This window comes from Pseudomonas sp. JV241A (assembly GCF_900275665.1).
Classification (GTDB): domain Bacteria; phylum Pseudomonadota; class Gammaproteobacteria; order Pseudomonadales; family Pseudomonadaceae; genus Aquipseudomonas; species Aquipseudomonas wadenswilerensis.
In genome coordinates this window covers 111,144-220,841 of sequence record NZ_OPYO01000032.1, presented here as the reverse complement: position 1 = coordinate 220,841, position 109,698 = coordinate 111,144, and the positions used below count along the sequence as shown (strand labels likewise).

Annotated in this window: 116 protein-coding genes, 2 pseudogenes and 1 riboswitch (2 of these 119 running past the window's edge); of the genes and pseudogenes, 73 read left to right on the top strand and 45 right to left on the bottom strand. The window is 62.1% G+C overall.

What is annotated here, in order from left to right:
• On the top strand, positions 1-243 hold the 3' end of the coding sequence (locus JV241A_RS21125) for an acyloxyacyl hydrolase (RefSeq protein ID WP_115088750.1). It extends 276 nt beyond the left edge of the window; the window shows 243 of its 519 coding nt (coding positions 277-519); the start codon falls outside the window, past its left edge; its stop codon occupies positions 241-243.
• Between the two features lie 21 nt (positions 244-264).
• Here the strand turns inward: JV241A_RS21125 and JV241A_RS21120 are convergent, their stop codons facing one another.
• The 5 genes from JV241A_RS21120 to JV241A_RS21100 all read right to left on the bottom strand — a co-directional run bounded on the left by JV241A_RS21120 (position 265) and on the right by JV241A_RS21100 (position 5,441).
• A complete protein-coding gene (locus JV241A_RS21120) occupies positions 265-987 on the bottom strand; it encodes an SDR family oxidoreductase (RefSeq protein WP_240047892.1) in 723 nt (240 codons plus the stop codon).
• The gene (gene phrB, locus JV241A_RS21115) at positions 984-2,426 is read right to left on the bottom strand and encodes a deoxyribodipyrimidine photo-lyase (RefSeq protein WP_134064308.1); all 1,443 of its coding nucleotides are present in this window, start codon (positions 2,424-2,426) and stop codon (positions 984-986) included. Before phrB ends, JV241A_RS21120 begins: the two co-directional genes overlap by 4 nt.
• A gap of 28 nt (positions 2,427-2,454) precedes the next feature.
• Complete coding sequence (locus tag JV241A_RS21110; protein WP_134064306.1) at positions 2,455-3,342, bottom strand: MerR family transcriptional regulator; 888 nt, start codon at positions 3,340-3,342, stop codon at positions 2,455-2,457.
• Positions 3,332-4,300 carry a DUF523 and DUF1722 domain-containing protein gene (locus JV241A_RS21105; RefSeq protein WP_115088747.1) on the bottom strand — a complete coding sequence of 323 codons (969 nt, stop codon included), beginning with the start codon at positions 4,298-4,300 and terminating at the stop codon, positions 3,332-3,334. Before JV241A_RS21105 ends, JV241A_RS21110 begins: the two co-directional genes overlap by 11 nt.
• 154 nt (positions 4,301-4,454) lie before the next feature.
• Positions 4,455-5,441: an FAD-dependent oxidoreductase gene (locus JV241A_RS21100; RefSeq protein ID WP_115088746.1), complete on the bottom strand. Its 987-nt coding sequence runs from the start codon at positions 5,439-5,441 to the stop codon at positions 4,455-4,457.
• A 186-nt stretch (positions 5,442-5,627) separates the two neighbouring features.
• Between JV241A_RS21100 and JV241A_RS21095 the strand changes: the two genes are divergently transcribed.
• A complete protein-coding gene (locus JV241A_RS21095) occupies positions 5,628-6,533 on the top strand; it encodes a TIGR01777 family oxidoreductase (protein ID WP_115088745.1) in 906 nt (301 codons plus the stop codon).
• Between the two features lie 13 nt (positions 6,534-6,546).
• Positions 6,547-7,563: a ferrochelatase gene (hemH, locus tag JV241A_RS21090; protein ID WP_134064304.1), complete on the top strand. Its 1,017-nt coding sequence runs from the start codon at positions 6,547-6,549 to the stop codon at positions 7,561-7,563.
• A 124-nt stretch (positions 7,564-7,687) separates the two neighbouring features.
• Here the strand turns inward: hemH and JV241A_RS21085 are convergent, their stop codons facing one another.
• Positions 7,688-8,962, bottom strand: coding sequence for a uracil-xanthine permease family protein (locus JV241A_RS21085; RefSeq protein ID WP_115088743.1), 1,275 nt, complete (start codon positions 8,960-8,962; stop codon positions 7,688-7,690).
• Positions 8,963-8,964: 2 nt separating this feature from the next.
• A complete protein-coding gene (upp, locus tag JV241A_RS21080) occupies positions 8,965-9,603 on the bottom strand; it encodes a uracil phosphoribosyltransferase (RefSeq protein ID WP_115088742.1) in 639 nt (212 codons plus the stop codon).
• Positions 9,604-9,766: 163 nt separating this feature from the next.
• Between upp and JV241A_RS21075 the strand changes: the two genes are divergently transcribed.
• The 4 genes from JV241A_RS21075 (at position 9,767) to JV241A_RS21060 (ending at position 11,686) form a co-directional block, all read left to right on the top strand.
• On the top strand, positions 9,767-10,324 hold the full coding sequence (locus JV241A_RS21075; protein WP_010225758.1) for a hypoxanthine-guanine phosphoribosyltransferase: 558 nt from the start codon (positions 9,767-9,769) through the stop codon (positions 10,322-10,324).
• A gap of 3 nt (positions 10,325-10,327) precedes the next feature.
• A complete protein-coding gene (locus tag JV241A_RS21070; RefSeq protein ID WP_134064302.1) occupies positions 10,328-10,801 on the top strand; it encodes a WbuC family cupin fold metalloprotein in 474 nt (157 codons plus the stop codon).
• 56 nt (positions 10,802-10,857) lie between these two features.
• Positions 10,858-11,325: a hypothetical protein gene (locus JV241A_RS21065; protein ID WP_134064300.1), complete on the top strand. Its 468-nt coding sequence runs from the start codon at positions 10,858-10,860 to the stop codon at positions 11,323-11,325.
• Positions 11,326-11,395: 70 nt separating this feature from the next.
• On the top strand, positions 11,396-11,686 hold the full coding sequence (locus tag JV241A_RS21060; RefSeq protein WP_115088738.1) for a PA4642 family protein: 291 nt from the start codon (positions 11,396-11,398) through the stop codon (positions 11,684-11,686).
• A 54-nt stretch (positions 11,687-11,740) separates the two neighbouring features.
• On the opposite strand, the gene mqo is transcribed toward JV241A_RS21060, so the two are convergent.
• On the bottom strand, positions 11,741-13,246 hold the full coding sequence (mqo, locus tag JV241A_RS21055; RefSeq protein WP_134064298.1) for a malate dehydrogenase (quinone): 1,506 nt from the start codon (positions 13,244-13,246) through the stop codon (positions 11,741-11,743).
• A 605-nt stretch (positions 13,247-13,851) separates the two neighbouring features.
• Positions 13,852-14,085, bottom strand: a complete 234-nt coding sequence (locus tag JV241A_RS21050; RefSeq protein WP_115088736.1) for a hypothetical protein — start codon at positions 14,083-14,085, stop codon at positions 13,852-13,854.
• 175 nt (positions 14,086-14,260) lie between these two features.
• Between JV241A_RS21050 and JV241A_RS21045 the strand changes: the two genes are divergently transcribed.
• Positions 14,261-14,845 carry a YajG family lipoprotein gene (locus JV241A_RS21045; RefSeq protein ID WP_115088735.1) on the top strand — a complete coding sequence of 195 codons (585 nt, stop codon included), beginning with the start codon at positions 14,261-14,263 and terminating at the stop codon, positions 14,843-14,845.
• Positions 14,846-14,908: 63 nt separating this feature from the next.
• Here the strand turns inward: JV241A_RS21045 and JV241A_RS21040 are convergent, their stop codons facing one another.
• On the bottom strand, positions 14,909-15,115 hold the full coding sequence (locus JV241A_RS21040; RefSeq protein ID WP_115088734.1) for a hypothetical protein: 207 nt from the start codon (positions 15,113-15,115) through the stop codon (positions 14,909-14,911).
• Positions 15,116-15,284: 169 nt separating this feature from the next.
• On the opposite strand from JV241A_RS21040, the gene JV241A_RS21035 reads away from it, so the two are divergent.
• Complete coding sequence (locus JV241A_RS21035) at positions 15,285-15,545, top strand: hypothetical protein (protein ID WP_115088733.1); 261 nt, start codon at positions 15,285-15,287, stop codon at positions 15,543-15,545.
• A gap of 96 nt (positions 15,546-15,641) precedes the next feature.
• Here JV241A_RS21035 and JV241A_RS21030 read toward each other — a convergent pair whose 3' ends face one another.
• Positions 15,642-16,808: a 1-acyl-sn-glycerol-3-phosphate acyltransferase gene (locus tag JV241A_RS21030; protein ID WP_166675726.1), complete on the bottom strand. Its 1,167-nt coding sequence runs from the start codon at positions 16,806-16,808 to the stop codon at positions 15,642-15,644.
• A 122-nt stretch (positions 16,809-16,930) separates the two neighbouring features.
• Here JV241A_RS21030 and JV241A_RS21025 point away from each other — a divergent pair, with 122 nt between their 5' ends.
• The 3 genes from JV241A_RS21025 to JV241A_RS21015 are packed head-to-tail and all read left to right on the top strand — an operon-like array spanning position 16,931 to position 18,009.
• Positions 16,931-17,113 (top strand): CPXCG motif-containing cysteine-rich protein, encoded by a 183-nt coding sequence (locus JV241A_RS21025; protein ID WP_134064296.1) that lies wholly within the window; start codon positions 16,931-16,933, stop codon positions 17,111-17,113.
• Positions 17,113-17,373 (top strand): DUF2007 domain-containing protein, encoded by a 261-nt coding sequence (locus JV241A_RS21020; RefSeq protein ID WP_115088731.1) that lies wholly within the window; start codon positions 17,113-17,115, stop codon positions 17,371-17,373. Before JV241A_RS21025 ends, JV241A_RS21020 begins: the two co-directional genes overlap by 1 nt.
• A 12-nt stretch (positions 17,374-17,385) precedes the next feature.
• Entirely contained in the window at positions 17,386-18,009 is a 624-nt protein-coding gene (locus JV241A_RS21015) for an SOS response-associated peptidase (RefSeq protein WP_115088730.1), read from the top strand.
• Between the two features lie 111 nt (positions 18,010-18,120).
• On the opposite strand, the gene JV241A_RS21010 is transcribed toward JV241A_RS21015, so the two are convergent.
• Entirely contained in the window at positions 18,121-20,262 is a 2,142-nt protein-coding gene (locus JV241A_RS21010; protein ID WP_134064294.1) for a methyl-accepting chemotaxis protein, read from the bottom strand.
• 154 nt (positions 20,263-20,416) lie between these two features.
• Between JV241A_RS21010 and JV241A_RS21005 the strand changes: the two genes are divergently transcribed.
• Entirely contained in the window at positions 20,417-21,232 is an 816-nt protein-coding gene (locus tag JV241A_RS21005) for a M48 family metallopeptidase (protein WP_010225775.1), read from the top strand.
• A 111-nt stretch (positions 21,233-21,343) separates the two neighbouring features.
• On the opposite strand, the gene JV241A_RS21000 is transcribed toward JV241A_RS21005, so the two are convergent.
• From JV241A_RS21000 to JV241A_RS20980, 5 genes are all read right to left on the bottom strand, one after another.
• Positions 21,344-21,931: a TMEM165/GDT1 family protein gene (locus JV241A_RS21000; protein ID WP_115088728.1), complete on the bottom strand. Its 588-nt coding sequence runs from the start codon at positions 21,929-21,931 to the stop codon at positions 21,344-21,346.
• A gap of 88 nt (positions 21,932-22,019) precedes the next feature.
• Positions 22,020-22,139, bottom strand: a riboswitch (yybP-ykoY riboswitch).
• 39 nt (positions 22,140-22,178) lie between these two features.
• Positions 22,179-23,177 carry a class I SAM-dependent methyltransferase gene (locus tag JV241A_RS20995; RefSeq protein WP_115088727.1) on the bottom strand — a complete coding sequence of 333 codons (999 nt, stop codon included), beginning with the start codon at positions 23,175-23,177 and terminating at the stop codon, positions 22,179-22,181.
• Positions 23,178-23,228: 51 nt separating this feature from the next.
• Positions 23,229-24,191, bottom strand: a complete 963-nt coding sequence (locus JV241A_RS20990) for a 2-hydroxyacid dehydrogenase (protein WP_115088726.1) — start codon at positions 24,189-24,191, stop codon at positions 23,229-23,231.
• Between the two features lie 20 nt (positions 24,192-24,211).
• On the bottom strand, positions 24,212-24,580 hold the full coding sequence (locus JV241A_RS20985) for a MerR family transcriptional regulator (protein ID WP_115088725.1): 369 nt from the start codon (positions 24,578-24,580) through the stop codon (positions 24,212-24,214).
• Positions 24,581-24,591: 11 nt separating this feature from the next.
• Positions 24,592-25,170, bottom strand: a complete 579-nt coding sequence (locus tag JV241A_RS20980; protein WP_115088724.1) for an NAD(P)H-dependent oxidoreductase — start codon at positions 25,168-25,170, stop codon at positions 24,592-24,594.
• A gap of 219 nt (positions 25,171-25,389) precedes the next feature.
• On the opposite strand from JV241A_RS20980, the gene JV241A_RS20975 reads away from it, so the two are divergent.
• The 10 genes from JV241A_RS20975 (at position 25,390) to JV241A_RS20930 (ending at position 39,235) form a co-directional block, all read left to right on the top strand.
• A complete protein-coding gene (locus JV241A_RS20975; RefSeq protein WP_134064292.1) occupies positions 25,390-26,019 on the top strand; it encodes a LysE family transporter in 630 nt (209 codons plus the stop codon).
• Positions 26,020-26,149: 130 nt separating this feature from the next.
• Positions 26,150-27,832, top strand: coding sequence for a fatty acid--CoA ligase (locus JV241A_RS20970; RefSeq protein WP_115088722.1), 1,683 nt, complete (start codon positions 26,150-26,152; stop codon positions 27,830-27,832).
• A 335-nt stretch (positions 27,833-28,167) separates the two neighbouring features.
• On the top strand, positions 28,168-30,066 hold the full coding sequence (locus JV241A_RS20965; RefSeq protein ID WP_115088721.1) for a DUF1302 domain-containing protein: 1,899 nt from the start codon (positions 28,168-28,170) through the stop codon (positions 30,064-30,066).
• 27 nt (positions 30,067-30,093) lie between these two features.
• Positions 30,094-31,458, top strand: a complete 1,365-nt coding sequence (locus tag JV241A_RS20960) for a DUF1329 domain-containing protein (RefSeq protein WP_115088892.1) — start codon at positions 30,094-30,096, stop codon at positions 31,456-31,458.
• A gap of 204 nt (positions 31,459-31,662) precedes the next feature.
• Positions 31,663-34,386 (top strand): LuxR C-terminal-related transcriptional regulator, encoded by a 2,724-nt coding sequence (locus JV241A_RS20955; protein WP_115088720.1) that lies wholly within the window; start codon positions 31,663-31,665, stop codon positions 34,384-34,386.
• 273 nt (positions 34,387-34,659) lie between these two features.
• Complete coding sequence (locus JV241A_RS20950) at positions 34,660-36,267, top strand: tetratricopeptide repeat-containing response regulator (protein ID WP_115088719.1); 1,608 nt, start codon at positions 34,660-34,662, stop codon at positions 36,265-36,267.
• Entirely contained in the window at positions 36,264-36,956 is a 693-nt protein-coding gene (locus JV241A_RS20945) for a HAMP domain-containing sensor histidine kinase (protein WP_115088718.1), read from the top strand. The genes JV241A_RS20950 and JV241A_RS20945 overlap by 4 nt, the downstream gene beginning before the upstream one ends.
• Before the next feature lie 98 nt (positions 36,957-37,054).
• Positions 37,055-37,699, top strand: a complete 645-nt coding sequence (locus JV241A_RS20940; RefSeq protein WP_134064290.1) for an MBL fold metallo-hydrolase — start codon at positions 37,055-37,057, stop codon at positions 37,697-37,699.
• Between the two features lie 95 nt (positions 37,700-37,794).
• A complete protein-coding gene (locus JV241A_RS20935) occupies positions 37,795-38,490 on the top strand; it encodes an OmpA family protein (RefSeq protein ID WP_115088716.1) in 696 nt (231 codons plus the stop codon).
• Between the two features lie 439 nt (positions 38,491-38,929).
• Positions 38,930-39,235 (top strand): DUF3077 domain-containing protein, encoded by a 306-nt coding sequence (locus JV241A_RS20930; protein ID WP_134064288.1) that lies wholly within the window; start codon positions 38,930-38,932, stop codon positions 39,233-39,235.
• A 78-nt stretch (positions 39,236-39,313) separates the two neighbouring features.
• On the opposite strand, the gene JV241A_RS20925 is transcribed toward JV241A_RS20930, so the two are convergent.
• The 4 genes and pseudogenes from JV241A_RS20925 to JV241A_RS27745 form a co-directional block, all read right to left on the bottom strand.
• On the bottom strand, positions 39,314-39,898 hold the full coding sequence (locus JV241A_RS20925; protein ID WP_115088714.1) for a hypothetical protein: 585 nt from the start codon (positions 39,896-39,898) through the stop codon (positions 39,314-39,316).
• Between the two features lie 69 nt (positions 39,899-39,967).
• On the bottom strand, positions 39,968-40,870 hold the full coding sequence (locus JV241A_RS20920) for an acyltransferase (RefSeq protein ID WP_115088713.1): 903 nt from the start codon (positions 40,868-40,870) through the stop codon (positions 39,968-39,970).
• Positions 40,871-40,872: 2 nt separating this feature from the next.
• On the bottom strand, positions 40,873-42,969 hold the full coding sequence (gene pta / locus JV241A_RS20915; protein ID WP_115088712.1) for a phosphate acetyltransferase: 2,097 nt from the start codon (positions 42,967-42,969) through the stop codon (positions 40,873-40,875).
• Between the two features lie 93 nt (positions 42,970-43,062).
• Positions 43,063-43,179 (bottom strand): annotated as a pseudogene (locus tag JV241A_RS27745) (DUF3565 domain-containing protein); the annotation flags it as partial.
• On the opposite strand from JV241A_RS27745, the gene JV241A_RS20905 reads away from it, so the two are divergent.
• The 3 genes from JV241A_RS20905 to JV241A_RS20895 all read left to right on the top strand — a co-directional run bounded on the left by JV241A_RS20905 (position 43,148) and on the right by JV241A_RS20895 (position 45,520).
• The gene (locus JV241A_RS20905) at positions 43,148-43,633 is read left to right on the top strand and encodes a peptidylprolyl isomerase (RefSeq protein WP_115088711.1); all 486 of its coding nucleotides are present in this window, start codon (positions 43,148-43,150) and stop codon (positions 43,631-43,633) included. The pseudogene JV241A_RS27745 and the gene JV241A_RS20905 sit on opposite strands and share 32 nt — an antisense overlap.
• A gap of 152 nt (positions 43,634-43,785) precedes the next feature.
• Positions 43,786-44,268, top strand: a complete 483-nt coding sequence (locus JV241A_RS20900; protein ID WP_115088710.1) for a glutathione peroxidase — start codon at positions 43,786-43,788, stop codon at positions 44,266-44,268.
• A gap of 148 nt (positions 44,269-44,416) precedes the next feature.
• Positions 44,417-45,520 (top strand): NADH:flavin oxidoreductase, encoded by a 1,104-nt coding sequence (locus tag JV241A_RS20895; protein WP_134064286.1) that lies wholly within the window; start codon positions 44,417-44,419, stop codon positions 45,518-45,520.
• On the opposite strand, the gene JV241A_RS20890 is transcribed toward JV241A_RS20895, so the two are convergent.
• Entirely contained in the window at positions 45,489-46,706 is a 1,218-nt protein-coding gene (locus JV241A_RS20890; protein ID WP_134064284.1) for a glycosyltransferase family 1 protein, read from the bottom strand. The genes JV241A_RS20895 and JV241A_RS20890 overlap by 32 nt on opposite strands.
• A gap of 177 nt (positions 46,707-46,883) precedes the next feature.
• Between JV241A_RS20890 and JV241A_RS20885 the strand changes: the two genes are divergently transcribed.
• Positions 46,884-48,200 (top strand): PAS domain-containing methyl-accepting chemotaxis protein, encoded by a 1,317-nt coding sequence (locus JV241A_RS20885; RefSeq protein ID WP_115088707.1) that lies wholly within the window; start codon positions 46,884-46,886, stop codon positions 48,198-48,200.
• Positions 48,201-48,239: 39 nt separating this feature from the next.
• Here JV241A_RS20885 and cysZ read toward each other — a convergent pair whose 3' ends face one another.
• Entirely contained in the window at positions 48,240-48,968 is a 729-nt protein-coding gene (gene cysZ / locus JV241A_RS20880) for a sulfate transporter CysZ (protein WP_115088706.1), read from the bottom strand.
• Positions 48,969-49,239: 271 nt separating this feature from the next.
• Here cysZ and JV241A_RS20875 point away from each other — a divergent pair, with 271 nt between their 5' ends.
• Both JV241A_RS20875 and trxB read left to right on the top strand, forming a co-directional pair.
• Entirely contained in the window at positions 49,240-49,839 is a 600-nt protein-coding gene (locus tag JV241A_RS20875; RefSeq protein ID WP_010223549.1) for a peroxiredoxin, read from the top strand.
• Positions 49,840-49,974: 135 nt separating this feature from the next.
• Entirely contained in the window at positions 49,975-50,937 is a 963-nt protein-coding gene (trxB, locus tag JV241A_RS20870) for a thioredoxin-disulfide reductase (protein WP_134064282.1), read from the top strand.
• A 114-nt stretch (positions 50,938-51,051) separates the two neighbouring features.
• Here trxB and nadC read toward each other — a convergent pair whose 3' ends face one another.
• On the bottom strand, positions 51,052-51,900 hold the full coding sequence (gene nadC / locus JV241A_RS20865; RefSeq protein WP_115088704.1) for a carboxylating nicotinate-nucleotide diphosphorylase: 849 nt from the start codon (positions 51,898-51,900) through the stop codon (positions 51,052-51,054).
• Positions 51,901-52,154: 254 nt separating this feature from the next.
• Here nadC and JV241A_RS20860 point away from each other — a divergent pair, with 254 nt between their 5' ends.
• The 7 genes from JV241A_RS20860 (at position 52,155) to JV241A_RS20830 (ending at position 61,271) form a co-directional block, all read left to right on the top strand.
• The gene (locus JV241A_RS20860; RefSeq protein WP_134064280.1) at positions 52,155-54,353 is read left to right on the top strand and encodes a DUF1631 domain-containing protein; all 2,199 of its coding nucleotides are present in this window, start codon (positions 52,155-52,157) and stop codon (positions 54,351-54,353) included.
• A gap of 79 nt (positions 54,354-54,432) precedes the next feature.
• Complete coding sequence (gene ampD / locus JV241A_RS20855; protein ID WP_115088702.1) at positions 54,433-54,999, top strand: 1,6-anhydro-N-acetylmuramyl-L-alanine amidase AmpD; 567 nt, start codon at positions 54,433-54,435, stop codon at positions 54,997-54,999.
• Positions 54,996-55,829 carry a regulatory signaling modulator protein AmpE gene (ampE, locus tag JV241A_RS20850; RefSeq protein ID WP_134064278.1) on the top strand — a complete coding sequence of 278 codons (834 nt, stop codon included), beginning with the start codon at positions 54,996-54,998 and terminating at the stop codon, positions 55,827-55,829. Before ampD ends, ampE begins: the two co-directional genes overlap by 4 nt.
• Before the next feature lie 218 nt (positions 55,830-56,047).
• Positions 56,048-58,078: a methyl-accepting chemotaxis protein gene (locus JV241A_RS20845; protein WP_134064276.1), complete on the top strand. Its 2,031-nt coding sequence runs from the start codon at positions 56,048-56,050 to the stop codon at positions 58,076-58,078.
• A gap of 171 nt (positions 58,079-58,249) precedes the next feature.
• Positions 58,250-59,449 (top strand): enoyl-ACP reductase FabV, encoded by a 1,200-nt coding sequence (fabV, locus tag JV241A_RS20840; protein ID WP_115088699.1) that lies wholly within the window; start codon positions 58,250-58,252, stop codon positions 59,447-59,449.
• Positions 59,450-59,630: 181 nt separating this feature from the next.
• Positions 59,631-60,317 carry an N-acetyltransferase gene (locus JV241A_RS20835; protein ID WP_134064274.1) on the top strand — a complete coding sequence of 229 codons (687 nt, stop codon included), beginning with the start codon at positions 59,631-59,633 and terminating at the stop codon, positions 60,315-60,317.
• A 9-nt stretch (positions 60,318-60,326) separates the two neighbouring features.
• Positions 60,327-61,271 carry an alpha/beta fold hydrolase gene (locus JV241A_RS20830; protein ID WP_134064272.1) on the top strand — a complete coding sequence of 315 codons (945 nt, stop codon included), beginning with the start codon at positions 60,327-60,329 and terminating at the stop codon, positions 61,269-61,271.
• Here JV241A_RS20830 and JV241A_RS20825 read toward each other — a convergent pair.
• From JV241A_RS20825 to JV241A_RS20810, 4 genes are read right to left on the bottom strand one after another with little or no spacing between them, the layout of a single operon-like run.
• Complete coding sequence (locus JV241A_RS20825) at positions 61,255-61,596, bottom strand: HopJ type III effector protein (protein WP_115088696.1); 342 nt, start codon at positions 61,594-61,596, stop codon at positions 61,255-61,257. The two genes, JV241A_RS20830 and JV241A_RS20825, sit on opposite strands and share 17 nt — an antisense overlap.
• On the bottom strand, positions 61,589-61,885 hold the full coding sequence (locus tag JV241A_RS20820; RefSeq protein WP_045196092.1) for a DUF1244 domain-containing protein: 297 nt from the start codon (positions 61,883-61,885) through the stop codon (positions 61,589-61,591). The genes JV241A_RS20825 and JV241A_RS20820 overlap by 8 nt, the downstream gene beginning before the upstream one ends.
• A gap of 24 nt (positions 61,886-61,909) precedes the next feature.
• The gene (folM, locus tag JV241A_RS20815; RefSeq protein WP_115088695.1) at positions 61,910-62,608 is read right to left on the bottom strand and encodes a dihydromonapterin reductase; all 699 of its coding nucleotides are present in this window, start codon (positions 62,606-62,608) and stop codon (positions 61,910-61,912) included.
• A 55-nt stretch (positions 62,609-62,663) separates the two neighbouring features.
• Positions 62,664-63,233 (bottom strand): antibiotic biosynthesis monooxygenase, encoded by a 570-nt coding sequence (locus JV241A_RS20810; protein ID WP_134064268.1) that lies wholly within the window; start codon positions 63,231-63,233, stop codon positions 62,664-62,666.
• 238 nt (positions 63,234-63,471) lie between these two features.
• Between JV241A_RS20810 and JV241A_RS20805 the strand changes: the two genes are divergently transcribed.
• Positions 63,472-64,422 (top strand): MerR family transcriptional regulator, encoded by a 951-nt coding sequence (locus tag JV241A_RS20805; protein ID WP_134064266.1) that lies wholly within the window; start codon positions 63,472-63,474, stop codon positions 64,420-64,422.
• Here JV241A_RS20805 and JV241A_RS20800 read toward each other — a convergent pair.
• Positions 64,407-65,024 (bottom strand): hypothetical protein, encoded by a 618-nt coding sequence (locus JV241A_RS20800; protein WP_134064264.1) that lies wholly within the window; start codon positions 65,022-65,024, stop codon positions 64,407-64,409. The genes JV241A_RS20805 and JV241A_RS20800 overlap by 16 nt on opposite strands.
• Positions 65,025-65,092: 68 nt before the next feature.
• Positions 65,093-65,554 carry a PAS domain-containing protein gene (locus JV241A_RS20795; protein WP_115088692.1) on the bottom strand — a complete coding sequence of 154 codons (462 nt, stop codon included), beginning with the start codon at positions 65,552-65,554 and terminating at the stop codon, positions 65,093-65,095.
• 142 nt (positions 65,555-65,696) lie between these two features.
• On the opposite strand from JV241A_RS20795, the gene JV241A_RS20790 reads away from it, so the two are divergent.
• On the top strand, positions 65,697-66,152 hold the full coding sequence (locus tag JV241A_RS20790) for a flavodoxin (RefSeq protein ID WP_134064262.1): 456 nt from the start codon (positions 65,697-65,699) through the stop codon (positions 66,150-66,152).
• On the opposite strand, the gene JV241A_RS20785 is transcribed toward JV241A_RS20790, so the two are convergent.
• Positions 66,153-67,040, bottom strand: a complete 888-nt coding sequence (locus tag JV241A_RS20785) for a LysR family transcriptional regulator (RefSeq protein WP_115088690.1) — start codon at positions 67,038-67,040, stop codon at positions 66,153-66,155. It lies immediately after the preceding gene.
• Between the two features lie 96 nt (positions 67,041-67,136).
• Here JV241A_RS20785 and JV241A_RS20780 point away from each other — a divergent pair, with 96 nt between their 5' ends.
• From JV241A_RS20780 to JV241A_RS20760, 5 genes are all read left to right on the top strand, one after another.
• Positions 67,137-67,523 carry a CidA/LrgA family protein gene (locus JV241A_RS20780; protein WP_115088689.1) on the top strand — a complete coding sequence of 129 codons (387 nt, stop codon included), beginning with the start codon at positions 67,137-67,139 and terminating at the stop codon, positions 67,521-67,523.
• Positions 67,513-68,199 (top strand): LrgB family protein, encoded by a 687-nt coding sequence (locus JV241A_RS20775; protein ID WP_134064260.1) that lies wholly within the window; start codon positions 67,513-67,515, stop codon positions 68,197-68,199. The genes JV241A_RS20780 and JV241A_RS20775 overlap by 11 nt, the downstream gene beginning before the upstream one ends.
• A gap of 185 nt (positions 68,200-68,384) precedes the next feature.
• Positions 68,385-69,290: an alpha/beta hydrolase gene (locus tag JV241A_RS20770; RefSeq protein WP_115088687.1), complete on the top strand. Its 906-nt coding sequence runs from the start codon at positions 68,385-68,387 to the stop codon at positions 69,288-69,290.
• Positions 69,291-69,421: 131 nt separating this feature from the next.
• Positions 69,422-70,330, top strand: a complete 909-nt coding sequence (locus JV241A_RS20765; protein WP_115088686.1) for an SDR family oxidoreductase — start codon at positions 69,422-69,424, stop codon at positions 70,328-70,330.
• Positions 70,331-70,404: 74 nt separating this feature from the next.
• Positions 70,405-70,758 carry a hypothetical protein gene (locus JV241A_RS20760; RefSeq protein WP_115088685.1) on the top strand — a complete coding sequence of 118 codons (354 nt, stop codon included), beginning with the start codon at positions 70,405-70,407 and terminating at the stop codon, positions 70,756-70,758.
• Positions 70,759-71,216: 458 nt separating this feature from the next.
• On the opposite strand, the gene JV241A_RS20755 is transcribed toward JV241A_RS20760, so the two are convergent.
• Positions 71,217-71,573 carry a hypothetical protein gene (locus JV241A_RS20755; protein ID WP_134064258.1) on the bottom strand — a complete coding sequence of 119 codons (357 nt, stop codon included), beginning with the start codon at positions 71,571-71,573 and terminating at the stop codon, positions 71,217-71,219.
• Positions 71,574-71,654: 81 nt separating this feature from the next.
• Positions 71,655-71,966 (bottom strand): hypothetical protein, encoded by a 312-nt coding sequence (locus tag JV241A_RS20750; RefSeq protein ID WP_134064256.1) that lies wholly within the window; start codon positions 71,964-71,966, stop codon positions 71,655-71,657.
• A 114-nt stretch (positions 71,967-72,080) separates the two neighbouring features.
• Here JV241A_RS20750 and JV241A_RS20745 point away from each other — a divergent pair, with 114 nt between their 5' ends.
• Positions 72,081-74,345 carry a DUF6543 domain-containing protein gene (locus tag JV241A_RS20745; RefSeq protein ID WP_134064254.1) on the top strand — a complete coding sequence of 755 codons (2,265 nt, stop codon included), beginning with the start codon at positions 72,081-72,083 and terminating at the stop codon, positions 74,343-74,345.
• Here the strand turns inward: JV241A_RS20745 and JV241A_RS20740 are convergent.
• Positions 74,342-75,121 (bottom strand): IclR family transcriptional regulator, encoded by a 780-nt coding sequence (locus tag JV241A_RS20740; protein WP_115088683.1) that lies wholly within the window; start codon positions 75,119-75,121, stop codon positions 74,342-74,344. The two genes, JV241A_RS20745 and JV241A_RS20740, sit on opposite strands and share 4 nt — an antisense overlap.
• A 174-nt stretch (positions 75,122-75,295) precedes the next feature.
• Here JV241A_RS20740 and hmgA point away from each other — a divergent pair, with 174 nt between their 5' ends.
• The 4 genes from hmgA to JV241A_RS20720 are packed head-to-tail and all read left to right on the top strand — an operon-like array spanning position 75,296 to position 79,975.
• Positions 75,296-76,597 (top strand): homogentisate 1,2-dioxygenase, encoded by a 1,302-nt coding sequence (gene hmgA, locus JV241A_RS20735; RefSeq protein ID WP_115088682.1) that lies wholly within the window; start codon positions 75,296-75,298, stop codon positions 76,595-76,597.
• 3 nt (positions 76,598-76,600) lie between these two features.
• A complete protein-coding gene (gene fahA / locus JV241A_RS20730; RefSeq protein WP_115088681.1) occupies positions 76,601-77,893 on the top strand; it encodes a fumarylacetoacetase in 1,293 nt (430 codons plus the stop codon).
• A gap of 12 nt (positions 77,894-77,905) precedes the next feature.
• Positions 77,906-78,532, top strand: a complete 627-nt coding sequence (maiA, locus tag JV241A_RS20725; RefSeq protein ID WP_134064252.1) for a maleylacetoacetate isomerase — start codon at positions 77,906-77,908, stop codon at positions 78,530-78,532.
• Positions 78,533-78,580: 48 nt separating this feature from the next.
• Positions 78,581-79,975 (top strand): aromatic acid/H+ symport family MFS transporter, encoded by a 1,395-nt coding sequence (locus JV241A_RS20720; RefSeq protein ID WP_134064250.1) that lies wholly within the window; start codon positions 78,581-78,583, stop codon positions 79,973-79,975.
• Here JV241A_RS20720 and JV241A_RS20715 read toward each other — a convergent pair.
• Positions 79,896-80,702 carry a tetratricopeptide repeat protein gene (locus tag JV241A_RS20715; protein WP_115088678.1) on the bottom strand — a complete coding sequence of 269 codons (807 nt, stop codon included), beginning with the start codon at positions 80,700-80,702 and terminating at the stop codon, positions 79,896-79,898. The genes JV241A_RS20720 and JV241A_RS20715 overlap by 80 nt on opposite strands.
• 125 nt (positions 80,703-80,827) lie before the next feature.
• On the opposite strand from JV241A_RS20715, the gene JV241A_RS20710 reads away from it, so the two are divergent.
• Positions 80,828-81,847 (top strand): Glu/Leu/Phe/Val dehydrogenase dimerization domain-containing protein, encoded by a 1,020-nt coding sequence (locus JV241A_RS20710; RefSeq protein ID WP_115088677.1) that lies wholly within the window; start codon positions 80,828-80,830, stop codon positions 81,845-81,847.
• Between the two features lie 7 nt (positions 81,848-81,854).
• Here the strand turns inward: JV241A_RS20710 and JV241A_RS20705 are convergent, their stop codons facing one another.
• Positions 81,855-82,118 (bottom strand): YebG family protein, encoded by a 264-nt coding sequence (locus JV241A_RS20705; protein WP_115088676.1) that lies wholly within the window; start codon positions 82,116-82,118, stop codon positions 81,855-81,857.
• A gap of 226 nt (positions 82,119-82,344) precedes the next feature.
• Between JV241A_RS20705 and JV241A_RS20700 the strand changes: the two genes are divergently transcribed.
• The 15 genes from JV241A_RS20700 to JV241A_RS20630 all read left to right on the top strand — a co-directional run bounded on the left by JV241A_RS20700 (position 82,345) and on the right by JV241A_RS20630 (position 96,927).
• Positions 82,345-82,851: a disulfide bond formation protein B gene (locus JV241A_RS20700; protein WP_115088675.1), complete on the top strand. Its 507-nt coding sequence runs from the start codon at positions 82,345-82,347 to the stop codon at positions 82,849-82,851.
• Between the two features lie 564 nt (positions 82,852-83,415).
• Complete coding sequence (cyoA, locus tag JV241A_RS20695) at positions 83,416-84,360, top strand: ubiquinol oxidase subunit II (RefSeq protein WP_115088674.1); 945 nt, start codon at positions 83,416-83,418, stop codon at positions 84,358-84,360.
• A gap of 3 nt (positions 84,361-84,363) precedes the next feature.
• Complete coding sequence (gene cyoB / locus JV241A_RS20690) at positions 84,364-86,382, top strand: cytochrome o ubiquinol oxidase subunit I (RefSeq protein WP_115088673.1); 2,019 nt, start codon at positions 84,364-84,366, stop codon at positions 86,380-86,382.
• A gap of 3 nt (positions 86,383-86,385) precedes the next feature.
• On the top strand, positions 86,386-87,015 hold the full coding sequence (locus tag JV241A_RS20685) for a cytochrome o ubiquinol oxidase subunit III (RefSeq protein ID WP_045188204.1): 630 nt from the start codon (positions 86,386-86,388) through the stop codon (positions 87,013-87,015).
• Positions 87,016-87,348: a cytochrome o ubiquinol oxidase subunit IV gene (cyoD, locus tag JV241A_RS20680; protein WP_045188206.1), complete on the top strand. Its 333-nt coding sequence runs from the start codon at positions 87,016-87,018 to the stop codon at positions 87,346-87,348.
• Between the two features lie 11 nt (positions 87,349-87,359).
• Positions 87,360-88,247 carry a heme o synthase gene (cyoE, locus tag JV241A_RS20675; protein WP_134064248.1) on the top strand — a complete coding sequence of 296 codons (888 nt, stop codon included), beginning with the start codon at positions 87,360-87,362 and terminating at the stop codon, positions 88,245-88,247.
• 216 nt (positions 88,248-88,463) lie between these two features.
• Entirely contained in the window at positions 88,464-89,459 is a 996-nt protein-coding gene (locus JV241A_RS20670; RefSeq protein ID WP_115088671.1) for an isocyanide synthase family protein, read from the top strand.
• On the top strand, positions 89,459-90,163 hold the full coding sequence (locus tag JV241A_RS20665; RefSeq protein WP_325175827.1) for an HAD-IA family hydrolase: 705 nt from the start codon (positions 89,459-89,461) through the stop codon (positions 90,161-90,163). Before JV241A_RS20670 ends, JV241A_RS20665 begins: the two co-directional genes overlap by 1 nt.
• 27 nt (positions 90,164-90,190) lie before the next feature.
• Positions 90,191-91,951: an L-tyrosine/L-tryptophan isonitrile synthase family protein gene (locus JV241A_RS20660; RefSeq protein ID WP_134064247.1), complete on the top strand. Its 1,761-nt coding sequence runs from the start codon at positions 90,191-90,193 to the stop codon at positions 91,949-91,951.
• Positions 91,952-92,064: 113 nt separating this feature from the next.
• The gene (locus JV241A_RS20655; RefSeq protein WP_134064245.1) at positions 92,065-93,195 is read left to right on the top strand and encodes a hypothetical protein; all 1,131 of its coding nucleotides are present in this window, start codon (positions 92,065-92,067) and stop codon (positions 93,193-93,195) included.
• Positions 93,196-93,308: 113 nt separating this feature from the next.
• Positions 93,309-94,529 carry an alanine transaminase gene (gene alaC / locus JV241A_RS20650; protein ID WP_134064243.1) on the top strand — a complete coding sequence of 407 codons (1,221 nt, stop codon included), beginning with the start codon at positions 93,309-93,311 and terminating at the stop codon, positions 94,527-94,529.
• 251 nt (positions 94,530-94,780) lie between these two features.
• A complete protein-coding gene (locus JV241A_RS20645) occupies positions 94,781-95,155 on the top strand; it encodes a YkgJ family cysteine cluster protein (RefSeq protein ID WP_038997055.1) in 375 nt (124 codons plus the stop codon).
• A gap of 54 nt (positions 95,156-95,209) precedes the next feature.
• On the top strand, positions 95,210-95,779 hold the full coding sequence (locus JV241A_RS20640; RefSeq protein ID WP_134064241.1) for a GNAT family N-acetyltransferase: 570 nt from the start codon (positions 95,210-95,212) through the stop codon (positions 95,777-95,779).
• 69 nt (positions 95,780-95,848) lie between these two features.
• Complete coding sequence (locus tag JV241A_RS20635) at positions 95,849-96,376, top strand: hypothetical protein (protein ID WP_134064239.1); 528 nt, start codon at positions 95,849-95,851, stop codon at positions 96,374-96,376.
• The gene (locus JV241A_RS20630; RefSeq protein ID WP_115088664.1) at positions 96,376-96,927 is read left to right on the top strand and encodes a hypothetical protein; all 552 of its coding nucleotides are present in this window, start codon (positions 96,376-96,378) and stop codon (positions 96,925-96,927) included. The genes JV241A_RS20635 and JV241A_RS20630 overlap by 1 nt, the downstream gene beginning before the upstream one ends.
• Here JV241A_RS20630 and JV241A_RS20625 read toward each other — a convergent pair.
• Positions 96,924-97,406, bottom strand: a complete 483-nt coding sequence (locus tag JV241A_RS20625) for a DMT family transporter (RefSeq protein WP_134064237.1) — start codon at positions 97,404-97,406, stop codon at positions 96,924-96,926. The two genes, JV241A_RS20630 and JV241A_RS20625, sit on opposite strands and share 4 nt — an antisense overlap.
• An 89-nt stretch (positions 97,407-97,495) precedes the next feature.
• On the opposite strand from JV241A_RS20625, the gene JV241A_RS20620 reads away from it, so the two are divergent.
• The gene (locus tag JV241A_RS20620) at positions 97,496-98,419 is read left to right on the top strand and encodes a LysR family transcriptional regulator (protein WP_134064235.1); all 924 of its coding nucleotides are present in this window, start codon (positions 97,496-97,498) and stop codon (positions 98,417-98,419) included.
• Between the two features lie 88 nt (positions 98,420-98,507).
• Entirely contained in the window at positions 98,508-98,891 is a 384-nt protein-coding gene (locus tag JV241A_RS20615) for a lysozyme inhibitor LprI family protein (RefSeq protein ID WP_115088661.1), read from the top strand.
• Between the two features lie 2 nt (positions 98,892-98,893).
• On the opposite strand, the gene mnmH is transcribed toward JV241A_RS20615, so the two are convergent.
• Both mnmH and selD read right to left on the bottom strand, forming a co-directional pair.
• A complete protein-coding gene (gene mnmH, locus JV241A_RS20610; protein ID WP_134064233.1) occupies positions 98,894-99,997 on the bottom strand; it encodes a tRNA 2-selenouridine(34) synthase MnmH in 1,104 nt (367 codons plus the stop codon).
• Positions 99,997-101,031: a selenide, water dikinase SelD gene (selD, locus tag JV241A_RS20605; protein WP_115088659.1), complete on the bottom strand. Its 1,035-nt coding sequence runs from the start codon at positions 101,029-101,031 to the stop codon at positions 99,997-99,999. The genes mnmH and selD overlap by 1 nt, the downstream gene beginning before the upstream one ends.
• A 122-nt stretch (positions 101,032-101,153) precedes the next feature.
• Here selD and JV241A_RS20600 point away from each other — a divergent pair, with 122 nt between their 5' ends.
• From JV241A_RS20600 to phnE, 4 genes are read left to right on the top strand one after another with little or no spacing between them, the layout of a single operon-like run.
• Positions 101,154-102,005: a putative selenate ABC transporter substrate-binding protein gene (locus JV241A_RS20600; RefSeq protein ID WP_134064231.1), complete on the top strand. Its 852-nt coding sequence runs from the start codon at positions 101,154-101,156 to the stop codon at positions 102,003-102,005.
• Positions 102,002-102,796, top strand: a complete 795-nt coding sequence (locus tag JV241A_RS20595) for an ATP-binding cassette domain-containing protein (RefSeq protein ID WP_115088657.1) — start codon at positions 102,002-102,004, stop codon at positions 102,794-102,796. The genes JV241A_RS20600 and JV241A_RS20595 overlap by 4 nt, the downstream gene beginning before the upstream one ends.
• Positions 102,790-103,617: an ABC transporter permease gene (locus JV241A_RS20590; protein ID WP_134064229.1), complete on the top strand. Its 828-nt coding sequence runs from the start codon at positions 102,790-102,792 to the stop codon at positions 103,615-103,617. The genes JV241A_RS20595 and JV241A_RS20590 overlap by 7 nt, the downstream gene beginning before the upstream one ends.
• A complete protein-coding gene (gene phnE, locus JV241A_RS20585; RefSeq protein WP_115088655.1) occupies positions 103,614-104,381 on the top strand; it encodes a phosphonate ABC transporter, permease protein PhnE in 768 nt (255 codons plus the stop codon). The genes JV241A_RS20590 and phnE overlap by 4 nt, the downstream gene beginning before the upstream one ends.
• Here phnE and JV241A_RS20580 read toward each other — a convergent pair.
• Complete coding sequence (locus JV241A_RS20580; protein ID WP_134064227.1) at positions 104,356-104,607, bottom strand: DUF3077 domain-containing protein; 252 nt, start codon at positions 104,605-104,607, stop codon at positions 104,356-104,358. The genes phnE and JV241A_RS20580 overlap by 26 nt on opposite strands.
• 181 nt (positions 104,608-104,788) lie before the next feature.
• On the bottom strand, positions 104,789-105,025 hold the full coding sequence (locus tag JV241A_RS20575; protein WP_115088653.1) for a hypothetical protein: 237 nt from the start codon (positions 105,023-105,025) through the stop codon (positions 104,789-104,791).
• A 425-nt stretch (positions 105,026-105,450) separates the two neighbouring features.
• Here JV241A_RS20575 and JV241A_RS20570 point away from each other — a divergent pair.
• Together JV241A_RS20570 and JV241A_RS20565 are read left to right on the top strand one after the other, a co-directional pair.
• Positions 105,451-105,725, top strand: a pseudogene (locus tag JV241A_RS20570) (type II toxin-antitoxin system RelE/ParE family toxin).
• Position 105,726: 1 nt separating this feature from the next.
• On the top strand, positions 105,727-106,026 hold the full coding sequence (locus JV241A_RS20565) for an addiction module antidote protein (protein ID WP_134064225.1): 300 nt from the start codon (positions 105,727-105,729) through the stop codon (positions 106,024-106,026).
• Between the two features lie 22 nt (positions 106,027-106,048).
• On the opposite strand, the gene JV241A_RS20560 is transcribed toward JV241A_RS20565, so the two are convergent.
• The 4 genes from JV241A_RS20560 to JV241A_RS20545 all read right to left on the bottom strand — a co-directional run bounded on the left by JV241A_RS20560 (position 106,049) and on the right by JV241A_RS20545 (position 109,018).
• Entirely contained in the window at positions 106,049-106,951 is a 903-nt protein-coding gene (locus JV241A_RS20560) for a bestrophin family ion channel (RefSeq protein ID WP_134064223.1), read from the bottom strand.
• Positions 106,952-107,027: 76 nt separating this feature from the next.
• Positions 107,028-107,504 (bottom strand): GNAT family N-acetyltransferase, encoded by a 477-nt coding sequence (locus JV241A_RS20555; protein ID WP_134064221.1) that lies wholly within the window; start codon positions 107,502-107,504, stop codon positions 107,028-107,030.
• A gap of 49 nt (positions 107,505-107,553) precedes the next feature.
• Positions 107,554-108,459 carry a nucleotidyl transferase AbiEii/AbiGii toxin family protein gene (locus tag JV241A_RS20550; RefSeq protein ID WP_134064219.1) on the bottom strand — a complete coding sequence of 302 codons (906 nt, stop codon included), beginning with the start codon at positions 108,457-108,459 and terminating at the stop codon, positions 107,554-107,556.
• Positions 108,446-109,018, bottom strand: a complete 573-nt coding sequence (locus JV241A_RS20545) for a hypothetical protein (protein ID WP_134064217.1) — start codon at positions 109,016-109,018, stop codon at positions 108,446-108,448. The genes JV241A_RS20550 and JV241A_RS20545 overlap by 14 nt, the downstream gene beginning before the upstream one ends.
• A 171-nt stretch (positions 109,019-109,189) precedes the next feature.
• Between JV241A_RS20545 and sodC the strand changes: the two genes are divergently transcribed.
• Positions 109,190-109,698: the 5' portion of a superoxide dismutase family protein gene (gene sodC, locus JV241A_RS20540; RefSeq protein ID WP_134064215.1), read on the top strand. Its footprint extends 4 nt past the window's final position; the window shows 509 of its 513 coding nt (coding positions 1-509); the start codon lies at positions 109,190-109,192; its stop codon lies off the right edge, out of view.

Sequence of the window (109,698 nt, the reverse complement as noted above, 5' to 3'; positions counted from 1 at the left end):
GCCGGTGAGTCAGTCAAGCCCTACATCGAAGCCGGTATTGGTGTCGCCGCATTCTCCAGTACCGAAGTTGAGAGCAACAAACTTGGCTCCTCCTTCCAGTTCGAAGACCGTATCGGCTTCGGCCTGCGCTTTGCCGGTGGCCACGAAGTTGGTGTGCGCGCCATTCACTACTCCAACGCCGGGCTGCAAACGCCCAACGATGGTGTAGAAAGTTACGCATTGCACTACCGTATGCCGCTCTGACTTCAAGTACCGCCCTGTGGTTTACACAGGGCTTGAAGGTCGCTCGGGCAATGGCCAGAGGCTGTTGAGGTTGAGGGCTTCGAGCAGTAATTCCGGGGCTCGTTCGGGGAGCCGCTGGACGATCACATCGGCGGCGCTTTCCGGGGTCCACTGTTCGGGCATGACCTGAACCCCGACCAGCGGCACTTTCAAGGCCTGGGGCGCGACAAGGGTCAGGTCGATGCCTTTACTCTGCAGATTCTGCCGCTCGGCACGAAACACTTCTGCCAGGTTGTTGCTCGGTGTTGCCGGCTGGCTTGGCTCGTAGAGTTGCAGTGCGGAATAGCGGCTGAGCACCGCCAGGACTTGTGGCGCCTGGCCTTTTTCCAGTAGCGGCACTGCAACGTTCAGGCAGTGGACCGAGGCGCTCAGGTTGCTGCTGGCGATGGCTTCGAAAATTGCCGTCGGCGAGAGGCTGGCGTCCAGGTAATCGCAGGTGCCGGCATTCACCAGCAGGCAATCGAGGGCGCCCCAGTGTGCCTGGAGTTGCTGGCCGGCCTGCGCCGCTTGCACGCCATCGTCCAGATTGCCGTCGAGCAACAACAGCTGCTCGGGGTTGAGCTGCGACAGGCCCGTGAGTTCAGGTGATGCCCGGCCGCTGGCCGCGACCTTCCAGCCCTGCTCAAGCAGTTGTTGCACCAATGCCAGGCCCAGGCCGCTGCTGGCGCCGGTGACCCACACTTTACGCGCGATGGGTTCGCTCACGTTACTGCCCTCTCTTCCTGCCGCGTGGGTAAATTCTTGAATGCATTCAACGCACGTTGGCGACTGCTACTGAGGTCCACAATAGGCTGTGGATAAAGGTTAGAAGCAAAAAGATCGTCAGTAATCACTGGATGGTGGATATTTTTTTCAGCTACATCCACCAGTTCCGGTAGCCATTGCCGAATGAAGCTACCACCTGCATCGAAGCGTTGCGACTGGCTGAGCGGATTGAAGATACGAAAGTACGGCGCGGCATCGGTACCGGTCGAGGCGCTCCACTGCCAGCCGCCGTTGTTGGCGGCCAGGTCTCCGTCGATCAGGTGGCGCATGAAAAAGCGTTCGCCTTCGCGCCAGTCGATCAACAGGTTCTTGGTCAGGAACATGGCGACGATCATGCGCAGGCGGTTGTGCATCCAGCCGGTGGCGTGCAATTGGCGCATGGCGGCATCGATGATCGGGATACCGGTCTGCCCTTGCTGCCAGGCCTTGAGTTCATCCGGCGCGTGGCGCCAGGGCAGGGCCTCGGTTTCCGGGCGGAAGGCGCGGTGCATCGAGACCCGCGGGTAGCCAACCAGAATATGCTTGTAGAACTCCCTCCAGAGCAGTTCGTTGATCCAGGTCACCAGGCCCCGGTTGCCACTGTCGAACTCGCCAAAGTTGTGGCTTAGCGCGGCGTGCAGGCACTGGCGCGGCGAGATCACCCCGGCAGCCAGATAGGCCGACAATTGGCTGGTGCCGGCGACCGCGGGAAAGTCGCGCTGCTCCTGGTAATCCTCGGCGCGTTCGTCGATGAAGCGTTGCAGGCGTCGCTGCGCTTCATCCTCACCGGCTGGCCAGAGGTCGCGCAAGGATTGTGGGGGCGGCTGGAAACCGGCGACTTCACTGGGCACCGGGTCGCTGGCGACAGCTGTCGGCGCTTGCGCCTTCAGCTCGTTGACCAGGCGCGGCAAGCCCAGGTGCAGGCGCTCGTAACAGACCTTGCGGAACTGGCTGAAGACCTGGAAGTAGCCGCCGCTGCGGGTAAGGATGCTGCCGGGCTTGAACAGCAGTTGGTCGAGATAGCCGTGTACGGCAATGCCTTGCTGGCCGAGGGCGGCTTGTACCGTCTGGTCGCGGACGCTTTCATTGACGCCATATTCCTCGTTGAAATGCACAGCCTGTACCTGGTGTTCACGGCACAGTCGTAGCAAGGCTTGCGGTACCTGTTGCCAGGTGTCGGCGTGACGGATCAGCAGGGGAATGTTCAACTGCGCCAGCGCTGTGCGCAGGCTTTGCAGGTTGCGCAACCAGAAGTCGACCTTGCACGGCGCATCGTCATGGTCCAGCCATTGCCCGGGGCTGAGCAGCCATACCGCGAGGGTCGGGCCGTGTTCGCAGGCCGCTGCCAGCGCGGTGTTGTCGAGTACGCGCAGGTCGCTGCGCAGCCAGATCAGTTGCATGGTGTTCCTTTGCCATTGGCGGTGGTGTTCATGGCGCGCGTCCACTGAGTCGTTGCAGGCAGTGCAGCGCTGCCTGGGGAGAGTCGAGGGCAAACAGCGTCTCGTCCGTCCAGGCCTGCAGGGCATGCTTATGAATGCTGACTGCGCGGCCACACAGGAGTTTCGGAATTTCGACGTTGGCCAGGTTTCGTTGCAATCGGGATATGTCGACCGACTTGTCGACGCTCAGCAGCAACGCCCAGGGCTGCAGATGGCCTACAGCCAGGCTCAGCTCGTTGCCGGGCGGCGGCCAGTCGAAGACCTGCACCGGAAACCCGGCATTGCTCGCCAGCCAGGCGCTCAGCCAGAGCCGTGGGTCGAAGGCCAGGTCCGAGCCGTTGACCAGCAGCAACGGGGCTCCGCCGAGCTGATGGTTGTTGTGGTAGATCCGCGTGCCCAGTTTGCTGCGCAGCCAGGAATGAAAGAACACTTGCTCAAGCCCTGCGGCAAACTGGCCCTGCCAGCGCAGTTCCAGATCGGCAAGCAGCGGCATCAACAGGTGTTCGCAGAGCGTTGCCGCCGGGTACAGGGCCATGGCCTGGTTCAGGTGTTGCTCAAGGCGGCGCTCGGCGAGGGCGGCAATGGCCTCTTTCAGTTGCTCGCGCAGGCCTTGCCAGTCGCTGCCGGCAGGCGATTGCGCTGCACTGGGGGTGGCGTCCAGCAAGGATCTGACCTGGCTGACCGCGGCACCGCGGTTGAGCCAGGTGAGAATCTGCTGGATGCGCTGGACGTTTTCCTGGCTGTACAGGCGATGCCCCTTGCCGGTGCGTTGCGGCACGATCAGGCCATAACGGCGTTCCCAAGCGCGCAGGGTGACCGGGTTGACGCCGGTCAGGCGCGTCACCTCGCGGATCGGCAGCAGCGCATCAGATGGCATTGCGCAGGCTCAGGTTTTCCGGGTGCGGTTGCAGGTATACCTGCTGCGCCAGGTAGGGGTCGGGGTGGTTGCGCAAGTGATGCTTGAGCAGCGTCAGAGGCACCACCAGCGGTACTACGCCGGCATGGTACTGGGCGATCAGTTGCTGGATTTCCTGCTTGTCGTCGCGGCTCAGGGCATCGCGCAGGTAACCGCTCAGGTGCAGCAGCACATTGCTGTGGGTGCCGCGGCTGGCGCAGCGGCGCAGGGCCTGCATCAGCTGGCTGAAATAGTGCGGGGCAAGCACTTCGGGGTCATCGTCACGGGTCATGCTGCCCAGCAGTTTGCCCAGCGTCTTGTACCGTTGAGGGTTGTGGGCCATCAGCTGGTACTTGTAGCGGGCATGAAAAGCGATCAGGGCGCCACGGCTGACGCCATCGGTGAGCAGTTGCTGCCAGTCGGCGTAGGCGTACACGCGGGTGATGAAGTTCTCCCGCAGTACCGGATCGCACAACCTGCCGTCTTCCTCCACCGGCAGGTCAGGATGCTGTTCGCAGAACGCGGCGGCGAACAGCCCGCGGCCGCCTTCCGCTGCCGGGTAGCCATTGGCCTGATAGACCTTGACCCGTTCCAGGCCGCAGGACGGTGATTTGTGCATGAAGATGTAGCCGCAGATGTCGCCAAGATCCTTGGCCATCTGTTGACCATAGGCGCGCAACGGACCGGACAGATCCAGGCCCGGGTCGCGACTGCACACCGCCTGCGGGTCGGCTGGATCGCCGATCAGACGGATAGGTGCGCGAGGCACGCCCAAGCCAATGGCGACTTCCGGGCACACCGGGACGAACTCGAAGTGTTCGCTGAGCACCTCGTTGCACAGTCGCGAAGCCTTGTGACCACCGTTGAAGCGCACCTCCTGACCGATCAGGCAGGCACTGACAGCGATGCGGGGTTTGCGCGGCAGGTCATGAGCGTCCATGAACAGATCCCGAAAAATATTGTACAAAAATAAAAAGCTGTACAGATAAATCTCATCATAGAGATAAACCTGTGCAAGTCAAATTACTTGTACAACATTTGTGCAGGATGTCGAAACACGCGCAGCGGGGCTGAACAGAAGCAGCCCCGATAAGCTATTCCAGGTGTTCCAGCAAACGCCGGGCCGCTTCCTGGCCGCTCAACCAGGCACCCTCGACGCGGCCAGACAGACACCAGTCGCCGCAGGCATACAAGCCCAGGTCGGCATCCGCCAGGGCACCCCATTCGTGGTTGCTGGCCGGCCGGGCATAAAGCCAGCGATGGGCGAGGGAGAAATTCGGAGCCGGGACCACGCAGCCGACCAGCTCGGCGAAGTCGCCCCACAGCTGCTCGATGACGGCCTCCTTGGCCAGGTCGATATGGTGTTTGCTCCAGCTTGCGGTGGCATGCAGTACCCAGGTGTCCATATGTTCATCGCGCCCGGGTTTGCTGCGGTTGCGCGCCAGCCAGTCGAGGGCGCTGTCTTGTACGAAGCAGCCCTGCATCGGGGTGTCGAGCGGTGTGTCGAAGGCCAGGGCAATGGCCCAGGTCGGGTCCATCTGCACGCCGGCCGCAGTGGCGGCGAGCTTGGGGGCGGCGCTCAGCAGCTGGGTAGCCTGGGGTGCCGGCACGGCGACCACCACCCGGCTGAACGGACCGTGGCTGCAGCCGTCTGTGTCCTGCAGGTGCCAGTACTTCTGGCCGCGATAGACCTCGGCAATACGGCAACGGAAGTTCACCGTGACATCCTTGAGCAGGCCGCGGGTGATGGCGCTCATGCGCGGTACGCCGACCCAGCGCGTCTGTTCATCGGGGGAGGGGCTCAGTACACCATCCTGGTAGTGATACAGCTGCGGCTTCCATTCTGCCGCCCAGCCGGCGGCCACCCATTGTTGCAACTGGTCGACAAAACGCCGGTCACGGGCAGTGAAATACTGGGCGCCAAGGTCGAGGGCGCCGGCATCGCTGCGCTTGCTGGCCATGCGTCCCCCGCTGCCGTGGCCCTTGTCGAACAAATGAACGGTCTGCCCGGCTTTCTGCAATGCCTGGGCCGCGGAAAGGCCGGCAATACCGGCCCCGATGATGGCAATAGGTACAGTCATGATGGCCTCTTCGAACCTTATGGTTGCAGACTACGCTGCCCGGTAAACCTGTACAATGCATGAATCCTGTATAAGATGATTCCGCTCGTTACCACAGGTTGGCCTATGTTTATCCGAGAGCGATCGGTCAAAAAAGTGCCTTGTTGTTAAAAATAGACCACTGGCGCGCCATGTGAGGACACAGCCATGCATATATTGCTGACCGGCGGTACCGGGTTGATCGGCCAACACCTGTGCCAGCACTGGCTGGCCCAGGGGCATCGGCTGACGGTCTGGAGTCGTCGCCCTGAACAGGTGGGCAGGTTATGTGGTGCTGGCGTGCGCGGCATTGCCCGGCTTGACGAGTTGGCCGATGACGACACCGTGGATGCGGTGATCAATCTGGCCGGTGCACCGATAGCCGATCGGCCCTGGAGTTCCAGTCGACGGGCATTGCTCTGGGCCAGTCGGATCACCCTGACCGAACAATTGCTGGCCTGGCTGGAGGCGCGCCAGCAGCGCCCTCAAGTGCTGATTTCGGGCTCGGCGGTAGGTTGGTATGGCGATGGTGGCGAGCGTGAACTCACCGAAGCCTCGCAGCCGGTCAAGGAGGATTTTGCCAGCCAGCTGTGCATCGCCTGGGAAGAAACCGCCATGGCTGCCCAGCCTCTGGGTATTCGTGTGGTACTGGTGCGTACCGGCTTGGTGCTGTCGAGCGAGGGCGGCTTTTTGTCGCGCCTGCGCCTGCCGTTCAAACTGGGGCTGGGCGGGCCTATTGGCGATGGTCGGCAGTGGATGCCGTGGATTCATATACACGACCAGATCGCCCTGATTGATTTTCTCTTGCAGCACAAGGATGCCAGCGGTCCTTATAATGCCTGCGCCCCGGAGCCGGTGCGCAACCGCGAGTTTGCCAGGCGTCTGGGCCGGGCCATGCATCGCCCGGCGTTCATGCCGCTGCCGGCGCTGGTGCTCAAGGCCGGGCTGGGCGAGCTGTCGACCCTGCTGCTGGGGGGGCAAAGGGCGCGGCCGGTACGTTTGCTGGCCGCCGGTTTCACCTTCCGCTTCAATGATCTGCAATCGGCCCTGGATGAACTGTCCAGCCGCCTCTGAAATAGGACGTTGCATGACCGATCACGCTTTGCTGCTGGTCAACCTGGGTTCACCGGCTTCCACCTCTGTCGCCGACGTGCGCCGGTACCTCAATCAGTTTCTCATGGACCCCTATGTCATCGATCTGCCGTGGCCGGTGCGCCGGTTGCTGGTGTCGCTGATTCTGATCAAGCGCCCGGAGCAGTCGGCCCATGCCTATGCTTCGATCTGGTGGGACGAGGGCTCGCCACTGGTGGTGCTGACCCGTCGCCTGCAGGCGGCCATGCGCGAGCAGTGGAGCCACGGCCCGGTGGAAATCGCCATGCGCTATGGCGAGCCTTCGTTGCCGACAGTACTGGCACGCCTGGCCAGCCAGGGCGTGCAGAAGGTCACCCTGGCGCCGCTGTATCCACAGTTTGCCGACAGCACCGTGACCACGGTCATCGAGCAGGCCAGGCAGGTGATTGCCGAGCAGAAGCTGCCGATTGAGATGGCGATCCTGCAGCCGTTCTACGACAAGCCTGAATACATCGATGCCCTGGCCGCCAGTGCGCAGCCTTATCTGCAGCAGGATTACGACCACCTGCTGCTGAGCTTTCATGGCCTGCCCGAGCGGCATCTGAAAAAGCTCGACCCGACCGGCAACCATTGCTTCCAGGATGCCGATTGTTGTCGAGACGCTTCGCCCGAAATGCTTGCAGTTTGTTACCGCGGCCAGTGCCTGCGCACCGCCCAGGCGTTCGCGAAGAAGATGGGCATTGCCGACGGCAAATGGTCGGTGTCATTCCAGTCACGGCTGGGGCGGGCGAAGTGGATCGAGCCCTATACCGAAACGCGCCTGGATGAGCTGGGTAAGTCAGGGGTGAAAAAGCTGCTGGTGATGTGCCCGGCATTTGTCGCCGATTGCATCGAGACCCTGGAGGAAATCGGTGATCGTGGGCGCGAGCAGTTTGTCGAGGCGGGCGGCGAGGAGCTGGTGCTGGTGCCGTGCCTGAATGATCACCCACAGTGGGTGCAGGCGTTGAAGGGGATGTGTCTGCAAGCAGGTTGAATGCAAGGGGCCGCTGTGCGACCCATCGCCGGCAACGCCGGCTCCCGCAATGGCAATGCATGCACTCTGTGGGAGCTGGCTTTGCCAGCGATGGGCCGCGCAGCGGCCCCATCAGGCAATCAGATCAAGGCAACTGATCGTCCAGCGCCTTGTTTTTCCAGCTGTCGTTACCCGGCAGCAGCAGGTTCAAGGCAATAGCCACCACGGCACACAGGGCGATGCCCTTCAGGCCCCAGTCGTCCGGGCCAGTGCCGCTACCGATCAGCACGCCACCGATACCGAATACCAGGGTCACCGAAACGATCACCAGGTTGCGCGCCTCGCTGAGGTCGATCTTGTGACGGATCATGGTGTTCATGCCCACTGCGGCGATCGAGCCAAACAGCAGGCAGAGGATGCCGCCCATTACCGGTACCGGAATGCTTTGCAGCAGCGCGCCGAACTTGCCGATGAAAGCCAGGGTGATGGCAAAGATTGCCGCCCAGGTCATGATCTTCGGGTTGTAGTTCTTGGTCAGCATCACCGCGCCAGTCACTTCGGCGTAGGTAGTGTTGGGCGGCCCACCGAACAGGCCGGCGGTGGTGGTGGCGATGCCGTCACCGAGCAGGGTACGGTGCAGGCCAGGCTTCTTCAGGTAATCGCGGCCAGTCACGCTGCCCACCGCAATCACGCCGCCGATGTGCTCGATCGCAGGTGCCAGGGCCACCGGCACGATGAACAGGATCGCCTGCCAGTTGAATGCTGGCGCGGTGAAGTGCGGCAGGGCCAGCCATGGCGCGGCGGCGATCTTGGCGGTGTCGACCACGCCGAAGTAGAACGACAGGCCAAAGCCCATCAGTACACCGGCGATGATCGGCACCAGACGGAAGATGCCCTTGCCGAACACCGCGACGATCAGGGTGGTCAGCAGCGCCGGCATGGAGATCATCATGGCGGTGCCGTACGGCAGCAGCTCGGTGCCGTCACCCGCCTTGCCCATGGCCATGTTGGCGGCAATCGGTGCCATGGCCAGGCCGATCGAGATGATCACCGGGCCGATCACTACCGGTGGCAGCAGGCGGTCGATAAAGCCGGTGCCTTTGATTTTTACGGCAAGGCCGAGGAAGGTGTAGACGAAACCTGCAGCCATTACCCCGCCCATGGTCTCGGCCAGGCCGAACTGGCCTTTGGCGAGGATGATCGGGGTAATGAAGGCGAAGCTGGACGCCAGGAATACCGGAACCTGACGGCCAGTTACCACCTGAAACAGCAGAGTTCCCAGACCCGCAGTGAACAGCGCGACGTTGGGGTCCAGCCCCGTAATCAGTGGCATCAATACCAGCGCGCCGAAGGCGACGAAGAGCATCTGCGCGCCGGAGACGACCTGGCGCCAGAGCGGGTCGTTGAACTCATCCTGCATGTTCAGGCGTCCTTCTGCTTGGTACCGAAGATCTTGTCACCGGCATCGCCCAGGCCAGGGATGATATAGCCGTGCTCGTTCAGGCACTTGTCGATGGATGCGGTATAGATCTGTACGTCCGGGTGGGCTTTCTCGACGGTGTCGATGCCTTCTGGCGCGGCAACCAGGACCATCGCGCGGATGTCCTTGCAGCCGGCTTTCTTCAGCAGGTCGATGGTGGCGACCATCGAGGCGCCGGTGGCCAGCATCGGGTCGATGATCAGGGCCAGGCGCTCGTTGATTTCCGGTGCCAGCTTTTCCAGGTAGGTGTGCGCTTCGAGGGTTTCCTCGTTGCGGGCCACGCCCACGGCGCTGACCTTGGCGCCAGGAATCAGGCTGAGCACGCCGTCGAGCATGCCGATGCCGGCGCGCAGGATCGGTACTACAGTAATCTTCTTGCCAGCGATCTTCTCGACCTGGACCTTGCCGCACCAGCCATCGATTTCATAGCTTTCCAGGGGCAGGTCTTTGGTGGCTTCGTAGGTCAGGAGCGTACCGACTTCCTGGGCGAGCTCGCGAAAATTCTTGGTGCTGATATCGGCGCGGCGCATCAGGCCGAGCTTGTGGCGGATCAGCGGATGGCGGATCTCACGGGTAGGCATAGGGAAAAGCTCCGGGGGGCGGGCAAAAAACCGCGCTAGATTAATCTATTCAGCCATGCATGTCCTCAGGCTTACTGGACGTTAGTCCAGAAATGCTTGATCTGATGCGACGGGATGCGTACCTTTGCCCGCTTTTCTCAATTGCCGCCCCTTGGAGAGCGCCATGTCCGCCGATCTCGAGCACATCCGTCAAGTCATGCGCGAGGCTGACTGCCTGCACACCGAAGCCGAAGTCGAAGCAGCCATTGCCCGCGTGGGCGCGCAGATCACCGAAGTGCTGGCCGATAGCAATCCGGTAGTCTTCTGCGTGATGAACGGCGGTTTGATCTTCGCCGGCAAGTTGCTGACCCATCTGCAATTCCCGCTGGAATCGTCCTACCTGCACGCCACCCGCTACCGTAACCAGACCAGCGGCGGTGACCTGTTCTGGAAGGCCAAGCCGGAAGTCTCGTTCATTGATCGCGATGTGCTGATCATCGACGATATTCTTGACGAAGGTCATACCCTCAGTGCAATTATCGATTTCTGCAAACATGCCGGTGCTCGTGCCGTGCATACTGCCGTCTTGATCGACAAGGACCATGACCGCAAGGCCAGCGCCGACCTCAAGGCCGATTTCTGTGGCCTGAGCTGCGTTGACCGTTACGTGTTCGGTTACGGTATGGACTACAAAGGTTACTGGCGCAATGCCAACGGCATCTACGCGGTTAAAGGGCTCTGACTCATGCGCCAGCCTGGCTTTCTCGATCAACAACTGTTTGCCGAGCTGGCCGCCAAGTCCGCGACCAATCCGCGCGGCCGCCAGCACCACAACTTCCATGAAATGGACGAGCCCTGCCACCGCATGGCAGTAGGTCTGCAGCCTTCTACCTATATTCCGCCGCACCGGCACCTGTCGGCAGACAAGGCCGAGTGTCTGATCGTGCTGCGCGGCACCTTGGGCCTGTTGATTTTTGACGAGCAAGGTGCGGTCGTGAATAAGCGTGTGTTGCAGGCGGGAGGCGACTGCCTGGGCGCCGACCTGGCGCCAGGTACCTTTCACGGCCTGGTGGTGCTGGAGGCCGACAGTATGATGTTTGAGTGCAAGTCTGGCCCGTATCGTCCTGTTGGTGAAGGTGAGCACCCCGCTTGGGCACCGCGCGAAGGCGGACCGGGAGTTGCCGAGTATCAGGCCTGGATGCGCGCGCAGTTCGATTGAAATTGCGATGACGCTGTCCCATGCTAGAGTGCCAGGCTGCCCCCAAGGAGCCTGTCATGCGTGCATTTTTCCCCTTGTTGTTTCTGCTGAGCCTGCCGCTGGCCGCGGCGCCCCTGCACAGCCAGTTCCTGCCGCCCGATGACCTTGGGGTGCGCAAGGAAGTGGCAGATTCGCAGCAGTTGCTGCAGGTCACCAGCTACTCGGTGGTGGTGGGCAATCAGCGCCAGTCCAACCAGCAACCGATCCCCGTCACTTCGCCGTTGATCCTGCGCCTCAAGGGCAAGCCGCTGAGCAAGGGTGCGACCATCAGCCAGGTGCTGATCAGCTTCGATGCCGAAAGCAAAAGCCTGAAAAAGCCGGTGTTCGACGACAAGAGCAAGACCCTGACGCTCAACTACCCGCTGGCCCAGTACCGGGTGATGCTCGACCTGCTGCGCAACGATACCGTCTATGTGCAGTTCCTCAGTTACCCCAATGGCCACATCTGGGCGGATCTGCACACTGGTAGCGTACGCGCGCGTTGAGTGCCGGCGCTGCCCGGGGGTAAACTGCCGACCCGTGAAAATGTCCGTGATGGTTCAGTTGGAGTCGGCAATGCGTAAAGACAAGAAGCAAGTGATTGGTGATGAGATCAGCGACGACTACATCAAGTCGTTCCTCCAGTACGAGCCGGCTGATGCCGTTACTTCGCCGTCGCATCACAAGCTGATCAAGGGCTACCGCGGCCTGCGCATCGATGACTTCGAGCGCTATGTCGGCTTCTTCGTCGCAGCCGGTTATGACCTGGACGGCAAGGACGAGCACGGCCAGACCTTCGTCGAGATCATCAAGGACCAGCGCAACGCCGCCGAGTACATCGAGATCATCGATAACGCCCGCGGCTGATAAAACAGCGCCTATAAAAAAACGCCCCGAAGGGCGTTTTTTTATGCCGGCAAGTTACGCGTAGCTCTGTGCCGGGCTGCTTTCGACCAGGCCCAGGACCTCGTCGTTGTGCGCGCTGATCTTGTGATACAGGGCAGCGTCGGTGGCCAGGACCTTTTCCCGGGCGGGGAAAATTTCCTTGAGCTTGGCAGCCCAGGCGCCCTTGGTCTGTTCGGGGAAGCAGCGCTCGATCAGTTCCAGCATGATCGACACAGTCACCGAAGCACCCGGCGAAGCACCGAGCAAGGCGGCCAGGGAGCCGTCCTTGGCTGCGACCAGTTCGGTACCGAATTGCAGGATGCCGCCTTTTTTCGGGTCTTTCTTGATGATCTGCACGCGCTGGCCAGCCACTTCCAGGCGCCAGTCCTCGGCTTTGGCCTCGGGGTAGAAGCGGCGCAGGGAGTCCAGGCGCTGCTCCATCGACTGCATCACTTCGCTGACCAGGTACTTGGTCAGGTCCATGTTGTCGCGGGCCACGGCCAGCATCGGGCCGATGTTGCCCATGCGTACCGACAGCGGCAGGTCGAGGAACGAGCCGTGCTTGAGGAACTTGGTGGTGAAGCCGGCATACGGGCCGAACAGCAGCGAGGTCTTGCCGTCGACCACGCGGGTGTCCAGGTGCGGCACCGACATCGGTGGCGAGCCTACCGCAGCCTGGCTGTAGACCTTGGCCTGGTGGCGCTTGACCACTTCCGGATTGTCGCAACGCAGCCACTGGCCACTGACCGGGAAGCCGCCAAAGCCCTTGCTCTCCTCGATACCCGACAGTTGCAGCAGCGGCAGGGCCGCGCCACCGGCGCCGAGGAACACGAAGCGGGCGTCGACTTCACGGCTGCTGCCGCTGTTGACGTCCTTGATGCTGACGGTCCAGCCACTGCCGTTACGGCGCAGGCCGGTGACCTTCTTGCAGTACTTGACCTGTGCTTCGGGAGCGTTGGCCAGGTGCTTGAGCAGCTTGTTGGTCAGCGCGCCGAAGTTGACGTCGGTGCCTTTCATGACGCGGGTGGCAGCGATCTGCTGGTCGGCTGGGCGACCTGGCATCATCAGCGGCATCCACTCGTTCATCAGCGCCTTGTCTTCGGTGTATTCCATCTCGGCGAAGGCATGATGCTGCTTGAGCATCTCGAAGCGCTTCTTGAGGAAGCTGATGCCCTTTTCGCCCTCGACGTAGCTCAGGTGCGGCACAGGGTTGATGAACGCCCGTGGCGAGCTGAACGCGCCTTTTTTGCTCAGGTAGGCCCAGAACTGCCGGGACACCTCGAACTGGGTGTTGATGTGCACCGCTTTCTTGATATCGATGCTGCCGTCGGCGGCCTGTGGCGTGTAGTTCAGTTCACACAGCCCGGCATGGCCGGTCCCGGCGTTGTTCCACGGGTTGGAACTTTCCGCGGCACCCGAATCCATCAACTCGACGACTTCCAGCTTGATCGCCGGGTCGAGTTCCTTGAGCAGTACGGCCAGGGTGGCACTCATGATGCCTGCCCCTACCAGTACTACATCGACTGCTTCGTTCTGCGCCATTAACGCGTCTCCAAAATCTTCAGCACCAAATTGACAGCATAGGATCCCTGGCTTGCCAGGATCGCCATGTCCGATTCTTCGCAGTTTTTGCAACTTCAGCGGACACCACCAACCGGGCTTTGCGTTGCCTATGAACGCATTTTACAGCCGGTGCGGCAATTCGACTTATGGTCAAGGTATCCGTCGTGCGTTATGGACCGGTTTCAGGCACCCATTGCAAATGAGCGCTGTTGCCAGCTGTTCAGGGCTGTTCGGGACACTTTAGGTGCTTTTGCACATGCCAGACTGTTCATTGCTCGCCACACTCTCGTGAAGTTGTGAAAACCCGTTTTTTCACGCTCTTTTGGAGACGTGAACCTCAAAATGGACTGCGCGATGGCAGACCCGGCAGGTTCAGGCAGAGCAGAGGGCCGAATGACGCAGGCACACTGGCTGGTGCAAGACCTGTGTGGAAGGCTCTCTGTGGGCGGTGCGGGGGATGCGCAATGCTGGGCATTGGCGGTACTGCGAGGCCCGATCAGGAGACGTCCTTATAATCGGGGGGAGATTATAGCGATGTCGCGGGCAGAAAAGCTCTTTATTAGCGACTTTTATTGAGGCAAAACTCAGGCGGCGAGGCTGCGCTGCAGCCAGTTTCCGCTGACACGCTTTGAAACACGGGCGCTGGCGGGCAGCGGGCGGTTAAGCCAGGCCAGGCGAATTTCGTTGATTTCCACCCAGCCGCTGGTCGAAGGAGCCTGCGCACACTGCTTGAAGGCCTGGCAATGGCCCAAGGCGTCGAGGCGGGCGAAGCAGCGTTGCGGATTGCGTTTGAACAGCAAGGCCAGGAGCGAGGACATGGCGAGGTATCCCTGTGAAGAACTGAGGCAAGGATAACCGTGCAGTGATGAAACGATTGTGACAGCGAACCGGGGCTGGGCACGCCTGTCTTATTCACTAATGGCACGCCGATAGCTGGGCTGCCCCGTGCTGGTTATACTGGCGGCCTTTGCTGCCTATTCTGGAGAGATGAGCATGTTGCAACGTTTGTTGTTCGGTTTGATCGCGGTGACCAGTCTGACCCTGGCCGGTTGTGCCCACAGCCCGCAACAACTCAGCCCGCAACCGAAACTCAACGCCCAGCTGGCGCCGGTCGGCCATGGTCAGCCGGTGGTGGTCAAGGTGGTTGATGGCCGTGCTTCGCAAACCCTGGGCACCCGTGGCGGCCTGTACCCGGAAACCAGCGCCATCACCGTGGCCGGCAACGACATCCTGCCAAAACTGCAGGCCCAGGCCGAAGCGGCGGTGCGTCTGCTGGGCTTCACCCCGACGCCGAACGCCTACAACGCGCCCCAGCTGACCGTGACCCTGGCCGAACTCAAGTACCAGTCGCCAAAAGAAGGCATGTACGTGACCGAAGCCACCATCGGTGCGACCTTCAAGGCTGACGTGGCCAACGCCAACCGTCGCTACAGCGGCCGTTATGGTGCTTCGCTGGACCAGCGCTTCGGCATGGCACCCAACCAGGAGACCAACACCAAGCTGGTGGGCGATGTGCTCAGCGATGCGCTGACCCGTCTGTTCAAGGACCAGGCCATCGGGCAGATCCTCGGCGAATAAATCGCAACAGCAAAAAGCCCGATGTCTGCGTGGCAGGCATCGGGCTTTTGCGTTTCTGGGCGCTCAGGCGGCTTCGACGTAGAAGTCCAGCATGCTGATGCCGGTCGGAACGTCGACTTCGGGCAGATCATCATGAGCGTGCCCGCCCAAGGCGCAGTACACCAGCCATTGGCGGTCCTGGACGTTGAACGCCAGGCCGTCGATCAGCGCCTGCTGCTCGTCGCTCTGGGCGATCAGGTAGAGGCGGTCCTGGTTTTCGGCGTGCAGCATGACAAGCTCCGGTGGGTGACGACGGCCGATAGAGTGGCGTGCCTAGATGACGAGCGTGTGACGGTGCGAATTAATCGTCGTTTGTCGCAAAGGGCAGGCAGGGGCGCGGGGCTTGGGTAGAATGCCCGCCGTGTCGAAAGTATCGATGTACTTCTTTTGAGGTTTTGCGATGTCGTTGCAAGTGATCTGGGGGCTGTTTGCCGCCCATCCGGCCAAGCTGATCAACCTGCTGGCTCTGGTGCTGACCTGCCCGGGCGGCTTGCTGCTGCACAGCGCCCGCCGCCGCGCGGCGCAAACCCTGGCGGGCATGGCCGCCGATGAAGTGGTGGTCGATGGCATGAGCCTGCGCATCAACCGTTTCTACTACATTCTCGGTTTTGCCTTTTTGGCGCTGGCCTTGTTGCTGTCCTGGTTCAGCACCTGGGTGTGATCGGGGCTGCTTCGCAGCCCATCGCTGGCAAGCCAGCTCCCACAGAGTGTTCCTATGGGAGCTGGCTTGCCAGCGATGCAGGCGACGCGGTGCGACCTAAAGCGCCAACCCCGCCTTGACCCGGTACTGATTGCGTACCGGCGTCGCATACTGCTGCACCAGGTACGGCCGCTGCTCGGCCGGACAGGCGTCCAGGCGGCGTTGCCATTCGGCCTGGGCGCGGGCCAGTTCATCGGCCGGGAACACCTTGGCCGCTGCCGGCACGTCCAGCGCCGGATCGGCATCAGCCCATTGCGCATACGCCAGGTAATGCACCGGGAACAACCGGTAGCCGGCCAGGATCTGCCGATCGATCTCGGCGGCCAGTTGCTTGGTGTCCTCGACGAACGCGGTCACCGGCGGGGCAAAGTTGATGTGCACACGGCCTTTGTAGCCAGTAATGCCCTGGGCAATGCTGACGTCATCTTCACCGGGGGCCTTGCTGTAAGTGCCGGTGGTGGCGCGAATGTACAGCTCGCGGGCCTTGGCCTGGTCGCACGGGTCGTACTCGTAACTGATCGACACCGGGCTCAGGTTCAGCGACTGGATCACTGCGCCGAACGGCTCGTCCTTGCGGCTCATGTGGAACATTTTCAGGATTGCCGAATCGGTACGGTCATCACCATCCTTGGCCCGGCCTTCGGCCTGGGCGATCCAGATCGACTGGCAATCATTGCGGATCGAATGGTTGATGTAGGCTGAGAGCAACTGGTAAGCAGCAAGCTTTTCCCGGCGGCCACTGATCGAGCGATGAACGATAAAGCTCTTGTTCAGGCGCATCATGTCGCTGACGAACGGCTTTTGCAGCAGGTTGTCGCCGATGGCGATGCGCGGGGTCGGCAGGCCGGCGTGGTACACGGCATAGTTGACGAACGCCGGGTCCATGACGATATCGCGGTGGTTGGCCAGGAACAGGTAGGCGGTACCCGACTTGAGCTGCTCGACGCCGGTGTAGGTCACGCCGTCGGTCGCCCGCTCAATGGTGTGGTCGACGTAGTATTCGACCTTGTCCTGCAGGGTCGAGACGCAGCTGACCCCGGCAAACTCTTTACGCAGGCGCCGGGCGATCAGCGGCTTGAGCAGCCAGCCGAAGGCCCCGGCCATGCGCGGGAAGCGGAAGTGGGTGAGGATATCGAGGAATGCCGGGTCGCTGAGCAGCCGTGCCAGAACGGCAGGGACTTCAGCGTCGTCGTACGGTCGGATGGCATCGAATTCGCCCATCATGCTCTCTTGTTGGAAACGGCTAGGGTAATAGGTAGGGGCCGGGGTCTGAAAAACGGCTCAGACACACTCAGGACCTGTAAATAGACCGGCAATTATACGCACAAGTCACTCGGGAGGCCGCGATGCTGGAGACAGCGTTCTACGATTGTCCTTATTGTGGTGAAGAAGTCGAGACGACGGTGGACCTGTCGGGCGGTGATCAGGAGTACATCGAGGACTGCCAGGTGTGCTGCAAGCCGATCAGGTTCGTGCTGCAGGTGCATGGCGAGGAATGGATGCTGGACGTTTATGGTGAGAATGACTGATGCGGCGAATCTACGATCCCGAAAGCCTGCTGGAAGCCGAAATGCTCATCGGCATGCTCGCCAGTGAAGGCATCCCCGTGCACCTGGTTGGCCGCGACCTGATGGGCGCCATGGGCGACCTGCCGATGCACGGCCTGCTGGGCCTGGCGGTCGCCGATGAGCAGGCCGACAGCGCACGCCAGCTGATCGCCGCGTACAATAGCGCCCAGCCACTTGCGGGCGACGAACCGGAGAACATCCCCGGAACCCTGATTTGCTAGGTTTTTGCCCTCATGTGTGGACGTTATGCACTGTTTCGCTGGTCTCCCGCCTTTGCTGCCTTGCCGGGATTTCCCAGTGACCAGCAGGCGCAATGGAACATCTCCCCCGGCGCTTCGGTGCTGATTCAGCGCCGCCTCGACGATGGTCAGATGGAACTGGCGCGGGCACGCTGGGGGCTGACTCCCGCCTGGCTCACCGATTTATCGCGTACCCCGGCTCATGCCCGGGCCGAGACCCTGGCCGAACAGCCGATGTTTCGTGAAGCCTTTCGCCTGCGCCGCTGCCTGCTGCCGGCCAACGGTTTCTACGAGTGGCGTGGCACCCAGCGCAAACGGCCGTACTGGCTGACGCCGGGGGAGGGCTCTTCGCTGTTTTTTGCCGCGATCTGGGAGGCGTATCCGGTGCAGGACCAGGTCTGGCTGAGCACCGCAGTGGTGACCCAGGCAGCGCTGAGCCAGCGTCGGCCGCTGATTCTCGATGCGGCCGGGCAGGCAGCCTGGCTTGATCCCGAAACCCCGCCAGCGCGCTTGTACGAGCTGCTGGCGGGCGGCCAGGCACCGCTGCGTGAGCGGGTGTTGGCCAATATGGTCAACGATCCGAAGCTTAATGGGCCGGAGTGTTTGACCCCGGCTTGAGGGTGCTTGAAAGGGCTTCGCCGGCAAGGCCGGCTCCCACAGTGGAGTGTGTGTACTGACCTTGTGGGAGCTGGCCTTGCCAGCGATGGGCTGCGAAGCAGCCCCAAGACCTCACACCCTGAACTGATTGATCAAGCGCCGCTGCTGCTCGGCCAGCTTGGTCAGCTCGGCACTGGCGGTACTCGACTCATCCGCCCCGCCAGCTACCTCGTTAGCCACCTGGCCGATATTGATCACATTGCGGTTGATGTCTTCGGCCACCGCGCTCTGCTCTTCGGCAGCGCTGGCAATCTGCGTGTTCATGTCGTTGATCACCGATACCGCCTGGGTGATGCTCTCCAGTGCCTCGGCGGCGCGGGCGGCCTGCTGCACGCTGTCGTCGGTCTTGCCCTGGCTGTCTTCCATCACCCGCACCACATCGCGGGTACCCTGCTGCAGTTGCTGGATCATCTGCTGGATTTCTTCCGTGGCCTGCTGGGTTTTCTGTGCCAGGTTACGCACCTCGTCGGCCACCACGGCAAAACCACGGCCCTGTTCACCCGCGCGGGCCGCCTCGATGGCGGCGTTGAGCGCCAGCAGGTTGGTCTGCTCGGCAATCGCGCGGATGGCGATAAGGATGGCGTTGATGTTTTCGCTGTCACGGGCCAGATTCTGCACCACGCCGACCGCGCGGCCGATTTCCTCGGCCAGGGCGCTGATCGAATGGGACGTATCGCGCACGATGGCCAGGCCCTGGTGGGCCGCATGGTCCGCATTGCTGGCGGCCTGGGCCGCATGGGTGGCGTTGCGCGCCACGTCCTGGGCAGTGGCGGTCATCTCGTGTACGGCGGTGGCCACCAGGTCGATCTCGGCCATCTGCTTGTGCACGCCCTGATTGGTGCGGATGGCGATGTCGGCGGTGTGCTCCGAGGAGTCGCTGACCTTCTGCACCGAGGCCACCACCTGGCTGATCATCGCCTGCAGCTTGCTCAGGAAAGTGTTGAAGCCCTTGGCGATCGAGCCCAGTTCGTCGGCGCGATCGCTGCTCAGGCGGCGGGTCAGGTCGCCTTCGCCCTGGGCGATGTCATCGAGCATCGCCACCATCTGCCGCAGCGGCCGGGCAATGCCGTGGGCCAGCAGCCAGATCACCAGCAGGCCAAGGGCGGCGATGCCCAGGCCGACCACGGTCATGCCGGTGATGTCGGTGCGGCGCTGGGCGCTGAGGTCGCTTTGCAGTTTTTCCACATCGGCCATCACTGCGCTGATCGGCAGCTCCAGCAGCAGGGTCCAGCGGGCGTCGGTATTGGCGATCTTGAACGGCAGGTACAGCTCGATGCGGCCAGCGGCCTGATCGACTTCGTAGTGCAGTTTTTCGCCGCTCAATTGCGCCAGGGTGCCGGCGGCATTGGCGTCGAGGACGTCGCTGGCTTTCTCGCCAAACTTGCCCGGGTCTTTGGTGAAGGCCACCAGGCGGCCGTTGCCGGACACCAGCGCCAGTTCGCCGGCGCCGTCGTACAGCTGGCGGTCGGCGGTAATGAGCAGTTCCTGGATGAAGTTGACCGAGAGGTCGGCGCCGGCGATGCCCTGGAACTTGCCGTCGATCATGATCGGCTCGACGAACGAGGCGAGCATCACCACCTTGTCGCCGACCTTATAAGGCGCCGGGTCGATGACACAGGCTTTCTTCGATTCCCGCGGGCACAGGTAGTACTCACTGGCGCGCACGCCGGTGGCAAGGATGGTCTGGTCATTGACGTCGGCCAGCTTGTCCAGGCCCAGGCTGCCGTCTTCGTTGCGGAACCACCAGGGCAGGAAGCGCCCGGTGGCGCTGTCGATACCGGTGACCGAGGTACCGGCGAAGCGCGCGTCATCGTGGTCCAGGGCATTGGTTTCCCAACCCAGGTAGGTGCCGAGGATCAGCGGGTTGGTCAACGCCGTCTGCTTGAGCAGGGCGATCAGTTGTTGGCGTTCGATCTTCAGCAGCGGATTGCCGCTGGCGTCCTGCATGCCGAGCATGGCGTTGCTGGTGGCAAGGCCGCGGGCAATCAGCAGCGGCGCTTCCAGGCCGCGCTGGATCTCGCTGACCTGAGTCCGCGCCAGGGCGGTCAGGCGCTGCTCGATCACCGCTTCGAATTGCTGCTGGGTGCGGCTTTGCACCAGCTCCTGGGTGCGTTCGCCGGAGTACACGGCATAGAGCACCAGGGCAGCGACAATACTCAGGACAATGGCGCCAGCCAGGGCGGCGACGGAAAACTGGATCGACCGGAACTTCATGTGGGGCTCCAAGCGCAAGGAAAGGCGTCTGCCTTGCGTTATCGGCCCGGCGGGGCGAAAGCATGAGCACCGTCTGGAGAAATCTTCATCAGGGATATGGCGGGCTCAACCGAGTCGGCCTAGGATACGCGGCATGTTCGAAGGGAGTGTTTTCATGCGTAAGTCATTTGTAATCGGTGCATTGAGCGCCAGCGTCCTGCTCGCTGGCTGCCAGGCGGTGAACACCACCAGCGGCGGCGCCGTGGGTGTCGAGCGTAAGCAATACATGTTCAGCATGCTGTCGACCGATGAGGTCAACCAGATGTACGCTCAGTCCTACCAGCAAACCCTGGGCGAAGCCTCGAGCAAAGGTGTGCTCGACAAGAGCAGCGCCAATGCCAAGCGCGTGCAGGCCATCGCCAACCGCCTGATTGCCCAGGCCCCGCAGTTCCGCCCGGATGCGGCACAGTGGAACTGGGAAGTGAACCTGATCAAGAGCGACGAGCTCAACGCCAACTGCGGGCCTGGCGGCAAGATCTTCGTCTACAACGGCCTGATCGACAAACTCAAGCTGACCGATGACGAACTGGCTGCGGTGATGGGGCATGAAATCGCCCACGCCCTGCGCGAGCATGGCCGTGAAGCGATGTCCAAGGCCTATGGCGTGCAGATGGCTCGCCAGGGCGCGGGAGCCTTGCTGGGCCTGGGCCAGGACAGCCTGGCGATTGCCGACACTGTAGTGCAGTACAGCCTGACCCTGCCCAACAGCCGGGCTAACGAGAATGAAGCCGACCTGATCGGCCTGGAACTGGCCGCCCGTGCCGGTTACAACCCGAATGCGGCCATCAGCCTGTGGGACAAGATGGCCCAGGCCTCGGGCGGTTCGCAGCCGGAGTTCATGAGCACTCACCCGGCCTCGGCGAGCCGCCAGGCGTCGTTGCAGGCGGCGATTCCGAAGGTGATGCCGTTGTACGAGCAGGCCCGCAAGTAAGTTATAGCCGGGGCCGCGCTGCGGCCCATCGCCGGCAAGACCGGCTCCCACAGGGGCCTGTGTATACAAGGCCTGTGGGAGCTGGCTTGCCAGCGATGAAGTCACCACCGGTCAGCCTATCCAGCCACTGACCTGCATCGCCGAATACACCGCCACAGCGGCCAGGACGAAGAACGCGGCCGAAGCCAGGCGGCGGATCAGGGTCAGCGGCAGTTTCTCCGCAGCAAAGTTACCCGCCAGTACCACCGGCACGTTGGCAATCAACATGCCCAGGGTGGTACCGATGATTACCATGATCAGGTGCGGATACTGCGCCGCCAGCATCACCGTGGCGACCTGGGTCTTGTCGCCGATTTCAGCGATGAAGAACGCGATCAGGGTGGTCAGGAACGGGCCGAAGCGCCGTGCCGTACTGGATTCGTCGTCATCCATCTTGTCCGGAATCAGCGTCCACAACGCCGTGGCAGCAAAGCTGGCCGCGAGAATCCAGTGCAGGGTAGCGGCGCTGAAGAAGGTACTGACCCAGGCACCGACAGCGCCTGCAGCCGCATGGTTGGCCAGGGTTGCAGCGATGATACCGGCGATGATCGGCCAGGGTTTGCGAAAGCGCGCGGCAAGGATCAGCGCGAGCAATTGGGTCTTGTCGCCAATTTCGGCGAGGGCCACGATCGCGGTGGGGACGAGCAATGATTCCAGCATCAGGATTCCTACGGGGGCGGGTCGACACGGCTATGACACGTACAGCCTTCCCGCCCCGGGTAAGGTGTTCGTGTCATAGGTCTTGTCAAACCCTGGGTCCGTCTGTGCGGACCGTGGGTCGCACGCGCCATGGTCTGTGGACCAAGTATGTTGACGCGTACCGGGCGAGCTGGGTGCTCGCGGGAGACTACTCCCCTAGGACGGAGCGGATTCTGCCTAGGCAAATCCGTTTCGGCAAGCGCTCTTTTTAACCGCGTGTTGCCTGGTAGATACGAAAGCCTTGCCCTTCGTCGCGGATCCTGCAGTTGCCCAGGGCCTCTTCGATCAGCGGCTGATAGCGCAGGAAGCTGTTGGCCACCAGGCGCATTTCGCCGCCTTTTTTCAGATGATCGGCAGATTTTCTCAGCAGGTTTTCTGAGGCCTGATAGTTGGTGTGCACCCCGGTATGGAACGGCGGATTGCTGATGATTACGTCCAGCTCGCGCGGTGCAGCATCGATGCCGTCGCCGCTGATCACCTCACCCTCCAGGCCATTGGCGGCCAGGGTCAGGCGGCTGCTGGCGACGGCGAAGGCATCAACGTCAAGCAAAGTGATGCGGTTTTGCGGATAGCGACGTTTGATGGCCGCGCCGAGGACACCCGCACCACAACCAAAATCCAGCACGTGGCCGGTGGGCAGTTGATCGAGGTTTTCCAGCAGCAGGGCGCTGCCGCGATCCAGGCGACCGTGGCTGAACACACCCGGCAGGCTGACGATCTGCAGCGGGCCATCGGCCAGCTCCAGTTGGAAATGCTCGGCCAGGCTTTCCAGTGATTTGGCTTCAGGCGCGTGTTCCACCGTGACCTGCCACAGCTGGCAATGGCGGGCGCTGTCGAGTTTGCGCGGCTTGCCGAAGGCGTGCAGCTGCTTGGCCGCACCTTCGATGCCGCCGCGTTTCTCGCCGACCAGGTACAGCTCACGGCCGGCCAAACGCGAAGCCAGGGCGTTGAGCAGGTAATTGGCCAGGTCGCGGGACTTGGGCAAAAACAAGACGGCGGCGTCGAAGGCCTGGGCTGGCGCTTCTACGCCGAAGTGGCTGCGCCCGGCGAAGCGTGCATCGAGCGCCGCCTGATCGCCGGCATGCCAGCTCCAGCCATGGGCCGCGGGCAATTTGCCGAGCAGGTCGTCGGCAGGCAAACCGGCCAGCAACAGCGAGCCCTGGAAAAGATCGGCCTGACGAAGCAACACTTCACTGCGCGGGTCCATGGACGGCGACTCCTGAAAAAAGTGGCGCAGTTTACCAGAGCCTGGCCTGGCTTAGACCTGGCGGCGCGGGCTGCCGGCGAAAAACGCCTCGGCGTTTTCGCTCAATTGCTCAACGATACGCTGCCGTGATTCGACTGCGCCCCAGGCGCTGTGCGGGGTGACAATCAGGCGCGGGATGTCTGCAGCCAGCAGCGGGTTGCCGTTGACCGGCGGCTCGACACTGAGCACATCGGTCGCCGCGCCGCCCAGGTGGCCGGCACGCAAGGCGTCGGCCAGTGCTTGCTCGTCGATCAGGCCGCCGCGGGCGGTGTTGATCACAAAGGCGCCGGGCTTGAGCAGGGCCAGTTGCCGGGCACCGATCAGGTGGCGGGTGTGTTCGTTGAGCGGGCAGTGCAGGGTCAGGGCGTCGATCTGCGGCAGCAGCTCGTCCAGCGCAATTCGGTCTTCGCGGGGCGGGCGGCCGGGCAACTGGCCAAGCAATACGCGCATGCCGAAGGCTTCGGCCAGGCGCGCTACCGCACCGCCCAGTTCACCATGGCCGAGCAGGCCGAGGGTCTTGCCCTCCAGTTCGACGATGGGGAAGTCCAGCAGGCAGAACTGTTTGGCCTTTGCCCACTGGCCGTCGGCGACGGCCTTTTGATAGTCGCTCAGGCGCGTAGCCAGCGCCAGCAGCAGGGTCAGGGTGTGTTGCGCCACCGACGGCGTGCCGTAGCCCTGGCAATTGCTGACCACCACACCCTGGGCGCGGGCCGCCTGCAGGTCGACATTGTTAGTACCGGTGGCGGCCACCAGGATCAGCTTCAGCTCGGGGCAGGCCGCCAGGGTGGCGGCGTCGATCATGACCTTGTTGCTGATCGCCACGGTTGCGCCCTGCAGGCGTTCGGCGACCTGCGCCGGCGCTGTTGCCGGGTAGAGTTGCAGCTCATCGAAACAGGCCTTGAGACGATCCAGTGCCAGGTCACCCAGGTCCAGGGAGCTATGGTCGAGAAACACGGCGCGACGGGATGTGGGCATAGGGCGGCTCCAGTGAGGGCTCAAGCGGTGTAGTCGAAGCAATCGTAATGGTTTTGCTCAAGACTGCTTTGCAGCTCGAGCAGGCCTTGATGTTGGAGCTGCAGCGCCTGGATCTGCGCCTGCAGCTGGGCTTTCTTGCCGGCAATCGCCTGGCGCACGCGCTCCATCGGCAGCCCGGCCTGATCATCGCCGACCAGCGCCTGCATTTCCTTGAGGCTGAAACCGAGCTTTTGCGCGCATTTGATCAGGCTCAGCAGGGCGATGCTCTGCTGATCATACAGGCGATAGCTCCCTTGACGCCTGGGCGCCGGCAACAGGCCGATGCGCTCATAGTGGCGAATGCTCTTGATGGTCGCCCCGGACAGTTGCGCGGCTTTGCCGATGTACATCAAACGTCCCTTTAGTACCGACGAGCCAGCGTGCGCGCCTGCTGCAGCCAGGTTTCGCGTTGCTGGTCGGTCGAGCTGATGATGGGGCCAAACGTTAACGTCTTTTTCGCCTTGATTCCACAGAAGCCCAGGGTGGTGCGGCGCATCTGTTGCAGAGCGGGCATGCGATAGATCCAGCGGTAGTACCAGGGCGGCGTATCCATGCTCACCAGCAGGTCGGCGCTGCGGCCCTTGAGCAGTTGCGCAGGGAAGGGCGAGCCGCTGCGGTACTTGAAGGCGAAGCCGGGCAGCAGGACCCGGTCGAAGAAGCCTTTGAGCAGGGCTGGAATACCGCCCCACCAGACCGGGAAGACGAACACCAGATGCTCGGCCCAACTGATCAATTGCTGGGCGTGCAACAGGTCGGGTTCCAGGGGTTGCACCTGTTGATAGCCGTCATGCAGGATCGGGTCGAAGGCCAGGTTGCCAAGCTCCAGCAGGCAGACGTCATGGCCTTGCTCGCGGGCGCTGGTGATGTAGCTGTCGCTTAATGCAGCGCAGAAACTGTTGCGCGAAGGGTGGCCGAGTATCACCAGGATTCGTTTGCTCATCGAAGGCGGGTCCAGGGGCAAAAGCGCTGAGGTTAACGTCTGCCCTTAGGAGGAGAGTCAAGCCTGTCTTTGGCTGTGGGAGCGGGCTTGCCCCGCGATACGAAGCAACTGACAGATTGCTATCGCGGGGCAAGCCCGCTCCTACCAGAGACTGTTGCCGGAAAGGACGAAAGCGTAATGTAGCGCCCCCGATTGCCTTCTTTGCCGCAAGGAGCCCCCATGTACTGGGCCGAATTTCTGACTGTCGCGTTGATTCACCTGCTGGCGGTGGCCAGCCCTGGCCCGGACTTTGCCGTGGTGGTGCGCGAGAGTGTTACTCACGGCCGGCGCGCCGGTACCTGGACCGCTTTGGGCGTCGGCACCGCGATTTTCCTGCATGTGGGCTATTCGCTGCTGGGTATCGGCCTGATCGTGTCGCAGTCGATCATGCTGTTCAACGCGCTGAAGTGGCTGGCGGCAGCCTACCTGCTGTACATCGGCTTCAAGGCCCTGCGCGCCCGCCCCGGTGCGCCTGGCAGCGAAAACGTGCAGGCCTCGACAGTCGAGCGCACGCCACGTGCGGCCTTTGCCGCAGGCTTCATGACCAACGGCCTGAATCCCAAGGCGACGCTGTTCTTCCTCTCGCTGTTCACCGTCGTCATCAACCCGCACACGCCGCTGGCGATCCAGGCCGGCTATGGTGCGTACCTGGCCGTGGCTACCGGCCTGTGGTTCTGCCTGGTGGCCATGCTGTTCAGCCAACAGCGGGTACGCGCCGCCTTTGCGCGCATGGGCCACTGGTTCGACCGCACCATGGGCGCGGTGCTGATTGCCCTGGGGGTGAAGATCGCCTTTACCGAGATGCACTAAGCGGCAATGGTTGAGCGCCACTAGTCCCTGCAGCAGCCAAATCATTCCTTTGGCTGATTTGGCCGCTGCTGTGGCGTTCTAGAGTAGGACATGTCTTGCCCAGCCTGTGCACTCTAGAAAAGGGACTCCTATGTTGCAGACTCGCGTCATCCCTCCCGCCGAGGGCGCCTATCAGTTTCCGCTGTTGATCAAGCGCCTGTTGCTGTCCGGCAGCCGCTACGAGAAAACCCGCGAAATCGTCTACCGCGATCAACTGCGCTACAGCTACCTGACCCTCAACGAGCGCATCGCGCGGCTGGCCAATGTGCTCACCGAGGCGGGAGTCAAGGCCGGTGACACCGTGGCAGTGATGGACTGGGACAGCCATCGCTACCTCGAATGCATGTTCGCCATTCCGATGATCGGCGCGGTGGTGCACACCATCAACGTGCGCCTGTCACCGGAGCAGGTCCTCTACACCATGAATCACGCCGATGACCGCTTCGTGCTGGTCAACAGCGACTTTGTCGGCCTTTACCAGGCCATCGCCGGGCAACTGACCACGGTCGAGAAAACCCTGCTGCTGACCGATGGCGAGCAGAAAACCGCCGACCTGCCCAACCTGGTCGGTGAGTACGAGCAACTCCTGGCGGCGGCCAGCCCGGTGTACGACTTCCCTGATTTCGACGAGAACTCGATCGCCACCACTTTCTACACCACTGGCACCACCGGGAACCCAAAAGGGGTGTATTTCACCCACCGGCAACTGGTGCTGCACACCCTGGCGGCAGCTTCGGTAACCGGCAGTATCGACAGCGTGCGCCTGCTCGGCAGCAACGATGTGTACATGCCCATCACCCCGATGTTCCACGTCCACGCCTGGGGCATCCCCTACGTGGCGACCATGCTTGGCATCAAGCAGGTCTACCCGGGGCGTTACGAGCCGGAGATGCTCTGTGAGCTGTGGCGCAACGAGAAGGTGACATTCTCGCACTGCGTACCGACCATCCTGCAGATGCTGCTCAACGCCAAGGGCGCCCAGCAACAGGACTTCGGCGGCTGGAAAATCATCATTGGCGGCAGTGCCCTGAACCGCGCCCTGTACGAGGCGGCCAAGGCTCACGGGATTCAGCTGACCGCCGCCTACGGCATGTCCGAGACCTGCCCGCTGGTGGCCTGCGCCCACCTCAACGACGAGCTGCTGGCCGGTAGCGAAGACGAATGCATCACCTACCGGATCAAGGCCGGGGTACCGGTGCCGCTGGTGGAAACCGCGATTGTCGACGGCAACGGCAACTTCCTCCCGGCCGATGGCGAGAGCCAGGGCGAGCTGGTGCTGCGCGCACCCTGGCTGACCATGGGTTACTTCCGCGAGCCCGAGAAAGGCGCCGAACTCTGGCAGGGCGGCTGGCTGCACACCGGTGACGTCGCCACCCTCGACAGCATGGGCGTGATCGATATCCGCGACCGCATCAAGGACGTGATCAAGACCGGCGGTGAGTGGATCTCGTCACTGGAGCTTGAAGACCTGATCAGCCGCCACCCGGCGGTCCGCGAAGTGGCGGTGGTCGGTGTCGCCGATCCGCAGTGGGGTGAGCGGCCGTTTGCCCTGCTGGTGATCCACGAAGGCCAGAGCATCGACGCCAAGGCGCTCAAGGAACACCTCAAGCCGTTCGTGGAACTGGGGCACATCAACAAGTGGGCGATCCCCAGCCAGATTGCCCTTGTTACTGAAATTCCCAAGACCAGCGTCGGCAAGCTCGACAAGAAGCGCATCCGCCTGGACATCAGCCAGTTGCAAGCCAGTAACAGCACCTTCCTCTCGACCCTATAAAAGCTGGCGGGTCGCGCCTGATTCGGCGCGACCCGCACGCCAGACGCATGGCCGCCTTGTCAAATGACAAAATTAAGCCATTCTTCCCCCTGCCAGCGTAGTGGCCGGTCATGCAGACCACGCCAGAGGGGTTGGGATGCAAATCACACTTTAGAGGGATCAAGCAGTTCAACCTGCTGGCTATAGTCGGTTCAGGGGATTTTCAGGAACGGGGGGATCGCACATGCATGTGCCCAGCCACTCGCTCGAGCAAAAAGGTGCGCTCACACCGCTCGACCGATGCGTTTCTGCAAAGGACTCACTGCCATAAAAATAAAGTACATGGAGTAGCGTCGATGACATCAGCAAATCTGTTCTGGCGCCGGGCGAAACTACCCCTGGCCGTCAGCCTCGCTTCTACGCTCGCCGGTCCTGCATTCGGCGTCAGTTTCAACATCGGTGAAATCGAAGGCTCGTTCGACTCGTCGCTGTCGGTGGGGGCGAGCTGGTCGACAGCCAGCCCGAACAAGAACCTTATCGGCGTCAACAACGGCGGCAAGGGCCTGTCGCAAACCTCCGATGACGGCCACCTGAACTTCAAGCGCGGTGAGACCTTCTCGAAGATCTTCAAGGGCATCCATGACCTGGAGCTCAAGTACGGCGATACCGGGGTATTCGTCCGTGGCAAGTACTGGTACGACTTCGAACTCAAGGATGAGCATCGCGAGTTCAAGGACATCAGCGATTCCAACCGCAAAGAGGGCGCCAAGTCGTCCGGCGGGCAGATCCTCGACGCCTTCGTCTATCACAACTACTCCATCGCCGATCAGCCGGGCTCGGTGCGTCTGGGCAAGCAGGTGGTCAGCTGGGGTGAAAGTACCTTCATTGGCAACGGTATCAACTCGATCAACCCGATCGACGTCGCCGCATTCCGTCGCCCGGGCGCCGAGGTGAAGGAAGGCCTGATTCCGGTCAACATGTTCTACGTGTCCCAGAGCCTGACCGACAATCTCTCGGCCGAAGCCTTCTACCAGATCGAATGGGACCAGACCGTCGTCGACAACTGCGGCACCTTCTTCTCCCAGCCGGACATCATTGCCGACGGCTGTACCGACAACCTGCGCGTGCTCAACAGCGCCAATGCGTTGCCAGCGGCCGCCCGCGGATTCCTCGCTACCCAGGGTGTGGACGTCAACGGCGAAGGTGTGAAGGTCGCCCGTGGCCCTGACCGCGATGCGCGTGACAGCGGCCAGTTCGGTGTGGCCTTCCGCTACATGTACGACCCGCTGGGTACCGAATTCGGCGCCTACTTCATGAACTACCACAGCCGTGCGCCGATCTTCAGCGCCCACGGTGCCGATCCGCGCGTCTATGCCGGTCTGGCCGGGCTGCCGGCAGCACTGCGTCCGTTGGCGCCGCTGATCGTCGCCGGCAACTCCAGCTACTTCGTCGAGTACCCGGAAGACATCCGCCTGTACGGCCTGAGCTTCTCCACCACCTTGCCTACCGGTACGGCGTGGAGCGGTGAAATCAGCTACCGGCCAAACGCGCCGGTGCAGCTCAACACCACCGATATCCTCTACGCCGGCGTACGCCCGATCGGCGGTACCCTGGCCAATGCCTCGCTGCTCAACGGTGTACCGGGCCAGGACCTGCACGGCTACCGTCGCAAGGAAATCACCCAGTTCCAGACCACCCTGACGCACTTCTTCGACCAGGTCATGGGCGCCAGCCGTCTGACCGTGGTGGGTGAAGTGGGCGTGACCCATGTCGGCGGCCTGGAAAGTGCCCACGATGTGCGTTACGGCCGCGACCCGGTCTATGGCCCAGGCCCGCTGCCAGCAACCCCAGGCGCCGGCAACCTCGACACCTGCTCGGCGATCATCAACACCGGCACCATCAACGGTGCAGGCCCTGGTGCTTCGGGTGCCAACCGTAGCCGCAACTGCGAAAACGACGGTTACACCACCAGCACCGCGTGGGGCTACCGTGCCCGGGCGATCTGGGACTACAACGACGTGTTCGCCGGGGTCAACCTCAAGCCAAGCGTGGCCTGGTCGCATGACGTTTCCGGTTATTCGCCAGGCCCTGGCAGCAACTTCGAGGAAGGGCGCAAGGCGATCAGCCTGGGCCTGGACGCTGAGTACCAGAACACCTACACCACCAGCCTGTCGTACACCAACTTCTTCGACGGCAAGTACACCACCGTGGATGACCGCGATTTCATCGCCCTCAGCTTCGGCGTGAACTTCTAAGAATTCGGATTCAGGACGACCATGAAGATGAAAACAACCAAGACTCTGCTGCAAGCCGGTGTACTGGGCCTGTCCCTGTTGGCGACCAGTGTCATGGCGGCGGTTTCCGCCGACGAGGCGGCCAAGCTGGGCGCGAGCCTGACGCCGATGGGCGCGGAAAAGGCCGGCAACGCCGACGGCTCGATCACCGCCTGGAAGCCGCTTTCCAAAAGCGCCGGTAACGTCGACGGCAAGGGCTTCCTTTCCGACCCGTTCGGCACCGAGCAACCGAAGTTCACCATCACCGCGCAGAACGTCGACCAGTACAAGGACAAACTGTCCCCAGGCCAGGTCGCGATGTTCAAGCGCTACCCGGACAGCTTCAAGATGCCGGTGTACCCGACCCACCGGGGCGCGAGCGTGCCGGATGCGGTGTTCGCGGCAATCAAGAAAAACGCCACCAGTACCAACCTGGTGGGTGGCGGCAACGGCCTGGAAAACTTCGACACCGCCGTGCCGTTCCCGATTCCGAAAAGCGGCGTCGAAGTGATCTGGAACCACATCACCCGTTACCGCGGTGGCAGCGTGACCCGCCTGGTAACCCAGGCCACGCCGCAGCAGAGCGGCTCGTACAGCCTGGTGTACTTCAAGGATCAGTTCGTCTTCCGTGACCGGATGAAAGACTACGACCCAAGTAACCCTGGCAACATTCTGTTTTACTTCAAACAAGAGGTAACTGCGCCAGCGCGCCTGGCGGGTACGGTCTTGCTAGTTCATGAAACGCTGGACCAGGTGAAGGAACCACGCAAGGCGTGGGTGTACAACGCTGGCCAGCGCCGCGTACGCCAGGCACCTCAAGTTTCCTATGATGGTCCTGGTACCGCTGCTGACGGCCTGCGAACTTCTGACAACCTGGACATGTACAACGGCGCGCCGGACCGTTACGACTGGAAGCTGGAAGGCAAGAAAGAGCTGTTCATCGCCTCCAACAGCTACAAGCTCGACGATCCGAAGCTCAAGTACGCCGATATCCTCAAGGCCGGGCACATCAACCAGGACCTGACCCGTTACGAGCTGCGCCGGGTATGGCATGTGGTCGCGACCCTGAAACCGGGCCAGCGCCATATCTACGCCAAGCGTGACTTCTACATCGACGAAGACACCTGGCAAGCCGCGGTGATCGACCAGTACGACGGTCGCAACCAGCTGTGGCGCGTGTCCGAGGCCCACTCCCAGGACTACTACAACGTCCAGGTGCCGTGGTACACCCTGGAAGCCATCTACGACCTGCAATCGGGGCGTTACCTGGCCCTGGGCATGAAGAACGAGGAAAAGAAAGCCTACGACTTCGGCTTCACTGCCTCCAAGGCTGACTTCCAGCCTGCAGCGCTTCGCCAGTCAGGCGTGCGTTAAGCTTCAAACCTCCGTGTGATCTCCCAGAACGCCCCGGCTTGCCGGGGCGTTTCTGTTTGCGCATCCTGACCGGCTCGGGTTTGTCGTTTTTTGTTGTAGTCTTTTTTCCGCAAAACGGGGCAATCATCTTCAAATGTGCGGTTTAACCCGCTAGTCTGCCCTGATCCGTACTGCCGAAGATTCCCTAACTAAAACGAGCCGGCCATGACTGATCTGTCCCGTACGCAAGGGTTCGCCAGCCAGGCCATGAGCATCCTGGAGGGCCGTTTCTTTCGCCCGCCACTGCCCGAAGGCCATGTGCCGCGGGCGCGCTTGTGCCAGCGTTTGCACGCGGGGCTCGGTGGGCGTTTGCTGCTGGTCAACGCACCGGCGGGCTTCGGTAAAAGTTCGCTGGCGGTGGAGTTCTGCCAGGGCCTGCCCAACCACTGGAGCAGCCTGTGGCTGGGGTTGAGTCGGCGCGACAACGACCCCGGGCGTTTCCTTGAGCGTCTGCTCGAAGGCTTGCAGCAGTACTGCCCGGCGCTCGGCGGCCAGGCCCTGGGCCTGCTGAAGATGCGTCAGCGACACCAGCCGTTTGCTTTCGAAGAGTGGCTCGACGGTCTGCTCGATGAACTCGCTCGTCACCTGCAACCGCATAACCCCTTGCTACTGGTGCTGGACGACTACCACCTGGCTCAGGGGCCGGTGCTCGATCGCTGCCTGCAGTTCTTCCTCAATCACCTGCCGCCTGGCCTGGTGCTGCTGGTGACCAGTCGGCAACGGCCGGACTGGCACCTGGCGCGCCTGCGCCTGTCGCGCCAGTTGCTTGAGCTCAACGAGCAGGACCTGCGCCTGACCACCGATGAATCCCTCGCCGTGCTTGGCCAGCAACCCACGGTGTTGCGCGGGCAGGCGCTGGACAACCTGATCCAGCGCAGCGATGGCTGGGTCGCCGGTTTGCGCTTCTGGCTGCTGGCCGCCAACGAGGCGGGCGCCGACAGCGCCTTGCCTCAGGCGCTGCATGGCGGCGAAGGGCTGATTCGCGATTACCTGCTCGAAGAAGTCATCGAGATACTGCCGGCCGAAGTGCAGGGCTTTCTCTACGACACCGCCTGCCAGGAGCGCTTTTGCGCAGAACTCTGCGACGCCCTGCGTGAAAGCCATGACAGCGCCGAGATCCTCCGTTACCTGCAGGCCCACCAGGTGTTCCTGGTACCGCTGGACGAACACGGGCGCTGGTTCCGTTATCACCACCTGTTTTCCGACCTGCTGCGCACCCGCCAGGCCAGCCTGCCGCTGTCGAGCCTGCATTTGCGTGCCTGCCGCTGGTTTCACGGCCAGGGCCTGCTCGATGAAGCCGTCGAGCAGGCCCTGCGCGCCGGGCACCTGGATGTGGCCGCCAATCTGGTGCAGAACCTGTCCGAAGAACAACTGCTGGCCGAGCAGAACGTCGGCATGCTCCTGCGTTGGAAGATGGACCTGCCCGATAGCCTGCTGATCAGCACCCCGCGGCTGATCGTGTTGTACAGCTGGGCCCTGGGCCTGGCCGGGCAGCTGGATGCTGCCGAAGAACTGGCCAGCCACCTGAGCCGCTTCCTGCCGGCGCCTTCGGCCACTGCGCAAAAATCCATGCTGGCCCAGTGGCTGGCGTTGAGCGGGGTGATCGCGCGCGGTCGTGGCGACCGCCAGCGCACCCTCGAATACTGCTCCGAAGCCCTGCACAGCTTGCCGTTCAAACGTTACGGGCAGCGCCTTGTATGCCTTTCGACCCTGTCCAACCTGGCCATCGCCGATGCCGATTTCTGGCGCGCCCGTGGCTGGAACCGTGAGGCACTGGAACTGGCTCAGCGGGTGGGCAATCCGTTATTTGAAGCCCTGGCCCATTACGATCGGGCGCGGGTGCTGCACGCCCGCGGCGAGGTGCTGCGCGCCCTGGATGAAGTGCGCCAGGGCTTGCAACGCCTGCAGGGCTTGTCGGCGCAACGGCTGTACGCGGCGCGGGCACGACTGACGTTGTATGAGGGCTATCTACTGGCGGCAAGGCTACAGCCGGAGGCCGGGCGTAGCCGCCTGCGTGCCGGGCTGATCGAGGCCCGCGCCTGCCGTGACATCAGCGTGCTGATCGGCCATTGCGTGATCGCTGCGCTGGATGGCCGCGAAGGGCGATTCGCCGAAGCCTTCGCCGAGCTTGCCGAAGCCGAGCGGCTGATGCACATCTGGGACGTGCCGCCGATTTTCTATCTGGCGATGATCACCCTGGTCAAATGCGAGCTGTGGCTTGCGCAGGGCCGCACCGACCTGGCCGAATCCTGGCTGCTGCGCCTGGGCCAGACCTACGGTGGCGAACAGGCGGCGGCCGCACCGGAGTTCCACCCGCTGTTGCCGCCGCATATCGAGTTGCAGCAGGCCTTGCTCGAACGCACCCAGGGCCGCCTGGAGCAGGCCGGGCGGCGCTTGCAGGCGCTGGTGGAGCGTGGCCAGGCCAGTGGTGGGCAGATGCTCTGTGTCACCGCGCTGTGCCAGTGGATGGTGCTGCTGCTGGCCAACAACAACGAAGGCCAGGCGCGCGACCTGTTGGTGCTGGCCCTGGAGTCGGCTCGCGGCGGGGCGCTGCAACCCTTCCAGCGCCTGTTGCAGGATCACCCGCAGTGGTTGCGCGAACAGTTGCTGTTGCAGCCTCCGGGCCCGGCGCAAATCGGCTTGCTGGGCTTGTTGCCCGCGCTTGAATCAATTGAACCGGCCAGTGGCGCCAGCGAGGCCTTGAGCACCCGCGAGATGGCCGTGCTCGAACTGATTGCCCAGGGCTGTTCGAACCAGGAGATCAGCGAGCGCCTGTTCATCTCCCTGCACACGGTGAAAACCCACGCCAGCCATATCAACAGCAAACTCGGCGTCGAGCGTCGTACCCAGGCGGTGGCCCGGGCCAAGGCGTTGGGCATGCTGCATTAGCCATGTGCCGGCCCGGCACCGGCAAGCAGGGCTGCGGCGCTTTACTATCCAATGGCTATAAACGATGATGGCGCAATGCCATTATTTGCTCCGTGACTGGTACGAACGTCCGCCAAATATGCGCTCTGCAAGCCTCAAGCTATCGCCCTGTGTGGCCGATACTCTGCGAGTGCGGCCCGATTCACCGCCGCAGCGAATCTACCCGCGAAGCCGAGCCTGTCCGTGAAGGTGTCTCTGCGTCCATTTTTTTATTTGCCATGACAGGTCTCGTGGATGCAGGTCTACAGCCAAAAAAGCTTTCTGATCGTCGATGATTTCTCTGATTTTCGCAGCTCGGCCCGTTCCATGCTGCGCGAGCTGGGCGTACGCGATGTCGACACGGCCGACAGCGGTGAGCAGGCGCTGCGCATGTGCGCGCAGAAGCGCTACGACTTTGTCCTCCAGGACTTCCACCTGGGCGATGGCAAGAAGAACGGCCAGCAGGTGCTCGAGGACCTGATCCTCGACAAGCTGATCAGCCATGAGTGCGTGTTCCTCATGGTCACTGCCGAAAGCAGCCAGGCGATCGTCCTCAGCGCGCTGGAGCACGAGCCCGACGCCTACCTGACCAAGCCGTTCAACCGCATCGGCCTGGCCCAGCGCCTGGAAAAACTGGTGCAGCGCAAAACCCTGCTCAAGCCGATCCTCCAGGCCCTGGACCGCGGCCGCCCGGCCGAAGTGCTGGCGGCCTGCGCCGAGCTGTGCAAGAAGGACCCGCGCTTCGCCCCGCTGTGCCTGCGCTACCGCGCCGATGCCCTGCGCGACCTCAACCGCTTCGATGAGCTGGAGAAGTTTCTCACCACCATCATCGCCAGCCGCGCCACGCCCTGGGCCTTTGCAGCCCTCGGCAGCCTGCTGTACAAGCGCAACCAGTTGGCCCAGGCCCAGGGCGTTTACGAGCAGGCGCTCAAGGCCTTCCCGATGATGCCCGGCCTGTACGACGGCCTGGCCGAGGTGCTGGTAGCCCTGGGCGAAAGCAAGCGCGCCCAGGGCGTGCTGGAAGAGGCCGTGCGTCTCTCGCCGCTGGCCGTACGCCGGCAGATGATGCTGGGCAAGCTGGCCCTGAGCAACGACGACTACGACACCTCGTCCAAGGCCTACCGGCACGCCGTCAACCAGGGCCAGAGCTCGCGTTACAAGGACCCGGAGAGCAACCTCGGGCTGGTCCAGGCCCTGATGAACAAGAACGCCGGCAACGGCCTGGATGCGCGCACCCGGGTCGAGATCAACACCGTGCTCAGCGAAGTGGCCAAAGAGAATGTCGAAGACCAGGGCCTGCAGGTGCGCGCGCGGTTGATGAAAGCCGCCAGCCTGCAGCAGGCCGGCGACGCCGAAACCGCCGCCAAACTGACCGAACAGGCCATGGCCCGGCTGGAGAAGATGGACCAGTTTTTCTCGGTGGAAGCGGCGCTGGTAGTGGCCACGCAACTGCAGAAACTGGGCCAGGAATCCGCTGGCACCTCGATCCTCAAAGGTTGTGTGGAAACCTACGGTGACGACCCCAAGGTGATGCAGAGCGTGGCACAGCTGACCGATGATCCGGCGGTACTCGGCGCAGTCACTGAAGCGGTCGACCTCAACCGCCAGGGCGTACGCAGTTACCAGGCCGGCCAGCTCAGCGAAGCGCTGGCACAATTCCGCCGGGCCCTGACGCTGCAGCCGAAGAACATCAGCATCGCCCTCAACACCGCACAGGCGCTGCTGCGTATCGGTGGCGAGACACCGCCGCCGGCGATCATGGACGAGTGCCGCGCCTGCCTGAGCAGCGTGACCGGCATCCCGAAAAGCGACAACCGTTACGATCGCTACCGCAAACTGCACATTCGGGCCTTTGGCGCATGAACCAGGACAACCAGGGGCTGGATTTTTCCACGGTGATCGCCTCCACCGTACACGACATGAAGAACTCCCTCGCCGCCCTGACCCAGGCTCACAGCCAGTGGTTGGCGCGCTTGCCGGAGGCCCTGCGCAGTGGCAGCGAACAGGGGGTGATGGAGCACGAATTCAGCCACCTCAACGGCATGCTGGTGCAGTTGCTGGGCCTGTACAAACTGGGCGTCAACCAACTGCCGATGTGCCCCGACTATCATGAGCTCGACGACTTTATCGAAGCCCAGCTCGCCGCCCAGCAGAACCTGCTGCAGCACCGCGACATCCTCGCCAGCTGGCGCATCGAAACCGCCAGCCCGCTGGGCTTTTTCGACCGCGAACTGGTCGGTTCGGTGGTTGCCAACATCCTCAACAACGCCATTCGCTATGCCGGGCACACCTTGCTGATCAGCGTCAGTGACGAAGGCGAACAGTTGGTGCTGAGCATCAACGATGACGGCCCGGGCTTCCCGGCGCGCATGCTCGAGCGTCAGCAGGAGTATGTGCAGGGTATCGATGGCCAGAGCGGCAGCACCGGCCTGGGCCTGTACTTCGCGGCACGGATTGCCGCGTTGCATGAACGCAACGGGGTGAAAGGGCGGATCGAGATTGCCAATGGCGGGGCCTTGGGGGGAGGGCTGTTCAGGCTTTATCTGCCATGAAGCGTGGCGAGCGACTTCTTGAAGTGAAGTGACGAGCGTCGTCGCAGGCACAACCGGCCTGTGCGACACTCCGTCATTTGCTCCACAGGATTGCTCCGATGAACCCGGCAAAACCCGCCCTGATCCGCGAAACCTTCCCCGTCGGCCCTTTGCAGTGCAACTGCACCATCATCGGCGACCCGATCAGCAAAAAGGCCCTCGTCGTCGACCCGGGTGGCAACCTTGAGCAGATCCTCGCCCGCCTGGACGCCCATGGCCTGAAAGTGGTGAGCATCATCCATACCCACGCGCACCTTGATCACTTCCTCGCCTCCGGGCAGTTGAAGGAGATGACCGGCGCCACCTTGCACCTGCACAAGGATGACCAGTTCCTCTGGGACAACCTGGAAATGCAGTGCCAGATGTTCGGCGTGCCCTACACCCCGGTGCCGGCACCGGACCGCTGGCTGGTCGACGATGAAGAGCTGGCCTGCGGCTGTGGCGTGGCCTTGCACACCCCGGGTCATACGCCGGGCTCGATGAGTTTCTGGTTCGCTGACGCCAAGCTGCTGATTGCAGGCGATACGCTTTTTCGGCGTGGGATTGGTCGCACCGATTTGTGGGGTGGCGATCAGGCGACTATCGTTCGTTCGATCAAGCAGCGCCTGTACAGCCTGGATGAACAGGCCACGGTGGTGACCGGGCATGGTCCGGATACCCGCCTGGGCGACGAGATGCGCCAGAACCCGTTCGTGCGCGCCTGACCGTTAAGGGAATTTTTTCGCTTTGCTGCAATCCAAGGCTGGCATAGATCCGAATCAGATCCGCTGCACTTTCGAATTACAGTAGGAGCTTGTCCATGTTCACCATGCGTCGTTTGATTATCGTCGCTACCGCTGCCGCGCTGATGTCCGGTTGTGCCAGCCAAAACCCGTATGACAGCCAGGGTCAGGCGCAGCAGGGCTCCACAGGGATGAGCAAAACCGCCAAGTACGGCGGCCTGGGCGCGCTGGCCGGTGCCATTGCCGGTGCTGCCATCGACCATAACAACCGCGGCAAAGGTGCGCTGATCGGCGCTGCCGCCGTGGGTGCTGCCGCCGCAGGTTATGGTTATTACGCCGACAAGCAGGAAGCCGCGCTGCGTGAAAGCATGGCCAACACCGGTGTCGAGGTTCAACGCCAGGGCGACCAGATCAAACTGATCATGCCGGGCAACATCACCTTTGCCACCGACTCGGCCAACATCGCGCCGAGCTTCTACTCGCCGCTGAACAACCTGGCCAACTCCTTCAAGCAGTTCAACCAGAACACCATTGAAGTGGTCGGCTACACCGACAGCACCGGCAGCCGCCAGCACAACATGGACCTGTCCCAGCGTCGTGCACAATCGGTGGTCACCTACCTGACCTCCCAGGGTGTCGATGGCAGCCGTGTCAGCGCCCGTGGCCTGGGCCCGGACCAGCCGATCGCCAGCAACGCCGACGCCAACGGCCGCGCGCAGAACCGTCGGGTAGAGGTCAACCTCAAGCCGATTCCCGGGCAGCAGTACCAGTAAGTAGCAAGATGTGAAGAAGGGGAGCCTGGCTCCCCTTTTTTTTGCCTGCAGTGGCCTCATCGCTGGCAAGCCAGCTCCCACAGAGGCCTGGCTAGCATCCTGCAACAGCCTTGGGCTGGTAGTTTGAGTGTCCTAGGACCTATCCTACGAATTCTGTCGCCCTGCAGATGATTGCTCCGGGGGAAGTACGCCACTAGGCTCACCGGGTCGCTGATGTATCAGCGATCGGGTTTGGCGACCTGGAGCAAACAAAAGACTGCACCATGTGAATGCTTGTCGGCGTTAAGTTGCGCTGACTTCACTTTATGGTGGCTGTGCGCGGGAGGGCTTCGGCCCTGCCGGGTTTCCCTTTTGGCTCGGTTCGCCAATCCGCGTACAGCCGCCACCCCTTCGTTTGGCGACGAGTCGGTGGCTGCTCCATTCCAAAAGGAGCTTCATCATGAAAAAAATTGTTCCAGACCCACCTGAATTCCACCTTCTCAAAACCACAGAAACCCCATTCGGCCTCTGCGATGTCGGTCATCCACAGTTATTCGCCGTGCGCGCCGGGGTCAATGTCGAAGATGCGCTGGTGCATGCGTCGCTGTATTTGAAGTGCGCGAGCCTGACCGGGCCGCTGGCGGTCGAGCATGCCCGTGAGCCGGGGCGAGGGTTTCTTCAGGCGACCCTGCATTCCCATGAAATGGCCAAGGCATTGGTTGATGCGTTGCTCGATGGGCTGGAGAGCCGGGCAATCAAGGCTTGAGGCGGCTGATCGCGGGTCAAGCCCGCTCCCACAGCATTTATGCTGTCTATGTGGGAGCGGGCTTGCCCCGCGATGTACTCAGCTTGGGCTTCTGGTGGTGATCTTCAGCACATCGGTATAAACGATGACCACAGACTGGCCGACCTTGAGATTCTTCATGCGCTCCTGAAGTTCAGGGTCTTCGACCTTCACTACCTTTTGTGGACCTTCAGGTGGCGTCAGCGTGACTTCGTGGGTTTTCAGATCAATCTTGGTGATCTTCGAGGTGACCTTGATCTGCCGAAATGCCTCGCCACCTGGGTTAGGGTTGTCCTTGGTGGCGCGAATGACACCGGCCTCCTTGCTGATGCCCGGGGCCTTGGTGAGGTCGGTTTCGAGCACAGTGGCAACCGAGCGGTTGACTGTGATGTTGACCAGGTCGCCGACCTTGAGATTATGCAGGTCCTTGGCCTGTTCGCTCACCTGGATCGGCACCTCAGAGTTCTCAGGCCCTGCCACCGTCACGACGCGCTTGTCGAGGTCAACGGCAAGGACTTTGGTATCCACCACATCCTCAGTGGCGACAGCGTCGATCAGCTTCTCTTCTGCCTGCACCGTGAAACTGGCTGCAGACAGAAGTGAAACAACAGCAAAAGCATGGGCAAAGCGGCGCAACGGTTTCATAGGCTTACATTCCTTGTGATGGCTAATGAAAAACATCGTAGGAAGTGAGCATAGATGCTGTCCGGCAAATTACCCGTCGGCGTTTTGTCGCAGCCGTTCGAGCAAGGCGTCCTTGTCCTGCCACAGCTGGTTGATCCATTGCTGGAAGGCCAGGCGATAGGTTTCATCCTGGTCGTAGTTCTTGCCCAGGAACTCCGCCGGAATCGCCAGTTCCTCGAAGTGCACGACAATGTGCCTGACCCGCCCGCACAGCAAGTCCCAGAAGCCCGGTGCACCGTTCGGATAATGAATGGTGACGTTGACGATCGACTGCAGTTGCTCGCCCATGGCATCCAGTACAAAGGCAATGCCGCCGGCCTTGGGCTTGAGCAGGTGCTGGAACGGTGACTGCTGCTGGCGATGCTTGGCCTCGGTGAAGCGCGTGCCTTCGGCGAAGTTGAAGATCGCCGTCGGCTTGCCGCGAAACTTGGCGCAGGTGCGGCGGGTGGTTTCCAGGTCCTTGCCGGCCTTTTCCGGGTGCTTGGCCAGGTACGCCTTGGAATAGCGCTTCATGAACGGAAAGCCCAACGCCCACCAGGCCAGGCCGATCACCGGCACCCAGATCAGCACCTGCTTGAGGAAGAACTTCAGCGGGCGGATACGGCGGTTGAGCACGTACTGCAGTACCAGGATATCGACCCAGCTCTGGTGGTTGCTGGTGACCAGGTAGCTGTGCTGGTAGTCCAGCCCGGCCAGGCCCTCGACCTGCCAGCGGGCCTTGCCCAGCAGGTTGATCCAGGCATTGTTGTTGCTGATCCAGGCTTCGTGGATGTGGCGCATCAGTTCATCGGTGAGCCGTTGCGCGGCCGCGAACGGCAGGCACAGCTTGAACAGGCTGACGATGAACAACGGGGTGCAGCAGACGATGGTGTTGAGTCCCAGTAGCAGCGAGGCGATAACCCCGCGCAGTGGCGCGGGTAGCAATCCGAGCATGTTCAGCTATCCAGTGAGCGGTTGGCCTGAATGGCGGTCAGGGCGATGGTGTAGACGATGTCGTCGACCTGGGCGCCGCGTGGCAGGTCGTTGACCGGCTTGCGCAGGCCTTGCAGCATCGGCCCGAGGCTGACGCAGTCGGCACTGCGTTGCACGGCCTTGTGGGTGGTGTTGCCGGTGTTCAGGTCGGGGAACACGAACACCGTGGCGCGGCCGGCCACCTGGCTGTTGGGCGCCAGTTGCCGGGCGATCTCCAGGTTGGCCGCGGCATCGTACTGCAACGGGCCGTCGATCAGCAGGCCGTGTTGGGATTCCTGGGCCAGCACGGTGGCTTCGCGGACCTTCTCGACCTCTTCGCCGCTGGCCGAGTCACCGCTGGAATAGCTGATCATCGCCACCCGCGGGGCAATGCCGAAGGCTTCGGCGGAGTCGGCGCTCTGCAGGGCGATTTCCGCCAGCTCGTTGGCTGTCGGGTGCGGGTTCATCACGCAGTCGCCGTACACCAGCACCTGTTCGGGGAACAGCATGAAGAACACCGACGACACCAGGCTGCAGCCCGGCGCGGTCTTGATCAGTTGCAGGGCTGGGCGGATGGTGTTGGCGGTGGAGTGCACCAGGCCCGAGACCAGGCCATCGACCTCGTCCAGGGCCAGCATCATGGTGCCGATCACCACCGGGTCTTCCAGTTGCTGCTCGGCCATCGGCGCATTAAGGCTTTTGCTCTTGCGCAGGCTGACCATCGGCTCGACATAACGCTCGCGGATCAGGTCCGGGTCAAGGATCTCCAGGCCCTCGGGCAGGGTGATGCCCTGGGCGCGGGCCACCGCCTGGACGTCGTCAGGCTTGGCCAGCAGCACGCAGCGGGCAATGCCGCGGGCCTGGCAGATGGCCGCGGCCTGCACGGTCAGCGGTTCTGCGCCTTCCGGCAAGACGATGCGTTTGTTGGCCTGCTGGGCGCGCTGGATCAACTGGTAGCGGAACACCGCGGGCGACAGGCGCAGTTCGCGCGGCGTGCCGCAGCGCTGGTGCAGCCAGTCGGCGTCCAGGTAGCTGGCGACGAAATCGGTGATCAGCTCCGCGCGCTCGCGGTCATCCACCGGGATTTCCTTGTTCAGGCCGTTGAGCTGGTTGGCGGTGTCATAGGAGCCGGTGCTTACCGAGAGAATCGGCAGGCCGGCCAGCAGCGCGCCCTGGCACAGTTCGAGGATGCGCGGGTCGGGTTTGCTGTCGCTGGTCAGCAGCAGGCCGGCCAGCGGCACGCCGTTGATCGCCGCCAGGCTCACCGCAAGGATGATGTCGTCGCGGTCGCCCGGGGTCACTACCAGCGTACCGGGCTTGAGCAGCGGCACGGTATTGGCCACGGTGCGGGCACAGATGATGATCTTGTTCATCCGCCGGGTTTCGTAGTCGCCGGCATTGAGCACCTGGGCGCCGAGCAGTTCGGCCACGTCGCGGGTACGCGGATCGTTGAGGCCGGCCTGGAACGGGATGCAGCCGAGCAGGCGGAAGTCGCCGCCGCGCAGCAGCGGTGAATGCTCGGTCAGGCGCGCGGCGAAGGCGTTCATGTCTTCGTCGGTGCGCACCTTGTTGAGGATTACCCCGAGCACTTTCGGGTCGCGCGGGCCGCCGAACAGCTGGGCCTGCAGCTCGACGCGCCCGGACAGCTCGGTGAGCACTTCGTTTTCCGGCGCCGACACCAGGATCACCTCGGCATCCAGGCTCTTGGCCAGGTGCAGGTTGACCCGCGCGGCGTAGCTGGCGTGGCGGGTCGGGACCATGCCTTCGACCACCACCACGTCCTTGCCGACGCAGGCCTGCTGGTACAGGGTGATGATTTCTTCGAGCAGTTCATCCAGTTGACCATCGCCGAGCATACGCTCGACATGGGCCAGGCTCAGCGGCTGTGGCGGCTTCAGGCCATGGGTACGGGCAACCAGTTCGGTGGAGCGCTCAGGGCCGGTATCACCCGGGTGCGGCTGGGCGATCGGCTTGAAGAAGCCGACCTTCAACCCGGCGCGCTCCAGGGTGCGCACCAGGCCCAGGCTGATGGAAGTCAGGCCGACGCCAAAGTCGGTCGGCGCGATAAAAAATGTCTGCATGCGAGCTTCTCGAAATGAGCTGTGCAAAAGAGTCAATTGCCAAGGGTATCGCTATCGGCCCCCTGAGCGCACCCGCCGCAAATATCCGGCAACCCGTTTGTCCGGGTTGCGTTCGCTTTCAGGCGATGCCTTGGTTACACTTGTTCGTTCTACATTCTTATGCAAAAGGTCTCGCCCCATGCTGATCGCCGCCAAAAAGGCTGTCTCCATCGACTATACCCTGACCAACGACGCTGGTGAGGTCATCGACAGCTCCGCCGGCGGCGCTCCGCTGGTCTACCTGCATGGCGCAGGCAACATCATCCCGGGTCTGGAAAAAGCCCTGGAAGGCAAAACCACCGGTGACGAACTGGAAGTCGCCGTCGAGCCGGAAGACGCCTACGGCGAATACCTGGCCGAGCTGGTCAGCACCCTGAACCGCAGCATGTTCGAAGGTGTCGACGAGCTGGAAGTGGGCATGCAGTTCCACGCTTCGGCGCCGGATGGCCAGATGCAGATCGTCACCATTCGCGACCTGGACGGCGACGACGTCACCGTTGACGGCAACCACCCACTGGCTGGCCAGCGCCTGAACTTCAAGGTCAAGGTCGTCAATGTGCGTGAAGCCAGCGAAGAAGAAGTAGCCCATGGCCATGTCCATGGCGAAGGTGGCCATCACCACTGATTTTCTGCGCTAAGCTCAGAGAGTCGCGAAGGCGCCCGGGCAAGTCCGTCGCTCCAGCAGGGGAAGACGGCTTGGCAGGGCGCCTTTTTAATGGGCTGGGTTTACTGATTGCAGCCCCAGCGGCAACCGGGATCTGGAAAGGGGAGTACGTCATGAGTGCATTTCACGACCTGAAGTTGACAGCGCTGGACGGCCAGGAATTGCCTCTGGCACCGTTCAAGGGCCGGGTGGTGCTGGTGGTCAATGTCGCCTCCAAGTGTGGCTTGACCCCGCAGTACGCGGCGCTGGAAAACCTTTATCAGCAGTACAAGAGCAAAGGCTTCAGCGTGCTGGGCCTGCCGTGCAACCAGTTTGCCGGCCAGGAGCCGGGCACGGAGAAGGAAATTCAGGCGTTCTGCAGCCTGAACTATGGCGTGAGCTTCCCACTGGGTAGCAAGCTCGAAGTTAACGGTCATGACCGTCATCAGTTGTACCGCTTGCTGGCCGGCGAAGGCGCCGAGTTTCCGGGCGATATCACCTGGAACTTCGAGAAGTTCCTGGTCGGCAAGGACGGCCGGGTACTGGCGCGCTTCTCGCCACGTACCGCGCCGGATGATCCGGCGGTGGTGCAGGCGATCGAGAAGGCTCTGGCCTGATCGGCCCCATCGTGGGGCAAGCCCGCTCCTGCAGAAGTAGGAACGGGCTTGCCCCGCGATGCTGTTCAATCACCCAGATCAATAGTACTGGGCCACCCGAACGGCTCACCCTATCCTCAGGCGCATTCCCCATTCCCAGGAGCGCCGCATGTCCGCCACCGCACTGTTCACTCCCTTCCAACTGGGCGCCCTCGAGCTGCCGAGCCGCGTGGTCATGGCACCGATGACCCGTACCTTCTGCCCTGGTGGCGTCCCTCACGCACAAGTGGTTGAGTACTATCGTCGCCGCGCCGCCGCAGGCGTTGGGCTGATCATCACCGAAGGCACCACGGTCGGTCATAAAGCCGCCAATGGCTACCCGAATGTGCCGCGTTTTTACGGCGAAGATGCCCTGACCGGCTGGAAGAAAGTCGTTGAAGCCGTGCACGCTGAAGGCGGGCGCATCGTGCCGCAGCTCTGGCACGTGGGTAGCGTGCGCCGCCTGGGTACCGAGCCGGATGCCAGCGTGCCGGGCCATGGCCCGAGCGAGAAGCTCAAGGACGGCCAGGTCGTGGTGCATGGCATGACCCAGGCGGATATTCGTGAAGTGATCGAGGCTTTCGCCCAGGCCGCTCGTGATGCCCAGGCCATTGGCATGGATGGCGTCGAGATCCACGGTGCCCATGGTTACCTGATCGACCAGTTTTTCTGGGAAGCCAGCAACCAGCGCACGGACGAATACGGCGGCGACTTGGCCGGCCGTTCGCGCTTTGCCATCGAGTTGATCCTGGCCGTGCGCGCCGCGGTAGGCCCGGACTTCCCGATCATTTTCCGCTTCTCGCAGTGGAAGCAGCAGGACTACAGCGCGCGTCTGGTGCAGAGCGCCGATGCCCTGGGCGCATTCCTGCAACCACTGGTGGATGCTGGTGTGGATATCTTCCACTGCTCGACCCGACGCTTCTGGGAACCTGAGTTCGAAGGTTCGGACCTCAACCTGGCTGGCTGGACCCGCCAGCTCACCGGCAAGCCGACCATCACCGTCGGCAGTGTCGGCCTGGATGGCGAGTTCCTGCAGTTCATGGTTGCGACCGACAAGGTGGCCCAGCCGGCCAGCCTGGAAAACCTGCTCCAGCGCCTGAACAACGACGAATTCGACCTGGTGGCAGTCGGTCGTGCCTTGCTGGTCGACCCGGAATGGGCGGCCAAGGTGCGCGATGGTCGCGAGCAGGACATCCTGCCGTTCAGCCGCGAGGCGTTGACGACCCTGGTTTGATCGCAATTGCCGCTGCAGTCGGGCGCGCCATGCTGACCTGACTCTGGCGGCAGGCTGCCTGCAGATGCGCCTCGAATTGCTCGACAATCGCCGGCCAGCCCTGACGGCTGGCATGCTGGCGGGCATTGAGGCGCACCCGGCGCAGGGTTTCCGGCTCTTCCAGGAACCAGCAGGCGGCATCGATAAAGGCCGCTTCGTCCCCTGGCATGGCCAGCGCACCGCTATGCCCGTGGCGGATATGCTGGGCTGCCGCCGCTTGATCGTAAGCGACCACACCCAGGCCTGAGGCCAAGGCTTCGAGCACGACGTTGCCGAAGGTTTCGGTCAGGCTGGGAAACACAAAGATATCCCCTGAAGCGTAGTGTTCGGCCAGGCGTTCTCCGCGCTGGGCGCCGCAGAACACCGCGCCCGGCAGGCGCTGCTCGAGTGCGCTGCGTTGCGGCCCGTCACCGACCACGATCAGCTTGATGCACCGCTGCGGGTACTGTTGTTGCAGGGCGTCCAGGCACGGCTGCAACAAACCCAGATTCTTTTCGGCGGCCAGGCGTCCGACATGCAGCAGGGCGATATCGTCGACGCCCAGGCCCCATTGCTCGCGCAAGGTCTGACTACGCCTGGCCGGGGTAAACAACTGGCTGTCCACTCCCCGGGCCATCAGGCTGAGGTTGTCGAAGCCGCGCCGTTCCAGCTCCAGGCGCTGGCTGAGGCTGGGCACCAGGGTGGTGTGGGTTCGGTGATGGAACCAGCGCAGGTAGTGGGTAAGCAGCCGCGCCAGCAGGCCGAGGCCGTACTCGCTGGAGTATTGCTGGAAGTTGGTGTGGAAGCCACTGACCACGGCGATGCCCAGGCGCCGCGCCGCGCGCAGGGCACTCAAACCCAGCGGGCCTTCGGTGGCGATGTAAAGCACATCCGGCCGTTGCCGGCGCCAGCGGCGCAGCAGTTTGTGCATCGACACCTGGCCCCATTGCAAACCCGGGTACCCCGGCAACGGCCAGCCGCGACACAGCAGCAGGTTGTCGTCGCTGGCCGAGGGCTGTTCAGCCGCTTGCCGCGGGCGTACCAGCTCGACCCGATGGCCGCGTGATCGCAAGCCATCGCTGAGGCGGCCAAGGGTGTTGGCCACGCCGTTGATCTCCGGTGGGAAGGTTTCGCTGATCAGGGTGACATGCAGGGACAGTGTGCTCATGAAGCCAGTTTCGACCGTGCCGATTGCCGCTCTGTGACCGCCAAATGACAGATCGATGACGCCTGATTACTGGCGATTGCAGGCGCGTAAATATTTCCCAGCAAGTGACTCAAGATTGCAGGTCCGCCAGCCGATGCAGAAGCATTCGAATGACTGATTTCGCTCCGGGAGAGCGTCATGTTCAACAGCAAACTCAAGCAAGAAATCCTCCGGCTGCGTGAAGAACTGCAATCAGTGGAGCAAGTAAAGTGCAGCCTCGACAGCGAGATGCTGGTGCTGCAGCTCGACCCGCAGGGGCGCATCGAATCGGTCAACAGCAACTTCGAAAAAGAGATGCGCTACAGCAGCCATCAACTGATTGGCCGCAACATCGAGGAAATCGTCCCGGCGCACGTCAAGCAGCTCGACTTTTACCAGCGCATGAAGCACGCCATTGCCCGTGGCGAGCATCTCAATGGCGCTTTCCGCCTGCTGCGGGGCAATGGCGAAGAGGCCTGGCTGCGCTCGATCCTGCAGCCGGTGAAAAACAGCGAAGGGCGCATCAAATACTTCACCCTGCACTCCAGCGACCTGACCCGCACCATCGAAACCTCCCGCGAGCACGAGAGCCTGATCAAGGCGCTGATGCGCTCCACGGCGGTGATCGAGTTCAACCTCAACGGTGAAGTGCTGACGGCCAACGAGCGCTTCCTGCAGACCATGGGCTACAAGCTCGACCAGGTGGTGGGCAAACATCACCGCCTGTTCTGCGAACCGGAAGAGTACAACTCGGTGGGTTATCACGCGTTCTGGGACAAGCTGCGCCGCGGCGAGTTCGTCGCCGAACGCTTCAAGCGCATCGATGCCCATGGCCGCGTGGTGTGGCTGGAGGCGTCCTACAATCCGATCATCGATGCCCATGACGTGCTCTACAAAGTGGTCAAGTTCGCCACCGTGATCACCGACCAGGTCAACCAGGAAACGGCCGTGGCCCAGGCTGCCGACATCGCCTACAACACCTCGCTGGAAACCGACGCCTGTGCGCGCAGGGCCACCGAGGTGGTGACCCAGACCGTGGATGTCATGCGCGGCCTGGAAACCTACATGCAGGAAGCCGCCGAAGGCATCGAGGCGCTGGACAAGCAGTCGCAGGTGATCGGTTCGATCATCAAGACCATCAGCGACATCGCCGGGCAGACCAACCTGCTGGCCCTCAACGCCGCCATCGAGGCCGCACGTGCCGGCGAGCAGGGCCGGGGCTTTGCCGTGGTCGCCGACGAGGTCCGGCAACTGGCTTCGCGCACCAGCACTGCGACTGAGGAAATCGCCCGAGTGGTGCAGCAGAACGAACACCTGGCCAAGGCGGCGGTGGATATTATCGACAGCAGCAAGCGCCAGGCCGAGCAAGGCCTGTCACTGGCCGGGCAAACCGGTACGGTGATCGTCGAGATTCAGGACGGTGCGCAGAAGGTGGTCAATGCGGTGGGGCAGTTCTCCAACCAGCTGTCGAGCTGATGGAGGTGCCGCGTAGCCGGGCGGCTACGCGGCGATGCCTCAGGTACGTTCGCGCACCCAGAACAGCGTGGCGCCCGCCACCGCCGCCGGCATCATCAGGATGTTGAGGAAGGGCACCAGCAACACCAGGTACACCGAACCGCCAAAACCCAGGCTCTGCCAGCGCTTTTCGCGCAGCCAGGCGAGCATGTCCTGCCAGCTCATCTTGTGGTTATCCGCCGGGTAGTCGATGTACTGGATGGCCATCATCCAGATACCGAACAGCAGCCACAGCGGCGCGGCGACGATGTTCACCACCGGGATCAGCGAAAGGATGAACAGAGCGATGGCCCGTGGCAGGAAGTAGCCCAGCTTGCGCGCCTCGCGGCCGAGGGTGCGTGGCACCATGGCAGTGAGTTCGGCCCAGCTGAAGGCGGGAAAATCATCGGTGCCGCGCACCACCACTTCGACCTTCTCCGCGAGGAAACCATTGAACGGCGCGGCGATGATGTTGGCCAGCATGGTGAAGGTGAAGAACACCATCAACCCCACCAGAATCACGAACAGCGGCCACAGCACATAATTGAGAAAGCTCAGCCAGTTCGGCAGGCTGGGCATCAACGAATCGACCCAGAGGCTGAACTGATGGCCGGCAAAGTAGACCAGGCCGACGAACAGCAGCAGGTTGACCGCCAGCGGCAGCAGCACGAACAGGCGCAGGCTCGGGCTCAGGACCAGTTTCAGTCCTTCGCGCAGGTACTGTGGGCCAGAGAGGACAGGGGCTTGCATAAAGGGGGAGGCTCCGGGTAAAGGCAAACGCGCTGACCTTACCGAGTTTGTGCGGCGGGCGAAAGCGCGGCGCAGAGCGAGAAACGGGCTGTAACAAAACCTCGGCAGCATCCCGGGCTGGGCTTCATAGATAAACCGCGTGCGATTTTATTGATGAATAGAGCCGGCCTATAAGGTGGATTGTCTAAGGATATTTCCTTAATCTCTGCCACCTCGCTAAAGTGCGCACAACTTTTCAACGCCTTCGAATTCTGACTTTCAAGGAGTTTCCATGAGCATTCTGGTCAACAAGCAAGCCCCTGATTTCGATGCGGCGGCAGTGTTGGGCGACGGTTCGATCGTCGACAGCTTCAAGCTTTCTTCCCTGCGCGGCAAATACGTCGTGCTGTTCTTCTGGCCGCTGGACTTCACCTTTGTCTGCCCGTCGGAAATCATTGCCCACAACAACCGCATGGACAAGTTCCGCGAGCTGGGTGTGGAAGTGGTCGGTGTTTCCATCGACTCGCAGTTCACCCACCACGCCTGGCGCAGCACCCCGGTCGAGAAGGGCGGTATCGGCGCGGTCGAGTTCACCATGGTCGCCGACGTCAAGCACGAGATTACCCGTGCCTATGGCATCGAGCACGATGACGGCGTGGCCCTGCGTGCCTCGTTCCTGATCGACCAGCAAGGCGTTGTGCAGCACCAGGTGGTCAACAACCTGCCGTTGGGCCGTGAAGTCGACGAGATGATCCGCCTGGTCGAGGCCCTGCAGTTCACCGAACAGCACGGTGAAGTCTGCCCGGCCGGCTGGCGCCCAGGCCAGAAAGGCATGAAGGCCGATGCCAAGGGCGTTGCCGACTACCTGGCCGAGAACGCCGCCAGCCTGTAAGGCGGCGAGCTAACGTTTTTCAGGACCTGCGGCTAAAAGCCTTCCCCAAGTGCTTCGCAGGTTCTTTTTTATTCCAGCCGGCGATCCCGGCGATACGATGCTGGCAATTGAACGCCAGCTCGACAGGAGTGTGACATGTCTGAAGTACGCCATTCGCGAGTGATCATCCTCGGTTCCGGCCCTGCCGGTTACAGCGCTGCCGTGTATGCTGCGCGTGCCAACCTCAAGCCGCTGCTGATCACCGGCATGCAGGCCGGCGGCCAGCTGACCACCACCACCGAAGTCGACAACTGGCCGGGCGACGCCCACGGCCTGACCGGCCCGGCGCTGATGCAACGCATGCAGGAACACGCCGAGCGCTTCGAGACCGAAGTGGTGTTCGACCACATCAACGCCGTTGACCTGGCCAGCAAGCCGTTCACTCTCAAGGGCGATAGCGCCACCTACACCTGCGACGCACTGATCATCGCCACCGGCGCCAGCGCTCGCTACCTGGGCCTGCCATCGGAAGAAGCGTTCATGGGCAAGGGCGTTTCCGCCTGCGCGACCTGCGACGGTTTCTTCTATCGCAACAAGCCGGTCGCCGTGGTCGGTGGTGGTAACACCGCTGTTGAGGAAGCCCTGTACCTGGCCAACATCGCCAGCAAGGTCACCCTGGTTCACCGCCGCGAGACCTTCCGCGCCGAGAAGATCCTGGTCGACAAGCTCAACGCCCGCGTGGCCGAAGGCAAGATCGAGCTGAAGCTCAATGCCACCCTGGACGAAGTGCTGGGTGACAACATGGGCGTCACCGGTGCGCGCCTGAAGAACAACGACGGCAGCTTCGACGAAATCAAGGTTGACGGCGTGTTCATCGCCATCGGCCACACGCCGAACACCTCGCTGTTCGAAGGCCAGCTGACCTTGAAAGACGGCTACCTGGTGGTGAATGGCGGCCGTGACGGCAACGCCACTGCGACCAACGTTGAAGGTGTGTTCGCTGCCGGTGACGTGGCTGACCATGTTTACCGTCAGGCCATTACCTCGGCCGGTGCCGGTTGCATGGCGGCGCTGGATGTCGAGCGCTACCTGGACGGCCTGCAGAACGCAGCGCTCTGAGGATTGCGCGAGCGCTCTGCGCTCGATCGCTGGCAAGGCCAGCTCCCACAGTTGATCTTGTGAGCTAACAAAAAACCGGCCTGATGGCCGGTTTTTTTGTGTCTGCAATCCGCCTCAGAGGCTAAGGCGCATCGACAGATCCACCGCCTTTACATCCTTGGTCATCGCCCCGATCGAGATGTAGTCCACGCCCGTTTCAGCAATCACCCGCAGGGTGCTTTCAGTCACGCCGCCACTGGCTTCAAGCTTGGCCTTGCCGCCGTTCAGGCGCACCGCTTCGCGCATGTCGTCCAGGCTCAGCTCATCGAGCATGATGATGTCGGCGCCCGCATCCAGGGCCTCTTTGAGCTCGTCCAGGCTTTCTACCTCGATCTCCACCGGCTTGCCCGGGGCAATGCGGTGCGCGGCAGTGATCGCTTCGGCGATGCCACCACTGGCGGCGATGTGGTTTTCCTTGATCAGGAAGGCGTCGTACAGGCCGATGCGGTGGTTGTGGCAACCGCCGCAGGTCACCGCGTACTTTTGCGCCAGGCGCAGGCCGGGCAGGGTCTTGCGGGTGTCGAGCAGCTTGACCTGGGTGTCGGCCACCTTGTCGGCGAGGAACTGCGCGTGAGTCGCAACGCCCGACAGCATCTGCAGGAAGTTCAGCGCCGAGCGCTCGCCGCTGAGCAGGGAACGGGCCGGGCCTTCAAGGTGGAACAGCACCTGGTTGGCGGTGGCGCGGTCGCCATCCTTGACCTGCCAGTGCACCGCTACCCGTGGGTCGAGCTGGCGGAATACCGCATCAACCCAGGCCGTACCGGCAATCACGCAGTCATCGCGGGTAATGATGGTGGCCTTGGCCAGGCGCTCGGCCGGGATCAGCTGGGCGGTGATGTCGCCACTGCCGATGTCTTCGAGCAACGCACGGCGCACGTTGGCTTCGATTTCGGCGGTCAGGTCGGCGAGGCGTAAATTCGGCATGGCGGGCTCCACAAGCTAAGTGCCGGCGATTATAGGGCAGGGCAGCCCGCGCTTGCAGCAAACACTGCAGTGGCGGCCGAAGCTTGACCTTTGGTCAGGCCGAATGAGCGTTTCACGCTGGCACCGGTCTATCAGCAGCGGTATGCGCGCACTGGCGAGTGAAGGGTTTTTACTCGATAATGCGCCTTGTATTTGGCGTCATAGCTTTGACGACCACCCAAAAAGCTCAAAATCGAACCTGCAAGGAGACCAGGATGCACAACGACGGGAAGGTGGTGCCGATCAAGGCCATCACCGATCAGGCGCACAATGCGCCCCTCGCTCGTCTGCCGGTGGTGCTTCTGCAGGTACGTGACAAGGCCGCGCTGCAACTGCGCCAGGGCCTGCAGGCGTTGTTCGACAACGCCGACGACACCCTGTTCGAGATGGCCGACAAGGCCGCCAACAACGTCGAACAGAACATCCTTTTCGAAGCCATGCGCGACCTGCGCCTAAAGCGCAAGAACATCGAGCGCGGCTATCTTGACCACTTTTATGAAGCCTTCGTGCAGATCGGTCAGCCCGATTCACTGCCGGCCCTGCACAGCCATGGCTACGACCGCCTGGCGCTGGTGGCCAATGACGAGCTGGAACGTACCGTGGCGCTGGATGCCATGGTCGCGCGGGTGCTGGCCCGCGACGGCATCGCCCTCAACCAGTTGACCCTGCGATTCAGCGCCCTGGTGGGCCAGGCCCTGGACGATCCGTGCAACCCGCTGGGCCCGGCGATGCTCTGCGATTACTTTTTGCGTGCCGGGCGCAGCCTGGGCGTGGGGATCAAGGTCAAGCTGATCATTCTCAAGCTGTTTGAGCGCTATGTGCTGCACGACGCCGACCAGTTGTACGGCGAAGCCAATCAACTGCTGATTGCCACTGGCGTGCTCCCCGAGCTCAAGGCCGTGCCGCGGCGCCGCGCCCAGGACCGCCCGCAGGCTGAACGCGAGGCTTCGGCCAGCGCAGCCGGCAACGAATCGCCCAATGATTCGCTGGATGCCAACGGCCAGGCGGTGTTTGCCTCGTTGCAGGCCCTGCTTTCGCCGGTGCGCGGGCGTGTTGCCCCGCGCCTGGAGGCGTGCGAGCAGGTGCAGGCGATCAGTACCCGTGACCTGTTGCGCCTGCTCTCGCACCTGCAGCATTACGTGCCGCCAACACCCGAGACCGATGACTTCGACCTGCACCAGCAGCTTGAACAACTGCTGACCCGGGTCAGCGTAAAAAGCGGCACCTACCGCAAGATCGAAGTGGTCGACGAGGATGTCATCAACCTCATCGCCATGCTTTTCGAGTTCATTCTCGCCGACCGCAACTTGCCGCGCTCGCTGCGCGCCCTGATCGGCCGCATGCAGATCCCGATGCTCAAAGTGGCGGTACTCGACAAGAGCTTCTTCAGCCGCAGCAGTCACCCGGCCCGGCGCCTGCTCAACGAGATCGCCACGGCAGCCATGGGTTGGGGCGCCAGTGATGATTGCCAGCGCGACAGCCTGTACCTGCGGGTCGAAAAAATCGTCCAGCGGCTGCTCAGCGACTTTGTCGACGACCCGGCGATTTTCTCCGAACTGCTCGCTGAATTCCTCGCTTTCAGCAGTGATGAGCGACGCCGCAACGAGCTGCTGGAACAACGCACGCGCGACGCCGAGGAGGGCCGCGCACGCACCGCGCTGGCTCGTCAGCGGGTGCAGCAGGAACTCAACCGGCGTCTGCTTGGCCGCTCGTTGCCGCGGGTGGTGGTGCGCCTGCTCGAAGAAGCCTGGAGCCAGGTGGTGTTGCTGGCCTGCCTCAAGCATGGCGACACCTCCAGCCAGTGGCTCGAAGCGCTGGAGACCATGGATGAGCTGATCTGGAGCGTGCAACCGCACACTGAAGACCAGGCGCGCCTGCGCCTGCTGGAGCTGGTGCCGGGACTGCTCAAGGCGTTGCGCGATGGCCTGGCCAGTGCCGCGTTCGATCCGTTTGCCACCAGCGAATTCTTTGCCCAGCTCGAAACCCTGCATGTGCAGATGTTTGATACACCGGTAGTGGGCGGGCGGGTTATCCACAATGACGCCAGCGAGCAGGTACTGGTGCTCGATGAAATCGTCTTGCCCACCCCGCAAGCCTGCGAGCCGCAAGCGGCCCAGGTGCGCCTGGCCGACGATGATCCGGCGTTGCTGCAGGTCGAGCGTCTGCGTATCGGCGCCTGGGTCGAGTTGGTCGATGAAGACGACGTGCAGCGCTGCAAGCTGATCGCCCGGATCGACAGCACAGACCGCTTCATCTTCGTCAACCGCACCGGCCTCAAGGTCCGTGAATGGTCGCGCATGGCCCTTGCCGTAGCCTTGCGCCGCGGGCATGTGCGCCAGCTGGACGACACCTTGCTGTTCGACCGGGCGCTGGACTCGGTACTCAGCCAGTTGCGCCAGGCGCAAGCACGCTAGATTCCTACGCGTTTTAACGATGCATCCAGCGCCACCACGGGGCATACTGAGCCCGTGCCCCCGTGTCTCAGGATTTTCTATGCAACTGGACCGCGCTACTGGCTGGTTCGCCGGCGTCCGCCACTGTCCTTCACCCAACTGCAATGCCCGCGCCGAGGGTGAAGTCATCTCCCTGCTGGTTATCCACAATATCAGCCTGCCGCCGGCGCAATTTGGGACCGGCAAGGTCCAGGAGTTCTTTCAGAACCGCCTGGATGCCTGCGAACACCCGTATTTCGAAGGTATCAAGCACCTGCGTGTGTCGGCGCATTTTCTTATTGAGCGTGACGGCGAGGTCACTCAGTTTGTCTCCTGTCTGGACCGCGCCTGGCATGCCGGGGTGTCCTGTTTCGAGGGGCGCGAGGCATGCAACGATTTTTCCATCGGTATCGAGCTTGAAGGCACCGACGAGCTGCCTTTCACCGATGCCCAGTATCAGGCGCTGCAAGCATTGACCCGGCAGATCCAGGATGCCTGGCCGGCCATTGGCACTGAACGGATTCAGGGCCACAGCGATATTGCTCCGGGACGCAAGACCGACCCGGGTAGCGCTTTTGACTGGCCGCGCTACCGCGCCGGCCTCAAGGACAAGGAGAGTGAAACATGAGTTTTCTGGTGCTGTTGCTGGTGCTGTGGTTCGAGAAGTTCTCGGCCTTGCGCCAGCGTCTGCAACGCGATGGTTTTTTCGTTACCGAGCTTGCTCGCCTTGAGCGTGACGGCAGGCGCCATCCCTGGTGGGTACTGATCATCCTGGTGCTGCTGCCGGTGGCGCTGCTGGCCTTGCTCCTGCACGTGCTGGAGCCGGTGGCCTATGGCTTGCTGGCCTTGCCGGTGCACCTGCTGGTGCTGATCTACAGCCTCGGCCGTGGCGACATCAAGGCAGCGCAAGGACCGTTTCGCGACGCCTGGCGACGCGGCGACGAGCAAGCAGCGGTGCATGTCGCCGAACGCGACCTGGGTTTGACCGCCGACAATGCCCAGGCCTTGCTGGAGCGGGTGCAGGGCAACCTGCTGTGGCAGGCCTACCAGAGCTTTTTTGCGGTGATTTTCTGGTATTTCCTGCTCGGTCCGGCCGCAGCCCTGGCTTATCGGCTGCTGGCCCTGACCGCCGGGCATGCACGGACACCTACGCTGCGCGACCATGCCTTGCAACTGCGCCACGCCTTTGACTGGGCACCCGTGCGCGTGCTGGGCGTAAGTTTCGCCCTGGTCGGCAACTTCGTTGCGGTCAGCCGGGTGATGCTGCACGAGCTGCTGAACTGGCACATCAGCGCCGCCGGCCTGATCGGCTCGGTCGGCCGCGTCGCGGGTGACCTGCCCGCCAGCACTTCGACGGGCCCCGACGGCCTGCTCGGGCTGGACAACCTGTGGGAGTTGCTGCTGCGCTCGGCAGTGCTCTGGTACGCCTGTTTCGCCCTGTGGACAGTGCTCGGCTGAAGCCCATCGCGGAGCGGCCGTTGGTCGCTCCGCTGGCGGTTAACCTTAAGTTACAAACCCCCGATCCGATATGCGCTATACAGGTGTTGCTGAATACGTTCGGTGGCCTTGTGCCACTGTGGGGGGCGCAAGCCGCAATCGCGGGGCAAGCCCGCTCCTACAGAGGATGGTGCAAAGGCAGGAACCGTAAAAACAATAAGAATCGGAGGGCACCACCCTTGAAGAGCCTGTTGTATCCGGCCATCGCGCTGATGAACCGCCTGAGCTTCGGGATGAAGTTCAGCCTGATCAGTATTCTGTTTTTCCTGCCCATGCTGGTGACCAACTACTACCTGGTCCGCGATTCCTATGCGCAGTTCCATGCCACCCGTACCGAGCTGCAGAGCCTGGAACTGCTGGGCGGCAGCCTGGCCTTGCGCGGCGATGTGGAAACCCTCGGCAACCTGGTGCAGATCAACGCCGTGCTCGGCCAGTCGGGCAAGGCCGAGGACGTCGAGGCGCAGATCGCCAGCATCGAGCAACAGGTGCAGAGCCGCTTGTCCGGCTTGATTGCAATGACCGGTGACGAGGCCCAGGCCAAGGCCTTCGACGACAAGCGCAGCGAGATGCTCGATACCCTCAAGGCCGCTCAGAGCGAGACTTCGCTGTTGAGCAAGGTGGCGCTGTTCGACAAGCTGCTGGGCCAGGCCCAGGTACTGAGCAAGGTGATTGCCAGCCAGGCCGGGCTTAGCCAGGACAGCGACTCGGCGATCCGCCAGCTCAGCGAGCTGATGACCACGGTGACCCCGCAAGTGACCCAGACTCTCGGCGAAGGGCGGGCCATCGGCTCGTATTCGCTAGGCCAGGGTTTTGTCAATTCGGCTTCCAGCGCCCGCTTCGATGACCTGTTGTTGAAGCTGGAAAAGCTCGGCGCTGACTATGCCATCCGCCTGGATGAGGCGCTGGCCACCGAGCCTGGCGCGCAAGCCAGGCTCGGCAGCCTGGCCAGCAGCAGTCAGGCGTCGCTCAAGCAGGCCAGCGAACTGATCGAAGAACAGGTGGTGGTGGCCGACACCCTCGATGCGCCGTGGCCGGGGTTCTACAAGCAGATTAGCGGCTTGATGGAACAGACCTACACGCTCAATACCGCCATTGGCGAGTTTCTCGGCCAGCAGCTCGAGCAGCGCCTGGCCGAGCACCGTTTGCACATGATTTTGCTGGTGTCGGCGCTGGCCGCCGTATTCCTGCTGATCGTCTACCTGTATAGCGGCTTCTATGCCTCGACCCGCAACACGCTGAAGAGCCTTGGCGCGGTAATGGACAAGGTCGCGGCCGGCGACATGACGGTCAATTTCCAGGCCAGCAGCCACGATGAACTGGGCGAGTTGGGTCAGGTGTTCAACGGCACCGTGCGGCGCATCCATGACCTGATTGAACAGGTCGGTCACACCGTCGCCGAGGTCGAGCGTCAGGCCGAGCAGGTGCATGCGGTATCGGCGCGCAGCAACCAGGCGGTCAGCGGCCAGCGCGGGCAGATCGAGCAGGTGGCCACGGCCATGAACCAGATGTCGGCCACCGCCCAGGAAGTGGCGCGCAGCGCTGCGGCGGCGGTCAGCAGCGCCCATAGCGTCAACCAGGAAACCGTCAGCGGGCGCGGCCTGGTCGAGACCCAGCAGGGCAACATCGCCCGCCTGGCCGGTGAGATCGACCAGTCGGTGGCGGTGATCAACCAGCTGGCCAGTGACAGCCAGGCCATCAGCCGGGTGCTGGAGGTGATCAAGAGCATCGCCGAACAGACCAACCTGCTGGCCCTCAACGCCGCCATCGAGGCGGCCCGGGCGGGCGAGCAGGGCCGCGGTTTTGCCGTGGTCGCCGATGAAGTGCGCACCCTGGCCAAGCGTACCCAGCAGTCCACCGAAGAGATCGAGCAGATGATCTCGCGCCTGCAGGGCGGTGTAGGGGCCGCCGTCAAGGCCATGGACACCAGCCATCAGATGGCCTCGGGCACGGTTGGCGAATCGCAGCAGGTGCAGCAGGCGCTGGAGAACATCCTTGGCGCCATTGGCAGTATCGTCGACCAGAACCAGCAGATCGCCGCGGCGGTGGAGCAGCAGACGGCGGTGGCCCACGATATCGACCAGAACATTGTCGAGATCAACCGGGCGGCGGAAAACACCACCCAGGGTGCGCACCAGACCGAAGACGCCAGCCGCAAGCTGTCGACCCAGGTGCTGGAGCTCAAGCGCCTGATCGGTGCGTTCCGGGTCTGAGATCAGCGGTTGCTGAAGTTTTCCGCGCTGTGACAAAGTAGCGCCCTGAAGGATTCCAGGGGGCCGGATGTGTCGGCAACGCTGCGGGTGTAGTCTCACCCTCACAGCAAACGGAACCTCGAGTCCACGCGATTCGGCTCCCTCAGCAAATTCACTGACGAGGTACAGACATTGGCCATCATCCATCCCAAAGTCCGCGGTTTTATCTGCACCACTACGCACCCGACCGGTTGCGAGCTGAACGTACGTGATCAGATCGAAGCCACCCGCAAGCAGGGCGTGCGCGAGGATGGTCCGAAAAAGGTGCTGGTGATCGGTGCTTCCAGCGGTTACGGCCTGGCAGCGCGCATCACTGCCGCCTTCGGTTTCAAGGCCGATACCCTGGGCGTGTTCTTCGAAAAGCCGGGCACTGAAACCAAGGCCGGCACCGCGGGCTGGTACAACTCTGCCGCTTTCGACAAGTTCGCCAAGGCCGAAGGCCTGTACAGCAAGTCGATCAACGGTGACGCATTCTCCGATGAAGCGCGGGCCAAGGTCATCGAGCTGATCAAGAGCGAAATGGGCGGCCAGGTCGACCTGGTGGTCTACTCGTTGGCTTCGCCAGTGCGCAAGTTGCCACAGACCGGCGAACTGGTGCGCTCGGCGCTCAAGCCAATCGGCCAGCCGTACAAGTCGACCGCCATCGACACCAACAAGGACACCATCATCGAGGCGTCCATCGAGCCTGCCAGCGAGCAGGAAATTGCCGACACCGTCACCGTCATGGGTGGCCAGGACTGGCAACTGTGGATCGACGCCCTGGACGCCGCCGGCGTTCTGGCGCCACAAGCGCGCACCGTGGCCTTCAGCTACATTGGTACCGAAATCACCTGGCCGATCTACTGGCACGGCGCCCTGGGCAAGGCCAAGATGGACCTGGACCAAACCGCCAAGCGCCTGGAGAAGAAGGTCGGTGGTGGCGCCAATGTCGCGGTACTGAAGTCCGTCGTTACTCAGGCCAGCTCGGCCATCCCGGTGATGCCGCTGTACCTGTCGATGGTCTTCAAGATCATGAAGGAAAAGAACGTTCACGAAGGTACCCAGGACCAGCTCGATCGTCTGTTCCGTGACCGCCTGTACCGTGCCGATGGCGCGCCAGCGGCGCTGGACGAAGAAGGCCGCCTGCGCCTGGACGACTGGGAACTGCGTGACGACGTACAGGATGCCTGCAAGGCCCTGTGGCCGCAGGTGACCACCGAGAACCTGTTCGAAATTACCGACTACGCCGGTTACAAGAAGCAGTTCCTCAACCTGTTCGGTTTCGAGCGTCAGGATGTTGACTATGACGCCGATGTGGCTACCGACGTACGGTTTGACTGCATCGAGCTGTAATCAGCCCTCGCTAAGCGTTTGTTGCCGCACCTGTTTTCCCCGGGTGCGGCAACAGTTTCATTCTTGAGACACAATTTGAAACAAGTCTGCCACTGGCCTTTTGATATTCCCGCCGCCGCGCTGATCTATACCACTCTTTACATGCCCTTTTTCAACCGCCAAGGTTTGGTCAGGAGGTGCTATGAGTGGACTGCAAAAACTAAAAGAGCGGATCAGGCAGAAGGGTTTGCAGAAAACCCTGAAAACCCTGTGTGAGCGTTACATCTTCTTCCATTGGGAGTTACTGTGGATGGAACGCGACCTGATCAGCCCGGTTGCGCCTCACAACCTGCGCGACCATCCTGCGGTACGCCTGGTGGAAATCACCCCGGAGAACGCCGACGCCTTCGCCCGCCACTTCGGCGACCGCGTACAGACCATGCGCGAGCTGGCCGCCGAAGGCCACACCGGGCACATGTACCTGGATGAGCAGGGCGATGCCGTGGCGTTCATCTTCGGCAGCATGCGCGACTATCACGACCGTCATTATTACGGCTGCACCTTTCCGGTGAAGCCCGGTGAGTTCTTTGAATTCGGCGGCGAGATGATCCGCGCCTACTTCGGTACCCGCCTGTCGGTGGATGCCCAGATCAGCTTGTGGGAGGCCATGCGCGCCAAAGGCTGCGACAAGGTAGTGGATGTCTGCGAAACCCATAATATTCCGGCGCTCAAACTGCACCTGCGCATGGGCTATCACGAGCAGGGTCGGGTTATGCACGTGTACGGATTGTTCGGACGCTGGCGCCTGTTTCGCGAAACCCGCTACGATGGGTCGCGACTGAGCGGCTTGCGCAAGGTCCCTGCACCGCAGGTAGCGGCTTCGGCATAACAGAGGTCGATGAGCAGTCTCGAAGCATTCCCGGTTTTGCCCGTTGCCAGCAACAGCGGCCAGGCCTTTCGCGAAACAACCGCCGACGGGTACTCCCTCGGCGGTTTCTGTTGGCGCCACCAGGTGCCGGACGCTACGCGCCCGCTGGTGATCATCAACGCCGCCACTTCGGTGCGCTGCAGCTACTACGCCCGCTTTGCCCAGTACCTGTTCGCCCATGGCTTCGAGGTCATCACCTATGACTATCGCGGCATCGGTGAGTCGCGCCCGGCGTCCATGCGCCACTTCAAGGCCTCCTGGACCGACTGGGGCGCGCTGGATTTCGAAGCCATGCTGCAACGTGCCCAACGCCTGTTTCCCGGCCAGCCGATCGACGTGGTCGGTCACAGTTTTGGAGGTTGTGCGGCGGGGCTGGCGCCGTCGGCTGATCAGCTGCGCAGGCTGGTGACGGTGGGCGCGCAGTTTGCCTACTGGCGCGATTATGCCGCCGACAGCCGCTGGCAACTGTTCGGCAAATGGCACGTACTGATGCCGTTGCTGACGCGGGTGTTCGGTTATTTTCCCGGCAAGCGCCTGGGCTGGCTGGAGGATACCCCGGCCGGGGTGGTGCAGGACTGGAGCACGCCGTCTGCAGCCTATGAGCAACGTCCGAGTGCACGGGCGCTGGTTGATTTACCCTTCGCTCGGGTCAGGGCCAGGACCCTGGCCATCAGCCTGAGCGACGATCCGTTCGGCACGGTTGCCGCCATCGAGCGATTACTGGGGTACTTCGAGGCCAGTGAGCGCAGCCATCTGCGCATCGCCCCTGGCGATATCGACGAGAGCCGGATCGGCCATTTCGCCTTTTTCCACAGTCGCTTCCAGCTCAGGCTCTGGCCAATTGCCCTGCACTGGCTGCAGCAGGGGCAACTGGCCGAAGGTACACCGGGGCGTTTGATCAGCCCAGGCGCTTGAGCGGCTGCTCGGCGAATTTGACTCCGGCCAGGCCATGCTCGATCAGCGCGCGGATGTTGCCGTGGTCGCTGCCTTGCGGGGTGGCCAGCACCGAGCGGTAGTGTTCGCCGAACGCCAGCAAAGCTTCTTCATTGCTCAGGCCTTCGAGCAAGGCCAGGCCCAGGGTCTTGCACGAACCTTCGTTCTGCCCGGCAGCGTTGTCTACGCCGCCGTTGTTGAAGGCTTGTGGCTGGTAGGCGTAGTGCTCGGCGATGAAGGCCAGGGTATCGGCGAAGATGTGCTCGCCGGACTTCAGGCTGGCGCGCAGGGTATTGAGATCAGTCATTGGGCTTTCCTTTGGCGAACGCCGCTTGTTGTTCGGCGCTGGCTTCTTGCTGGTAAAGGGATTTCCATTCGGCGTAGGGCATGCCGTAGACCACTTCGCGGGCCTCATCCATGCTCAGCTCGATCTGCTTTTCATCGGCGGCGGCCTTGTACCATTTGGACAGGCAGTTGCGGCAGAAGCCGGCAAGGTTCATCAGATCGATGTTCTGCACGTCCTTGCGGCTGTCCAGATGGGCAACCAGGCGGCGGAAGGCGGCGGCTTCAAGTTCGAGTTTCTGTTGATCGTTCATGGACGTTCTCGTGACAGCGGTAGCTCAGTCTACCGCGATGCGGTTTTTCAGGTGGCGGCCACCGTTGATGACCAGGTTGCTGCCGGTGCTGTATTGGCTGTCGAGCAGAAAGCGCACGGCATCAATCAGCGGCTGGGCGCCGGGTTCGAATTCCAGCAGGGCCTTTTTCAGGGTTTGCTGGCGGTAGGCCTCGTCGCTGTTCTCTTTGAGGATCAGCAAGCCCGGCAGGATCGCGTTGACGCGAATGTTCGGCGCGTACTTGGCGGCGAACGACAGCACCATGTTCTGCAGGGCGGCCTTGGTCGCGGCATAGCCGATATGGCTGCCGCTGCCGCGCGAGGAGGTCTCGTCGCAGATATGGATAATGTCGGCCTTGTCCACCTTGGCCAGTTGCTCGCCCAGGGCCAGGTTCAGGTGGTAGGGCGCCTCGACGTGCAGCTTGAACATGGTATTGAGGTTGGCCAGGTCATCGTCGAGCCACAACGAGGCGTTGTGCACGATGGCGCGCAGGCCGTCGTAGTTGCCTTGCAGGTGTTCGATCAGAGCCAGGCGCTCGTCTTCCTGGCACAGGTCGGCCTGGAACTGGATGATGTTCGGGTGCGCGGCCTCGGGGCTTTTGCTGCGGCTGGCGCTGACCACGGTATGGCCGGCCTGCGCCAGGTTCAGGGCCAGCGCCAGCCCGACTCGCTGGCTGGCTCCGGTGACAAGAATTGGGCTGTTCATGGTGGGGGCGGTCAACTTTTACTGGTTCGCTTGGATAACCCCCAGCATACCCGAACTAGGCGGGATTGCGCGCGCCCTGAGGCCCCGGGCGGGTTGGGCTGGCGTTCAGCCAGTTGGCCAGCAGGCGGGTCGACAGCGGAATGAAGAAATACACCATCAGCGGCGTCAGGCCCAGGGTGCTGAGGAGGATGCGCGGCACCAGGTCCAGCGCGCCCAGCCAGTGGCCGAACAGCAGATTGAACAGCAGCGACACCGGAAAGAACGCCAGCCAGATCGCCACCGCCTGCTTCCAGCGCGGCGGGCGCTGCACCGGGTTACTGCCGAACCAGCCTTCCAGGCCGCTGACCCGCTGTTCCGACGGCTCGGCGAACAGGCCATTGCCACGGTCCAGCCAGGCCTTGCGTGAGGCCGAGTGCTCCCAGGCGTGCATGGTCTGTTCGTTGGTGAAGCGGAAGATGATCTGGAACTCATCGCCTTGCGGGGGCGGGGCGAGCACGCCTGAGCCCAGGTAGCCGGGAAAGTCGGTGGCCAGCTGTTCGCCTTCGTGCAGCCAGGCCATCAGGTCCTGGTAGCGACCATCGGCGACGCGGCGGGTAACCATCAGGGTTACGGGTGGGGTAGACATGGTATATCTCCTGGCAACTGGGCGTGGCGGGTAGGCCTACCGCTTGAACGTCGCCCGGGATGGTGGGCGGCATTCGCTTCTTTGCAAGAATCGATGCAAGAATCGGGCGCGGATTATTCCTTAAATAAGCTGACCCGTCAGTGCTGGCGGTCGCCAACCTGAGAGAAATGCCAATGGTAGTGCTCGCGGCAGGCGGAGTAGAATGCCCGTTGGCCCACAAACTCGCGGTTTCCCGGCAATGATCGAACCTGACCAGCCTTCATTGAGTACGCCTGAGCTCGACCACGAAGAACTGTTCCCGATCCGCGAAGTCTCCCGCATGACCGGCATCAACCCGGTTACCCTGCGGGCCTGGGAGCGCCGTTATGGGCTGATTCAGCCCACGCGCAGCGAAAGTGGGCACCGTTTGTACTCGCAAGCGGATATCGACGAGGTGCGCAGCATCCTCGGCTGGATCGAGCGCGGTGTCGCAGTCAGCAAAGTGGGACGCATCCTCGCTAAAAGCCAGAACCTCAAGGTCGAAAACCAGCCGCAGCGCAGCGACGAATCACAGGCCGACTTCATTCAGTGGCAAGCGCAGTTGCGCCAATCGGTCAGGGCATTTGATGAGCGTCGCCTGGAGCAGGTCTATGGCCAGGTATTCAGCAGTTATCCACAGCTGGTGGCATTCCAGGACATCCTTATGCCGGTCTGGCAGGAGCTGCGCAGTACCCACGAAGCCTTCGGCCAGGCCAGTGAATGGCTGTTCCTCGACAGTTTCCTGCGTGGACGGGTGTTGCAGCGTTTGCAACTGGCGCGCGAGCAGCAAGCAGTGCGCGTGGTGCTGGCAGCGATCCCCGGCCAGTGCCGCGAGCTGGAGTTGCTGGTGGCGGCGCTGTTGCTCGGCACCAGTGAAATCGCCATCAGCGTGCTCGGCCTTGGCCAGCCCCTGGAAGAGTTGAGCCTGGTCTGCGAGCGCATGACGCCCCATGCCTTGGTGCTGTTTTCCAACCATCCACCGGCCAGTGACTTGCCCAAGCGCCTGGCGCGCCTGGCGCTGGCCCTGGAATGCCCGTTATTGCTGGCGGGGGAGGCAGCGGACCTGGCTCAGGATAGCCTGATGGGTTCGCAAGTCGCGTGCCTGGGCAGTGAAGGTCGGTTGATGCGTCGGCGACTGCAGCAATACCTGGCCGGTCACTTGGATTCTTGAGGGTGCAGCTCGGGGTGGGTGCGGCGGTGGGCCTGGAGGATGTATTCGCGTAAGCGCTCGATTTCTGCCGGCAGGCTCTGGCCCAGGTTGTAGGCGGCCAGATGTTCGCCGGTGCGCCGTTGCAGGGTGCCGTGCAGGGCAATGGGGGCATCGCCGTCGGGGCTGAACCAGAGATCGAAGTGCCTGGGCGGTTCGGGTTGCTCGCGCACTTCCAGCAGCACACCCTTGAACGAAATTTCCCTGACCCACAAACCGGTGCTCAAGCCCAGTTCGTCCTCCAGGGCAACCGGTTGCTCAAGCGTCAGGCGCCAGGGTCGGACCACGGCGCCTTCTTCATAGATGTTCGGTGCACCCAGTTGCAGGTGCAGGGCATGGAACTCGTCTTCGACCAGTTGCAGCGGGAAGGTCATCTGCTGGTTGTTGAACTGTGCCTGCAGGGTCACCTGCTCGTCGGCGATCAGCCGGGTCAGCAGGTTCTTGATTTCGCTGCCGCCATTGACCAGCAGGCGCGACGCCGGTTCAGCCGGGATGGGCTGAGGCGCGTGCTGCATGGAGCGGATGAAGTCCAGTTCATCCTGGGTCAGAAGGGCATCTGCTTGCATGGTCGAACTCGAAGTTACAATCGTGAATGCGTTTCTTCAGCGTCATGGACAACCAAACGGCGCGTTTGTTAAGACCGTTGGTCGGCTTCCAGCGCAGCGATGCGCGCTTGGGCCTCGGCCAGTTGGCGCTCAAGCGCGATCACCCGCAGTTCGGCTTCGACCTGGCGGCTGACATCCTTCTGGATGCCGATGAAGTATTTGCGCCTGTCGGCTTCGTTGAGTACTGGGGTAATCGACAGTTCGTTCCAGAACGCGCTGCCGTCCTTGCGGTAGTTGCGCAGGATTTCCCGGCTTGGCAGGCCATCCTTGATCGCCTGGCGAATCAGTGCGCGGGCGTCCTGGTCGCGATCATCGTTCTGTAGGAAACGGCAGTCGCGGTAGAGGATGTCGTTGGCGTCGTAGCCGGTCAGGCGCTCGAAGGCCGGATTCACGTAGATCAGGATAGTGTCGTCATCGCCTTCCTGTTCAGCCACCACGATCCCGTCGTTGGAGGCGTCAATCATGCGCTGCAGCAGTGTGGCATTGATCATCTTGTTAGGTCCGCAAGGGCTGTAGATCGGGCATGCTGGCTGATTCTAGTAGATTGACCGTCGCTGTACAGCGGCAGATTAAGGCCTTTTGCCAGTGCCGGATGCTAGTATCCTACGTTTTTACTCAGTTTCGGAAACCTCTATGAAAGTCGCCATCCTTTCCGGTTCGGTATACGGCACCGCCGAAGAAGTCGCCCGGCATGCCGAGAAGTTGCTCAAACAAGCAGGTTTCGAGGCCTGGCACGCTAACCGGGCGACCTTGCAGGACATTCAGGGTTTTGCCCCCCAGGCATTTCTGGCCGTAACCTCGACCACCGGCATGGGTGAGCTGCCGGACAACATCATGCCGCTGTTCAGTGCAGTCCGTGACGTGCTGCCCGCCGAGTGGCGCGGACTCAAAGGCGCGGTGATCGGCCTGGGCGACTCCTGCTACGGCGACACCTTCTGCGGCGGCGGTGAGCAACTGCGTGAACTGTTCGCCGAGATGGGCCTGGTGGAAGTGCTGCCGATGCTGCGCCTGGATGCCAGCGAAACCGTTACTCCGGAAACCGACGCAGAGCCCTGGATTGCCGAGTTGGTGGAAAAGCTGCGCGGCTGATCACTGCGGCTGTGGCTGCTCGCGCAGCAGCTGCAGCCAGGCCTGGGCGGCACGCGATAGGTAGGCGCCCTGGCGCCAGATAAAGGCAATGTCCCAGCGCAGGTCCGTCGGTTGGCTCAATGCCAGACGCACCACCCCGGGCCGCTCCAGGCCTCGGGCAACCACACTCGGTAACAGCACCACCCCTTGGCCTGCCGCCACCAGTGCGGCGAGAAAGTCGGCCTGGCCGCTGCGCCCACCTTCCCTGGGCGTGAAGCCCGACTGCTGGCAAGCACTGAGCAAACGGTCATTGAGCACGAAACTGCGCTGATAGAGCAGGAACGGTGTATCGGCCAGTTGTGCCAGGCTGACCCGGCCGGCGGCCGCCAACGGGTGATCGGTGGGCAACAGGGCGTCGAGGGGCTCGTTGCAGAACGGCTGGTAGGCGAAGACCGGGTCGCTGGGCGTCAGGCTGCCGCCCAGTTCCAGTTCGCCGCTGAGCACTGCTTGCTCGACACTGCGGCTACCGCCTTCGAACAGTTGAATGCTGATATTCGGATAGCGCCGCCGGTATTCGGCGAACAACCGGGCGAACAGCGCGTCACTGCCCAGTAACGGCAAGCCCAGGCGCAATTCGCCGCGGGCCAGCTGGCTGAGATCATCCAGTTCGCTGAGCAGCTCCTGGCGCAGGCGTAGCATGGCTTCACCGCGCTCAAGGACGATTTTGCCAGCGGCGGTCAGGTGCAGTTGCGAACCCTGACGCTCCAACAGCGGCACACCCAGGTCCTGTTCCAGTTGGGCGACCTGCTTGCTCACTGCGGACTGGCTGATGTGCAAGGTCAGCGCGGCCTGGGTAAAGCCGCCGCGGTGCACCACTTCGAGAAAGCTGCGTAGCTGTTTGAATTCCATTGCCTGAATTCCAATTTGGAATAGTTGGCAGTCTAACAATTCGCTTTTGGCGTGGGGAGCGGGCTTTTAAAATGAAGGCCTGAGAGGATCCCTGCGATGAAACCCCCTGCGTTTAACCGATTTGTCCGCCTGCTCGCCGAGCTTGCGGTGTTGCTTGCTCTTTACAAGGTTGGTGGCGTATTGGCCGCCTGGTTGGCCTGGCCGATTCCGGGCGGGGTGATCGGCCTGGCGCTGCTGTTGCTGCTGTTCGCCGTTGGCGTGCTCAAGCCGGCCATGTTGCAACTGGGGGCCGGGGTGCTGATGGCCGAGATGCTGCTGTTCTTCATTCCGGCGCTGATGAGCCTGCTCGATTACGGCAGCCTGCTGCGCGATGAAGGCTGGCGGATCTTGCTGGTGATTGGTGTCAGTACCTTGCTGGTGATGGTGGTGACGGCGGTGACGGTGGAGTGGATCTGCCGCTGGAGGTTGCGTCATGACGCTTGAGCCGATGCCGCTGTTCTGGCTGGCCCTGACCCTGCTGGCTTATCTGGGCAGTCGCTGGTTGTACCGGCGCACCGCGCGCTACCTGCTGTCACCGTTGATTCTGGTACCGGCTGTGCTGCTGGCGATTGCCGTGCCCCTGCATACCGCCTATGCCGAATATGCGCGCAACACCCACTGGCTGATGTCGGTGCTGGGCCCGGTCACCGTGGCCTTTGCCGTGCCGATCTGGCAACAGCGCGCCTTGCTCGCCCGCCACTGGCCGGCCCTGACCCTGGGCATGCTGGTCGGCAGTGCGGCATCGATCGGCAGTTCCTGGGGCCTGGCGCACCTGTTGGCGCTGGACAGCTCGGTCAGCCTGTCGCTGGTGCCGCGCTCGATCACCACGCCCTTTGCCATGCCGCTGGCCAAGGACCTGGGCGGCGTGCCGGAGTTGACCGCGGTGTTCGTGATGTTTACCGGGGTGCTGGGGGCGATGTTCGGTGGCGTGCTGCTCAAGTACCTGCCGCTGCGCACGCCATTGGCCCGTGGCGCGCTGTTTGGCGTCGGCGCGCATGGGGCGGGCGTCAGCCGCGCTCATGAGGTGGGGGGCGAGGAGGGGTCGGTGGCCGGCCTGGTCATGGTCCTGACCGGCCTGCTCAACCTCTTCGCCGCGCCCTTGCTGACTTTGCTGTTGTGATTCACCTCGCTATTTTGCTTGCTGACTCCCAAGGTCAATAAGCTGGCTGCGAACGCAACTCTCGGGCGGGCCTGCCTGACTAGACTGTCGATCAGTAGAGCACACGAATGTGCCGAGGTGATTGCAATGATCGCAGCCGATGCCTTGCCCAACACGACTACCTACAACCTACCGGGACCACTGTGATGCCTTTGGCCGAAATTCCATTGTGCGTCTGGCGGACCCGGGGCCTGAATTTCTCGTTCCGTGGCCAGACCATCCGCTACTGGACCGCAGGGCAGGGCGAACCGCTACTGCTCATTCATGGCTTTCCCACCGCCAGCTGGGACTGGCATTACCTGTGGACACCCCTGGCCCAGCGTTTTCGGGTGATTGCCTGTGACATGCTCGGCTTTGGCGACTCGGCCAAACCGCTGCACCATGATTACAGCCTGCTGGAGCAGGCCGACCTGCAGCAGGCATTGCTCGCGCATCTTCAGGTCGAGCAGCCGGTGCATCTGCTCGGGCATGATTATGGCGGCAGCGTCGCCCAGGAGTTGCTCGCCCGCCACCACGAGGGCCGCGCGCAGATCGCCAGTTGCGTGTTCCTCAATGGTGGTCTGTTCCCCGAACGTCATCGGCCGCTGCTGATCCAGAAGCTGTTGCTCAGCCGCCTGGGCTGGCTGGTCGGGCGCTCGTTCGGGCGCGATGATCTGGTGCGTAACGTCACCCAGATCTACGGGCCCTGCACCCATCCCAGCGAAAGCGCGCTGGACGACTACTGGAGCCTGATTGCCTCCAACCGCGGCACGCGCATCCTGCACAAGCTGATCACTTACCTGCCCGAGCGGGTCGCACACCGCGAGCGCTGGGTCGGTGCATTGCAGGCCGACGGGGTGCCGCTGCGGCTGATCAACGGCGCGGTCGACCCGATTTCCGGTATCCATATGCTCGAACGCTATCAGGAGCTGGTGCCCGATGCCAACACCGTGATGCTCCAGGGCATTGGCCACTATCCGCATACTGAAGCACCGGTACAGGTGCTGCGCCATTATCTGGCGTTTCGTGAGCAACCCCTGGTGAATGTGCCGCAGAGAGTCGCCTGGTCCTGAGCGACCCGGTGTGCGCAATCATCGCCCGGCCTTATCGCCTGCCATTCAGCGCCTGCCCGCTTGATTGTGTGCCAGCCAGTGCTGGCTGACACTCGGGCATCCCTCTCTTTTGTTCTGCTGGAGAAACGAGCATGACGATTCGCTTGGACGATAAAGTGGTGATTGTCACCGGCGCTGGCGGCGGCCTGGGCCGCGCCCATGCCCTGCTGTTTGCCCGGCATGGTGCCCGGGTGGTGGTCAACGATCTGGGTGGTTCGACCCATGGCGAAGGCGCCAGCGCCTCGGCCGCCGACCGGGTAGTGGCGCAGATCCGCGAAGAGGGTGGTACGGCAGTGGCCAACCATGACTCGGTCACCGACGGTCAGCGCATTGTCGAACAGGCCCTGGACAGCTTCGGCCGGGTCGATGTAGTGATCAACAACGCCGGCATCCTGCGCGACAAGACCTTCCACAAGATGGAGGACAGTGACTGGGAGCAGGTCTATCAGGTTCACCTTGAAGGTGCCTACAAAGTCACCCGCGCCGCCTGGCCACACCTGCGCGAACAGAACTGGGGGCGGGTGATTTTCACCGCCTCGACCTCGGGCATCTATGGCAACTTCGGCCAGGCCAACTATGGCGCGGCCAAGCTTGGCCTGTATGGCCTGACCCGCACCCTGGCCATTGAAGGACGCAAGAATGGAATCCTGGTCAACGCCATTGCCCCCACCGGCGGCACGCGCATGACCGAAGGACTGATTCCACCGCAGGTCTTCGAACAGCTCAAGCCGGAACTGGTCAGCCCGCTGGTGGTGTACCTGGGCAGTGACGACTGTCAGGACAGTGGCGGCCTGTATGAAGTGGGCGGCGGCTGGGTCGGCAAGGTGCGTTGGGAACGCAGCCTGGGTGTCGGCTTTGACCCGCGCGAGGGCTTTTCACCCGACGATATTGCGGCCAACTGGCAGCAGATCGGCAACTTCGACAACGCTGTGCACCCGCAAGACAGCCTGCAAGCCTTGCAGCAGATGATGGCCAATCTGCAGAAGTATCCACAGGGCTGAACCTGCCCCAAGGTTGTGGTCGCCAGTTGAAGTTGCCTATGCTGGGCGGCCCCCTTGCTGCAGGAGCACAGAGGATGTACGAATCCAGAACGGACCCGGTCATTTCTTCCCGTCAGTTCAGTTATCGCATGATGCGTCACGGCCTGGCAGCCTGCCTGATGTTGATCGGCTCGATCCTCTTCGGTGTGCTCGGCCATCTGTACTTCGAGCCAGACGTGCCCTGGCACGATGCGGTGTTCAACGCCACTTTGCTGCTGGGCGGAGTCGGGCCGGTGATCCTGCCCGAGAGTATCGGCGGCAAGCTGTTCTTTGCCGGCTACGGCTTGTACGTCGGGCTGGTATTTGTTGCCACCATCGGTCTGATCCTGGCGCCTGTTGCCCATCGATTGTTACACCGATTTCACTTTGACGACGCCGATGACGATTGAATTGCGGGCATAAAAAAGGCCGCTGCAGTGCAGCGGCCAAGTAAGACGCAGATCAAGGAGCTTCAAAATCAACGTCGGTGAACCTGGGCCAAGCTTCATCAGGCGGAGTGTGCACGCCGGTTGATGGAATCGGGCTGACTGCTTCGATCTGCGTCAGCACCGTCTTGGTGCAACCAGAATAGGTGCCTGGCGGTAGCGGAAAAATAGGTGTTTCTGACATTCACTGTTACAGCACTGGTAACAGTGAAGCCACAAGACAGTAACCCGTTATTTCATTGATGACTGTGAGCATGTGTAAACAAGTCTGCTTGGGGTTTGTCCATTCCGAGGTATCAATAGGCTGTTGCTGGTTTTAGCCGTAGGACACTTCTCTCGGGTTGCTGAACAAGCCACTTTGGAGCTTTTCGTCAGTATCAATAGGGAACGGTTACGCTGAAATTCTGCTGTCGGTGAACCAGTCAATTTGTCGCGATATGACTATCACCGAATAAAGAGATCAGCACATGGATTTGTCCCGTTTTTTCGATGCACCAGGATTTAGCTTCGACGACAACAGCCTGGAGACAATTCTGCTGGAACTCAGCAGTACCACCTTTCAGATCAAGAACCAGCTCGAGTCGCTGCCCTCCCTGACGGATGCAGCTTTCGATGAGTTCTGGAAGCAGGCGCGCAAGCCTGGTACCAACCCGCTGAGCCTGTTCATACAGGTGACGAAACTGTTTTTTCTCGACCTGCGTTTCGTGGCTTTGCGCCAACCAGGACAGCAGTCGGCACTCGCCGCCCTGGAAGAGCAGATCTTTGATCCAGACGAGCATGTCCGTCTCTTGGCGCTGAGCATTGGGGGCGAAGCGCTGACGTTGCCTTTGGTGTTTGTCATCGGCGAGTCGTTCGAAGCGTCATCTTCGAGCAAACTCTGGCTTTACAGCCTGCAGGAGGGCTTGCAGGAGCAGGGCAGTACACGGCGATTCATCGACCGCATGACGCTGCGCCTGAGCAAGCCGGCTGCCGAAGATCCCCTGGTCCAACCGTTGCCGCATGGAATTAGGCAGCGTCTTGCGCAAGGCCAAGCGCCGCGATTGACCTTGGTGCCGTTGAGCGATATTCCGTTTCGAAGCCAGGTCGACGATATCCGCCAAGCCTTGCGCGAGGTGCCAGTACAAGACCTGTTGCAACAACGCCTGGCAACCAGGCTCAGGCAGCACCGTCACGCCCAGCTGCCTGAATGGTTACGCTTTCTCGAAGGTGAAGAGCGTACGGCCTACGAGTTACGCGAACGAGCTGTTGCCGTGTGCCAGCAACGGGTCGATGAACACCTGCAAGGCATGGCCAGTGCGCAGGACTATGCCGCTGAGCAGATAGCCGATTACCTGACGCAAGCCATGGGGCTTGACGTTGATGTCCGGCGACTGCGGGTGGGGGTCAGGCATGTGTTGGATATCGTGGGTGAAGTGCTGTGTGGTGAGCGCGAGATGACGCTGGTGCAATGGGTAATTTCCGGTGGTTATCACGGCCGCGAACTGCAAGCGCAGATCATTGACAGCGAGCTGGCCGTACAACTGACACCGGGCTTTATCCAGGCCATGATCGATCAACTGGATATCCGTTTGAGTTACCGGGAAGCGCTGCAAGCCGTGTACTTTGACGGCCCTGGCCCGCAACTGATGAGTGAAGTGGTCAATGCGCGGCTGGCTCTGAGTGCCCTGGCAGCGCGTTACCAGGGGCTCGACGGGAGGGCCTTCGACGCCCTCGAAGCGGCTCGTAACCACCAAGGGGCCCTGAGCGAGCTTGGCATCGAAGTCGGTGGCGTGATCCTCGATCCCTTCCAGTTGGCGTTCAGGGATGTGTTTTACCTGAGCTATGGCCAGAGTGATGATCAGCGCTTCCTGCTTTACGCCCCAGGCGCGCCGGGAGGCGATCTTCGGGTGTTGCGCAATGCACGGCAGCTCAGCCTGGAAATCGCCCGGTGGGCGCTGACGGATCAGGGGCAAGCCTACTTGCTTGGCCAACTGTCGGTCGACGCGCGGCCGCAGTTCACTCAGCTACTCAAGCAGGCGCAGAGACTGCCTGGTTATTGGTCGCGACAAACCGTTACGCTGGAGCGCTGGCCTGACGCCGGTTGGCAGGAGTTGCTGTCGGAAATTGCCTTTATGAAGGTCAATGGGGTGCTGGAGCAGCTGCAGTTCGCCACGCCCCAGTGGTACATCGATGCGCCGCTGTTCCAGCGTCAGCAACTGAGCAACATCGATGCGTCACTTACCCTGGTACAGAACGCCTACCAGCAGATTAACAACATCGAGCCCTTTGCCGATTACGCCCATCGCCTGGTCAAAGAAAGGATCAACACATTTGCCGGCGCGCCTGGGCCTGAGGTCGATCCTGATACCGTGCTGGTCGAGCTCGAGCCTGGTAACGTCGCAAGCCTTACCCGCACGGTCATCAGTGGATACGACAGCAGTTTCAATTTCGCCGACTTCGCAATAATCACTTCAACCGTTGGCCAGGACCTGTCACGCCTGGATCGTCGTTTTCTCGACGGCTACATTCGTTCGGCCAGGCTGGGGGAGCGCTACATCCAGACGATTCGCAGTCGCTTGCTCGATGCGACTGACCCGCACTACAGGCGCCGTCGCCTGCTGCACCGCGAGCTATTGCGCTTGCAGATGCGCCGCGCCTGGCTGAGCGAAACCATGGCGGGGCGACTGACGGCTGTGCGCAGCCGGTGGCTGGAGAATGCTGTCGATGAATTACTCGATCTTGAGCCTGCGGTTGTTGGTGGTGATCGGACTTCACACAAGAACGGGGTGTTCCAATTCGCGCTGAGTGGCCGACGGGTCGAGGGTGTGTATCTGTTCAGGAATGTGGTGCAAGGCGTGGTAGAGGATCTTGTCTACACGCCGGAGGCCCCTGATGGCCTGTTCTTTCGAGCGCCGCAGGCACTGGCCCGGCAATGGGACGATCCTGCCCTGCAGGACTATTTTTACCTGCGGGTCAGTATTCGCGATCAGCCTATTGTCGGCGCCCTGATCGAGCGCTTCCAGCGGGCAGGGGATGGCGAGGCGATTATCCTGGCGGCGATCAGTGACTATAAGCGCATTACCGACCTGGCCCGTGAGTTCGACGTAATGGTCGAGCGCATCGTTGCCGATGTGGACGAAGACACCACCAGTGTGGCGCAAAGGATCTCCGGTTTGTTGTTCGAGGTTGCGATCGGGGTAGTGGCAATACTCTCGGTTCCGTTTCCACCGGCAAGCCTAGCCCTCAGCGTGGTCATGACCCTGCGCGCGTTTGGACAGGGCGTCATCGCTTACCTGGATGGAGATCGGGCGGCAGCCACGAAGTTCTTTCTGACAGCGGGGGTTGGCCTTGTTTCCTTGTCAGGTATCAGCGGGCGGTTGGCGAAACTCGTGTCGGGCCTTTCAAAAGGACCGAGTTCACCCACCGTTCGGTTGTTGAAACAACTGTTCAGTGACTTGCGCCCGGTGGGGGCGAAATCGATTTACAGTGTGAATCGGGCGCTGGAGGAAGAACTCAAACAGTTCCTGGAAATCCTCGAACACAAGAGCATGCACATGGCTATCCCGGTCTAGCCTTCGTGCCCCATGCGCCAGCTGATCATCTTCGCCGTAGCCAGCAACTGCCCGGCTGCGGGCCCCTGCTCATCGGCATGGAAGATCGAGGTCGGGCCGACCACGGTCAGCACGGCGGCGATCTTGCCCACGGCGTTGAACACGGGAGCCGAAAGGGCATCGACCCCCGGCATCAGCAGACCATGGACATGATGCAGGCCGCGTTGGCGGATGGTTGCGAACAAGGCCTCGTAATCGTCGGCGCTGTGACCTGACGCGGCCAGTTCCTGCTCGCGCAACTCGATGGTTTCGCGCTCGGGCAGGTAGGCGCCGAATACCAGCCCGGTCGAAGAGGTGAGTAAAGGCAACACCGAGCCGATCTGAGTGACCACGGTGACTGCCCGAACCGCCGGCTCGATATTGACCACGGTGGCGCCCTGGTTGCCCCACACGGCGATGAAGCAGCTTTCGTTGAGCTCATCGCGCAGTAGCGAAAGCGGCAGCGCCGCCTCTTTCAATACGTCCATCCCGCCCAACGCTGCCAGCCCTACGCGCAGGGCTTCGCGGCCCAGGCCGTAGTGGTTGGTGGCCGGGTTCTGTTCGGCAAAACCGCTGGCAATCAAGGCCTGCAGGTAACGGTGGACCTTGCTCGCCGGCATGTCGACATGCTCGGCCAGGCGCGACAGTGAGGTAGACGGCGACAATTGGGCCAGGGCTTTAAGGATGTCGGTACCGACCTCGGCCGAGCGGACCTTCTGTTTGCCGGAGCTGTCGGCGGGGGAGCTGGCTTTGGCCATGATGGAGTCGATCCGGGGAGTTCAATGGGCGTCTTTATAGCTTGACGGTCTTCACCAATCAAATTACGTTATGCGTAATGTAATTACGATAAAAATAACGCAGAAGCGCTGCCACCCCCTTCAAGGCCCGCAGCCAACTGCCATTGACCGGCCTGCACTGGGCCCGGAGGCTCGATGAACCTCGATAACACCCCTGTCCTCGGCTACCAGAGCGGTTTCGGTAACGAATTCGCCAGCGAAGCCTTGCCTGGCGCCCTGCCGGTCGGGCAGAACTCGCCGCAAAAAGCCCCGTACGGCCTGTATGCCGAACTGTTTTCCGGCACCGCCTTCACCATGGCCCGCAGCGAGTTGCGCCGCACCTGGTTGTACCGCATTCGCCCTTCGGCCCTGCACCCGCGCTTCGAGCGCCTGGAGCGCCAGCTGGCCGGTGGCCCGCTGGGCCCGGTGACGCCCAATCGCCTGCGCTGGAGCCCACAGCCGATCCCAAGCGAAGCGACCGACTTCATTGACGGCTGGGTGGCCATGGCGGCCAACTCGGCGGGTGAAAAACCGGCGGGTATCAGCATCTATACCTATTGCGCCAATCGCTCCATGGAGCGGGTGTTCTTCAACGCCGATGGCGAACTGCTGCTGGTGCCCGAGCAGGGTCGCCTGCGCATCGTCACCGAATTGGGCGTGCTGGAAGTCGAGCCGCTGGAAATCGCCGTGCTGCCCCGTGGCCTGAAGTTTCGTGTCGAACTGCTCGATGCCCAGGCCCGCGGCTATCTGGCCGAGAACCACGGTGCGCCGCTGCGCATCCCGGACCTGGGGCCGATCGGCAGCAACGGCCTGGCCAACCCGCGCGACTTCCTCGCGCCGGTGGCCCATTACGAAGAAATCGATGGCCCGGTGCAGTTGGTGCAGAAATTCCTCGGTGAACTGTGGGGCTGCCAGCTCAACCATTCGCCACTGGACGTGGTCGCCTGGCACGGCAACAACGTGCCGTACAAATATGACCTGCGCCGCTTCAACACCATCGGCACGGTCAGCTTCGACCACCCGGACCCATCGATCTTCACCGTGCTGACCTCGCCGACCAGCGTGCCGGGCATGGCCAACCTCGACTTCGTGATTTTCCCGCCGCGCTGGATGGTGGCCGAGAACACCTTCCGTCCGCCGTGGTTCCACCGCAACCTGATGAACGAGTTCATGGGCCTGATCAAGGGCGAGTACGACGCCAAGGCCGAAGGCTTCCTGCCCGGCGGCGCCTCGCTGCACAGCTGCATGAGCGCCCATGGCCCGGATGCCGAGACCTGCAGCAAGGCCATTGCCGTCGAGCTGGCACCGAACAAGATCGACAACACCATGGCCTTCATGTTCGAGACCAGCCAGGTGCTGCGCCCGAGCCGTCATGCGCTCGAATGCCCGCAATTGCAGGCCGACTACGATAGTTGCTGGGCCTCGTTGCCGAGCACCTTTACCCCGAATCGGAGATAACCCATGAATCAGTCCGCCCTTGCCCGCAGTTGGGTAGAACACGCCAACAGCCACGGCGACTTCCCGCTGCAGAACCTGCCCCTGGGTATCTTCAGCCGCAAGGACCAGGCGCCGCGCTGTGGCGTGGCCATCGGTGATGCCATTCTCGACCTTGAAGCCGTGCTGGCTGCCGGCCTGTTCGACGGCCAGGCCCGCGCTGCGGTCGAAGCCACCCGTGGTGGTGCGCTGAACGCTTTCTTCGCCCTCGGCCGTACCGCCCGTGTAGCCCTGCGCGAACGCCTGCTGGAGCTGCTCGGCGAGCACAGCGAACACCAGGCCGCACTCAAGCCGCTGCTGTATCCGGCCAGCGAGTGCCAGCTGCACCTGCCAGCACGCATTGGCGACTACACCGACTTCTATGTCGGCATCGAACACGCCAAGAATGTCGGTAAGCTGTTCCGCCCCGACAACCCGCTGCTGCCCAACTATAAATACGTGCCGATCGGCTACCACGGCCGTGCCTCGACCATTCGTCCGTCCGGTACCGATGTGCGCCGGCCAAAAGGCCAGACCCTGCCCGCCGGCCAGAACGAACCGAGCTTCGGCCCGTGCGCGCGCCTGGATTACGAACTGGAGCTGGGCATCTGGATCGGCCAGGGCAACGACATGGGCGATTCGATTCCGGTGGCCGAAGCGGCTGAGCACATTGCCGGCTTCTGCCTGCTCAACGACTGGTCGGCGCGCGATATCCAGGCCTGGGAGTACCAGCCGCTTGGCCCGTTCCTGTCCAAGAGCTTCATTTCGACCATCTCCCCATGGGTGGTTACCGCCGAAGCCCTGGAACCGTTTCGCTGTGCCCAGCCGGCGCGTCCGGAAGGCGACCCGCAGCCGCTGTCGTACCTGCTCGACAAGCGCGACCAGGCCAACGGCGCCTTCGATATTGAGCTGGAAGTGCTGCTGCTGACCGAGCGCATGCGCGAGCAGAACCTGCCCGCGCATCGCCTGACCCTGAGCAACACCCTGAGCATGTACTGGACCGTGGCGCAGATGGTTGCCCACCACAGCGTCAACGGTTGCCAGCTGCAGTCGGGCGACCTGTTCGGCTCCGGCACCTTGTCTGGTGCCCAGCCTGGCCAGTTCGGCAGCCTGCTGGAAATCACCCAGGGTGGCAAGGAGCCGGTCGAACTGGCGTCTGGCGAGGTGCGCAAGTTCCTCGAAGACGGCGACGAGATCATCCTGCGTGCGCGTTGCAAGCGCGATGGCGTGGCCTCGATCGGCTTCGGCGAATGCCGCGGCAAGATCCTTCCGGCACGCTGAGAGGGCAGGGCCATGGAACTCTTTACCTACTACCGCTCGACCTCCTCCTACCGGGTGCGGATTGCCCTGGCGCTCAAGCAGCTGGAGGTCCGGCAGTTGCCGGTCAACCTGCTCAAGGGCGAACAGCGCGAAGAACACTTCATGGCCCTCAACCCGCAAGGGCGGGTGCCGGCGCTGAAGATCGACTCGGGTGAAGTGCTGGTGCAGTCGCCGGCGATCATCGAATACCTGGAAGAGGTTTATCCACAGCCAGCGCTGCTGCCACAGGACCCGGTTCGCCGGGCCCAGGCCCGTGGCGTCGCGGCACTGATCGGGTGCGATATCCATCCGCTGCACAACGTCAGCGTGCTCAATCAGCTGCGTGGGCTGGGCCATGACGACGTCCAGGTCAACCAGTGGATCGCCCACTGGATCAGCCAGGGCCTGGCCGCTGTCGAGCAGTTGATCGGTGATGAAGGCTTCTGCTTTGGCGACGAGCCGGGGCTGGCCGATGTCTACCTGATCCCGCAACTGTATGCAGCCGAGCGTTTCAATATCGACTTGAGTGGCTTCCCGCGCATTCGCCGGGTCGCTGCCCTGGCCGAGGCGCATTCGGCGTTTGTCCAGGCTCACCCGTCGAGGCAGCCCGACACCCCATAAACCACGCTGCCCGCACCTGATACCCATAACAATAAAAGGTACCTTGCGATGCACAATCAGATTGCCAGCTTTCGCACGGCGCTGGATGCCCGGCCCGTGTCGCGTTATCAGTGGTTGTTGCTGTTGTTACTCGTGTTGTTGCTGGTTACCGATGGTTATGATGCTCAGGTGCTGGGCTATGTGATTCCTTCCCTGGCCCAGGACTGGGGCCTGGAAAAGGCCGCGTTCGGGCCGGTGTTCAGCGCCAACCTGCTGGGCTTGACCCTGGGATCGCTGGCGGTGACACCGCTGGCGGATCGCTTCGGCGTGCGCCGGGTGTTGTTGTGCTGTGTGCTTTTGTACTCCAGCCTGACCGTGCTGATGGTCTTTGCCAACTCTCTCAACAGCCTGATGCTGGCGCGTTTTGTCTGCGGTATCGGCATGGGTGGAGCGATGCCCAGTGCCATGGCGCTGATGTCCGAGTATGCACCGCCGCGCTTGCGCACCCTGATGGTCACTCTGGCCGCTTGCGGCTTCTCATTAGGGGGCGCTGCCGGTGGTTTCGTCGCTGCCGGGTTCATCGACAGTTTCGGCTGGCAGGCGGTGTTCCTTGCTGGCGGTATTGCGCCGCTGCTGCTGTTTCCGTTCCTGGCCCTGTACCTGCCCGAATCCTTGCCACGCCTGCTGCGTGACGCGCCGCCCTATGCGCGCCTGCTCAAGCTCACGACGAAGATGCTCCCGGGCTGGCAGCCGCCTGCGGCCAGTGTGCAGGCCATGGAAGAAAACCAGAACAAGTTCACCGTGGTGGCGCTGTTTCGTGACGGCTATGCCAGGCCGACCCTGCTGATCTGGTCGACGTTCTTCGTCAGCCTGATCCTTTTGTACTTCATGATCAGCTGGCTGCCCTCGCTGTTGCTGGAAAGCGGCCTGGCCCTGAATCAGGCCAACCTGGTGACCTCGATGTTCCTGTTTGCCGGCACCCTCGGCGCGGTATTCATGGCCTGGTTCGCCGACCGTCTCAAGCGCAAGGTGCGCCTGCTCAGCGCCGTGCTGCTGGCGGCGGCGGTGTTTACCGTACTGGTCGGCCTGAACCACGATAACCCGCGCTGGCTGGTGGTCTGTGTGTTTGCCGCTGGCTTCTGCATCATCGGCGGGCAACTGACCCTCAATGCTTTTACCAGTAACTTCTACCCGGCCCAGGTGCGGGCGACCGGTACGGGATGGGCATTGGGAGTGGGGCGCTTTGGTTCGATACTGGGGCCGCTGTTCGGCAGCCTGCTGCTGGCCATGCATTTACCGGTCGAGCAGATATTCTTCTTCTGCGCGATTCCTGCGGTGCTGGCGGCATTGTTGATCATTCAGGTGCGCAGCCCGGCCGAGGCTGTCAGTGCACCGATGACGACGCAGGAGGCAGGTGGCTCAGGCGTTCAGTCAGGCGCAAGCGCTGGATTGGATCGTCACTGAGCAGCAGGGCGTGCTCCAGGTCGAAGCGTTCGGCCTGTGGGCACTCCAGGTGCTGATACAGTGTTGCCCGTGCCATGTAGTCGGCGGCGGTGCCCGGGCCAAGCTGCAACACCCGTTCGGCGTCCTTCAGGGCCTCCAGGTGATCGTCGTGGCTGGCGTGCAGCTGGCGCAGGTTGCGCGACAGGCGCTGGAGCATCTGCAGCGGGCTGGCGGTCAGCAGGTGGTCGGCACTCAGGGCCAGTTGCGGGCCGAACTGGCGGCCCAGCAGTTCGCGGCAGTCGGCCGGATACAGGCGGCGCCCGCCGCAGGGGTCGAGCAGGTGATCGGCACCCGGTACGCGCAACAGGAAATGCCCGGGGAAGTTCACGCCTTCAAGGGGGATCGACAAGCCGCGAGCCAGTTCCAGGGTCAGCAGGGCCAGGGCCAGAGGCTGGCCGCGACGACGCTGTATGACCTTGTCGAGCAGCGCCGCCTGGGGGCGCAGGGGGTGGTACTCGTCCTGCTGGAAGCCCAGGGTGTTGAGGTGGCGCAGCAACGGCTGGGCCAGTTCGCTGAGCGGCAGCATCGGCAGGCCGGCGCTGACCTCCTGCTGCAAGGCCTGAACCTCGGCCAATACCTGTGCCGGCACCACGCTGTCGTCGTGCTCGGCGGCGATCCATAGTGCCGCTTCCAGCAAGGCGACCGGGTCACGTTCAAGGCAAGCCAGGCAGGCGCTACGTGGGTTCATGACAATCTCCGCTCAAGCTTCTGTTGTAGCGCTGGTGCGGGTTTTAGTCCAGTGGTCCGAGTGTTGTCATCAGTCGGTAAAGCGCGACCTATACTGGGATCAGCACCTCATCGAGGAGCCCGTTGATGTTTGCTCTCATGCAAAGCACCCGCACGCAGTCGCTGCACCTGTGCATCGACCCGCCGACCGGCCTGAAAGCGGTAGTCGCCATTCATAGCGAACACCTGGGGCCGGCCATGGGAGGCTGTCGCTACCTGGCCTACCCGGACGACGACAGCGCCATGATCGACGCCATCCGCCTGGCCCAGGGCATGAGCTACAAGGCCGCCCTGGCAGGGCTGCCGTTGGGCGGCGGCAAGGCGGTGATCATTCGCAACCCCCATGTGGAAAACCGCGCGGCCTTGTTCGAGGCGTTCGGGCGCTTTGTCGAAACCTTGCAGGGGCGTTTCATTACTGCCGTGGACAGCGGCACCTCGACCCTGGACATGGATTGCATCGCCCAGACCACCCAGCACGTGACCAGTACCACCGCTGCCGGCGACCCGTCACCCCATGCTGCCATGGGCGTGTTCGCCGGAATTCGCGCCACCTCGATGGCGCGTCTGGGCAGCGATAATCTCGAAGGCTTGCGCATTGCCGTACAGGGGCTGGGCAATGTTGGCTATGCGCTGGCCGAGCAACTGCATGCGGCGGGTGCCGAGCTGCTGGTCAGCGACCATGACCCGGGCAGGGTGCAACTGGCCATCGAGCAGTTCAATGCGCGGCCGGTTGCCAATGAGATGTTGATCAGCACGCCCTGTGACATCTTTGCGCCGTGCGGGGTAGGGCCGGTGCTCAATGGCCAGAGCGTGATGCAGTTGCGCTGTGCAGCGGTGGCGGGCGCGGCCAACAACCAGCTGACCACCTTGCAGGTGGCTGATCAGCTGGAAAGCCGCGGGATTCTGTATGCGCCGGATTACGTGATCAACGCTGGCGGGTTGATCTACGTGGCGCTCAGGCACCGTGGCGAGGACCTGGGCACCATTACCGCACACCTGGCGCGCATCCCTTCGCGGCTGACCGAAGTCTTTGCCCATGCCCAGGCCGAGAAACGCTCGCCGGCGCGGGTGGCGCAGATGCTTGCCGAGCGGCTGATCTACAGCTGAAGGTCGATTATTCGGCGGCGCTGTCCCCGAGCAGCTCGGACAGGGCGTCTGGCTGGCTCTTGAAGGCCTTGGCGAACACGTCACGGTTCTTCGCCATATAGATACCGGCATCCTCGACCTGCTGTTCGCTCAGCGACGGCACGGCTTTTTTCAGGACCTCGGCCAGGAGCTCGGCCAGTTCAAGCATCTTGTCGTGACGGTCTGCTTCGGCTTTATCCATGAACAAGCGCTCCAGGTCGCGGCTGCTGCGGTATACCACTTCGACGGCCATTCATCACCTCACATGCCTTTGGTAATCGATGTATTCGATACTGTTTATTTGTACAGTGTTAATGATAGGGTAATCCACAGGACTAAGATAGTGGCAAATCAGCATTCTGCTGTTCGCCACTCTCCACAGGGGCCTGGCGCGGCACTTTTGCCGCTCTCTATGGTCTGCTACAGCGTGTAGAATTGCGGATCGGCAGTCGAGCCATCCAGTCTACGAAGGAACAGCAATGAACGAGCAAACATCGCGCCTGAATCGGGAACGGCGCTTTTTGGTACTGCTGGGGGTTATCTGTCTGGCCCTCATCGGCGGGGCGCTGTACATGCAGATCGTGCTGGGCGAGGCGCCGTGCCCGCTGTGCATCCTGCAACGCTATGCTTTGCTGCTGATCGCGCTGTTCGCCTTTATCGGTGCCGCCATGCCCGGCAAGCGCAGCCTGACCCTGCTCGAGGGCCTGGTGGTGCTCAGCGCCATCGGTGGTATCGCCGCCGCCGGCAACCATGTGTATATCCTCGCCAATCCGGCGGTCAGTTGCGGCATCGACACCTTGCAACCGATCGTCGACGGTCTGCCGCTGGCTTCGGTGCTGCCGCTGGTGTTCCAGGTCGATGGTTTCTGCTCCACGCCTTACCCGCCGGTCATGGGCCTGTCCCTGGCGCAATGGGCCCTGGTGGCCTTTGTACTGACTGCCGTTCTGGTGCCCCTGGGCATCTACCGCAACCGCCGTCAGGCTTAGACAAAAGTCATGTATTGACGCAAGCCCGTTGTGCAATGAGATTTACCAGGTTTGTCGCACCATACTTGATCCTGATCAAGTTCCAGCCCTTGTAGAGCGGGCGTTTCAGGGGTATTGGACGGGGTGCGACAAACTGTCGCGAAACTGATTTTTCAGGCGTGATTGTTACGTAATTGGTAAAGGACTGTTGCTCAATAAGTCATAGTCAACGATTGGTTACCTATCTACAATCGCCCCCAATTTCCGTTCGGCACCGCTTGCGAGTCGCAGGATTAAAGGAGCCCCAGGCTCTTTTCGCTGACTCTGACGAGCATCGCCTGCGGCGATGCCGGGCTGACCCCCCTCCGTGATTTCCCGCACCAAATGGAATTGGTCTGAAGACAGGCCTGTTGCCTACTGAAGTCAAAATAATAAACACCGCAATATCCGGTTTATGCCGAGCCGCCGCAGCTGGCCTCAAGGCGTGACCGTATTCGATCCCATAAATGCTGACGCTTGGCAGGACGAAGTGTTGGCGACCAAAACACAAATTGCATTGAAGCAAGCTGCTCTAGAGGTCGTGAGATGAGTAAAAAGCGTTACCCCAGACTGTTTGGCATTCTGCCCTTTTTAGGCATGCTTTTACTCAGTGGGTGCAACTGGACCCTGCTCGACCCGAAGGGCCAGGTCGGCATTGAGCAAAAGAACCTTATCCTGATCGCTACCGGCTTGATGTTGCTGGTGGTGATTCCTGTCATTTTCATGACCCTCGCGTTTGCCTGGAAGTATCGCGCTTCCAACAAGGCAGCCACCTACACCCCGGACTGGTCGCACTCGACCAAGATCGAAGTGGCGGTCTGGACCATCCCGGTTCTGATCATCATTGCCCTGGGTTATGTGACCTACAAGACCACCCATGAGCTGGACCCGTATCGTCCGCTGGTTTCCGACGTGAAGCCGGTGCAGATCGACGTGGTCGCCCTGGACTGGAAATGGCTGTTCATCTACCCGGAACAAGGCATTGCCACGGTCAACAAGATCGTCTTCCCGGCCAACACCCCGGTCAACTTCCGCGTGACCTCCGATTCGGTGATGAACTCCTTCTTCATCCCGGGCCTGGGCGGGCAGATCTACGCGATGGCTGGCATGACCACCAAACTGCACCTGATCGCCAACGAGAACGGTGAGTTCGACGGTATCTCCGCGAACTACAGCGGTGCTGGTTTCACCGGTATGAAGTTCAAGGCAACCGCCACCTCCCAGGCTGATTTCGAAGCATGGGTGAACGAAGTCAAGCAATCGCCTAAACAGCTGGATGCGGCTGAATACGCGGCATTGGCCAAAACGAGCGAAAACAATCCAGTCGCGCTGTACAGCGTGGCCTCGCCTGAGCAGTTCCAGTCCATCGTCGACAAGTACGAAGGCATGAACCGCGGTCGGCCGGTCCACGAAAAAGAGCAGAGCAAAGCAGCGGCCGGTACCGAAGGGTTGGACGTGACTATGCATTCGGCTGCTGGGGCAGAGGAGTAAGAGATGTTCGGTAAACTAAGTCTGGATGCGATTCCGTATCACGAGCCGATAGTCATGGTGACCATTGCCATGATTGCGCTCGGCGGTCTCGCGTTGATCGGTGCAATCACCTATTTCAAAAAATGGACCTACCTGTGGTCCGAGTGGCTGACTTCGGTCGACCACAAGAAGATCGGGGTGATGTACATCATCGTCGCGATGATCATGCTGCTGCGCGGCTTTGCCGACGCCATCATGATGCGCACGCAGCTGGCCATGGCCACCGGCGGCTCCGAGGGCTACCTGCCTCCCGAACACTATGACCAGATCTTCACCGCCCACGGTGTGATCATGATCATCTTCATGGCAATGCCATTCTTCACCGGCCTGATGAACCTGGCCCTGCCTCTGCAGATCGGTGCGCGTGACGTTGCCTTCCCGTTCCTGAACTCCCTGAGCTTCTGGCTGCTGGTGTCCGGCGTCGTGCTGGTCAACGTCTCCCTGGGCGTCGGTGAATTCGCCAAGACCGGCTGGGTCGCTTATCCACCGTTGGCGGGTATCCAGTACAGTCCTGGCGTGGGTGTCGACTACTACATCTGGGCGCTACAGCTATCGGGCCTCGGTACGACGCTAACGGGTGTCAACTTCCTCGCCACCGTGCTGAAAATGCGCGCGCCTGGCATGAAGCTGATGGACATGCCGATCTTCACCTGGACCTGCACCTGGGCCAACGTTCTGATCGTCGCTTCGTTCCCGATCCTGACCGCTGCACTGGCTCTGCTGACGCTTGACCGTTACATGGATTTCCACATTTTCACCAACGAACTTGGTGGCAATCCGATGATGTACGTCAACCTGTTCTGGGCCTGGGGTCACCCTGAGGTTTACATCCTGATCCTGCCGGCCTTCGGTGTGTTCTCGGAAGTCACCTCGACCTTCGCCGGCAAACGCCTGTTCGGCCACAAGTCGATGATCTACGCTTCGGGCGCGATCGCGGTACTGGGCTTTGCGGTATGGCTGCACCACTTCTTCACCATGGGTTCGGGCGCCAGCGTCAACACCTTCTTCGGTCTGGCGACCATGCTGATCTCGATTCCGACCGGGGTGAAGCTGTTCAACTGGCTGTTCACGATCTACCAGGGCCGTCTGCGCTTCACCGCGCCGGTGCTGTGGACCCTGGGCTTCATGGTTACCTTCTCGATCGGTGGTATGACCGGCGTACTGCTGGCTGTTCCAGGTGCTGACTTCGTTCTGCACAACAGCCTGTTCGTAATCGCCCACTTCCACAACGTGATCATCGGTGGTGCGGTATTCGGCTACATTGCCGGCTTCGCCTTCTGGTTCCCGAAAGCCTTCGGTTTCACCCTGAACGAGAAGTGGGGCAAAGCTGCCTTCTGGTTCTGGATCTCCGGTTTCTACGTGGCCTTCATGCCACTGTACGCACTGGGCTTCATGGGTATGACCCGTCGTCTGAACCACTCCGACAACCCACTGTGGGAACCCTACCTGTACGTAGCCGTGTTCGGCGCCGTGCTGATCCTGTTCGGTATCGCTTGCCAGCTGATCCAGCTGTACGTCTCGATCCGCGACCGCAAGGACAACATGGACGTGACCGGCGACCCATGGGGCGGCCGTACCCTGGAATGGTCGACTTCGTCGCCACCGCCGTTCTACAACTTCGCCAGCATGCCTGAGAACGTCGATCTGGATGCATGGCACGAAACCAAGCAAGCCGGTAAGGCTTACAAGGTTCCAGCCAAGTACGAAGCGATCCACATGCCGAACAACACCTCCACCGGTGTGTTCATGGGTGCGTTGCTCACCGTATTCGGTTTCGCCTTCATCTGGCACATCTGGTGGTTGGTTGCTGCCAGCCTGGTCGGCACCATCGCTGTCTTCGTTGCTCACGCTGCGCGTGACGACCAGGGCTACATGGTTCCTGCAGAGGAAGTGGCGCGTATCGAAGGCGAGCGCATGAAGGCCCTGGGCCTGGCTACCGGTTCGCCGGATGGCGCACGTGTCAAATCGTTTGAACGGGTTTAATCAATGTCCAGTCATGTAATCAATGCAGACACGCATGCTCATGGTCACGACCATGGGCATGACGATCACCACCACGACTCGGGCCAGATGACCGTCTTCGGTTTCTGGCTGTACCTGATGACCGACTGCATCCTGTTTGCGTCGCTCTTCGCCACCTACGCGGTGCTGTCCGGCAGTTTTGCCGGCGGCCCGTCGGGTCACGACATTTTCCAGCTGGACTTTGTCGCGGTTGAAACCGCACTGCTGTTGTTCTCCAGTATCACCTTCGGCTTCGCCATGTTGCAGATGTTCAAAGGCAACAAGGGCGGCGTGCTGGGCTGGCTGGCTGTCACCTTCCTGTTTGGTGCCGGCTTCATCGCGATGGAAATCTATGAGTTCCATCACCTGATCGCCGAAGGCTTCGGCCCGCAGCGCAGTGGCTTCCTGTCGGCGTTCTTCGCGCTGGTTGGTACCCACGGTCTGCACGTGACCGCAGGTCTGATCTGGATGGCGGTCATGATGTACCAGATCAACAAGCACGGTATCACCGGTACCGCCAAGACCCGCATGAGCTGCCTGAGCCTGTTCTGGCACTTCCTGGACGTGGTCTGGATCTGCGTGTTCACCGTCGTGTATCTGCTGGGGGTTCTGTAAATGGCTAACGCACATAACAGCCACGCCGAGGGCAACCACGGTAGCGTCAAGTCGTATGTGATCGGCTTCATCCTGTCGGTGATCCTGACTGCGATTCCGTTCGGCCTGGTGATGTTCCCGAGCATGCCGAAAGACATCACGATCATGGTCGTGGTGGCCCTGGCGGTCATTCAGGTGGTGGTACACCTGGTGTACTTCCTGCACATGGACCGTTCTGCCGAGCAGCGCTCCAACGTGTCGACCTTCCTGTTTACAGCGATGGTCATTGCACTGTTGGTCGGCCTGTCGCTGTGGATCATGTTCAGCATCCACACCAGCATGATGGCGAAGTGAGGTAAGACGACATGTCCGTTAAGCACTTTATCCAAATCACCAAACCGGGGATCATTTTCGGTAACGTGCTTTCTGTGGCAGGCGGTTTCTTCCTTGCCGCGCAAGGGCATGTCGACTTCATGCTGTTCCTGGCCACGGTGATTGGCACTTCGTTGGTGGTGGCGTCCGGTTGCGTGTTCAACAACTGCATCGACCGTGACATCGACATCAAGATGGAGCGCACCAAGAACCGTGCGATGGTCCAGGGCCAGATCTCGCTGAAAGTCGCGCTGGCCTACGCCACCCTGCTCGGGGTGGCCGGCCTTGGCCTGCTGTATGTGCAGGCCAATGCCCTGGCGGCGTTGTTCGGCCTGATCGGCTTTGTCATCTATGTCGGTTTCTACAGCCTGTACCTCAAGCGCAAATCGGTGCACGGCACCCTGGTGGGCAGCCTGTCCGGTGCCATGCCTCCGGTGATCGGCTACTGCGCGGTGAGCAACAGCTTCGACCTGGCTGCACTGACCCTGCTGGTGATGTTCAGCCTGTGGCAAATGCCGCACTCCTACGCCATTGCGATCTTCCGCTTCAACGACTACCTGGCCGCATCGATTCCTGTGCTGCCGGTCAAGCGCGGGATCCTGGTGGCCAAGAAGCACATCCTCTGGTACATCGTGGCGTTCCTGGTAGCGACCCTGATGCTGACCCTGGGTGGCTACGCGGGCATGAGCTACATGGCGGTGGCCGCGGCCATGGGCATGTACTGGCTGTACATGGCCTGGACCGGCTACAAGGCGGTGGACGATCGTCTGTGGGCACGCAAGCTGTTCGTGTTCTCGATCTTCACCATCACTGCCCTGAGCGTGATGATGTCGCTGGACACCAAGGTGCCGGCCGAGCTGCTGCTGACTTACGCGCACTGATTCATCAGCGTGTAATGAAAACGCCCCAGGCTTCACAGCCTGGGGCGTTTTTTTTTGTCTCTGCGGTCTTATCGCGGGGCAAGCCCGCTCCCACAACGACCGAAACTGCTGTTGACAAATACCCGGCGTTTGCCGGATTTTATCGCGGCGCAGATCAGGAGTATCTGCGCATGGCCAGAGGATACTGGCCGTGATCCACCACACAAGGGATTGTCGATGATCGAGCCAAACGCCGTTACCCAACGGGCGTGCCTCGCGCTGCTGCGCGAACGCCATACTTCCCCGCATCTCGAGACTGCCTTGCAGGTGCTCGACTGCCTGTTCCGCCGTCGCAGCCTGGCGCCCGGGCAGGATGATGAGCTGTCGGCCGAAGTGCTCGAACCGCATCTGGATAAAGTCCTCAAGGCAATCGAAGCCGGCCTGCGCATCGAGATGGTCCTGCCCGCCTTCCCGGGAAAGTCGCCGAACCGGCAAAAAACCCTCAGCCACCTGCCAGACCTTGCCGAGCGCCACGCCATCGACGAGCTGCAGCACCTGTGCGCTGAAATTCAGGCCCTGTACGCGCCGGGCGCCTTGATTCACATCTGTTCCGACGGCTACGTGTTTTCCGACCTGGTGCGCGTGCCCGACGAACACGTGAAGGCCTACACCGACGAGATCCAGCGCTACGCCGAACAGCACTACCCGCGAAGCTTCGCCCTGTTCGATCTCAAGGATGCCTACCCGCAGTTGGGTTGCCTGGACTCGATGCGCGAAGAGCTGATGATCGAATTCGGTCAATCGCTGATCGCGCTGGGCCAGCGTTTCCAGGACGAGCCGCACATGATGCTGATGTACTGCGGCATCCATCGCTTTTTGTCCGAGGACTATTCGGGTCTTGCCGAATTCGCCGACATGAGCCTCAACGCCGTGAAGAAGATCGCCAAGCCGGCATCCCAGCGGGTAATCCAGCGCAGCGAAGCCTGGAGCGCACTGCTGCAGGCGCGTTATCCACAGTGCCTGCGCCTGTCGATCCACCCGCAACTGGCGGTGTCGGCGAAAATCGGCATCCGCCTGGTGCCCACCAGCGACCTGTGGCGCACGCCCTGGCACTCGGTGGCGATCAAGCGCCGCGGGGTGGTGATGCTCGACAAGCGCAGCAACATCGACGAGCGCTACAGCCGCCTGGTGTTCCGCCAAGGCCGTCCTTGCCACTACGCCAGTGCGCAATGATGCCTGGACCGCTAGCGGCTGAAGCCGTGATCTTCGACCTCGACGGCACCCTGGTCGATACCTTGCCCGACATCGTCTGGTGCCTGAACCGGGTGCTGCAGGAGCAGGGCTACCCACCCTTGCCGCTGGAGACCATCAGTGCCTATGTGGGGGGCGGCACCGGGGCGATGCTCGAGCGGGTTGCCGCACGCCTGGGCATTAGCGACGACAAGACGCTGCATGAGCGCTACATCGGCTGTTACCAGCAGCACCTGGTGCAGTTCTCCCGGCCGTTCGACGGTGTACTGGAGATGCTCGAGGGTTGCCGCCAATTACAACTGCCGATGGCCATCGTCACCAACAAGGCCCATGACATGGCACTGCAGGTGGCCGGGCAGCTGTTCCCCCCGGGCACCTTCGAAATTGTTCTTGGCCAGCGGCGCGGCCATCCGCTCAAGCCGCAACCCGACGCAGCCCTGGAGGCTGCCCGCTACCTGGCAATCGAACCGTGCCGATGCCTGTTCGTCGGCGATACCGTCATCGACCTGATGACCGCCCGGGCCGCCGGCATGCACGCGGCTGCGGTGACCTGGGGCTATGGTCGGGTCTATGCGCTACAGGCGCAGGCGGCGGATCTCTACTGCGAACAGCCGGCAGAGCTGCTGCATGCCCTGCACGGGGCGCTCACTTCTTGCATGGCTGGCACCCTCGCCAGCCAGCGCTGAAACACCACCTCTCAAGGAAGAAAGGTCATGCAACACAAAGACACCTGGATCAAGGCGGTCAGCGACGTGCTGGCAGGTTATCTGCTCAAGGACGGCGATGATCGCTTCGAAACGGCGGGCCGGGCCAACCTGGCCATCAGCCTTGCCTGCTTCTACGATCAACAGGCGCCGGTACGCCTGGTGCTGCCGGGCTTCCCGTGCAAATCGCCGAACGCGCGTGACCAGACGTTCGGTGTGCTGCCGGACTACGGCGAGGCGATGGCCATCGAGCGCCTGGACCAGCTGGGCCAGGAGATTGCGGCGCTGCACGCGCCAGGTTGCGTGGTGTCGATCCTGAGTGACGGCACGACGTTCAACGACATCGTCGGCGTACCCGACGAAGTACGCAGGACCTACAACCAGGCACTGCGCGAGTTGTGCACCACCCACACCATCAACTGGGTAAGCATGGAAGACCTGTTCCCCCAGGCCAGCAGCGCCGATGCCGTGCGCGCGACCCTGATCAAGCAGGCCCGCCTGCCGTGGAAGAGCGTCGAGGCGCTGATCGAACAAAGCCGCCATGACGAGACGCTCAGTCACGCCCACGACAAGCTGTGCAGCCACCTCTACAACGACCTGCGCCTGTGCCGTGAAGCGGGGCAGAGCGAAGACGAGCACCTGCTGCAGATCGGCTACAAGGCCTATCAGATGATGTTCCGCGGGCAGGCGCTGAATGCCGCGGTCAATCGGTTCTTCCCCGAAGACATTCGCTTGTCGGTGCATCAGTACGACAATGCCGGGCCGAAGTTCACCCTGGCCCTGGCCGACGGTCTGTCGCGGGTTTCCAGCCCCTGGCATGCGGTACCGGTGCGTCATCTCGACGGTAGCCAGACCTTGCGTGGCCGTGCCGAGGTGGACATCGACAAGCATGTGCTGGTGCAGTACCAGGGGCGGCCATGGCTTTACCATGAAACCCTGGGTGAATCGCTGCAGGAATTCGAATTCGAACTGCAGAAGCGCCCCCTGTTCGGGCTGCTGGTGCGTGACCCGCTAGGGTTGGGCTTCGAGCGGTTTTCAACGCAACTGCTCGAAGCGCTGGTGGAAACCTTCGGTTTCGTCTGCCTGCGCGGCTGCAGCTTCGATGACCGTGACAGCTTCGCCCGCGACTGTGAGCGCTTCGGCACCATTTACCAGTGGGCGTTCGGCAAGGTGCATGTGGTCAAGCCGGCCGACAAGCCCGAAGGCGTGGTGCACTCGCTGGAAAAGACCCCGCTGCATTGGGACCTGAACATGCTGCCGTCCAGTGACGCCCAGGTGCAACGCGATCCGAAGTTCTGCGCGAGCAAGTTCATGCTCTATTGCAAGACCCCGCCGCAAGCGGGTGAGGGCCAGACCACCATCGTCGACAGTCGCAATGCCCTGCGCAAGGTAGGCAATCAGGTCGCCCGGCAGTGGCAGGCAGTGGACATCACCTATTACACGCGGATGACCTATTTCGGTGGCTCGCCGCGTAGCTACAGCCTGGTGGACCTGCACCCACGTACCGGTGAGCGCATCTTGCGCTACCAGGAGGGCACGGATTCGACGCTGCAGACCTTGAGCCAGGAAGTGCAAGGTTTCGAGGCGCAGGCCCAGCAGGCCCTGCTCGAACAGCTCAATGCCCTGGCCTACGACGAGGATTGCCTGATCGCCCATGAGTGGGCCGAAGGCGATTTGGTGCTGATCGACAACTACCAGACCCTGCATGGCCGCTTGCCGATGTCGCCGGCTTCGGCTTCGCGCGAGCTTTGGCGAGTTCAGGTCTACTGAGGCGCTGGCCCTGGCAGCGGGTTTCGTGCCCGTTGTCAGGGTGTCTTTCCGCCTGCTGGTGGCGCCAGGGCTGCAATAACGTGTGCTGATCCTCAACCCCACAGGATCATGGCATGAGCATTTTGACTGTTTACTTTTGTGGTACCGGTTCCCACCGCTTTGACGACAAGAACCCCAATTTCTGGAATGGCGAGCTGGTTTCGACCCTGGCCTCCAACGACCAGGGCAAGGAGTTCGCCCATTGGGTCGCCATCGACGGCCCTGGCAGTGGCAACCTGCAGGCCGATGAGCTGTTCATCCAGACCAAGGCCTACGGGCTCTCCGGGACCCTGTTCGGCAGGGGCTGGGAAGAGAACGTCAGCCATGCCCTGCATATCATCAAGGGCCAGTTCAGCTGGCAGCGAAAAACCCTCAGCGAGCAGGAATACAAGCAGCTCAAGGCTGCCGGGATTCCCATAGAGGACGTGCAGGTGAGCGGCTCATGGTTGTGGCGCACTTACAGCTATGGCGAGCGCGTCGTCACCCCGCAGCAATTGCAGGAGCAGATCATCAAGATATTCAGGAAGGACGGGGCGCTGCCGACCCAGGTCAACCTGGTCGGTTGGAGTCGCGGTGGGGTGAGCTGTCACATGCTGGCCAATGCCATGCTCAAAGACAACGCCTTGAAGCATATCCCGGTGAACATCTTCGCCGTCGATCCGGTGCCGGGGCTGCTGAACTTCCAGGCGCATCGGGTCCAGCTGGGCGAGAACGTCAAACAATACGTCGGCTTCTATTCCCGTGACGAGCGCTCCAAGGGCTTTGCCTGTGTGATTCCCAAGACGCACGCTGCAACCCGCTGTCATATCTACCCGGTGCCGGGGCGCCACGCCACGCTGGTGGGTAACGCGGCTGCCGACGGCGCCTCCGGTGGCAAGGTTCTGGCCGAGCCTGGGCTGATCGTGCGGCATTTTGCCGAAGTCTGCCTGACCCGCTGGGGAGTGAAGTTGCAAAAAATGCTCAACCTCGGCGAGGGTGACCTGCAGGCCTACCACCAGGTGCTTGCCCGAGACGACAGCAAGTACCAGGCGATGCGCAAGCATTCCTACACCCTGCTGACCGAGGCGGAGCAGGGGGAGCGGGCCGTTTCGCTGGGAAGCCAGGGCACCGGCTTCTCTACGGTGAAGGGTGGCACCCTGCTGCCGCTGGCCGGACTGGCAGCGCCGATAACCTGGCAGGCCTCGTCGTACAAGGAAATCCGCTAGCCCTGATTTTTATACTGGACAGCGCGGTGGCCGAGGCCCTATCTTCAGCTTCGGCCACCGCAGTGGCCAACGTCGCTCGGACGGTTCCGGGCGCTTACGTCTTCGAGGAAGCCATGGCTGACCAAGGTTCGCCGCGCCGCTTTGCGCGCATTGATCGTCTCCCCCCTTACGTGTTCAACATCACCGCCGAGCTCAAGATGGCTGCACGCCGTCGTGGCGAGGACATCATCGACCTGAGCATGGGCAATCCCGACGGCGCCACGCCGCCGCACATTGTCGAGAAGCTGGTGCAGGTCGCCCAGCGTGAAGACACCCACGGCTACTCGACTTCCCGCGGCATCCCACGCCTGCGCCGGGCGATTTCGCGCTGGTACAAAGACCGCTACGAGGTCGAGATCGACCCGGAAAGCGAAGCCATCGTCACCATCGGCTCCAAGGAAGGCCTGGCGCACCTGATGCTCGCCACCCTCGACCATGGCGACACCGTGCTGGTGCCCAACCCCAGCTACCCGATTCACATCTATGGTGCGGTGATTGCCGGTGCCCAGGTGCGTTCGGTGCCGCTGATTCCGGGTGTGGACTTCTTCAACGAACTGGAGCGGGCGATCCGCGAATCCATCCCGAAACCGAAGATGATGATCCTCGGCTTCCCGTCCAACCCGACCGCGCAGTGCGTCGAGCTGGACTTCTTCGAGCGGGTGGTGGCCCTGGCCAAGCAGTACGACGTGCTGGTGATCCACGACCTGGCCTACGCCGACATCGTCTACGACGGCTGGAAGGCACCGTCGATCATGCAGGTGCCCGGCGCCAAGGACATTGCCGTGGAGTTCTTCACCCTGTCCAAGAGCTACAACATGGCCGGCTGGCGGATCGGCTTCATGGTCGGCAACCCCGAGCTGGTCAGCGCCCTGGCCCGCATCAAGAGCTACCACGACTACGGCACCTTCACCCCGCTGCAGGTGGCGGCCATTGCTGCGCTCGAAGGTGACCAGCAGTGCGTGCGCGACATCGCCGAGCAGTACCGCCAGCGCCGCAACGTGCTGGTCAAGGGCCTGCACGAGCTGGGCTGGATGGTCGAGAACCCCAAGGCGTCGATGTACGTCTGGGCGAAGATCCCCGAAGAGTATGCACACCTGGGTTCGCTGGAGTTTGCCAAGAAGCTGCTGGCCGAGGCCAAGGTCTGCGTGTCGCCGGGCATCGGCTTTGGTGACTATGGCGATGACCATGTGCGCTTTGCCCTGATCGAAAACCAGGACCGCATTCGTCAGGCGGTGCGCGGCATCCGTCAGATGTTCAGGGCTGATGGTTTGGGCAGCAAGCCGGCCCAGAAGTAACGGGAGCATCTGCGCTCCATCGTTGGCAAGGCCAGCTCCCACAAGGGCAGTGTGTGGGAGCCGGCCTTGCCGGCGAAAGGGCTGCAAAGCAGCCCCGATAGGGCAAATTCAACGCTGGGCAGGGCGCCATCACCACCGTCCGTCAGCGGCGATTTATTTCTGCATTACCCCCCTTCTCAAACATCCGGCAAAGCATAGAATGGCGGCGGGTTTCTCCCTATAACGATAATCAACCTCCCCCCCTTCTCATCATGTCCGAACATAATCCTTGTTTGAACTGCGGCGCCTGCTGCGGGTATTTCCGTGTGTCTTTCTTCTGGGGTGAGTGCACGTCGGCGGGCGGTGTCGTGCCCGACGATCTGGTGGTCCAGATCAGCCCCAGCCGCGTTGCGATGATCGGTACCGACAGCAAGCCCTGTCGCTGCATCGGGCTCGAAGGCGAGATTGGCAAAGGTGTGAGCTGCACCTTGTATGAACAGCGCTCAACCCCGTGCCGCGAGTTCGATGCGGCCTGGGTCAATGGCGAAGCCAACCCCAGCTGCGATGCGGCCCGTGCCGCCTATGGCCTGCCCCCGCTTGAGGCCAACGAGCCGATCTGGCCGGACGAGGGCGCGGAGGTCGCCTGAGGCGCGGCTTGAAGGTTACACTGGGCGGTTCATGGATCGGACAGGAGGTCCCGCGTGACCCGCATGTACAGTTTTCCCGCTGACCTGTGCCTCGAAAGCCCGCGCTTGCAGCTGCGCCCGATGGTGCCCGAGGATACCGAAGCGTGGTTTGCCATCATGGCCGACCCGCAGGTCATGCGTTACTGGAACCACGGCCCCTGGCAAGCGCTGGCAGAGGCTCAGGCCGCACTGGCCGAAGACCGCAACGCCTGTGCCGCCGGCCAGATGCTCAAGCTGGGCATCTATCGACGTGACAACGGCGAACTGATCGGCATGACCCAGCTGTTCAACCTCGATCCCACCTCGCGCCGTGGTGAAATCGGCTATTGTCTGGCCAGCACTGCGCAAGGCCGCGGCTTCATGGACGAGGCGCTGACCTGTTTCATCGACTACCTCGCTCACGGCCTGCACCTGCGGCGCCTGGAGGCCGAGATCGACCCGCGTAACCACGGCTCGGCACGCACCCTGGAGCGCCAGGGCTTTGTGCTTGAAGGGCTGCTGCGCCAGCGCTGGTGCGTGGCCGGTGAGCTGTCGGACTCGGGGCTGTACGGGTTGCTGCTCGATCAGGCGCCGCTGGAAGGTTGAATAATCAAGCGCGGCAGCGCCGTCTGCGCTATTGTCGCGCGCTCTTTGACCAGCCAAATGGATTTACTGGTGCCGCTGAACTATCTGACCTTAAGCCTGGGATGCTACCTCACCTGCCTGTTCCTCCAGGCCTGCGCCCGTGAACACGATGTGATGCGCGGCATGCACGCCCTGGCCCTCGGGGTGTTGAATGGGTCCTTCTGGTTTGCCAACCCGCTGTATTTCGCCGCCCTGGTGATGCACCGCAAACAACCGCGGGTAGCCCTGTACCTGGGCTGCGCCGCGCTGTTGCTGAGTGGCCTGATGATACCGCTGGGCTGGCTCGACTGGACCCCGGTGCCTGATTCGCCCAACGGGCCGGGGCTACTGCCTGGTTACTACGTATGGTTGCTGGCGATGCTGGTGTTCATCCTCGGCCAGTGGCGCTACCGGCATGAACCTGCGGGCAGCAGCAGGGTACCGCTGCTGGGCTGGCCGGCCTGGGTGCTGATCGCCGGGATTGTGGTGACCGTGCCACTGGCCTTCACGCCCTGGAGTAAAGTGCCGTTTCGTTCGGTACCCGAGCAAACGTCGTGCATTGAGTGTGGAGGCAACTGATGGCCCGGTTCTACGTTGCAATCACCCTGGCGTTGTACTTGCTGAGCCTGTGTTTCGATGCCATCTATCTGTCTGGCGATAGTCGGCTGCATGCCTTGCAGGCGATGCTTTACGGGCCTTGGGGCATTGTCATGCAGGTTTTCAGCTGGTTCGCCAACCCGCTGCTGGGCCTGGCGATCATCACTCATCGGCGCTGGCGCTGGCTTTCGCTGGTACTGGGGCTTGGCGCCTTGTACCTGGCGCTCAGCTCGCTGCTCGTCGAGCGGCTGCCGAACAACCAGAGCTACGACTTCCTGGATGTCACCGGCTTTGGGCCTGGTTACTACCTCTGGCTGGCCTCGATCAGCTTCTTCTGTGCCGCTCAGGCCTGGTGGTGTCGGCAGGTACTCAAAGGCGCACAGATGCCCGGGTGGCACTGGCTTGATGGCGGCCTGGCAATCGTGCTCAACATTACCATCGTCTACGCGATCCAGACCCCTAGCCTGCACTTCCAGCTAAAGAAAGTGATCGAGCCACCGCCGCCGATCCAGATCGACAAGGACGCTATCTAGTGGGCTGACGTCGACGTCCCCCACTGCACCACCAGCATGCCGACCACGATCAGCCCGACGCCGGCCAGACGCAGGCCGTTGACCGGGCGTTCGGGCAAGCCCATCAGGCCCCATTGGTCGATGATCAATGACGACAGCACCTGGCCGGCAATGACGCAGACGATGAACCCAGCAGCGCCCAGGCGTGGTGTCAGCACCAGCGCGGCGGTGATGTAGGCGACGCCGGCCACGCCTCCCAACCAGGCCCACCAAGGGGCTTGAACCAACGCATTGAGTTGCGGCAGCGGCGCCCGCAGCACCAGTAACGCCGGAATCACCATCAGCACACTCACCGCCAGCGACACCAACGACGCCCACAACGGATGCCCGAGCAAGCGCCCCAGCGCGGCGTTGCTGCCAGCCTGGAAGGGCACGGCGGCGCCGGCCAGCAGGGCGATGGCCAGCGGCAGCAAGGTGGCGGTAATGGCGGGCAGGTTCATGGCAGGACTCCTCAAAAGTGACTTGCCAAAGTCTTGGTTATCCACCCCAATAATGGAAATTCGAATGCTGCACAGGAGTTATTCGCCGGATGGATGATTTGCGCCGAATCGACCTCAACCTGCTGTTGACCCTGCATGCCCTGCTGGCCGAGCAACATGTATCGCGTGCCGCCTTGCGCCTGCACCGCAGCCAGCCGGCGGTCAGCCATGCCCTGGCGCAACTGCGCGAACTTTTCGGTGATCCGCTGCTGGTGCGCCGAGGGGGGCGCTTGCAGGTCACGGCGCGGGCTCAGGCGCTGGTCGAGCCCTTGCAGCAGGCGTTGGAACAACTGGATGGCCTGCTCGGTAGCCCCGGTTTCGACCCGCAGCGGGCGCAGCGCAGTTTTCGTCTGGCAATGTCGGATTACGGCGCCCGGGTCGTATTGCCGGGGCTGATGCGGCTCCTGCGTAATGAGGCGCCGGGGATCGACCTGATTGTCTCCCAGGGCAGCCGTGAGGCCATGCTCGGCCAGCTGTTCGATGGTGAGGCCGATCTGGCCCTGGCGGTCTTTTCTGAGCTGGCGACGGAACTGCGGGCGCAGACGCTGTTCGATGAGACCTTCACCTGTATTGCCGATCGCAGTCATTTGCCTACGCGTGGTGGTCTGAGCCTGGACGAGTGGCTGGTGCGGCCGCATGTGCTGGTGGCGGTGCGCCCCGGCGTCGATAACGAAATCGACCTGGCCCTCCAGGGTATCGGCGCCCAGCGCCGGGTGGCGCTGGCCTTGCCCCATTGGGCTGCGGCCCAGGAAGTGATTGCCGGCACCGATCTGATCCTCACGGTGGCCCGGCGCAGCCTGGACAGCGGCAAGCTGGATTCGCGCTTGCGCAGGTTCCAGCCGCCGCTGGCGATCAGGCCGTTTGCCTTTCAGCAAGCATGGCATCAACGCCGGGAAGGAGAGGCGGGGCATCGCTGGTTGCGCGAGAAGGTGATGCAGGTGTGCGCAGGAGCGGCCCCGCGATCGAACGCGTAGCGCTCGTAATTCAAGCGATGTCGATGTAGTGTCTGGGCCGGCCTGATCGCGGGGCAAGCCCGCTCCTACCCAAGACGGAGTCCGCAGCATGAAACGTCCATTTTTGCTTATCGGCCTATGGGTCTGTTGTTCCTCAATAGCCCAGGCCCAGGACGAGTACTCCCCGGCCTACAGCGCCTGCATGAAAACCGCCGAATCAACGCTGGCCATGAACAACTGCAACGGCGCCGAGATCAAGCGCCAGGATAGCCGCTTGAACAGCGCCTACAAAAAGGCCATGACCGGCCTCGAAGGGCCTCAGCAAACCCAACTGCGTGAAGCCCAACGGGCCTGGATCAAGTATCGCGACGCCAACTGCAACCTGTATTACAGCCTCACCGGCGGCACCGTCGATCAGCTCAATGGCGCCGGGTGCATCCTCAGCAGCACCCGCGACCGCGCCGACGAGCTGCAGGCCCTGCTGCAGCCGTAAGGTCAGCGTCGGCTGGCGCGAGCGCGCAGGTATTCGCGCACTTCGCGCTGGTCACCGGCGAACTCGATTCGCTCGGCCTTGCTCTGGCGCTGGTAGGCGTACATCGGGTCGTAGTACTCGTTGAGCAGGCCGCTGATCCAGGCGCGGTGCAAGTCTACTGCGCCACTGCGCAGTTGCTCTTGCAGCGCTTGCTCGAGCAACGCCGACAGCCGCTGGTAGCGCTCGCCGCCGAGGCGCTTGAGAATGTTGGCCATGCTCTGGGTCAGGCGTTCGGCAAACAGTCGCAAACCCTCTTCATCACCGTGCAGGGCAACGAACTCGGCACTGAGGTCGATCACGTAATCGCGCAGAATCCGCTCGACGCGGTTATCAAAGCTGTCTTCCAGCCACACCAGCGGGTAGTGCTGCATGCCCTGGTACAGCTCCAGCGGCAGTGTGCAGCTGCCGACGATGCGGCCCTCGTCTTCGAGCACGAACTGCTCGACGCCGCGGGCGCGTTTTTTCAGCACATCGATGGCCAACTGGTTCTCGAAGTCGATCTGCGCCGGCTGGCCGGTGGCGCGTTTGCCGAAGCTGGAGCCGCGGTGATTGGCGTGACCTTCGAGGTCAACAGCGTTATCCAGCCATTGCAGCACTTCGGTCTTGCCGGTGCCGGTGAGGCCGCCGATCAGCACGAAGTCACAGTCGGCCACCGCTTGCTGGGTGGTATGGAGCAGGAAATTACGCATGGCTTTGTAGCCACCGACCACCTTGGGATAGTGAATGCCGGCGTCGGTCTTGAGCCACTGCTGGGCGATCTGCGAGCGCAGGCCGCCGCGAAAACAGTAGAGGTAACCCTCGGGGTTGGCTCGGGCGAAGGCGGCCCAGGCGGCAATGCGTTGGTCCTTGAGCGGGCCACTGACCAGTTGATGGCCGAGGGCGATGGCGGCCTGCTGGCCGTGCTGCTTGTAGCAGGTGCCGACCTTCTGCCGTTCAAGGTCGTTCATCAGCGGCAGGTTGATAGCTTCGGGAAAGGCGCCCTTGGTGAATTCCACCGGGGCGCGCATGTCCATCATGGCTACATCGTTGAGAAACAGCTGGCGGTAGTCGGTGCAGTTGTCACGCATCAAAGCACCTCAACCGCATGGCTCTGTCGCTCGACCAGCTCGCCGATTGGCGCCAGGTTCAGGCCCAGCTCGCCCGCAACGGCGAGAAACTCCGCTTCCCCTTCTGGCGCCACCGCCACCAGCAGGCCGCCGCTGGTTTGCGGGTCGCACAGCAGGTGCTTCTGCTCGTCGCTCAATGGGGCGATTTTCTCGCCATAGCTGTCGAAGTTGCGCAGGGTACCGCCGGGCACGCAGCCTTCGGCCAGGTAGTGCTCGACGCTCGGCAGGCGGGGCACCGCGCTGTAGTTCAGGCGTGCGCTCAGGCCGCTGCCGTCGGCCAGTTCCACCAGGTGGCCAAGCAGGCCGAAGCCGGTGACGTCGGTCATGGCCTTGACCCCGGCCAGCTTGCCGAAGCGGCTGCCCGGGGTGTTCAAAGTGCACATCCAGTCGCGGGCCAGGCCCTTGTCCTGGTCGCGCAGCTTGGCCTTTTTCTCGGCGGTGGTAAGGATGCCGATGCCCAGCGGTTTGGTCAGGTACAGGCGGCAGCCGACGCTAGCGGTGTCGTTGCGCTTCATGTGGCGCTTTTGCACCACGCCTGTCACGGCCAGGCCGAAGATCGGCTCGGGGGCATCGATGGAGTGCCCACCGGCCAAGGGAATGCCTGCTTCGGCGCATACTGCGCGGCCACCACGGATCACTTCACGGGCCACTTCCGGGGCCAGCACGTTGACTGGCCAGCCGAGAATGGCGATGGCCATCAGCGGGTCGCCGCCCATGGCGTAGATGTCGCTGATGGCGTTGGTGGCGGCGATGCGGCCGAAGTCGTACGGGTCGTCGACGATGGGCATGAAGAAGTCGGTGGTCGACACCACGCCGCGTTCGTCATCAAGGGCGTAGACGGCCGCGTCATCGCGCGAGGCGTTGCCGACCCAGAGTTTCGGGTCCAGCGCCTGGGTGCCGCTTTCGGCGAGAATCACCTCGAGCATCTTCGGGGAGATCTTGCAGCCACAGCCGGCGCCGTGGCTGTACTGGGTCAGGCGGATCGGCTCGTTCATAGGCACCTCGACTTGTCGTGAACGCCCGAGTGTAGCAAAGCTGGCCTTTGCGCCGATGCCTCTTATAATTTCCGGGGTGGCCCATGCCGGCCCTTTCCCCGCTATTGAACCGGAGAATCCCCATGCTCAAACGTCCCCTGGCGCTGTTTGCCGGCCTGGTGTTGTCTTGCTCGTCCTACCTGGCCCAGGCGGCCGACACGCTGCGAGTCAGTGCCATCCCTGACGAAGCGCCCACCGAACTGCTACGCAAGTTCAAGCCATTGGGCGAATACCTGGAGCAGAAGCTGGGCATGAAGGTCGAGTTCGTGCCGGTGGCAGATTACCCGGCAGTGGTCGAGTCGCTGGTCGCCAACAAGCTGGATATGGCCTGGCTGGGCGGTTTCACTTTCGTACAGGTGCACCTTAAGGATCCGACAGCCACACCTTTGGTGCAGCGTGAACAGGACGCCAAGTTCACCAGCAAATTCATCACCGCTAACTCAAATGTGAAAAGCCTGGCCGACCTCAAGGGCAAGACCTTTGCCTTCGGTTCCATTTCGTCCACCTCGGGCAGCCTGATGCCGCGCTACTTCATGCTCAAGGATGGCATCAAGCCTGAAACCTATTTCAGCCGCGTCGCCTATTCCGGTGCCCACGATGCCACTGCGGCCTGGGTACAGGCCGGTAAGGCCGATGGCGGGGTGCTTAACGCCAGCGTCTGGGAAAAGCTGGTGGCGTCGGGCAAGGTCGATACCAGCAAGGTCAAGGTGTTCGCCACCACCCCAAGCTACTACGACTATAACTGGACGGTGCGTGGCAGCCTCGACCCGGCGCTGAAAGACAAGATCAAGCAAGCGTTCCTCGATCTTGATCCGGCCAAGCCTGGCGACAAGGCTATCCTCGACCTGCAGGCCGCCAGCCGCTTTATCGAAACCAGCCCGGACAACTACAAGGGTATCGAAGAGGCTGCTCGCGCCGCCGAACTGCTGAAATGACCCTGCGCTTGAGCGATGCCAGCTTGCGCCACGGCCAGGTTCAGGCACTGCACGGGATCGATTTGCAGATTGCTGGCGGCGAGCGGGTGGCAATCATCGGTCCGTCGGGGGCGGGCAAGTCGAGCCTGCTGCAGTTGCTGGGCACGGCCATCGAGCCCAGTACCGGCACCGTCGAACTGCTCGATATGGCGCCCTGGCGGTTGTCCGCGGGTGCGCGCCAGCGCCTGCGCGCGCGGATCGCCCTGATCCATCAAGCACCGCCGTTGCCACCGCGCCAGCGAGTAGTGACGGCGGTGCTGGCGGGGCGCCTGGGGCAGTGGAGCACCTTGCGCGGGCTACTCAACCTGCTGCATCCGGCGGATGTTCCGGGTGTGCGCGAAGTGCTGACTGACCTGGGCATGGCCGAGAAGATTTTTGTTCAGTGCGGGCAATTGTCCGGCGGCCAGTTGCAACGGGTCGGCATTGCCCGGGCGCTGTACCAGCAACCAGAGATACTGCTGGCCGACGAGCCGGTATCGGCCATGGATCCGGTGCTGGCCGAACACAGCCTGAAAACCCTCAACCAGCATGCCAGCGAGCGCGGCGTGACCCTGATCGCCAGCCTGCATGCGGTAGAGCTGGCGCTGGCGCATTTTCCACGGGTAATCGGTATTCGCGAAGGGCGTATCGTCTTTGATCGCCCGGCGAGCGAGGTCTCCAGCGAGATGCTCGATGCGCTGTATGCCAACGAACAGTTGGTGTCGCCGCCGTTACCGCTGCCGGCTTTGAGCCTGCAGATTCCCCGATGCTGAAGGCCGATAGCCGCGACCCGGCGGCACTGCCCAGGTTGTTGCTGGCGCTGTTGGCGATTGCCCTGTTGTGGCCGGGCATCCGCCTCAGTGAGCTGAACCCCGGGGTGTTGCTGCAGGCCGATAACCGCCGCGAGATGGGCAATTTTGTCAGCGCCTTCTGGCCGCCGGCCCATGAGCCTGATTTCCTGCGGCTGCTTTGGGATGCCACTTTGCAGACCCTGGCAGTGGCTACCGCCGGCATGACCCTAGCCTTGCTGCTGGCGATCCCGGCCAGCCTGCTGGCCAGCCGGGCGCTGTCGTTGCGCGCTGCCTCCCGCGGCGGTCGCCTGGGCTTCTGGTCGTGCACCCTGCGCCTGCCGGTGCGCGGCCTGTTGATCTTCCTGCGAAGCGTGCCGGAGATCGTCTGGGCACTGTTGTTCGTCCGCGCGGTCGGCCTGGGCCCGACCGCCGGGGTGCTGGCCATCGCCATTACCTACAGCGGCATGCTTGGCAAGGTCTACGCGGAGATCTTCGAATCGGTCGACCAGCGCCCGGCCCATGCCTTGTTGCATGCCGGCAGCAGCCGCTTGAGCGCGTTTTTTTACGGCGTCCTGCCCGCAGCGGCGGCGGAGCTGGTGTCCTACACGGTGTACCGCTGGGAATGTGCGATCCGTGCCTCGGTGGTGATGGGCTTTGTCGGCGCGGGCGGGTTGGGCCAGCAGATCGACCTGTCCATGCGCATGTTCGCCGGCGCCGAGGTGGCGAGCATGCTGCTGACGTTTCTGCTGCTGGTATGGCTGGCCGACCAGCTCAGTCGCCTGCTGCGCGGGAGGCTGGCATGAGAGCGTTGATCAACACGGCGCTGGTGCTGGTGCTGTTGGCGGCGGTGGCAGCTTCGTTCGCTTATTTGAGCCTTGATCTGCAGGCGCTGTTTGGCGATGGCGGGTTAGGGCAGATGGGCGCTTACGCGCTGCGATTCCTCAGCCCCGACCTGAGCCCCGATCACCTGCGGGCGGTTGGCAAAGGCGCACTGGAAACCCTGGCCATGTCAGGGCTGGGTACCTTGCTTGCGGTGGTGCTCGGCCTGTTGCTGGCCTTGCCGGCTGCCGGGCGTTTTGGCTGGCCGTTGCAAGGCGTTGCGCGCCTGCTGCTCAACGCATTGCGCGCGATTCCGGAGCTGGTGTGGGCGGCCTTGACCGTCCTCGCCGCGGGCCTTGGGCCCAATGCCGGCACGCTGGCCTTGGCCTTGCATACCTCAGGCGTACTCGGCCGCCTGTTCGCCGAAGCCCTGGAAAACGCCCCGCCAGAACCGGCTGCGGCCATTCGCCTGCAAGGCGGCAGCCAGGTCACGGCGTTCTGCTTCGGCACCTTGCCCAACCTCTGGCCGCAGTTGCTGGCCTACAGCCTGTACCGCTGGGAAAACAACATCCGCATGGCCAGCGTGCTGGGTTTTGTTGGTGCCGGTGGCCTGGGGCAGATGCTCTACACCACCCTGAGCCTGTTCCAGGAAGCCCAGGCCAGCACGGTGATCATCGCCATGCTGGTGCTGGTGTTGCTGGTGGATGCCTTGAGTGATGTGCTCAGGCAGCGCTTTGTGCGGGTTTGAGCGGTAACCCCAGGCTCACGTCATCGACAATCGCCTTGGCCATTTCGCCGAGCAGATGCGCGGCCCAGACTAGGGTAGGATCTTCTTCCGTGGCGCCTAGCACGGTCAGTTTGTTGATGCAGCCGAGCATCAGCGAGGCGTGTTCCAGTGCCTGTTCGCAGGGGATGCCCGGGTTGATGTGGAACAACCTGGTAAGGCTTGCTGTGCCGATCGTTTCATTGCTCATGGGGTGATCCTCGGGTCGGCCTTGCCGCCCATCGCCGGCAAGGCCGGCTCCCACAGTGGATCTCTGTTCGCCGGACCTGTGAAGCAGTTGTCCTAATCAAGCTGCCACACACAGTGGACCTGTGTTCGCCGAACCCTGTGGGAGCTGGCCTTGCCAGCGATCGAGCGCGAAGCGCTCGCTATCAGTGGGCTATCTGAACGCAGGCCAGCGCCTGCTCAACCCGCCAGCGCGCTGTTTCCATCTCGTGCAGGGCAGTACGCACCAGCGCCTGTCCATGCAAATCGGGATGTAACAACACTGCTTGCTGGCTGACAGCCAGGGCACAGGTCAGATGCTCGCCGGCCTGTACGAGGATGTCTTCGAGGCAATGAGGGGAATCGGTGGGGAGATGCGGGGGATCGGGGACTATTTTCAGCATGGTCAACTCCTGTATCGGTCGAGCCGCCACAAACCCGCTGTCAAACAGGAGGGTGGCAGCAGTACGTGGGTTGACAGACCGGTGATACAGGAACCGGCGCACACGAATGTGCCCCACGCACAGCTGCCATAGAGCAGTGCGACTGTATCAACAGCGGTCTGTCAAAACCGGTCGTTGATTTGGCAACGACCGGCCAAGACTAGGCAGCTAGCGACGCAGGCGCAACAACTGAAGTGCCTGGGGATTATGCTTGGGAAATGGACTACACGAAACAGCGAAACAGCGGTATCCAGCAACCTTTCTCTCGGTGTCATTGTTGCCATCTTCAGGCATCTGCATAACCCGGCCAAATTTCTGGCCAGGCGATGAGAGGTGTGGGTTGCTGGTTGCTTGCTTGTATCCAATGGGATACATTGGTGTGAGCCTTGAAATACAGTGTTTTGCAGACGCCCAGATTCACCTCTTGGTTGATTTCCGTACGCGACATGCGTGCAAGGGTGGCAATTGCACGGCGGGAAATCTGGGAGATGTGAAGTCCGTCGGTGGTCAGGTGTCCGAGATGCGCATCGATGTGGGGGCGGGTTATCGGGTGTATTTCACGGCTCGGGACGGTGTAGTCATTGTTTTGTTGGCAGGTGGTGACAAGTCATCGCAATCTGTTGATATCCAACTGGCCAGGAAGCTGGCCAAGGAAATTTGATATGAGTTTGTCACTTACTACGTTTGATATGGCCGCGTTGCTCGATAGCGATGAGGCAATCAGCGAGTACCTCTCTCAAGTGCTGGCGGATGGTGATCATGACGAACTGATTCGCGCCCTCGGCTATATCGCCAAGGCTCGCGGCATGAGCCAGATCGCATCTGCCAGTGGATTGGGGCGCGAGAGCCTGTACAAGGCGTTGACCCCTGGTGCGAAGCCTCGTTTTGACACTGTGCTGAAGGTCATCCGGGCGCTAGGGATTGATCTTCTGGCCCACCCTCATGCTTCGTCGAGACTCTGAGTCGCCCGCACTCGATTGCACGTCAATGGGTAGATTCGCCAACCAGCTCCCCACACTGCGCATCCCGTTGCATCGACTCCAAATTCCTTTCGATGGTTTCACAAATCGCATCCATCTGAATCTGATGCTCACTGATCCGGAACGGGCTCTGCAAATCCGTGCCGATGCGCTCGATGGCCAGCAGCATAAACCCCACCACGGTCGACGCCAGCGGGGTAAACCAGCCCAGCGATTCGACCAGCCCGATCGGCACGATCAAACAGAACAGCGAAATAAACAGCCGCGGGAAATACACGTAAGGGTAGGGCAGGGGCGTGTTGGCGATGCGCTCCATGCCGCCCTGGCTGTTGGACAGGTCGACCAGGGTCGATTCCAGCCGCGCCAGGCGAATGCTGTCCAGGCGCCCGGCCTTGTATTCGCGGGTTAGCAGCGCCGCAGAGCCGGTGAGGATGTCGTTGGCGAAGTTGTTCGAGCGGCTGCGCCGGGCGAATTCTTCGGGCGGGATGAAGGCCATCAGTTCATCCGGGCACGGTTCGCCGCGAAGGTGTGCGGCCAGGCAGTTCACATAGGCGATATGGCGGCGCAGCAACGTCGTCTTGATCGGGTTGACGCCGTCATCCAAATCATCGATCAGCGTCAGCACCTGGCGGGCAAAGCTGCGTGAACTGTTGACCAGCCCGCCCCACAAGGTGCGCGCTTCCCACCAGCGGTTGTAGGCGCTGCTGTTGCGAAAGCTGACCAGCACCACCAGCGCCGAACCGAGCAGGGTCAGCGGCATCAAGGGCAGGGTGAACTTGCTGTTGAAGAACAGCATGAAGTCGATGGTTACCAGCACGTCCCAGATCAGCAGCCAGAACAGCGACCAGCCGACGTAGCCGAGGGTTTTGACGATCAGGCGGTATTTGCGGGCAATGGCGTCTTTCACAGGTGAACCTCGAACGGCGGATGCACAGCATCGGACGCCGCCGCGCGCTCAAGGTTCGTTACAGCTCATCGATGGGCTACAGCGTCTGCTTCATCTGCACCAACGCCACCCGTGTATTGCCGGGACCCTGGCGTTCTTCGATGGCGAAGGGTGTAAAGCCCAGTTGTGGATAAAGCAGCAGCCCGGCGGTGTTGCTGTTGAAACATGAGACCTGTACTTCACGGGCCTCGAACTGACGGCGCGCCAGCTCGATCATGCTCTGCACCAGATACCGCGCTACGCCATGGCCGCGCGCGGCGGGGGCCACCACCACATTGCCAAGGGCGCAAACGCCGCCGTGCTCGGCCTTGTAGAAGTTGGCAAAGGCCAGCACCGTACCGTCGCCCTCGACCACGGTCGAACCGCTACGCTGGGCGATGGCCTCGCTCAGTTGCGCGGGTGTCAGCGGGTACTTGGCCTTGGGGAACATGTAGAACAGCTCGTCCGGGCCCTGGGGGAAGCAGCAGATGGCAGCGATGTCCTGAGGCTGGACGGGGCGGTGGGTCAATTGCATTAGAGAATCTCGATCAGCTGAAGGGTGAAAGAAATGCTGGGTGCACTCGCTACATCAGAAACGCTTCAGGGCTATTGGGCGTTGCACTGCCGGCCAGATTGCGCTGCGCGTCGGTGAACAGTTGGTCGACCGTATTGGCCAGGTATTCCCAGAAACGCTCGTTATCCACGGTCTGCGCCACGACGTCGGCCGGAAGGAAGCGACGCATCTCGGCACGAAAATCGATTTTGACCTGCTCATCCTTCAGTAGAGAGGCCGTTCGTGCTGCGCCTTGGTTCACGAATATCTCGGCGGCTACAGCGTGATCGTGCAGTTTGTTTTTGAGTAGCTCGTAAGCCGGGGTTATGGCACGTTGCTTCAGCCAGGTCAGGTCCCACAAGTCCCGGTTCTTGATCCGTCCCCGGCGCAGTGCAAAGGCGAGGATCTTGTCGACAAATATTTCTTCGAGGCTTTCAGCGTTGAGGATCAAGCCTTCGGTGCCCATGTCTACCCCATAGGGGTTGAGCAAGGTCATGGGTTTTTTCTGGTAAGAAGGGATGGCGCAGATATCGATGTGGATACGCTGTGCGGGAAGGGGCCGGGCTTCAGGGCGGGTCTGTATGCGCAGTTTCCAGGTGTCGACGTTGCCTTGTTCGCGGGTTGGCTCACTGACATCGACCTGCAGGCCGTACTTCTCGTTGAGTTTGCCCGCCAAGGTGGCTTTCAGTGCTGCAAAGTCTTCGCGCTGAAAGTCGGCGCCACCCGTGAAGTCCAGGTCTTCGCTCAATTGCCTCGAGCCGTAGCAGGCGCGCAGGCAGGTGCCACCGATGAAACAGAGTTTTTCGAGCATGCCCGACTCACTCAGTACGCGCATGATGTCGTGATGCAGCAGCTCCTTTTCCACCACCACTTGCAAGGGGGCCAGTTCCGGAGTGTTCTGCAGCGCATGCTGTACCAGTTGGTCAAACAAACTCATTGGCGACACTCCAGTCGATCAGGTCGAGGTTTCTTTTCGCGACTTTCATATCGCGCAGGGCCAACGCGGGTTTGGCCCGCCACAGCCGGCAGCGGTGGTCGTAGTCGAGGTGCTCGCTCAGTGCTGCAGCCTTGCGTTGGGTGTGGATGAACTCAATGGTGCCGAATGAGGCGCACACCAAGGTTTGGCTGCGGCCGGAAGACATTACCGTAATCCAGTTGATCGGGACCTGCGAAATGATCCCGACATCGCTTAAAGCGGTTTCCAGGCTGATGTAATTGAATGCGTTCGCCCGTAGGCGCGCAGCGGCGTGATAAAGCACCAGGCCAGGGTTGGCTTTGGCCGGGTTGAACAGGTATAGGCCGCGGCACAGGCGTATCAGTTTGTCGTCCCTGGAAGCTCGGCTCAGTAGGGCTCGATAGGCCGTGTCGGAAAGTTCAGGTACCAATGCGCGCATGTCAGTCGGCGTGAACAGATAACGTTCAGGCGTTGCCAACGCGTACAGGCCCTCATACAGGCGCCTTAGCGGTTGGGCGGGCAACAGCACTTTTTTGGGCATTAGCTCTACACAAAGTGATGGAAAGTATCACTTAGTGTAGAACATATTCAGTTTACGAGTGGCAGATGCGCAAACGCTCAAGACAAACCTGGAAATGGAATCCCCACGCTGCGCCAGGGTCCACCTTGATAAGGTGCCCTTCGGCTGCATCGACCCACAAGGAGCAACCTCATGAAAGCACTCTTGTTCACTGCCGCCCTGGCAACAGCGGGCGCCGCCCAGGCCCAGACCGTGGAAATGGCCCTGGTGGGCGTCGATGGCAGCGCCAAACCTGTTGGTACCATCACCATCGAGCAGAACCAATACGGCACCTTGCTCACGCCTGACCTGCGCGACTTGCCGCCGGGTGTACATGGCTTTCACCTGCACGAAAAACCTTCTTGCGCACCCGCACCCGCCGATGGCAAGACCACGCCGGCAGGTGCTGCGGGCGGGCACTGGGATCCGCAACAGAGTAAAAAACACCTGGGCCCGTACGACGATGCCGGGCATAAAGGCGACCTGCCTGCCCTGTATGTCAACGCCGACGGCACCGCCCGCTATCCAGTCCTGGCCCCACGCCTGAAGGCCGAGGAATTCAAGGGCCATGCGCTGATGGTGCATGGCGGTGGTGATAATCACAGTGATCATCCGCAGGCGTTGGGTGGTGGTGGGGCGCGGATTGCGTGTGGGGTGGTGCA

Bases quoted from the DNA above. Each gene is read 5' to 3' on its own strand.
- phrB (WP_134064308.1), bottom strand. From the start codon at position 2,426: ATGCAACTGATCTGGCTGCGCAGCGACCTGCGCGTACTCGACAACACC.
- JV241A_RS21110 (WP_134064306.1), bottom strand. From the start codon at position 3,342: ATGCCATCTGATGCGCTGCTGCCGATCCGCGAGGTGACGCGCCTGACC.
- JV241A_RS21105 (WP_115088747.1), bottom strand. From the start codon at position 4,300: ATGGACGCTCATGACCTGCCGCGCAAACCCCGCATCGCTGTCAGTGCC.
- JV241A_RS21100 (WP_115088746.1), bottom strand. From the start codon at position 5,441: ATGACTGTACCTATTGCCATCATCGGGGCCGGTATTGCCGGCCTTTCC.
- JV241A_RS21095 (WP_115088745.1), top strand. From the start codon at position 5,628: ATGCATATATTGCTGACCGGCGGTACCGGGTTGATCGGCCAACACCTG.
- hemH (WP_134064304.1), top strand. From the start codon at position 6,547: ATGACCGATCACGCTTTGCTGCTGGTCAACCTGGGTTCACCGGCTTCC.
- JV241A_RS21085 (WP_115088743.1), bottom strand. From the start codon at position 8,962: ATGCAGGATGAGTTCAACGACCCGCTCTGGCGCCAGGTCGTCTCCGGC.
- upp (WP_115088742.1), bottom strand. From the start codon at position 9,603: ATGCCTACCCGTGAGATCCGCCATCCGCTGATCCGCCACAAGCTCGGC.
- JV241A_RS21075 (WP_010225758.1), top strand. From the start codon at position 9,767: ATGTCCGCCGATCTCGAGCACATCCGTCAAGTCATGCGCGAGGCTGAC.
- JV241A_RS21070 (WP_134064302.1), top strand. From the start codon at position 10,328: ATGCGCCAGCCTGGCTTTCTCGATCAACAACTGTTTGCCGAGCTGGCC.
- JV241A_RS21065 (WP_134064300.1), top strand. From the start codon at position 10,858: ATGCGTGCATTTTTCCCCTTGTTGTTTCTGCTGAGCCTGCCGCTGGCC.
- JV241A_RS21060 (WP_115088738.1), top strand. From the start codon at position 11,396: ATGCGTAAAGACAAGAAGCAAGTGATTGGTGATGAGATCAGCGACGAC.
- mqo (WP_134064298.1), bottom strand. From the start codon at position 13,246: ATGGCGCAGAACGAAGCAGTCGATGTAGTACTGGTAGGGGCAGGCATC.
- JV241A_RS21050 (WP_115088736.1), bottom strand. From the start codon at position 14,085: ATGTCCTCGCTCCTGGCCTTGCTGTTCAAACGCAATCCGCAACGCTGC.
- JV241A_RS21045 (WP_115088735.1), top strand. From the start codon at position 14,261: ATGTTGCAACGTTTGTTGTTCGGTTTGATCGCGGTGACCAGTCTGACC.
- JV241A_RS21040 (WP_115088734.1), bottom strand. From the start codon at position 15,115: ATGCTGCACGCCGAAAACCAGGACCGCCTCTACCTGATCGCCCAGAGC.
- JV241A_RS21035 (WP_115088733.1), top strand. From the start codon at position 15,285: ATGTCGTTGCAAGTGATCTGGGGGCTGTTTGCCGCCCATCCGGCCAAG.
- JV241A_RS21030 (WP_166675726.1), bottom strand. From the start codon at position 16,808: ATGATGGGCGAATTCGATGCCATCCGACCGTACGACGACGCTGAAGTC.
- JV241A_RS21025 (WP_134064296.1), top strand. From the start codon at position 16,931: ATGCTGGAGACAGCGTTCTACGATTGTCCTTATTGTGGTGAAGAAGTC.
- JV241A_RS21020 (WP_115088731.1), top strand. From the start codon at position 17,113: ATGCGGCGAATCTACGATCCCGAAAGCCTGCTGGAAGCCGAAATGCTC.
- JV241A_RS21015 (WP_115088730.1), top strand. From the start codon at position 17,386: ATGTGTGGACGTTATGCACTGTTTCGCTGGTCTCCCGCCTTTGCTGCC.
- JV241A_RS21010 (WP_134064294.1), bottom strand. From the start codon at position 20,262: ATGAAGTTCCGGTCGATCCAGTTTTCCGTCGCCGCCCTGGCTGGCGCC.
- JV241A_RS21005 (WP_010225775.1), top strand. From the start codon at position 20,417: ATGCGTAAGTCATTTGTAATCGGTGCATTGAGCGCCAGCGTCCTGCTC.
- JV241A_RS21000 (WP_115088728.1), bottom strand. From the start codon at position 21,931: ATGCTGGAATCATTGCTCGTCCCCACCGCGATCGTGGCCCTCGCCGAA.
- JV241A_RS20995 (WP_115088727.1), bottom strand. From the start codon at position 23,177: ATGGACCCGCGCAGTGAAGTGTTGCTTCGTCAGGCCGATCTTTTCCAG.
- JV241A_RS20990 (WP_115088726.1), bottom strand. From the start codon at position 24,191: ATGCCCACATCCCGTCGCGCCGTGTTTCTCGACCATAGCTCCCTGGAC.
- JV241A_RS20985 (WP_115088725.1), bottom strand. From the start codon at position 24,580: ATGTACATCGGCAAAGCCGCGCAACTGTCCGGGGCGACCATCAAGAGC.
- JV241A_RS20980 (WP_115088724.1), bottom strand. From the start codon at position 25,170: ATGAGCAAACGAATCCTGGTGATACTCGGCCACCCTTCGCGCAACAGT.
- JV241A_RS20975 (WP_134064292.1), top strand. From the start codon at position 25,390: ATGTACTGGGCCGAATTTCTGACTGTCGCGTTGATTCACCTGCTGGCG.
- JV241A_RS20970 (WP_115088722.1), top strand. From the start codon at position 26,150: ATGTTGCAGACTCGCGTCATCCCTCCCGCCGAGGGCGCCTATCAGTTT.
- JV241A_RS20965 (WP_115088721.1), top strand. From the start codon at position 28,168: ATGACATCAGCAAATCTGTTCTGGCGCCGGGCGAAACTACCCCTGGCC.
- JV241A_RS20960 (WP_115088892.1), top strand. From the start codon at position 30,094: ATGAAAACAACCAAGACTCTGCTGCAAGCCGGTGTACTGGGCCTGTCC.
- JV241A_RS20955 (WP_115088720.1), top strand. From the start codon at position 31,663: ATGACTGATCTGTCCCGTACGCAAGGGTTCGCCAGCCAGGCCATGAGC.
- JV241A_RS20950 (WP_115088719.1), top strand. From the start codon at position 34,660: ATGCAGGTCTACAGCCAAAAAAGCTTTCTGATCGTCGATGATTTCTCT.
- JV241A_RS20945 (WP_115088718.1), top strand. From the start codon at position 36,264: ATGAACCAGGACAACCAGGGGCTGGATTTTTCCACGGTGATCGCCTCC.
- JV241A_RS20940 (WP_134064290.1), top strand. From the start codon at position 37,055: ATGAACCCGGCAAAACCCGCCCTGATCCGCGAAACCTTCCCCGTCGGC.
- JV241A_RS20935 (WP_115088716.1), top strand. From the start codon at position 37,795: ATGTTCACCATGCGTCGTTTGATTATCGTCGCTACCGCTGCCGCGCTG.
- JV241A_RS20930 (WP_134064288.1), top strand. From the start codon at position 38,930: ATGAAAAAAATTGTTCCAGACCCACCTGAATTCCACCTTCTCAAAACC.
- JV241A_RS20925 (WP_115088714.1), bottom strand. From the start codon at position 39,898: ATGAAACCGTTGCGCCGCTTTGCCCATGCTTTTGCTGTTGTTTCACTT.
- JV241A_RS20920 (WP_115088713.1), bottom strand. From the start codon at position 40,870: ATGCTCGGATTGCTACCCGCGCCACTGCGCGGGGTTATCGCCTCGCTG.
- pta (WP_115088712.1), bottom strand. From the start codon at position 42,969: ATGCAGACATTTTTTATCGCGCCGACCGACTTTGGCGTCGGCCTGACT.
- JV241A_RS20905 (WP_115088711.1), top strand. From the start codon at position 43,148: ATGCTGATCGCCGCCAAAAAGGCTGTCTCCATCGACTATACCCTGACC.
- JV241A_RS20900 (WP_115088710.1), top strand. From the start codon at position 43,786: ATGAGTGCATTTCACGACCTGAAGTTGACAGCGCTGGACGGCCAGGAA.
- JV241A_RS20895 (WP_134064286.1), top strand. From the start codon at position 44,417: ATGTCCGCCACCGCACTGTTCACTCCCTTCCAACTGGGCGCCCTCGAG.
- JV241A_RS20890 (WP_134064284.1), bottom strand. From the start codon at position 46,706: ATGAGCACACTGTCCCTGCATGTCACCCTGATCAGCGAAACCTTCCCA.
- JV241A_RS20885 (WP_115088707.1), top strand. From the start codon at position 46,884: ATGTTCAACAGCAAACTCAAGCAAGAAATCCTCCGGCTGCGTGAAGAA.
- cysZ (WP_115088706.1), bottom strand. From the start codon at position 48,968: ATGCAAGCCCCTGTCCTCTCTGGCCCACAGTACCTGCGCGAAGGACTG.
- JV241A_RS20875 (WP_010223549.1), top strand. From the start codon at position 49,240: ATGAGCATTCTGGTCAACAAGCAAGCCCCTGATTTCGATGCGGCGGCA.
- trxB (WP_134064282.1), top strand. From the start codon at position 49,975: ATGTCTGAAGTACGCCATTCGCGAGTGATCATCCTCGGTTCCGGCCCT.
- nadC (WP_115088704.1), bottom strand. From the start codon at position 51,900: ATGCCGAATTTACGCCTCGCCGACCTGACCGCCGAAATCGAAGCCAAC.
- JV241A_RS20860 (WP_134064280.1), top strand. From the start codon at position 52,155: ATGCACAACGACGGGAAGGTGGTGCCGATCAAGGCCATCACCGATCAG.
- ampD (WP_115088702.1), top strand. From the start codon at position 54,433: ATGCAACTGGACCGCGCTACTGGCTGGTTCGCCGGCGTCCGCCACTGT.
- ampE (WP_134064278.1), top strand. From the start codon at position 54,996: ATGAGTTTTCTGGTGCTGTTGCTGGTGCTGTGGTTCGAGAAGTTCTCG.
- JV241A_RS20835 (WP_134064274.1), top strand. From the start codon at position 59,631: ATGAGTGGACTGCAAAAACTAAAAGAGCGGATCAGGCAGAAGGGTTTG.
- JV241A_RS20830 (WP_134064272.1), top strand. From the start codon at position 60,327: ATGAGCAGTCTCGAAGCATTCCCGGTTTTGCCCGTTGCCAGCAACAGC.
- JV241A_RS20825 (WP_115088696.1), bottom strand. From the start codon at position 61,596: ATGACTGATCTCAATACCCTGCGCGCCAGCCTGAAGTCCGGCGAGCAC.
- JV241A_RS20820 (WP_045196092.1), bottom strand. From the start codon at position 61,885: ATGAACGATCAACAGAAACTCGAACTTGAAGCCGCCGCCTTCCGCCGC.
- folM (WP_115088695.1), bottom strand. From the start codon at position 62,608: ATGAACAGCCCAATTCTTGTCACCGGAGCCAGCCAGCGAGTCGGGCTG.
- JV241A_RS20810 (WP_134064268.1), bottom strand. From the start codon at position 63,233: ATGTCTACCCCACCCGTAACCCTGATGGTTACCCGCCGCGTCGCCGAT.
- JV241A_RS20805 (WP_134064266.1), top strand. From the start codon at position 63,472: ATGATCGAACCTGACCAGCCTTCATTGAGTACGCCTGAGCTCGACCAC.
- JV241A_RS20800 (WP_134064264.1), bottom strand. From the start codon at position 65,024: ATGCAAGCAGATGCCCTTCTGACCCAGGATGAACTGGACTTCATCCGC.
- JV241A_RS20795 (WP_115088692.1), bottom strand. From the start codon at position 65,554: ATGATCAATGCCACACTGCTGCAGCGCATGATTGACGCCTCCAACGAC.
- JV241A_RS20790 (WP_134064262.1), top strand. From the start codon at position 65,697: ATGAAAGTCGCCATCCTTTCCGGTTCGGTATACGGCACCGCCGAAGAA.
- JV241A_RS20785 (WP_115088690.1), bottom strand. From the start codon at position 67,040: ATGGAATTCAAACAGCTACGCAGCTTTCTCGAAGTGGTGCACCGCGGC.
- JV241A_RS20780 (WP_115088689.1), top strand. From the start codon at position 67,137: ATGAAACCCCCTGCGTTTAACCGATTTGTCCGCCTGCTCGCCGAGCTT.
- JV241A_RS20775 (WP_134064260.1), top strand. From the start codon at position 67,513: ATGACGCTTGAGCCGATGCCGCTGTTCTGGCTGGCCCTGACCCTGCTG.
- JV241A_RS20770 (WP_115088687.1), top strand. From the start codon at position 68,385: ATGCCTTTGGCCGAAATTCCATTGTGCGTCTGGCGGACCCGGGGCCTG.
- JV241A_RS20765 (WP_115088686.1), top strand. From the start codon at position 69,422: ATGACGATTCGCTTGGACGATAAAGTGGTGATTGTCACCGGCGCTGGC.
- JV241A_RS20760 (WP_115088685.1), top strand. From the start codon at position 70,405: ATGTACGAATCCAGAACGGACCCGGTCATTTCTTCCCGTCAGTTCAGT.
- JV241A_RS20755 (WP_134064258.1), bottom strand. From the start codon at position 71,573: ATGCTCGTCTGGATCAAAGATCTGCTCTTCCAGGGCGGCGAGTGCCGA.
- JV241A_RS20745 (WP_134064254.1), top strand. From the start codon at position 72,081: ATGGCCAGTGCGCAGGACTATGCCGCTGAGCAGATAGCCGATTACCTG.
- JV241A_RS20740 (WP_115088683.1), bottom strand. From the start codon at position 75,121: ATGGCCAAAGCCAGCTCCCCCGCCGACAGCTCCGGCAAACAGAAGGTC.
- hmgA (WP_115088682.1), top strand. From the start codon at position 75,296: ATGAACCTCGATAACACCCCTGTCCTCGGCTACCAGAGCGGTTTCGGT.
- fahA (WP_115088681.1), top strand. From the start codon at position 76,601: ATGAATCAGTCCGCCCTTGCCCGCAGTTGGGTAGAACACGCCAACAGC.
- maiA (WP_134064252.1), top strand. From the start codon at position 77,906: ATGGAACTCTTTACCTACTACCGCTCGACCTCCTCCTACCGGGTGCGG.
- JV241A_RS20720 (WP_134064250.1), top strand. From the start codon at position 78,581: ATGCACAATCAGATTGCCAGCTTTCGCACGGCGCTGGATGCCCGGCCC.
- JV241A_RS20715 (WP_115088678.1), bottom strand. From the start codon at position 80,702: ATGAACCCACGTAGCGCCTGCCTGGCTTGCCTTGAACGTGACCCGGTC.
- JV241A_RS20710 (WP_115088677.1), top strand. From the start codon at position 80,828: ATGTTTGCTCTCATGCAAAGCACCCGCACGCAGTCGCTGCACCTGTGC.
- JV241A_RS20705 (WP_115088676.1), bottom strand. From the start codon at position 82,118: ATGGCCGTCGAAGTGGTATACCGCAGCAGCCGCGACCTGGAGCGCTTG.
- JV241A_RS20700 (WP_115088675.1), top strand. From the start codon at position 82,345: ATGAACGAGCAAACATCGCGCCTGAATCGGGAACGGCGCTTTTTGGTA.
- cyoA (WP_115088674.1), top strand. From the start codon at position 83,416: ATGAGTAAAAAGCGTTACCCCAGACTGTTTGGCATTCTGCCCTTTTTA.
- cyoB (WP_115088673.1), top strand. From the start codon at position 84,364: ATGTTCGGTAAACTAAGTCTGGATGCGATTCCGTATCACGAGCCGATA.
- JV241A_RS20685 (WP_045188204.1), top strand. From the start codon at position 86,386: ATGTCCAGTCATGTAATCAATGCAGACACGCATGCTCATGGTCACGAC.
- cyoD (WP_045188206.1), top strand. From the start codon at position 87,016: ATGGCTAACGCACATAACAGCCACGCCGAGGGCAACCACGGTAGCGTC.
- cyoE (WP_134064248.1), top strand. From the start codon at position 87,360: ATGTCCGTTAAGCACTTTATCCAAATCACCAAACCGGGGATCATTTTC.
- JV241A_RS20670 (WP_115088671.1), top strand. From the start codon at position 88,464: ATGATCGAGCCAAACGCCGTTACCCAACGGGCGTGCCTCGCGCTGCTG.
- JV241A_RS20665 (WP_325175827.1), top strand. From the start codon at position 89,459: ATGCCTGGACCGCTAGCGGCTGAAGCCGTGATCTTCGACCTCGACGGC.
- JV241A_RS20660 (WP_134064247.1), top strand. From the start codon at position 90,191: ATGCAACACAAAGACACCTGGATCAAGGCGGTCAGCGACGTGCTGGCA.
- JV241A_RS20655 (WP_134064245.1), top strand. From the start codon at position 92,065: ATGAGCATTTTGACTGTTTACTTTTGTGGTACCGGTTCCCACCGCTTT.
- alaC (WP_134064243.1), top strand. From the start codon at position 93,309: ATGGCTGACCAAGGTTCGCCGCGCCGCTTTGCGCGCATTGATCGTCTC.
- JV241A_RS20645 (WP_038997055.1), top strand. From the start codon at position 94,781: ATGTCCGAACATAATCCTTGTTTGAACTGCGGCGCCTGCTGCGGGTAT.
- JV241A_RS20630 (WP_115088664.1), top strand. From the start codon at position 96,376: ATGGCCCGGTTCTACGTTGCAATCACCCTGGCGTTGTACTTGCTGAGC.
- JV241A_RS20625 (WP_134064237.1), bottom strand. From the start codon at position 97,406: ATGAACCTGCCCGCCATTACCGCCACCTTGCTGCCGCTGGCCATCGCC.
- JV241A_RS20620 (WP_134064235.1), top strand. From the start codon at position 97,496: ATGGATGATTTGCGCCGAATCGACCTCAACCTGCTGTTGACCCTGCAT.
- JV241A_RS20615 (WP_115088661.1), top strand. From the start codon at position 98,508: ATGAAACGTCCATTTTTGCTTATCGGCCTATGGGTCTGTTGTTCCTCA.
- mnmH (WP_134064233.1), bottom strand. From the start codon at position 99,997: ATGCGTGACAACTGCACCGACTACCGCCAGCTGTTTCTCAACGATGTA.
- selD (WP_115088659.1), bottom strand. From the start codon at position 101,031: ATGAACGAGCCGATCCGCCTGACCCAGTACAGCCACGGCGCCGGCTGT.
- JV241A_RS20600 (WP_134064231.1), top strand. From the start codon at position 101,154: ATGCTCAAACGTCCCCTGGCGCTGTTTGCCGGCCTGGTGTTGTCTTGC.
- JV241A_RS20595 (WP_115088657.1), top strand. From the start codon at position 102,002: ATGACCCTGCGCTTGAGCGATGCCAGCTTGCGCCACGGCCAGGTTCAG.
- JV241A_RS20590 (WP_134064229.1), top strand. From the start codon at position 102,790: ATGCTGAAGGCCGATAGCCGCGACCCGGCGGCACTGCCCAGGTTGTTG.
- phnE (WP_115088655.1), top strand. From the start codon at position 103,614: ATGAGAGCGTTGATCAACACGGCGCTGGTGCTGGTGCTGTTGGCGGCG.
- JV241A_RS20580 (WP_134064227.1), bottom strand. From the start codon at position 104,607: ATGAGCAATGAAACGATCGGCACAGCAAGCCTTACCAGGTTGTTCCAC.
- JV241A_RS20575 (WP_115088653.1), bottom strand. From the start codon at position 105,025: ATGCTGAAAATAGTCCCCGATCCCCCGCATCTCCCCACCGATTCCCCT.
- JV241A_RS20565 (WP_134064225.1), top strand. From the start codon at position 105,727: ATGAGTTTGTCACTTACTACGTTTGATATGGCCGCGTTGCTCGATAGC.
- JV241A_RS20555 (WP_134064221.1), bottom strand. From the start codon at position 107,504: ATGCAATTGACCCACCGCCCCGTCCAGCCTCAGGACATCGCTGCCATC.
- JV241A_RS20550 (WP_134064219.1), bottom strand. From the start codon at position 108,459: ATGAGTTTGTTTGACCAACTGGTACAGCATGCGCTGCAGAACACTCCG.
- JV241A_RS20545 (WP_134064217.1), bottom strand. From the start codon at position 109,018: ATGCCCAAAAAAGTGCTGTTGCCCGCCCAACCGCTAAGGCGCCTGTAT.